This is a genomic window from Streptomyces sp. NPDC053426 (assembly GCF_055585405.1).
Genome location: NZ_JBVJKE010000004.1, coordinates 113684 through 225065, shown reverse-complemented (window position 1 = coordinate 225065; position 111382 = coordinate 113684). Strand labels below are relative to the sequence as shown.

At 70.4% G+C, this 111382-nt stretch carries 109 protein-coding genes and 2 pseudogenes (1 of these 111 only partly in view); 37 read left to right on the top strand and 74 right to left on the bottom strand.

The features are described from left to right. The 12 genes in view from nuoL to ACZ62B_RS10430 are tightly spaced (at most 14 nt apart) and all read right to left on the bottom strand, a layout consistent with a single transcriptional unit that may run on beyond the window. On the bottom strand, positions 1-1372 hold the 5' portion of the coding sequence (gene nuoL, locus ACZ62B_RS10485; protein WP_469689843.1) for an NADH-quinone oxidoreductase subunit L. It extends 593 nt beyond the left edge of the window; only the first 1372 of its 1965 coding nucleotides appear in the window; the start codon lies at positions 1370-1372; the stop codon falls past the left edge of the window. 14 nt (positions 1373-1386) lie between these two features. Continuing rightward, a complete protein-coding gene (gene nuoK / locus ACZ62B_RS10480) occupies positions 1387-1686 on the bottom strand; it encodes an NADH-quinone oxidoreductase subunit NuoK (protein ID WP_004927567.1) in 300 nt (99 codons plus the stop codon). After that, the gene (locus tag ACZ62B_RS10475) at positions 1683-2525 is read right to left on the bottom strand and encodes an NADH-quinone oxidoreductase subunit J (protein ID WP_344560985.1); all 843 of its coding nucleotides are present in this window, start codon (positions 2523-2525) and stop codon (positions 1683-1685) included. Before ACZ62B_RS10475 ends, nuoK begins: the two co-directional genes overlap by 4 nt. After that, positions 2522-3163: an NADH-quinone oxidoreductase subunit NuoI gene (nuoI, locus tag ACZ62B_RS10470; protein ID WP_344560987.1), complete on the bottom strand. Its 642-nt coding sequence runs from the start codon at positions 3161-3163 to the stop codon at positions 2522-2524. Before nuoI ends, ACZ62B_RS10475 begins: the two co-directional genes overlap by 4 nt. After that, the gene (gene nuoH, locus ACZ62B_RS10465) at positions 3156-4532 is read right to left on the bottom strand and encodes an NADH-quinone oxidoreductase subunit NuoH (protein ID WP_344560989.1); all 1377 of its coding nucleotides are present in this window, start codon (positions 4530-4532) and stop codon (positions 3156-3158) included. Before nuoH ends, nuoI begins: the two co-directional genes overlap by 8 nt. Then, a complete protein-coding gene (locus ACZ62B_RS10460) occupies positions 4529-7033 on the bottom strand; it encodes an NADH-quinone oxidoreductase subunit G (protein ID WP_344560991.1) in 2505 nt (834 codons plus the stop codon). Before ACZ62B_RS10460 ends, nuoH begins: the two co-directional genes overlap by 4 nt. After that, positions 7030-8379 (bottom strand): NADH-quinone oxidoreductase subunit NuoF, encoded by a 1350-nt coding sequence (nuoF, locus tag ACZ62B_RS10455; protein ID WP_382052899.1) that lies wholly within the window; start codon positions 8377-8379, stop codon positions 7030-7032. The genes ACZ62B_RS10460 and nuoF overlap by 4 nt, the downstream gene beginning before the upstream one ends. Next, positions 8379-9248, bottom strand: coding sequence for an NADH-quinone oxidoreductase subunit NuoE (gene nuoE, locus ACZ62B_RS10450; RefSeq protein WP_344560997.1), 870 nt, complete (start codon positions 9246-9248; stop codon positions 8379-8381). Before nuoE ends, nuoF begins: the two co-directional genes overlap by 1 nt. After that, positions 9245-10567: an NADH-quinone oxidoreductase subunit D gene (locus ACZ62B_RS10445; RefSeq protein ID WP_344560999.1), complete on the bottom strand. Its 1323-nt coding sequence runs from the start codon at positions 10565-10567 to the stop codon at positions 9245-9247. The genes nuoE and ACZ62B_RS10445 overlap by 4 nt, the downstream gene beginning before the upstream one ends. Further along, positions 10564-11307 carry an NADH-quinone oxidoreductase subunit C gene (locus ACZ62B_RS10440; protein WP_344561001.1) on the bottom strand — a complete coding sequence of 248 codons (744 nt, stop codon included), beginning with the start codon at positions 11305-11307 and terminating at the stop codon, positions 10564-10566. The genes ACZ62B_RS10445 and ACZ62B_RS10440 overlap by 4 nt, the downstream gene beginning before the upstream one ends. Continuing rightward, a complete protein-coding gene (locus ACZ62B_RS10435) occupies positions 11304-11858 on the bottom strand; it encodes a NuoB/complex I 20 kDa subunit family protein (RefSeq protein ID WP_010041554.1) in 555 nt (184 codons plus the stop codon). Before ACZ62B_RS10435 ends, ACZ62B_RS10440 begins: the two co-directional genes overlap by 4 nt. A gap of 13 nt (positions 11859-11871) precedes the next feature. Next, positions 11872-12231, bottom strand: coding sequence for an NADH-quinone oxidoreductase subunit A (locus ACZ62B_RS10430; protein ID WP_003974383.1), 360 nt, complete (start codon positions 12229-12231; stop codon positions 11872-11874). 917 nt (positions 12232-13148) lie between these two features. Here ACZ62B_RS10430 and ACZ62B_RS10425 point away from each other — a divergent pair. Next, positions 13149-13982 carry a C40 family peptidase gene (locus ACZ62B_RS10425; protein ID WP_344561004.1) on the top strand — a complete coding sequence of 278 codons (834 nt, stop codon included), beginning with the start codon at positions 13149-13151 and terminating at the stop codon, positions 13980-13982. A gap of 279 nt (positions 13983-14261) precedes the next feature. Here ACZ62B_RS10425 and ACZ62B_RS10420 read toward each other — a convergent pair whose 3' ends face one another. Beyond that, the gene (locus ACZ62B_RS10420) at positions 14262-15941 is read right to left on the bottom strand and encodes a hypothetical protein (RefSeq protein WP_469689837.1); all 1680 of its coding nucleotides are present in this window, start codon (positions 15939-15941) and stop codon (positions 14262-14264) included. A gap of 134 nt (positions 15942-16075) precedes the next feature. Continuing rightward, positions 16076-17359, bottom strand: a complete 1284-nt coding sequence (locus ACZ62B_RS10415) for a geranylgeranyl reductase family protein (RefSeq protein ID WP_344561008.1) — start codon at positions 17357-17359, stop codon at positions 16076-16078. A 97-nt stretch (positions 17360-17456) separates the two neighbouring features. Between ACZ62B_RS10415 and ACZ62B_RS10410 the strand changes: the two genes are divergently transcribed. Together ACZ62B_RS10410 and ACZ62B_RS10405 are read left to right on the top strand one after the other, a co-directional pair. Then, positions 17457-17963 carry a GNAT family N-acetyltransferase gene (locus ACZ62B_RS10410; RefSeq protein WP_344561010.1) on the top strand — a complete coding sequence of 169 codons (507 nt, stop codon included), beginning with the start codon at positions 17457-17459 and terminating at the stop codon, positions 17961-17963. 119 nt (positions 17964-18082) lie between these two features. Further along, on the top strand, positions 18083-18424 hold the full coding sequence (locus ACZ62B_RS10405; protein WP_344561068.1) for a PASTA domain-containing protein: 342 nt from the start codon (positions 18083-18085) through the stop codon (positions 18422-18424). On the opposite strand, the gene ACZ62B_RS10400 is transcribed toward ACZ62B_RS10405, so the two are convergent. The 4 genes from ACZ62B_RS10400 to ACZ62B_RS10385 are packed head-to-tail and all read right to left on the bottom strand — an operon-like array spanning position 18411 to position 22820. Beyond that, entirely contained in the window at positions 18411-19106 is a 696-nt protein-coding gene (locus ACZ62B_RS10400) for a demethylmenaquinone methyltransferase (RefSeq protein ID WP_073932859.1), read from the bottom strand. The genes ACZ62B_RS10405 and ACZ62B_RS10400 overlap by 14 nt on opposite strands. Further along, positions 19103-20194 (bottom strand): acyltransferase family protein, encoded by a 1092-nt coding sequence (locus ACZ62B_RS10395; protein ID WP_468881920.1) that lies wholly within the window; start codon positions 20192-20194, stop codon positions 19103-19105. The genes ACZ62B_RS10400 and ACZ62B_RS10395 overlap by 4 nt, the downstream gene beginning before the upstream one ends. Next, a complete protein-coding gene (locus tag ACZ62B_RS10390; RefSeq protein WP_469689832.1) occupies positions 20194-22452 on the bottom strand; it encodes a bifunctional polysaccharide deacetylase/glycosyltransferase family 2 protein in 2259 nt (752 codons plus the stop codon). Before ACZ62B_RS10390 ends, ACZ62B_RS10395 begins: the two co-directional genes overlap by 1 nt. Continuing rightward, on the bottom strand, positions 22449-22820 hold the full coding sequence (locus ACZ62B_RS10385) for a hypothetical protein (RefSeq protein ID WP_344561016.1): 372 nt from the start codon (positions 22818-22820) through the stop codon (positions 22449-22451). The genes ACZ62B_RS10390 and ACZ62B_RS10385 overlap by 4 nt, the downstream gene beginning before the upstream one ends. A gap of 187 nt (positions 22821-23007) precedes the next feature. Here ACZ62B_RS10385 and ACZ62B_RS10380 point away from each other — a divergent pair, with 187 nt between their 5' ends. Continuing rightward, complete coding sequence (locus ACZ62B_RS10380) at positions 23008-24033, top strand: chitinase (protein ID WP_468881926.1); 1026 nt, start codon at positions 23008-23010, stop codon at positions 24031-24033. A gap of 36 nt (positions 24034-24069) precedes the next feature. Here ACZ62B_RS10380 and ACZ62B_RS10375 read toward each other — a convergent pair whose 3' ends face one another. From ACZ62B_RS10375 to ACZ62B_RS10360, 4 genes are all read right to left on the bottom strand, one after another. After that, a complete protein-coding gene (locus ACZ62B_RS10375; RefSeq protein WP_344561020.1) occupies positions 24070-24669 on the bottom strand; it encodes an imidazolonepropionase-like domain-containing protein in 600 nt (199 codons plus the stop codon). A gap of 7 nt (positions 24670-24676) precedes the next feature. Next, positions 24677-25876, bottom strand: a complete 1200-nt coding sequence (gene mqnC / locus ACZ62B_RS10370) for a cyclic dehypoxanthinyl futalosine synthase (protein ID WP_344561025.1) — start codon at positions 25874-25876, stop codon at positions 24677-24679. Positions 25877-25945: 69 nt separating this feature from the next. Next, entirely contained in the window at positions 25946-26680 is a 735-nt protein-coding gene (locus ACZ62B_RS10365) for a prepilin peptidase (protein WP_469689828.1), read from the bottom strand. Further along, positions 26677-29610: a BTAD domain-containing putative transcriptional regulator gene (locus ACZ62B_RS10360; protein ID WP_469689826.1), complete on the bottom strand. Its 2934-nt coding sequence runs from the start codon at positions 29608-29610 to the stop codon at positions 26677-26679. The genes ACZ62B_RS10365 and ACZ62B_RS10360 overlap by 4 nt, the downstream gene beginning before the upstream one ends. Before the next feature lie 121 nt (positions 29611-29731). Between ACZ62B_RS10360 and ACZ62B_RS10355 the strand changes: the two are divergent. After that, a pseudogene (locus tag ACZ62B_RS10355) lies at positions 29732-30373 on the top strand (DUF5753 domain-containing protein); the annotation flags it as partial. 7 nt (positions 30374-30380) lie between these two features. Continuing rightward, entirely contained in the window at positions 30381-30590 is a 210-nt protein-coding gene (locus ACZ62B_RS10350; protein ID WP_469689822.1) for a DUF397 domain-containing protein, read from the top strand. A gap of 54 nt (positions 30591-30644) precedes the next feature. Here the strand turns inward: ACZ62B_RS10350 and ACZ62B_RS10345 are convergent, their stop codons facing one another. The 11 genes from ACZ62B_RS10345 to ACZ62B_RS10295 form a co-directional block, all read right to left on the bottom strand. Next, positions 30645-30872, bottom strand: a complete 228-nt coding sequence (locus ACZ62B_RS10345; protein WP_469689819.1) for a hypothetical protein — start codon at positions 30870-30872, stop codon at positions 30645-30647. Positions 30873-31248: 376 nt separating this feature from the next. Continuing rightward, the gene (locus ACZ62B_RS10340; protein WP_469689815.1) at positions 31249-31698 is read right to left on the bottom strand and encodes a Tad domain-containing protein; all 450 of its coding nucleotides are present in this window, start codon (positions 31696-31698) and stop codon (positions 31249-31251) included. A gap of 11 nt (positions 31699-31709) precedes the next feature. Continuing rightward, positions 31710-32144, bottom strand: coding sequence for a TadE/TadG family type IV pilus assembly protein (locus tag ACZ62B_RS10335; RefSeq protein WP_469689814.1), 435 nt, complete (start codon positions 32142-32144; stop codon positions 31710-31712). After that, positions 32145-32594, bottom strand: coding sequence for a TadE family protein (locus ACZ62B_RS10330; RefSeq protein ID WP_383613599.1), 450 nt, complete (start codon positions 32592-32594; stop codon positions 32145-32147). Between the two features lie 23 nt (positions 32595-32617). Beyond that, positions 32618-32869 carry a hypothetical protein gene (locus ACZ62B_RS10325; protein WP_006133157.1) on the bottom strand — a complete coding sequence of 84 codons (252 nt, stop codon included), beginning with the start codon at positions 32867-32869 and terminating at the stop codon, positions 32618-32620. A 64-nt stretch (positions 32870-32933) separates the two neighbouring features. Further along, a complete protein-coding gene (locus tag ACZ62B_RS10320) occupies positions 32934-33845 on the bottom strand; it encodes a type II secretion system F family protein (protein ID WP_469690061.1) in 912 nt (303 codons plus the stop codon). 14 nt (positions 33846-33859) lie between these two features. Then, positions 33860-34819: a type II secretion system F family protein gene (locus tag ACZ62B_RS10315; protein WP_469690059.1), complete on the bottom strand. Its 960-nt coding sequence runs from the start codon at positions 34817-34819 to the stop codon at positions 33860-33862. Positions 34820-34874: 55 nt separating this feature from the next. Next, entirely contained in the window at positions 34875-36182 is a 1308-nt protein-coding gene (locus ACZ62B_RS10310; protein ID WP_383613596.1) for a CpaF family protein, read from the bottom strand. Continuing rightward, a complete protein-coding gene (locus ACZ62B_RS10305) occupies positions 36179-37030 on the bottom strand; it encodes a hypothetical protein (RefSeq protein WP_469689811.1) in 852 nt (283 codons plus the stop codon). Before ACZ62B_RS10305 ends, ACZ62B_RS10310 begins: the two co-directional genes overlap by 4 nt. A 17-nt stretch (positions 37031-37047) precedes the next feature. After that, a complete protein-coding gene (locus ACZ62B_RS10300) occupies positions 37048-37773 on the bottom strand; it encodes a hypothetical protein (protein WP_469689809.1) in 726 nt (241 codons plus the stop codon). Positions 37774-38389: 616 nt separating this feature from the next. Continuing rightward, entirely contained in the window at positions 38390-38905 is a 516-nt protein-coding gene (locus ACZ62B_RS10295; protein WP_469689808.1) for a hypothetical protein, read from the bottom strand. A gap of 161 nt (positions 38906-39066) precedes the next feature. On the opposite strand from ACZ62B_RS10295, the gene ACZ62B_RS10290 reads away from it, so the two are divergent. The 6 genes and pseudogenes from ACZ62B_RS10290 to ACZ62B_RS10265 all read left to right on the top strand — a co-directional run bounded on the left by ACZ62B_RS10290 (position 39067) and on the right by ACZ62B_RS10265 (position 43091). Next, complete coding sequence (locus tag ACZ62B_RS10290) at positions 39067-39738, top strand: hypothetical protein (protein WP_469689806.1); 672 nt, start codon at positions 39067-39069, stop codon at positions 39736-39738. Next, positions 39735-40820, top strand: coding sequence for a hypothetical protein (locus ACZ62B_RS10285; protein WP_469689804.1), 1086 nt, complete (start codon positions 39735-39737; stop codon positions 40818-40820). The genes ACZ62B_RS10290 and ACZ62B_RS10285 overlap by 4 nt, the downstream gene beginning before the upstream one ends. Positions 40821-40962: 142 nt before the next feature. Beyond that, positions 40963-41538, top strand: a complete 576-nt coding sequence (locus ACZ62B_RS10280) for a hypothetical protein (protein WP_469689802.1) — start codon at positions 40963-40965, stop codon at positions 41536-41538. Positions 41539-41541: 3 nt separating this feature from the next. Further along, positions 41542-41745, top strand: a pseudogene (locus tag ACZ62B_RS10275) (hypothetical protein); the annotation flags it as partial. Positions 41746-41793: 48 nt separating this feature from the next. Beyond that, on the top strand, positions 41794-42372 hold the full coding sequence (locus ACZ62B_RS10270; protein WP_469689800.1) for a hypothetical protein: 579 nt from the start codon (positions 41794-41796) through the stop codon (positions 42370-42372). A 371-nt stretch (positions 42373-42743) separates the two neighbouring features. Further along, on the top strand, positions 42744-43091 hold the full coding sequence (locus ACZ62B_RS10265; RefSeq protein WP_469689799.1) for a hypothetical protein: 348 nt from the start codon (positions 42744-42746) through the stop codon (positions 43089-43091). Between the two features lie 523 nt (positions 43092-43614). Here the strand turns inward: ACZ62B_RS10265 and ACZ62B_RS10260 are convergent. The 3 genes from ACZ62B_RS10260 to ACZ62B_RS10250 all read right to left on the bottom strand — a co-directional run bounded on the left by ACZ62B_RS10260 (position 43615) and on the right by ACZ62B_RS10250 (position 46375). Next, complete coding sequence (locus tag ACZ62B_RS10260; protein WP_469689797.1) at positions 43615-44853, bottom strand: mucin-2; 1239 nt, start codon at positions 44851-44853, stop codon at positions 43615-43617. Positions 44854-44960: 107 nt separating this feature from the next. Continuing rightward, the gene (locus tag ACZ62B_RS10255; protein ID WP_469689796.1) at positions 44961-45776 is read right to left on the bottom strand and encodes a hypothetical protein; all 816 of its coding nucleotides are present in this window, start codon (positions 45774-45776) and stop codon (positions 44961-44963) included. A 20-nt stretch (positions 45777-45796) separates the two neighbouring features. Then, on the bottom strand, positions 45797-46375 hold the full coding sequence (locus ACZ62B_RS10250) for a hypothetical protein (protein ID WP_469689794.1): 579 nt from the start codon (positions 46373-46375) through the stop codon (positions 45797-45799). Positions 46376-46703: 328 nt separating this feature from the next. On the opposite strand from ACZ62B_RS10250, the gene ACZ62B_RS10245 reads away from it, so the two are divergent. Genes ACZ62B_RS10245 through ACZ62B_RS10230 form a run of 4 tightly spaced genes read left to right on the top strand, consistent with a single transcriptional unit; the run spans position 46704 to position 49683 of the window. Further along, positions 46704-47057 (top strand): hypothetical protein, encoded by a 354-nt coding sequence (locus ACZ62B_RS10245; protein WP_469689793.1) that lies wholly within the window; start codon positions 46704-46706, stop codon positions 47055-47057. After that, positions 47057-48553, top strand: coding sequence for a C2 family cysteine protease (locus tag ACZ62B_RS10240; RefSeq protein WP_469689791.1), 1497 nt, complete (start codon positions 47057-47059; stop codon positions 48551-48553). Before ACZ62B_RS10245 ends, ACZ62B_RS10240 begins: the two co-directional genes overlap by 1 nt. 31 nt (positions 48554-48584) lie before the next feature. Beyond that, a complete protein-coding gene (locus ACZ62B_RS10235; protein ID WP_469689789.1) occupies positions 48585-48914 on the top strand; it encodes a hypothetical protein in 330 nt (109 codons plus the stop codon). Next, complete coding sequence (locus ACZ62B_RS10230; RefSeq protein ID WP_469689787.1) at positions 48895-49683, top strand: hypothetical protein; 789 nt, start codon at positions 48895-48897, stop codon at positions 49681-49683. The genes ACZ62B_RS10235 and ACZ62B_RS10230 overlap by 20 nt, the downstream gene beginning before the upstream one ends. A 23-nt stretch (positions 49684-49706) precedes the next feature. Here ACZ62B_RS10230 and ACZ62B_RS10225 read toward each other — a convergent pair whose 3' ends face one another. After that, positions 49707-49967: a hypothetical protein gene (locus tag ACZ62B_RS10225; RefSeq protein ID WP_469689785.1), complete on the bottom strand. Its 261-nt coding sequence runs from the start codon at positions 49965-49967 to the stop codon at positions 49707-49709. A gap of 214 nt (positions 49968-50181) precedes the next feature. On the opposite strand from ACZ62B_RS10225, the gene ACZ62B_RS10220 reads away from it, so the two are divergent. Next, entirely contained in the window at positions 50182-50442 is a 261-nt protein-coding gene (locus ACZ62B_RS10220) for a WXG100 family type VII secretion target (protein ID WP_451832324.1), read from the top strand. Between the two features lie 88 nt (positions 50443-50530). Here ACZ62B_RS10220 and ACZ62B_RS10215 read toward each other — a convergent pair whose 3' ends face one another. Then, entirely contained in the window at positions 50531-50833 is a 303-nt protein-coding gene (locus ACZ62B_RS10215) for a hypothetical protein (RefSeq protein WP_469689783.1), read from the bottom strand. A gap of 72 nt (positions 50834-50905) precedes the next feature. Here ACZ62B_RS10215 and ACZ62B_RS10210 point away from each other — a divergent pair, with 72 nt between their 5' ends. The 3 genes from ACZ62B_RS10210 to ACZ62B_RS10200 are packed head-to-tail and all read left to right on the top strand — an operon-like array spanning position 50906 to position 53279. After that, positions 50906-51175, top strand: coding sequence for an SAV_915 family protein (locus tag ACZ62B_RS10210; protein ID WP_469689781.1), 270 nt, complete (start codon positions 50906-50908; stop codon positions 51173-51175). A gap of 10 nt (positions 51176-51185) precedes the next feature. After that, positions 51186-52646, top strand: coding sequence for a hypothetical protein (locus tag ACZ62B_RS10205; RefSeq protein WP_469689780.1), 1461 nt, complete (start codon positions 51186-51188; stop codon positions 52644-52646). A gap of 12 nt (positions 52647-52658) precedes the next feature. Then, complete coding sequence (locus tag ACZ62B_RS10200) at positions 52659-53279, top strand: DUF3592 domain-containing protein (protein ID WP_469689779.1); 621 nt, start codon at positions 52659-52661, stop codon at positions 53277-53279. A 72-nt stretch (positions 53280-53351) separates the two neighbouring features. Here ACZ62B_RS10200 and ACZ62B_RS10195 read toward each other — a convergent pair whose 3' ends face one another. The 4 genes from ACZ62B_RS10195 to ACZ62B_RS10180 all read right to left on the bottom strand — a co-directional run bounded on the left by ACZ62B_RS10195 (position 53352) and on the right by ACZ62B_RS10180 (position 63371). Then, entirely contained in the window at positions 53352-57830 is a 4479-nt protein-coding gene (locus tag ACZ62B_RS10195; RefSeq protein ID WP_469689777.1) for an FtsK/SpoIIIE domain-containing protein, read from the bottom strand. 113 nt (positions 57831-57943) lie between these two features. Next, entirely contained in the window at positions 57944-60313 is a 2370-nt protein-coding gene (locus ACZ62B_RS10190) for a protein kinase domain-containing protein (protein WP_469689776.1), read from the bottom strand. 119 nt (positions 60314-60432) lie between these two features. After that, positions 60433-62448 carry a serine/threonine-protein kinase gene (locus tag ACZ62B_RS10185; protein ID WP_469689775.1) on the bottom strand — a complete coding sequence of 672 codons (2016 nt, stop codon included), beginning with the start codon at positions 62446-62448 and terminating at the stop codon, positions 60433-60435. A 74-nt stretch (positions 62449-62522) separates the two neighbouring features. Beyond that, positions 62523-63371: a menaquinone biosynthetic enzyme MqnA/MqnD family protein gene (locus ACZ62B_RS10180; RefSeq protein WP_344561044.1), complete on the bottom strand. Its 849-nt coding sequence runs from the start codon at positions 63369-63371 to the stop codon at positions 62523-62525. A gap of 309 nt (positions 63372-63680) precedes the next feature. Between ACZ62B_RS10180 and ACZ62B_RS10175 the strand changes: the two genes are divergently transcribed. Continuing rightward, positions 63681-63884, top strand: coding sequence for a cold-shock protein (locus tag ACZ62B_RS10175; protein WP_003992177.1), 204 nt, complete (start codon positions 63681-63683; stop codon positions 63882-63884). Between the two features lie 121 nt (positions 63885-64005). Here ACZ62B_RS10175 and ACZ62B_RS10170 read toward each other — a convergent pair whose 3' ends face one another. Further along, a complete protein-coding gene (locus tag ACZ62B_RS10170) occupies positions 64006-64572 on the bottom strand; it encodes a helix-turn-helix domain-containing protein (protein WP_468881952.1) in 567 nt (188 codons plus the stop codon). 68 nt (positions 64573-64640) lie between these two features. Between ACZ62B_RS10170 and ACZ62B_RS10165 the strand changes: the two genes are divergently transcribed. The 3 genes from ACZ62B_RS10165 (at position 64641) to ACZ62B_RS10155 (ending at position 66466) form a co-directional block, all read left to right on the top strand. Then, on the top strand, positions 64641-65336 hold the full coding sequence (locus ACZ62B_RS10165) for an AzlC family ABC transporter permease (protein WP_468881955.1): 696 nt from the start codon (positions 64641-64643) through the stop codon (positions 65334-65336). Continuing rightward, a complete protein-coding gene (locus ACZ62B_RS10160) occupies positions 65333-65647 on the top strand; it encodes an AzlD domain-containing protein (protein ID WP_469689771.1) in 315 nt (104 codons plus the stop codon). The genes ACZ62B_RS10165 and ACZ62B_RS10160 overlap by 4 nt, the downstream gene beginning before the upstream one ends. Positions 65648-65809: 162 nt before the next feature. Continuing rightward, complete coding sequence (locus tag ACZ62B_RS10155; protein WP_468886425.1) at positions 65810-66466, top strand: class I SAM-dependent methyltransferase; 657 nt, start codon at positions 65810-65812, stop codon at positions 66464-66466. Between the two features lie 7 nt (positions 66467-66473). On the opposite strand, the gene ACZ62B_RS10150 is transcribed toward ACZ62B_RS10155, so the two are convergent. Beyond that, entirely contained in the window at positions 66474-68393 is a 1920-nt protein-coding gene (locus tag ACZ62B_RS10150; RefSeq protein WP_469689769.1) for an AMP-dependent synthetase/ligase, read from the bottom strand. Positions 68394-68623: 230 nt separating this feature from the next. Beyond that, positions 68624-69787 (bottom strand): RNA-guided endonuclease InsQ/TnpB family protein, encoded by a 1164-nt coding sequence (locus ACZ62B_RS10145; RefSeq protein ID WP_468886423.1) that lies wholly within the window; start codon positions 69785-69787, stop codon positions 68624-68626. A 273-nt stretch (positions 69788-70060) separates the two neighbouring features. On the opposite strand from ACZ62B_RS10145, the gene ACZ62B_RS10140 reads away from it, so the two are divergent. Next, a complete protein-coding gene (locus ACZ62B_RS10140) occupies positions 70061-71368 on the top strand; it encodes a 3-oxoacyl-ACP reductase (RefSeq protein WP_469689767.1) in 1308 nt (435 codons plus the stop codon). A 7-nt stretch (positions 71369-71375) separates the two neighbouring features. Continuing rightward, complete coding sequence (locus ACZ62B_RS10135; protein ID WP_469689764.1) at positions 71376-72242, top strand: MaoC family dehydratase; 867 nt, start codon at positions 71376-71378, stop codon at positions 72240-72242. On the opposite strand, the gene ACZ62B_RS10130 is transcribed toward ACZ62B_RS10135, so the two are convergent. From ACZ62B_RS10130 to ACZ62B_RS10080, 11 genes are all read right to left on the bottom strand, one after another. After that, positions 72212-72904 (bottom strand): TetR/AcrR family transcriptional regulator, encoded by a 693-nt coding sequence (locus tag ACZ62B_RS10130; RefSeq protein ID WP_469689760.1) that lies wholly within the window; start codon positions 72902-72904, stop codon positions 72212-72214. The two genes, ACZ62B_RS10135 and ACZ62B_RS10130, sit on opposite strands and share 31 nt — an antisense overlap. A 24-nt stretch (positions 72905-72928) precedes the next feature. Further along, complete coding sequence (locus ACZ62B_RS10125) at positions 72929-73105, bottom strand: hypothetical protein (protein ID WP_469689758.1); 177 nt, start codon at positions 73103-73105, stop codon at positions 72929-72931. A 52-nt stretch (positions 73106-73157) separates the two neighbouring features. Continuing rightward, complete coding sequence (locus ACZ62B_RS10120; RefSeq protein ID WP_469689756.1) at positions 73158-75299, bottom strand: LamG domain-containing protein; 2142 nt, start codon at positions 75297-75299, stop codon at positions 73158-73160. 211 nt (positions 75300-75510) lie between these two features. Next, positions 75511-76842: a dicarboxylate/amino acid:cation symporter gene (locus tag ACZ62B_RS10115; RefSeq protein ID WP_468719944.1), complete on the bottom strand. Its 1332-nt coding sequence runs from the start codon at positions 76840-76842 to the stop codon at positions 75511-75513. A gap of 67 nt (positions 76843-76909) precedes the next feature. Beyond that, positions 76910-76996 (bottom strand): putative leader peptide, encoded by an 87-nt coding sequence (locus ACZ62B_RS10110; RefSeq protein ID WP_311642580.1) that lies wholly within the window; start codon positions 76994-76996, stop codon positions 76910-76912. A 166-nt stretch (positions 76997-77162) separates the two neighbouring features. After that, a complete protein-coding gene (locus tag ACZ62B_RS10105) occupies positions 77163-77474 on the bottom strand; it encodes a DUF4229 domain-containing protein (protein WP_344565191.1) in 312 nt (103 codons plus the stop codon). A gap of 96 nt (positions 77475-77570) precedes the next feature. Beyond that, the gene (locus ACZ62B_RS10100; RefSeq protein ID WP_469689753.1) at positions 77571-78095 is read right to left on the bottom strand and encodes a GNAT family N-acetyltransferase; all 525 of its coding nucleotides are present in this window, start codon (positions 78093-78095) and stop codon (positions 77571-77573) included. A gap of 16 nt (positions 78096-78111) precedes the next feature. After that, entirely contained in the window at positions 78112-78750 is a 639-nt protein-coding gene (locus ACZ62B_RS10095) for a UdgX family uracil-DNA binding protein (RefSeq protein ID WP_468719942.1), read from the bottom strand. Between the two features lie 248 nt (positions 78751-78998). Beyond that, on the bottom strand, positions 78999-80162 hold the full coding sequence (gene mqnE / locus ACZ62B_RS10090; RefSeq protein WP_344565187.1) for an aminofutalosine synthase MqnE: 1164 nt from the start codon (positions 80160-80162) through the stop codon (positions 78999-79001). A gap of 94 nt (positions 80163-80256) precedes the next feature. Then, on the bottom strand, positions 80257-80715 hold the full coding sequence (locus ACZ62B_RS10085) for an Lrp/AsnC family transcriptional regulator (RefSeq protein WP_344565185.1): 459 nt from the start codon (positions 80713-80715) through the stop codon (positions 80257-80259). Positions 80716-80792: 77 nt separating this feature from the next. After that, the gene (locus ACZ62B_RS10080) at positions 80793-81431 is read right to left on the bottom strand and encodes a UbiX family flavin prenyltransferase (protein WP_385045685.1); all 639 of its coding nucleotides are present in this window, start codon (positions 81429-81431) and stop codon (positions 80793-80795) included. A 151-nt stretch (positions 81432-81582) separates the two neighbouring features. Here ACZ62B_RS10080 and ACZ62B_RS10075 point away from each other — a divergent pair, with 151 nt between their 5' ends. Then, entirely contained in the window at positions 81583-81783 is a 201-nt protein-coding gene (locus ACZ62B_RS10075; RefSeq protein ID WP_344565181.1) for a DUF2191 domain-containing protein, read from the top strand. 23 nt (positions 81784-81806) lie between these two features. On the opposite strand, the gene mqnP is transcribed toward ACZ62B_RS10075, so the two are convergent. Together mqnP and ACZ62B_RS10065 are read right to left on the bottom strand one after the other, a co-directional pair. After that, complete coding sequence (gene mqnP / locus ACZ62B_RS10070; protein WP_344565179.1) at positions 81807-82712, bottom strand: menaquinone biosynthesis prenyltransferase MqnP; 906 nt, start codon at positions 82710-82712, stop codon at positions 81807-81809. Then, positions 82709-84166, bottom strand: coding sequence for a menaquinone biosynthesis decarboxylase (locus tag ACZ62B_RS10065; protein WP_469689751.1), 1458 nt, complete (start codon positions 84164-84166; stop codon positions 82709-82711). Before ACZ62B_RS10065 ends, mqnP begins: the two co-directional genes overlap by 4 nt. Before the next feature lie 77 nt (positions 84167-84243). Here ACZ62B_RS10065 and ACZ62B_RS10060 point away from each other — a divergent pair, with 77 nt between their 5' ends. Beyond that, positions 84244-84585 (top strand): PLD nuclease N-terminal domain-containing protein, encoded by a 342-nt coding sequence (locus tag ACZ62B_RS10060; RefSeq protein ID WP_469689749.1) that lies wholly within the window; start codon positions 84244-84246, stop codon positions 84583-84585. A gap of 21 nt (positions 84586-84606) precedes the next feature. Here ACZ62B_RS10060 and ACZ62B_RS10055 read toward each other — a convergent pair whose 3' ends face one another. Further along, positions 84607-86412: a serine/threonine-protein kinase gene (locus tag ACZ62B_RS10055; RefSeq protein ID WP_469690056.1), complete on the bottom strand. Its 1806-nt coding sequence runs from the start codon at positions 86410-86412 to the stop codon at positions 84607-84609. Between the two features lie 173 nt (positions 86413-86585). Between ACZ62B_RS10055 and ACZ62B_RS10050 the strand changes: the two genes are divergently transcribed. Beyond that, a complete protein-coding gene (locus ACZ62B_RS10050) occupies positions 86586-87185 on the top strand; it encodes a TetR/AcrR family transcriptional regulator (protein ID WP_468881992.1) in 600 nt (199 codons plus the stop codon). A 34-nt stretch (positions 87186-87219) separates the two neighbouring features. Here ACZ62B_RS10050 and ACZ62B_RS10045 read toward each other — a convergent pair whose 3' ends face one another. The 3 genes from ACZ62B_RS10045 to ACZ62B_RS10035 all read right to left on the bottom strand — a co-directional run bounded on the left by ACZ62B_RS10045 (position 87220) and on the right by ACZ62B_RS10035 (position 90195). Next, on the bottom strand, positions 87220-89082 hold the full coding sequence (locus ACZ62B_RS10045; RefSeq protein ID WP_469689746.1) for a protein kinase domain-containing protein: 1863 nt from the start codon (positions 89080-89082) through the stop codon (positions 87220-87222). Between the two features lie 161 nt (positions 89083-89243). After that, on the bottom strand, positions 89244-89384 hold the full coding sequence (locus ACZ62B_RS10040; RefSeq protein WP_468719928.1) for a hypothetical protein: 141 nt from the start codon (positions 89382-89384) through the stop codon (positions 89244-89246). A 46-nt stretch (positions 89385-89430) separates the two neighbouring features. Next, positions 89431-90195, bottom strand: a complete 765-nt coding sequence (locus tag ACZ62B_RS10035; RefSeq protein WP_344565167.1) for a CDP-alcohol phosphatidyltransferase family protein — start codon at positions 90193-90195, stop codon at positions 89431-89433. Positions 90196-90292: 97 nt separating this feature from the next. Here ACZ62B_RS10035 and ACZ62B_RS10030 point away from each other — a divergent pair, with 97 nt between their 5' ends. After that, positions 90293-90751, top strand: coding sequence for a nucleoside deaminase (locus tag ACZ62B_RS10030; RefSeq protein WP_344565165.1), 459 nt, complete (start codon positions 90293-90295; stop codon positions 90749-90751). A gap of 62 nt (positions 90752-90813) precedes the next feature. Here ACZ62B_RS10030 and ccsB read toward each other — a convergent pair whose 3' ends face one another. From ccsB to hemL, 7 genes are all read right to left on the bottom strand, one after another. Then, a complete protein-coding gene (ccsB, locus tag ACZ62B_RS10025) occupies positions 90814-91947 on the bottom strand; it encodes a c-type cytochrome biogenesis protein CcsB (protein WP_468886416.1) in 1134 nt (377 codons plus the stop codon). Then, positions 91944-93680 carry a cytochrome c biogenesis protein ResB gene (gene resB / locus ACZ62B_RS10020; protein WP_468881999.1) on the bottom strand — a complete coding sequence of 579 codons (1737 nt, stop codon included), beginning with the start codon at positions 93678-93680 and terminating at the stop codon, positions 91944-91946. Before resB ends, ccsB begins: the two co-directional genes overlap by 4 nt. A 4-nt stretch (positions 93681-93684) precedes the next feature. Next, a complete protein-coding gene (locus ACZ62B_RS10015) occupies positions 93685-94458 on the bottom strand; it encodes a cytochrome c biogenesis CcdA family protein (protein ID WP_344565156.1) in 774 nt (257 codons plus the stop codon). 1 nt (position 94459) lies between these two features. Further along, entirely contained in the window at positions 94460-95113 is a 654-nt protein-coding gene (locus ACZ62B_RS10010) for a TlpA family protein disulfide reductase (protein ID WP_344565154.1), read from the bottom strand. A gap of 66 nt (positions 95114-95179) precedes the next feature. After that, positions 95180-96460 (bottom strand): polysaccharide deacetylase family protein, encoded by a 1281-nt coding sequence (locus ACZ62B_RS10005; protein ID WP_344565203.1) that lies wholly within the window; start codon positions 96458-96460, stop codon positions 95180-95182. 146 nt (positions 96461-96606) lie between these two features. Next, positions 96607-97254 carry a histidine phosphatase family protein gene (locus ACZ62B_RS10000; RefSeq protein WP_344565201.1) on the bottom strand — a complete coding sequence of 216 codons (648 nt, stop codon included), beginning with the start codon at positions 97252-97254 and terminating at the stop codon, positions 96607-96609. Positions 97255-97295: 41 nt separating this feature from the next. After that, complete coding sequence (gene hemL / locus ACZ62B_RS09995) at positions 97296-98612, bottom strand: glutamate-1-semialdehyde 2,1-aminomutase (RefSeq protein WP_344565152.1); 1317 nt, start codon at positions 98610-98612, stop codon at positions 97296-97298. A 473-nt stretch (positions 98613-99085) separates the two neighbouring features. On the opposite strand from hemL, the gene ACZ62B_RS09990 reads away from it, so the two are divergent. Next, a complete protein-coding gene (locus ACZ62B_RS09990; protein ID WP_003992141.1) occupies positions 99086-99523 on the top strand; it encodes a hypothetical protein in 438 nt (145 codons plus the stop codon). A gap of 89 nt (positions 99524-99612) precedes the next feature. Here ACZ62B_RS09990 and ACZ62B_RS09985 read toward each other — a convergent pair whose 3' ends face one another. Then, positions 99613-99894: a DUF397 domain-containing protein gene (locus ACZ62B_RS09985; RefSeq protein WP_468719912.1), complete on the bottom strand. Its 282-nt coding sequence runs from the start codon at positions 99892-99894 to the stop codon at positions 99613-99615. Beyond that, the gene (locus ACZ62B_RS09980) at positions 99891-100772 is read right to left on the bottom strand and encodes a helix-turn-helix domain-containing protein (RefSeq protein ID WP_469689740.1); all 882 of its coding nucleotides are present in this window, start codon (positions 100770-100772) and stop codon (positions 99891-99893) included. Before ACZ62B_RS09980 ends, ACZ62B_RS09985 begins: the two co-directional genes overlap by 4 nt. Before the next feature lie 183 nt (positions 100773-100955). Between ACZ62B_RS09980 and ACZ62B_RS09975 the strand changes: the two genes are divergently transcribed. Together ACZ62B_RS09975 and ACZ62B_RS09970 are read left to right on the top strand one after the other, a co-directional pair. Next, the gene (locus tag ACZ62B_RS09975; RefSeq protein WP_468719908.1) at positions 100956-102269 is read left to right on the top strand and encodes a tetratricopeptide repeat protein; all 1314 of its coding nucleotides are present in this window, start codon (positions 100956-100958) and stop codon (positions 102267-102269) included. Positions 102270-102288: 19 nt separating this feature from the next. Continuing rightward, positions 102289-103005 (top strand): 2'-5' RNA ligase family protein, encoded by a 717-nt coding sequence (locus ACZ62B_RS09970; protein WP_345617167.1) that lies wholly within the window; start codon positions 102289-102291, stop codon positions 103003-103005. On the opposite strand, the gene ACZ62B_RS09965 is transcribed toward ACZ62B_RS09970, so the two are convergent. Continuing rightward, positions 102983-103375 (bottom strand): ATP-binding protein, encoded by a 393-nt coding sequence (locus ACZ62B_RS09965; RefSeq protein ID WP_469689738.1) that lies wholly within the window; start codon positions 103373-103375, stop codon positions 102983-102985. The two genes, ACZ62B_RS09970 and ACZ62B_RS09965, sit on opposite strands and share 23 nt — an antisense overlap. 323 nt (positions 103376-103698) lie before the next feature. Between ACZ62B_RS09965 and ACZ62B_RS09960 the strand changes: the two genes are divergently transcribed. Further along, positions 103699-104127, top strand: a complete 429-nt coding sequence (locus ACZ62B_RS09960; protein ID WP_468719903.1) for a DUF6415 family natural product biosynthesis protein — start codon at positions 103699-103701, stop codon at positions 104125-104127. Then, positions 104124-104828 carry a hypothetical protein gene (locus ACZ62B_RS09955; protein WP_469689736.1) on the top strand — a complete coding sequence of 235 codons (705 nt, stop codon included), beginning with the start codon at positions 104124-104126 and terminating at the stop codon, positions 104826-104828. Before ACZ62B_RS09960 ends, ACZ62B_RS09955 begins: the two co-directional genes overlap by 4 nt. 312 nt (positions 104829-105140) lie before the next feature. Here the strand turns inward: ACZ62B_RS09955 and ACZ62B_RS09950 are convergent, their stop codons facing one another. Together ACZ62B_RS09950 and ACZ62B_RS09945 are read right to left on the bottom strand one after the other, a co-directional pair. Continuing rightward, positions 105141-106907: a serine/threonine-protein kinase gene (locus ACZ62B_RS09950; protein ID WP_469689734.1), complete on the bottom strand. Its 1767-nt coding sequence runs from the start codon at positions 106905-106907 to the stop codon at positions 105141-105143. A gap of 86 nt (positions 106908-106993) precedes the next feature. Continuing rightward, positions 106994-108898 (bottom strand): P-loop ATPase, Sll1717 family, encoded by a 1905-nt coding sequence (locus tag ACZ62B_RS09945; RefSeq protein WP_469689732.1) that lies wholly within the window; start codon positions 108896-108898, stop codon positions 106994-106996. A 986-nt stretch (positions 108899-109884) separates the two neighbouring features. On the opposite strand from ACZ62B_RS09945, the gene ACZ62B_RS09940 reads away from it, so the two are divergent. Next, positions 109885-110814, top strand: a complete 930-nt coding sequence (locus tag ACZ62B_RS09940; protein ID WP_468720033.1) for a Rieske (2Fe-2S) protein — start codon at positions 109885-109887, stop codon at positions 110812-110814. Beyond that, positions 110798-111340 carry a DUF1360 domain-containing protein gene (locus ACZ62B_RS09935; protein ID WP_344565097.1) on the top strand — a complete coding sequence of 181 codons (543 nt, stop codon included), beginning with the start codon at positions 110798-110800 and terminating at the stop codon, positions 111338-111340. The genes ACZ62B_RS09940 and ACZ62B_RS09935 overlap by 17 nt, the downstream gene beginning before the upstream one ends. Positions 111341-111382 lie beyond the last annotated feature (42 nt).

The following is a 111382-nucleotide window of genomic DNA, read 5'->3' as shown; positions in this document are numbered from 1 at the left end:
GCGTCGGGGCGTTGCGCCAGCGCTCCTCGCCGAAGAACGTCATCAGCATCACGCGCGTCATGTAGTACGCGGTGATGGCCGCGCCCAGCAGGGCGCAGGCTCCGAGGATCCAGCCCTCGGTGCCGCCCTTGGCGAAGGCGGACTCGATGATCTTGTCCTTGGAGAAGAAGCCGGACAGGCCCGGGAAGCCGATGATGGCGAGGTAGCCGAGGCCGAAGGTGACGAACGTGACCGGCATGTACGTGCGCAGTCCGCCGTAGCGCCGCATGTCGACCTCGTCGTTCATGCCGTGCATCACGGAGCCGGCGCCGAGGAACAGCCCGGCCTTGAAGAAGCCGTGCGTCACCAGGTGCATGATCGCGAAGACGTAGCCGATGGGGCCGAGGCCCGCGGCGAGCACCATGTAGCCGATCTGCGACATGGTCGAGCCGGCCAGCGCCTTCTTGATGTCGTCCTTCGCGCAACCGACGATCGCACCGAACAGCAGCGTGACCGCGCCGACGATGGTGACGACCAGTTGCGCGTCCGGGGCGCCGTTGAAGACGGCCGCGGAGCGGACGATCAGGTACACGCCCGCCGTCACCATGGTCGCGGCGTGGATCAGGGCCGAGACGGGGGTCGGGCCCTCCATCGCGTCCCCGAGCCAGGACTGCAGCGGCACCTGGGCGGACTTGCCGCAGGCGGCGAGCAGCAGCATCAGCGCGATCGCGGTGAGCTTGCCCTCACCGGCCTGCCCGGCGAGACCGGGCTCCTCCAGGGTGCCGAGCACCGGCCCGAAGGCGAAGGTGCCGAACCACAGGAACATCAGCATGATCGCGATGGACAGGCCCATGTCACCGACGCGGTTGACCAGGAAGGCCTTCTTCGCCGCCGTCGCCGCGCTGGGCTTGTGCTGCCAGAAGCCGATCAGCAGGTAGGAGGCGAGACCGACGCCCTCCCAGCCGACGTACAGCAGCAGGTAGTTGTCGGCGAGGACGAGGATCAGCATCGCCGCGAGGAACAGGTTCAGATAGCCGAAGAAGCGGCGGCGCCGCTCGTCGTGCTCCATGTACCCGACGGAGTACAGGTGGATCAGCGAGCCGACGCCGGTGATCAGCAGGACGAACGTCATCGACAGCTGGTCGAGCCGGAAGGCGACGTCGGCCTGGAAGCCCTCCACCGGGATCCAGCTGAACAGGTGCTGCGTGACGGTGCGCTCCTCGGCGCCCTTGCCCAGCAGATTGGTGAACAGCACCAGGCCGAGCACGAAGGAGACGGCCGCGAGCAGCGTGCCGATCCAGTGGCCGACGGCGTCAAGACGGCGTCCGCCGCACAGCAGGACCGCCGCTCCGAGCAGGGGCGCCGCCACCAGCAGCGCAATCAGGTTCTCCACGATTCAGCAGCCCCTCACAGCTTCATCAGGCTGGCGTCGTCGACCGAGGCCGAGTGGCGGGAACGGAACAGGGACACGATGATCGCCAGCCCGACCACGACCTCCGCGGCGGCGACGACCATCGTGAAGAACGCGATGATCTGGCCGTCGAGGTTGCCGTGCATCCGGGAGAAGGCGACGAACGCGAGGTTGCAGGCGTTGAGCATGAGCTCGACGCACATGAACACGACGATCGCGTTGCGCCTGATCAGTACGCCGGTGGCGCCGATCGTGAACAGCAGCGCGGCCAGGTACAGGTAGTTCACGGGGTTCACTTCGACGCCTCCTCGGCCCGCTTGAAGGTCGGCGCGTCGATCGCGGTGCGCTCCAGGCGCTCCTCCGCGCGCTGCTCCATCGCCCGCAGGTCGTTGATCGCCTCCTGCGACACGTCACGGATCTGGCCGCGCTCCCGCAGCGTCTTGCTGACGGTGAGGTCCGACGGGGTGCCGTCGGGCAGCAGGCCCGCGATGTCCACGGCGTTGTGCCGGGCGTACACACCGGGTGCCGGCAGCGGCGGCAGGTACTTGCCCTCGCGCACGCGCTGTTCGGCCAGCTCCCGCTGCGTCTTGGCGCGCTCGGTGCGCTCCCGGTGGGTGAGCACCATGGCGCCGACGGCGGCTGTGATGAGCAGGGCTCCGGTGATCTCGAAGGCGAAGACGTACTTGGTGAAGAGGAGGGCCGCGAGGCCCTCCACGTTGCCGCCCGCGTTCGCCTCGCCGATGCCGTTGAACTCGCTGAGCGAGGCGTTCCCGATCCCGCCGACCAGCAGGACGCCGAAGCCGAGCCCGCACAGCAGGGCCAGCCAGCGCTGGCCCTTGATGGTCTCCTTCAGGGAGTCCGCCGCGGTGACGCCGACGAGCATCACCACGAACAGGAACAGCATCATGATCGCGCCGGTGTAGACGATGATCTGGACGACGCCCAGGAAGTAGGCGCCGTTGGCCAGGTAGAACACCGCCAGGATGATCATGGTGCCGGCGAGGCAGAGCGCGCTGTGCACGGCCCGCCGCATGAAGACGGTGCACAGGGCGCCGATCACGGCGACCGTGCCGAGGACCCAGAACTGGAAGGCCTCTCCGGTGGAGGTGGAGTAGGCGGCGAGCTGCCCGGTCATCGCCCGATCACCTTCTCCGACGCCGGTTCCTCCGGGCCGAAGGTCGAGGCGGCCTCCTGCACGACCTCGCCCTTGGAGTGGGCGACCTGCTGCTCCGTACCGGGCGCGGCCTCGGTCACCAGGCCCCGGTAGTAGTCCTGTTCGTCGGTGCCCGGGTACATGGCGTGCGGGGAGTCGACCATGCCCTCCTCCAGACCGGCGAGCAGCTGCTCCTTGGTGTAGATGAGGTTGGCGCGGCTGGAGTCCGCCAGCTCGAACTCGTTGGTCATCGTCAGCGCGCGCGTGGGGCACGCCTCGATGCACAGCCCGCACAGGATGCAGCGGGCGTAGTTGATCTGGTAGACGCGGCCGTACCGCTCGCCGGGCGAGTAGCGCTCCTCGTCGGTGTTGTCCGCGCCCTCGACGTAGATCGCGTCGGCGGGACAGGCCCAGGCGCACAGCTCGCAGCCGACGCACTTCTCCAGGCCGTCCGGATGGCGGTTGAGCTGGTGCCGTCCGTGGAAACGCGGAGCGGTGGTCTTCTGCTGCTCCGGGTACTGCTCGGTCAGCCGCTTCTTGAACATGGCCTTGAAGGTCACGCCGAAGCCGGCCACGGGGTTCAGGAAACCGGGCTTGGTCTCCTTGGGCTCCTCAGCCATCGGACGCCTCCTTTCCATCCGTGGATCCGACCGGAGATCCGTCACTCTGAGTATCGGGGGCACCACTGACAATCAGCTCCCGCTCCCGGCGCGGGCGGCGTCGCGGCACCGGCGGCGACTCCTGTCCCGGCAGCGGCGGTACGGGGAATCCGCCGCCCATGGGGTCGAAGGCGGGCGGACCCTCGGCGGGCCGGCCCGCCTCCTCCCCCTTGCCGCGGAACAGGTCCGCGACGAAGGACAGCAGCAGGAGGGCGAGGACGGCACCGCCGATGTAGAGGGCGATGTCGGCGAAGTCGTAGTTCTCGTTCCGCAGCGCCCGCACGGTGGCGACGAGCATCAGCCACACCAGGGAGACCGGGATGAGGACCTTCCAGCCGAGCTTCATCAGCTGGTCGTAGCGCACGCGCGGGAGCGTGCCGCGCAGCCACACGAAGCCGAACAGCAGGGAAAGGAGCTTGCCGGTGAACCAGAGCATCGGCCACCAGCCGTGGTTCGCGCCCTCCCAGAAGGTGCTGATCGGCCACGGGGCCCGCCAGCCGCCCAGGAACAGGGTCACGGCGACGGCCGAGACGGTCACCATGTTGATGTACTCGGCGAGCATGAACATCGCGAACTTGATCGACGAGTACTCGGTGTTGAAACCGCCGACCAGGTCGCCCTCGGACTCGGGCATGTCGAACGGGGCGCGGTTGGTCTCGCCGACCATCGTCACGATGTAGATGAGGAAGGAGACCGGCAGCAGCAGGACGTACCAGCGGTCGGTCTGCGCCTCGACGATCGTCGACGTCGACATCGACCCCGAGTACAGGAACACGGAGGCGAACGCGGCGCCCATGGCGATCTCGTACGAGATCATCTGCGCGCAGGAGCGCAGGCCGCCGAGGAGCGGATAGGTGGAGCCGGAACTCCAGCCCGCCAGGACGATGCCGTAGATGCCGACCGAGGCGACCGCGAGGATGTACAGCAACGCGATCGGCAGGTCGGTGAGCTGCATGGTGGTGCGGTGGCCGAAGACCGAGACCTCGTTGCCGGCCGGGCCGAAGGGGATCACCGCGAACGCCATGAAGGCGGGGATCGCCGCGACGATCGGCGCGAGGACGTACACCGCCTTGTCCGCGCGTTTGACGACGACGTCTTCCTTGAGCATCAGCTTCACGCCGTCGGCGAGCGACTGGAGCATGCCCCAGGGGCCGTGCCGGTTGGGGCCGATGCGCAACTGCATCCAGGCGACGACCTTGCGCTCCATGACGATGGAGATCAGCACGGTCACCATCAGGAAGGCGAAGCAGAACACCGCCTTGACGACGATCAGCCACCAGGGGTCGGTGCCGAACATCGAGAGGTCTTCAGCGGCGAGGTACGGGCTCATGCCTCCACCTCCTCGGTGGCCTCGTCGGCGGACGTCGCCGGGCCGATACGGACGAGTGAGCCGGGCAGTGCCCCGGTGCCGGAGGCGACGCCGCCGCCGACGGAGTTCAGCGGGAGCCACACCACGCGGTCGGGCATCTCGGTGACGGCCAGCGGCAGCCGGACCGTTCCGGCGGTGCCGGTCACCGCGAGCAGGTCGCCGTCCTTGACGCCGGCCTCGGCGGCCGTGGCGGCCGACACGCGCGCGCAGGCGGCGTGCCGGGTGCCGGCGAGCGCCTCGTCGCCGAGTTGCAGGAGCCCGTGGTCGAGCAGCAGCCGGTGCCCGGCGAGCACGGCCTCCCCGGCGGCCGGCCGGGGCAGCGCGCCCGCGGTCTCCAGCGGGTCGGTGGCCCGGGGGCCGTCCCAGGCGCCGAGCCGGTCGAGCTCCGCGCGGATGGTGCGCAGGTCCGGCAGTCCCAGGTGGACGTCCATGGCGTCGGCCAGCATCTGCAGCACGCGCGCGTCGGTGGGCGCGAGCCGCCGAGTCATCTGGTCGGGCTTGAGCGCCGCCTCGAACATGCGGACCCTGCCTTCCCAGTTGAGGAAGGTGCCGGTCTTCTCCGCGACCGCGGCGACCGGCAGGACGACGTCGGCGAGTGCGGTGACCTCGCTGGGCCGCAGCTCCAGCGACACCACGAACCCGGCCTCGGCGAGCGCGGCACGCGCGCGTGCCGGGTCGGGCAGGTCGGCGACCTCCACGCCCGCGACCAGCAGCGCCTGGAGCTCACCGCGGGCCGCCGCCTCGACGATCTGCCCGGTGTCGCGGCCGTAGCGGTGCGGCAGTTCGGCGATGCCCCACGCGGCGGCGATCTCCTCACGTGCGCGCGGGTCGGTCGACGGGCGGCCGCCGGGCAGCAGCGCCGGCAGCGCGCCCGCCTCCACGGCGCCCCGCTCCCCGGCCCGGCGCGGGATCCACACCAGCCGGGCGCCGGTGGCGGCGGCGAACCGGACGGCCGCGGTCAGGCCGCCCCGTACGGCCGCCAGCCGCTCGCCGACGACGACGACCGCGCCCTCGCCCCGCAGCGCCTCGGCGGCCCCGGCCCCGTCGCCCTGCAGGCCGACGCCGCCGGCCAGGGCGTCCAGCCACTCGGTCTCGGTGCCGGGGGCCGCCGGCAGCAGCGTGCCGCCGGCCTTCTCCAGCCCGCGCGTGGCGTGCGTGGCCAGGGCGAACGTCTTCTGCCCGTGCTTGCGCCAGGCCTTGCGCAGCCGCAGGAAGACGCCGGGCGCCTCCTCCTCGGACTCGAACCCGACCAGCAGAACCGCGGGCGCCTTCTCCAGGTGCGTGTACGTGACGCCCGTACCGTCGAGGTCACGGCCGCGGCCCGCCACCCGCGCGGCGAGGAAGTCGGCCTCCTCGGCACTGTGCACGCGCGCGCGGAAGTCGATGTCGTTGGTGGCGAGCGCCACCCGCGCGAACTTGCTGTACGCGTAGGCGTCCTCGACGGTGAGCCGGCCGCCGGTCAGGACACCGGTGCGACCGCGCGAGGCCAGCAGTCCCTGTGCCGCGATCCGCAGCGCGTCCGGCCAGGACGCCGGCTCCAGCTCACCCTCAGGGTTGCGCACCAGCGGCGTGTCGAGGCGGTCCCGCAGCTGCGCGTACCGGAACCCGAAGCGCCCCTTGTCGCACATCCACTCCTCGTTGACCTCGGGGTCGTACGCGGCGAGCCGCCGCATGACCTTGCCGCGCCGGTGGTCGGTGCGGGTGGCGCAGCCGCCGGAGCAGTGCTCGCACACCGACGGCGACGAGATCAGGTCGAAGGGACGGGAGCGGAACCGGTACGCCGCCGAGGTGAGCGCGCCGACCGGGCAGATCTGGATGGTGTTGCCGGAGAAGTACGACTCGAAGGGGTCGCCCTCGCCGGTGCCGACCTGCTGGAGCGCGCCCCGCTCGATCAGTTCGATCATCGGGTCGCCGGCGACCTGGTTGGAGAACCGGGTGCAGCGGGCGCACAGCACGCACCGCTCGCGGTCGAGCAGCACCTGCGTGGAGATCGGGACGGGCTTCTCGTAGGTGCGCTTCTTGCCCTCGAAGCGGGACTCGGCCTGGCCGTGCGACATGGCCTGGTTCTGCAGCGGGCACTCGCCGCCCTTGTCGCAGACCGGGCAGTCCAGCGGGTGGTTGATGAGCAGCAGCTCCATCACACCCTTCTGGGCCTTCTCCGCGACCGGCGAGGAGAGCTGGGTCTTCACCACCATCCCGTCGGTGCAGGTGATGGTGCAGGACGCCATGGGCTTGCGCTGGCCCTCGACCTCGACGATGCACTGGCGGCAGGCGCCCGCCGGGTCCAGGAGCGGGTGGTCGCAGAACCGGGGGATCTCGATGCCGAGCTGCTCGGCGGCCCGGATGACCAGGGTGCCCTTGGGCACGCTGATCTCGGCGCCGTCGATGGTCAGCGTCACGAGGTCCTCGGGCGGGACCGCCGCCTCTCCTCCTCCGGAGGGAGCGCTCGTGGTCACGGTCATGCGTTCACCTCCGTACGGTGGTCGGCCCAGGCCGTCGACCTGGCCGGGTCGAAGGGGCAGCCGCGGCCCGTGATGTGCTGCTCGTACTCCTCGCGGAAGTACTTGAGCGAGGAGAAGATCGGCGAGGCGGCGCCGTCGCCGAGGGCGCAGAAGGACTTGCCGTTGATGTTGTCGGCGATGTCGTTCAGCTTGTCGAGGTCGGCCATCTGCCCCTTGCCGGCCTCGATGTCCCGCATCAGCTGGACCAGCCAGTACGTGCCCTCGCGGCAGGGCGTGCACTTGCCGCAGGACTCGTGGGCGTAGAACTCGGTCCAGCGGGTGACGGCGCGGACGACGCAGGTCGTCTCGTCGAAGCACTGCAGGGCTTTCGTGCCGAGCATGGAACCCGCGGCGCCCACCCCTTCGTAGTCGAGGGGGACGTCGAGGTGCTCGTCGGTGAACATCGGCGTCGAGGAGCCGCCCGGCGTCCAGAACTTCAGCCGGTGGCCCGGGCGCATCCCGCCGCTCATCTCCAGCAGCTGGCGCAGCGTGATGCCGAGGGGCGCCTCGTACTGTCCGGGGTTGGCGACGTGGCCGCTGAGGGAATAGAGGGTGAAGCCGGGGGACTTCTCGCTTCCCATCGAGCGGAACCATTCCTTGCCCCGGTTCATGATGGCGGGAACCGACGCGATCGACTCGACGTTGTTCACCACAGTCGGGCACGCATAGAGGCCCGCGACGGCAGGAAAGGGGGGACGGAGCCGCGGTTGACCCCGGCGGCCTTCGAGCGAGTCGAGCAGCGCGGTCTCCTCACCGCAGATGTACGCGCCCGCGCCCGCGTGCACGGTGAGTTCGAGGTCGAGTCCGCTGCCCAGGATGTTCTCGCCGAGGAAGCCGGCCGCGTGGGCCTCGCGCACGGCCTCGTGCAACCGCCGCAGAACGGGGACGACTTCACCACGCAGATAGATGAAGGCATGAGACGACCTGATGGCATGACAGGCGATGACGATGCCCTCGATGAGGCTGTGCGGGTTCGCGAAGAGGAGCGGAATGTCCTTGCACGTTCCGGGCTCCGACTCGTCGGCGTTGACAACCAGATAATGGGGTTTTCCATCCCCCTGGGGAATGAACTGCCATTTCATTCCCGTCGGGAAGCCGGCGCCGCCGCGCCCGCGCAGACCGGACTCCTTGACGTACGCGATGACGTCGTCCGGTGACATGGCGAGCGCCTTGCGGAGCCCCTCGTACCCCTCGTGCCTCTTGTAGACGTCCAGCGTCCAGGACTCGTCCTCGTCCCAGAAGGCCGACAGCACGGGTGCGAGCAGCTTCTCCGGGCTCATGTCCTTGAGTTCGGGTGCCAAGGTCATCACTCCCCCTCCTCGGCGACGGGACCCGACGGGTGGGCCGGGTCGGAGGCCGACGTGTCCTGCGGCGCGTCGTGCGAGCTGAGGTGCTCCGTCGGTGACGGCTCGTGCGGCGGGGTGTCCCGGGGCGCCTCACCGCGCGGGTGCACCACACGCGCGGGGGCGGCCTCCCCCTTGGCCAGCTTCAGGCCGATCAGGGAAGCGGGGCCCGCGCTGCCGGTGGCCTCGACGGCTCCCTCGCGCGTGTCGGGGAAGCCGGCCAGGATGCGGGCGGTCTCCTTGAAGGTGCACAGGGGCGCCCCGCGCGTGGGCTCGACCGGGCGGCCGGCGCGCAGGTCGTCGACCATGCGCTTGGCGCTCTCGGGGGTCTGGTTGTCGAAGAACTCCCAGTTCACCATCACCACGGGCGCGAAGTCGCAGGCCGCGTTGCACTCGATGTGCTCCAGGGTGACCTTGCCGTCGTCGGTGGTCTGGCCGTTGCCGACGCCAAGGTGCTCCTGGAGCTCCTCGAAGATCGCGTCACCGCCCATGACGGCGCACAGGGTGTTGGTGCACACCCCGACCTGGTAGTCACCGCTCGGCCGGCGCCGGTACATGGTGTAGAAGGTGGCGACCGCGGTCACCTCCGCGGTGGTCAGGTCCAGCATCTCCGCGCAGAACCGCATCCCGGTGCGCGTGACGTGGCCCTCCTCCGACTGCACGAGGTGCAGCAGCGGCAGGAGGGCGGACCGGGAGTCCGGGTAGCGGGCGATGACCTCGCGCGCGTCGGTCTCCAGCCGGGCCCGGACGTCGTCCGGGTAGGCGGGTGCGGGCAGTTCGGGCATGCCCAGGCTGACGCCCCGCTCGGACCGCTCCGAAGAAGAGGTGGTCACCGGTCGACGCCTCCCATCACGGGGTCGATGGACGCGACGGCGACGATGACGTCGGCGACCTGGCCGCCCTCGCACATCGCCGCCATGGCCTGCAGGTTGGTGAAGGACGGGTCGCGGAAGTGGACCCGGTAGGGGCGGGTGCCGCCGTCGGAGACGACATGCGCCCCGAGCTCGCCCTTGGGCGACTCGACCGCCGCGTACGCCTGTCCCGGCGGGACGCGGAAGCCCTCGGTGACCAGCTTGAAGTGGTGGATCAGGGCCTCCATGGAAGTGCCCATGATCTTCTTGATGTGGTCGAGGGAGTTGCCCAGTCCGTCCGGTCCCAGGGCGAGCTGGGCGGGCCAGGCGATCTTCTTGTCGGCGACCATGACCGGTCCGGGCTGGAGCCGGTCCAGGCACTGCTCGACGATGTGCAGCGACTGGCGCATCTCCTCCAGCCGGATCAGGAAGCGGCCGTAGGAGTCACAGGTGTCGGCGGTCGGGATCTCGAAGTCGTAGGTCTCGTATCCGCAGTACGGCTGTGCCTTGCGCAGGTCGTGCGGCAGGCCGGTGGAGCGCAGGATCGGGCCGGTGGCGCCCAGCGCCATGCAGCCGGCCAGGTCGAGGTAGCCGACGTCCTGCATGCGGGCCTTGAAGATGGGGTTCCCGGTGGCGAGCTTGTCGTACTCCGGGAGGTTCTTCCTCATCGTCTTCACGAACTCGCGGATCCGGTCCACCGCGCCGGGCGGCAGGTCCTGGGCGAGTCCGCCGGGGCGGATGTACGCGTGGTTCATCCGGAGCCCGGTGATGAGCTCGTAGAGGTCGAGAATGAGTTCACGATCACGGAACCCGTAGATCATGATCGTGGTGGCGCCGAGTTCCATGCCACCGGTGGCGATGCACACCAGGTGGGAGGAGAGCCGGTTCAGCTCCATCAGGAGCACCCGGATGACGGTGGCCCGGTCCGGGATCTGGTCCTCGATGCCGAGGAGCTTCTCGACGCCCAGGCAGTACGCCGTCTCGTTGAAGAACGACGTCAGGTAGTCCATGCGCGTCACGAACGTGGTGCCCTGGGTCCACGTGCGGTACTCGAGGTTCTTCTCGATGCCGGTGTGGAGGTAGCCGATGCCGCAGCGGGCCTCGGTGACCGTCTCGCCGTCGATCTCCAGGATCAGACGGAGCACTCCGTGGGTGGACGGGTGCTGCGGACCCATGTTGACGACGATGCGTTCGTCGTCGGCGCGGGCCGCGGTCTCGACGACCTCGTCCCAGTCTCCGCCGGTGACCGTGTACACGGTGCCCTCGGTGGTCTCCCGAGGTGAGGCGTGCGAAGTGCTCATGAGTACGACCTCCGCTGGTCCGGAGCCGGGATCTGGGCGCCCTTGTACTCGACGGGGATGCCGCCGAGGGGATAGTCCTTGCGCTGCGGATGGCCCTGCCAGTCGTCCGGCATCATGATCCGCGTGAGGGCCGGGTGACCGTCGAAGACGATGCCGTAGAAGTCGTACGTCTCGCGCTCGTGCCAGTCGTTCGTCGGATAGACGGAGAACAGCGACGGGATGTGCGGGTCGCTGTCGGGGGCGCTGACTTCGAGGCGGATCAGCCGGTTGTGGGTGATCGAGCGCAGGTGGTAGACGGCGTGCAGCTCGCGGCCCTTGTCGTTCGGGTAGTGCACGCCGCTGACGCCGGTGCACAGCTCGAAGCGCAGGGCGGGGTCGTCGCGCAGGGTCTTCGCGACCCGGACCAGGTGCTCGCGCTCGATGTGGAAGGTGAGTTCGCCGCGGTCGACGACCGTCTTCTCGATGGCGTTCTCCGGGAGCAGGTCCTGCTCCTCCAGGGCTCCCTCCAGCTCGTCGGCGACCTCGTCGAACCAGCCGCCGTAGGGGCGGGACGCCGGTCCCGGGAGCCGGACGGAGCGGACCAGTCCGCCGTAGCCGGAGGTGTCGCCGCCGCCCGCGGCGCCGAACATGCCGCGCTGGACGCGGATCTCCTCGCCGCCCTGGCCGCGCTGGCCGGGGAGGTTCTCGGCGGAGAGGTCCTTCTCGGGGTTGGTCCCGTTCGACCCGTTCGCGTCGCTCATCGCAGCAGCCCCTTCATCTCGATCGTGGGCAGGGCCTTGAGCGCCGCCTCCTCCGCCTCGCGGGCGGCTTCCTCGGCGTTCACGCCGAGCTTGGAGGTCTGGATCTTCTGGTGGAGCTTGAGGATGGCGTCCATCAGCATCTCGGGGCGGGGCGGGCAGCCGGGGAGATAGATGTCGACCGGGACGATGTGGTCGACGCCCTGCACGATCGCGTAGTTGTTGAACATGCCGCCCGAGGAGGCGCAGACCCCCATGGAGATCACCCACTTGGGGTTCGGCATCTGGTCGTAGACCTGCCGCAGCACCGGCGCCATCTTCTGGCTGACCCGCCCGGCGACGATCATGAGGTCCGCCTGCCGCGGTGAGCCGCGGAAGACCTCCATGCCGAAGCGCGCCAGGTCGTAGCGGCCGGCGCCGGTGGTCATCATCTCGATGGCACAGCAGGCGAGGCCGAACGTGGCGGGGAAGACGGACGACTTGCGCACCCAGCCCGCGGCCTGCTCGACGGTGGTCAGCAGGAATCCGCTCGGCAGCTTTTCTTCGAGTCCCATGACTAGTGGCCCCTCAGTCCCATTCCAGGCCGCCGCGCCGCCATACGTACGCGTACGCGACGAAGACGGTGAGCACGAAGAGCAGCATCTCCACGAGCCCGAAAATCCCCAGGGCGTCGAAGGTGACGGCCCAGGGGTAGAGGAAGACGATCTCGATGTCGAAAATGATGAAGAGCATCGCCGTCAGGTAGTACTTGATGGGGAAGCGCCCGCCGCCGGCCGGCGTGGGGGTCGGTTCGATACCGCACTCGTAGGCCTCGAGCTTGGCGCGGTTGTACCGCTTCGGACCGATCAGCGTGGCCATGACCACGGAGAAGATCGCAAAGCCTGCCCCGAGGGCTCCCAGTACGAGGATGGGCGCATACGCGTTCACCGCTCCTCGCTCCTCTCAGTCGGCATTGACTGCAATGGGGTCCCCCCGGGGGCGAGCGAAGCCGAGCCCCTGGGGGAGGTTGTGCATCGGGCCGGCCCCGCCTCAACAGCCCCACGAACCACGCCCGCCCCGGCGAAGATCGAGAACATGTGAAGCAGGTCACAAGCCCAACCGCTCCGCATCCTATGCCCGTGAGTCTGTGATCTGCGACACGGGGTATTGCACAAGCTTTGTGATCTCCACCACCTGACGAACGATCATGAAGTCGGATGAGCGGTGATCTTCACACGCCAAGCATCCAGGCGATCACCAAAGGTGACATTTTGCCTCGTCAGCGCAGCTCAGGGCGGCCGTCTCAATATCAAGAGGCTTCCCACGCATGCAAATTGGCGCTGGACTTGATCTCTTGATAGAGGAGCGTTCACACATCAGAGGGGATCGGGAGCGGGATGTGGACGTGTGCACGCGTTCACGAAGTCCCGGTGACGCGATCCGGCCATCGGCCCGGCCGTCACCCCGGCCGCCGATCCGGCCACGATCCGGCCGCCGATTCGACCGCCGATCCGGCCCCCACTCCAGTCGCCGGTCCGACCGTCACCCGCACCGATCCCCCGCATCGATCCCCTCGTCGATCCCCTCGGGCGGCCGGGACCCGGTCGGCGCTCCCCGACGCGACGGCGCGGGTAACCGTTCCGTGACCTCCGTCACATTGATGAGAGGCGCATGAGAGGAGGGATTGGCCAACCAGTCCAACCAGTGGTAAGCGCGGGGCAATTCGGACGTAACGATGGAAGTGCGTGATCACGGGCCGATCACGGGCGCCCGTAATGTCCGTTAGGGCGTCAATAAAAAGCGACACGCCCGGGATTCGGAGTCCCGATTGAACAACTGTGGCGCAGCACACGTTTCTTGAAGATATGAAGCAGCGCCTGGTACCGGTTGTCCCTATGTCCCACACCGCTCACATACGCAGCCACCGGAAGCCCCGCCGCACCGCCCAGTCCACGATGGCGATGCGGGCCGGAGTTGCCGGTGGCGTCCTCAGCACCCTGGCAGTGGCCGGGGCGTCGGGTTCGGCGAACGCTGCCGAGCCGGTGACGCAGACCCTCGAACTGCCCACCCTGACGGCGGACCTGGCCGCTCAGATCGCCCAGTCCGCGGACGCCACCCAGCAGGCCGCCGCGAACTACCAGCTGCAGGCCGAGCGTGACGCGGCCGCGGAGCAGGCCGCCAAGGAGGCCAAGGCCGACCTCGCCGAGGCCAAGAAGAAGGCCGAGGCGAAGAAGAAGGCCGCCGAGGAGGCCCGCAAGGCCGCCGCCGAGCGCGCCGCCCGCAGCGCCGAGCGCACCACCCTCACCACCACCGCCACCACCACGACCGCCTCCGCTCCGGCCAGCGGCAGCGTCGCGACGGTCATCGCCTTCCTCAAGGCGCAGGTGGGCGACGCCTACGTCATGGGTGCCTCGGGCCCCAACGCCTGGGACTGCTCCAGCCTGGTCCAGGCCGCGTTCAAGCAGGTCGGCGTCGACCTGCCGCGCGTCTCGCAGGACCAGTCGATGGCCGGCACCGACGTCTCGCTGTCCAACCTCCAGGTCGGCGACATCCTCTACTGGGGCGGCAAGGGTTCCGCGTACCACGTGGGCGTCTACATCGGCGGCGGCCAGTACCTGGACGCGGCCAACCCCTCCAAGGGCGTCGTCATCCAGGACCTTTCCGGCTACCCCGCGTCGGGTGCCGTGCGCGTGCTCTGAGCCGCGTCCCGTCATGGGCCAAAGGGCCGCTGCCGCTCGGGGGCAGCGGCCCTCCGGCGTTCCCGCACACCGGGCCAAGATCGCCCGATTGCCCGAATCGTCCCACCGCTCGGGCGGGTTGGCGGCGTCGATACGCACCCGCCGGGCGTCGTACGGCCCCGTGACGGCCCCTCACGGCGCCCCGGTACGGACGCCGACGGCCGGAGTCCGTCCTCCGGACCCCGGCCGCCCACAGCGCCGCTCACGGCTTCGCGCCGCGCGGGCGCTCACTCACGCCTCTCAGGCGATGGCCCCGCCCGTCTGCCGCGCCCGGCGACGCAGCAGCACGGTCACGCCCGCGCCGAGGCCCAGCGCCAGCAGCGCCGCCCCGCCGATCAGCGCCGCCCCGCCGGCACCGGTGGACGCCAGACCGCCCTGGACGCCGCCGGACGTGCCGGAACCGGAGGAACCGGCACCGCCGTCCTGCCCGGAACCGGACGAGGACGAAGGCGAGGGCGAGGCCGAGGCGGACGGCGTCGCGCCACCGCCGCCGTTCTGACCCGTTCCGCCGTCCGTCTGCCCATCCGGGCCGTTCAGGACGATCCAGGCCGAATTGTTCACGAGGTTCGGCTCGGCGGGGTCGTTCGCCTCCGGCAGCGCCACCTCGCCCTTGGCGTTCTCGACGACCCGGTCGACCCGCAGCTCGAACGGGTAGGTGAACTCGGCGTCCTCCAGCAGCGGGGTGCTCACCATGCAGCGGTAACCCTTCTCGCCCTCGGCGAGGGTGATCTCCCGGCACCTCTGCGGGGCCTTGGTGACGGTCGCCCCTTCGGGAACCTCCACCGTGAAGGAGAAGGGCTCACCGCCGGACCGCAGGGCGCCGATCCAGGCCGGGCCGTTGTTGCGGAAGCCGATCTCCGCCGTGACGGTGTCCCCGGCCTCGGCGTCCAGCGAGGCGCCGGTCAGCTCCAGGTCGTAGGTGTTCGTCGTGGGCAGGTCCAGGTCCGCGTACCGGGAGTAGTCCGCGGGGTCGGCGCCGGAGACCTGCTTCAGCTCCAGGTCCACTCCGTCGCCCTGCCGGTAGTCCTTCGCCGCGCGCAGGTCGGCCACCTCGCTCGGGGGGACGGCCGTGAAGGAGTAGGTGAAGATGTCGCGCAGCGCGAAGTCCGCGGTGCGCACCTTCAGCGGCTCGGCGAGCGCGTACGCCGCACCGGCCTCGATGGTGTCCGGGAACGTGCAGATGACGTCGGTGCCCTGGTGCAGCAGCGGGCCGGTGGTCACCTCGGCGTAGGCGCAGTTGCCGAACGAGTCGGGGAAGGACACCCCGCGCGAGCCGTGGAACCGCAGCACCGCGCCCTCGGCGGGCATGGTGCCCACATTGCGCAGACCCACGGGGGCCTTGTAGGTCTCGCCCGCCTTCAGACCGCCGGGCAGGGGCAGCGTGCGGTTCAGGAACTCGGGGCCGCCGACGAGCACGTCGATGTTCAGCGGCGTGAAGTCCAGCCCCTCGCCCTCACCGGTGACCTTGATGCTGCCGAAGTCCCCGGCCTCGCTGTCGTCGTCGAGGTCGAGCCGGATGTCGCCGACGCGGTTGTACCGCTGGCCCGCGTACAGCTCCCAGCCCGTGCAGGTGGCGACGAGACCGTCGGCGTCGCAGGGCAGGTCCACCGAGGCGACGCCCTCCAGCTCGGTGGCGTCGATGCGGATCGTGTAGTCGCCGGTGAACACGGTCGGGACGTCGCCCTCGCCCTCGAACTCCTCCCCCGGAACGTCCAGCCGCAGGTCGATCTGCGGTTCCGTGGAGTCGCCGTTGCCGGACCCCAGCGACAGGTCGACCCGGTCCTCGCCGGTGATGGTCACGGGAAGGGGCTCGTCGGCCGCCCGGGCGGTGCCCGCGGCACCGGCCGCGACCAGACTCGCGGCGGCCACCAGCCCCAGGGCTCTGAGCGGCCCGGGCCGCCGTCTTGCCTGCTGCGTCATGGAAGGCTCTCTCGTCGTACGGGACGTGCCTGAGTGGTTACGTCCCGTACGACACCGATCGCAGTCGATCAGTTGTCCACATGCGCATTACACAATGATCACGATCGGACACCCCGTCAGAACCGTCCGACCGGTCACGCCTTCGGCGCCACCTTGCTCAGGCCGTTGATGATGCGGTCCATCGCGTCGCCGCCCGTCGGGTCGGTCAGGTTGGCGAGCAGTTTCAGGGTGAACTTCATCAGCATGGGGTGCGTCAGTCCGCGCTGTGCGGCGATCTGCATGATCTTCGGGTTGCCGATGAGCTTCACGAAGGCCCGGCCGAGCGTGTAGTAGCCGCCGTAGGTGTCCTTCAGCACGCGCGGGTAGCGCTGGAGGGCGATCTCCCGCTGGGCCGGGGTGGCCCGCGCGTGGGCCTGGACGATCACCTCGGCGGCGATCTGCCCGGACTCCATGGCGTAGGCGATGCCCTCGCCGTTGAAGGGGTTCACCAGTCCGCCCGCGTCGCCGACCAGCAGCAGGCCGCGCGTGTAGTGCGGCTGGCGGTTGAAGGCCATGGGGAGCGCGGCGCCGCGGATCGGGCCGGTCATGTTGTCCGGGGTGTAGCCCCAGTCCTCCGGCATCGAGGCGCACCAGGCCTTGAGGACCTCGCGCCAGTCCAGCTCCTTGAAGGAGTCGGAGGTGTTGAGCACGCCGAGGCCGACGTTGCTCGTCCCGTCGCCCATGCCGAAGATCCAGCCGTAGCCGGGCAGCAGCCGGTCCTGCGGGCCGCGACGGTCCCACAGCTCCAGCCAGGACTCCAGGTAGTCGTCGTCGTGGCGGGGCGAGGTGAAGTACGTACGGACCGCGACGCCCATCGGGCGGTCCTCGCGGCGGTGCAGACCCATCGCCAGGGACAGCCGGGTGGAGTTGCCGTCGGCGGCCACCACCAGCGGGGCGTGGAAGGTGACCTCCCGCTTGTCCTCGCCGAGCTTGGCCTTCACACCGGTGATGCGCCCGGTGCGGTCGTCGACGATCGGCGCGCCCACGTTGCAGCGCTCGTACAGCCGGGCGCCCGCCTTCTGGGCCTGCCGGGCGAGCTGCTCGTCGAAGTCGTCGCGCTTGCGGACCAGGCCGTAGTCGGGGAAGGAGGCGAGTTCCGGCCAGTCGAGCTGGAGGCGGACCCCGCCGCCGATGATGCGCAGGCCCTTGTTGCGCAGCCAGCCGGCCTCCTCGGAGATGTCGATGCCCATGGCGACGAGCTGCTTGGTGGCGCGCGGGGTGAGGCCGTCGCCGCAGACCTTCTCCCGCGGGAACTCGGTCTTCTCCAGCAGGAGCACGTCGAGTCCGGACCGCGCCAGGTGGTACGCGGTGGTGGAGCCGGCCGGCCCCGCGCCTACCACGATGACGTCGGCGGTGTTGTCGGAGAGGGGCTCGGTCACGGCGGGATCTCCCCAAGTTCGAAATCTGCGTGCCGACCGGCACTGGACACGGGCAGTCTATTCAGCACGATTGATCACCCGGCTGAAGGGCTGCCCCGTGAACCGAGCTCTCCCCGTCGTACGGCTGCGCGTCCCCACCCACGAGGACGCCTTCGCCTGGCACCGGATCTTCGACGACCCGGACGTCATGGAGTTCCACGGCGGCGCGTCGGCGGAGCTGTCGGTCTACGAGGAGCTCACCGCCCGCCAGCGCCGGCACGACGCCCAACTCGGCTTCTGCCTGTGGACCATGCTCGACGAGTCCGGCCGGGTCATCGGCTTCACCGGCGCCCAGCCGTGGGACCGCGACTGGGGCCCCACGGGCGAGATCGAGATCGGCTGGCGGCTCGCGCGGGAGCACTGGGGCAAGGGGTACGTCACCGCGGCGGCCCGGCAGACCCTGGAACGGGTGGCTGCGGCGGGCCTGACGGGCGTGGTGGCGATGGTGGACGCCCGCAACTCCCGTTCCATAGCGGTCACCAGGCGGCTCGGGATGCGCCTCGCCGAGACGTTCACGCTCCCGTCCGGCCCGCGGGAGGCCCACTGCTACCGGCTGGACCTGTGACCCCGGCACCCGACCGTCACCCAGAGTAATCAATTGTCACGGAAAGCCACTTGATGCTTCCGGCGGGCACGGCACGGGTCTACTCTGCCGGTACCGCTTGGGGGGTGACGTCCGTGCGTATGACACCCAGGACACCGACGCCCGAAGTGCGCGTGCCGCGCCTGGTCGGACTGATGGCCGTGGACGCGCGCGAGTCGGCCCGGGCCCGGGGCCTGTCCGTGAACGCCCCGGACCGGTCGGACTTCCAGTTCGTCGTCGTCGACTACGTCGTACGGCAGTATCCGCAGCCCGGTACGGAGGTGCCGCGGGACTCCGTGGTCCACGTGTGGTTCGACTTCGGTGAGGGCGAGGGCGGCGGAGGGGTGCGCGAGCCGCGCGGGCCGGTGCCGCCGACGGGCGGGCTCCAGCGGGAACTGGAGGAGCCCGCCCTGCCCCGCGCGGTGCTGCTCAGCTCTCCTTGAACCCCCGGTGCAGCGCCACCACGCCGCCCGTGAGGTCGCGCCACGCCACCTTCGACCAGCCGGCGCCCTGGAGCCGTCCGGCCAGCGCGGGCTGGTCGGGCCAGTCGCGGATGGACTCGGCGAGATAGACGTACGCGTCCGGGTTGGACGACACCGACCGGGCGACCGGCGGCAGCGCGCGCATCAGGTACTCGGTGTAGACGGTGCGGAACGGCGCCCACGTCGGGTGCGAGAACTCGCAGATGACGATCCGCCCGCCGGGCCGGGTCACCCGGTGCATCTCGCGCAGCGCCGCGTCCGTGTCCTGCACGTTGCGCAGCCCGAAGGAGATGGTGACGGCGTCGAAGACGTCGTCCTTGAAGGGCAGCCGGGTCGCGTCGCCGGCCGTGTACGGCAGCCAGGCGTTGTTCCGCTTGCCGACCCGGAGCATGCCCTGGGAGAAGTCGCAGGGCACGACGTAGGCGCCGGCGCGGGCGAAGGGCATCGACGAGGTGCCCGTGCCGGCCGCCAGGTCCAGGATCTTCTGCGCGGGCCGGGCGTCGACGGCCTTCGCGACCTCCTTGCGCCATCGCCGGTCCTGGCCGAGGGACAGCACGTCGTTCGTCAGGTCGTATCGTTCCGCGACGTCGTCGAACATCGAGGCGACTTCGTGCGGCTGCTTGTCCAGGGATGCGCGGGTCACGCGCCCATTCTTGCAGCCCGCCCGCCCGGCAGGAGCGTCGGCTTCCGGCGTGCGGCGACGTCCTCGACCCAGCCGCACGCGAGCACGAAGCCGCCGATCAGGACCCAGCCGACGCCGAACAGGAACCACTGGCTCTCCAGCGGCAGATGCGCCTCGAACGCGGGCACCTCCCAGAACCGGTCGATCAGCGGCACGGCCAGGATCAGCGCCACCTCGTGCCAGAGGTAGATCGTCACGGCGCGCGCGTTGAACACGGTGACCAGCCGGGAACGGGACGGTCCCACGAGGCCCGCGTACTCCTTGGCGTACATCAGCAGTGTCACGAACCCGGCCGACCAGAAGGCCTGCGCGAGCGGGTCGTCGTCCAGGTCGTAGGTGCCGCCGTACGCGGACCGGTGGGCGAGGGCGTACCAGCCGCCGTAGGCGAGCGCGGCGAGCGACGCCACGGCGACGGCGAGGGGGCGCAGCCGCCCGAGCACCCCCTCGTGGTGGGCGAAGCCGAGGAGCCAGCAGAACAGGAACGTCGCGAGGTCGGTGAGGGTGCCGCCGAGCCGCCCCTCTGGTGGCTGCCACACGTACGTGAGGACGACGACCGGGACGAGCGACAGCACCAGCACCACGACCGGGGAGAGCCGGAACACCCGCAGCAGCAGCGGGGAGAGCAGCACGAACCACAGGTACGTCCGCAGGTACCAGACGACGTCCCAGGCCTGCTCGGCCCAGGCGCTGCCCGGCGGGTCGCCGAGCGGCACGATCCAGTACACGATCCGCCACCCCGGCATCCAGCCGTGCACCAGCATCGCGGTGACCACGAAGAAGCCCCAGAACCAGAACGGCGGCAGCAGGCGGCGGACCCGGCCCCGGATCACCGTGAGCGCGGGACGCCGCAGCGACCTGGCCATCAGGGTGCCGGCCAGCGCGAACATCACCCCCATCGACGGGAAGACCATCCCCGCCCAGGCCCAGCCGAAGGTGTGGTACGCCACGACCCGGACGAGGGCCACCGCGCGCAGGAGGTCGAAGTACCCGTCGCGGCCCGCCGGGGCCGTGGCCCGCCGGCGCACGGCCCCCTTGCGGTGCGACCCCATCAGCCGCCCGTCCCCGCCGACGGCATCCCGACCTCGCCCGTCCGCTTCAGCTTCTGCCAGCGCAGCCGGCCGCCGGTCAGGGCGGTGACACAGGAGTGGATGAGGACGAGGTACATCATCTGCCGGTACGCGAACTGCTGCAGCGGCATCATCAGCAGATACCGGTACTTCTCCCGGTCGAGCCGGAAGGCGTACGCGGCGCACACCAGCTGCACGCCCAGGACGGCCAGCCAGGCCAGCAGGGCCGCCCGGAAGTCGACGAAGAGCATCGAGTACACGGTGAACACGTCGATGAGCGGCGCGAACACCGGCGTGACGATCTGGAAGAGCACCACCAGCGGCATGCCGACCCGCCCGAACCGCCCCGAGGGCCCCTTGTCGGTGAGGGACCCGCGGTGCTTCCACAGCGCCTGCATGGTGCCGTACGACCAGCGGTAGCGCTGCGACCAGAGCTGCCGCAGCGAGCGTGGGGCCTCGGTCCACGCGCGGGCGTGCTCCTCGTAGACGACCCGCCACCCCGCGCGGTGCAGCGCGATGGTGATGTCGGTGTCCTCGGCGAGGGTGTCCTCGCTCATCCCGCCCGCCTGGAGCACCGCCTCGCGGCGGAACGCGCCGATCGCGCCGGGGATGGTCGGCATGCAGCGCAGCAGGTCGTACATGCGCCGGTCGAGGTTGAAGCCCATCACGTACTCGATGTGCTGCCAGGCGCCGATGAGCGTGGAGCGGTTGCCGACCTTGGCGTTGCCCGCGACGGCGCCCACCGACGGGTCGGCGAAGGGCTGCACCAGGCGGCCCACGGTGTCCGGTTCGAAGACGGTGTCGCCGTCCATCATCACGACGATGTCGTACCGGGCGCTGCGGATGCCGTTGTTCAGGGCGGCCGGCTTGCCCGCGTTCTCCTGCCGGATCACCCGGACGCCCGGCAGGCCGAGCGCCTCGGCGAGCTCCGCCGTGCCGTCCGTGGAGCCGTCGTCGACGACGACGATCTCGATCGGATGGGTGCTTTCGGCCAGCGACCGCAGGGTGTTCTCGATGCACTCCTTCTCGTTGTACGCCGGGACGATCACGCTGACCGGCCGGGTGACGGGTGGTCCCCAGCCGAAGCGGCGTCTGTTGCGCTGCCGGTAATGACGCCGGGCGAGGACGAGCATCAGCGCGAACCGCCCCATGACGGCCACGCCCACGATCACCAGGCCGGCCGAGAGCGCGGGCACCGTCCACTCGGCGACGGTGACGGCCGCGATGAGCGCCTTGCCCTCGTAGAGGGTCGCGCCGGTGGCGGTGCGGTGGGAGGCCTGGAGCTGGTTGCCGGTGCCGGACGGAGCGCCGGATCCGGGGCCGCCCGCCCCGGATCCGCCGGCGGGCTGCTGCTGTTGTTGCTGCTCGGCCATGGCGCCGCTGACGGTGGTGAAGGTGTACCCCTCCGCCTGCATCTTCTCGATGTACTTCGCCAGCGCCGCGACGGTCTGCGTACGATCGCCGCCGGAGTCGTGGAAGAGCACCGAGGCGCCCTCCCCGTCCTCCGGGGTGGCCCCTTCGACGATCTTCGCGACGCCCGGTTCCTTCCAGTCCTCGCTGTCGGTGTCGATGAAGACGCTGGTGTACCCGTCCTCGCCGAGCTGCTGGTAGACCTGCCAGCTGTAGTTGTCGACGGCGTCCGGCTCGGAGGAGTACGGCGCCCGGAACAGCGTGGTGGTGATCCCGGCCGCGCCCGCGAGCGCGAGCTGGGTCTGCTCCATCTCGCGGGTGACGCGGGAGGAGCTCTGGTACGACAGGTCGACGTGGGTGAAGGTGTGGACGCCGATCTCGTGGCCCTGCTCGACCAGGTCCTCCACGATGTCGGGGTAGCGCGACACCATCGAGCCGACCACGAAGAACGTGCCGGGCACGTCGTACTCCTCCAGGACCTCCATGACCTTCGGCGTCCAGGTGGGGTCCGGTCCGTCGTCGAAGGTGAGCACGATCGTCCTGTCCGGGACGGAGACGGTCTCGGCCTGCCCACCGGGGAAGGTGAGGATCGGGCCGCCGTCGAGGACGTCGTCGGGCACTTCGGAGGACGAGGCCCCGGTGCGGACCCGCTGGTCGTCGCCGACCTCGGCGCGCAGATAGCCGTCGAGCAGCATCACGCAGGTCAGGGCGAGCAGGAGCAGCAGCGCGAGGAGGACCCGCGGCCGGTGCAGCGCGGCGGCCCGCCCGGCGGCGCGCTCCATGCGGGTGGGGGCGCGGCGCCGGCCGCGCGCGGGGGGCGCGGCGGTCATGACGTCGCCGAGGGGGTGGGTACGGCGGTGGCGCCCGGGGTGCCGGCCGGCGGGGACGGCGGGGTGCCGGTCGGGGCCACCCCGCCGCGCGGGCCCGCGCCGCCACCGGGTCCCGCCTCCCCCTGTCCGCCTCCGAACGGCAGCAGCGAGGCCGGCGTGACCGAGGTGCCGATGCCCATGAAGGCCAGACCCAGCACGACCGCGTACCCGGCGCAGACGGTTCCCAGGAGCAGGCCGATCCGGCGCAGCAGCCTGGCCCGGCGGCCGGAGGAGTCGACGAAGACGGGCCCTTCGCCGGACCCGTTGCGGCGTTTGCGGCGACGGCCGCGCGCGTCGGCGCGGCTCTCGATGGCGGGATCGGAATGCATGGCCCGGACGGTAAGGGCCGTTGTGCGGGGAAAACCCGGCGTTGCCTGTGAGTCTCCCGTGGGAAGGCCGCGAACCTCTCCGTCCCCTGAGAATCGTCCGGGAACCGGGCGTACATCCTCAGAAAGCACACAGACCCGTGTGCCACGTTGGCCGTCCACCCGACGTCTCATGAAGGGAACGGGCACGATGCGCGGTCCACTGAAGCCCGTTGCCGGGCTCGCCCTCCTCCCGGCCCTCGCCCTGGTCGCGGCCACCGCCGGCTGTTCCGCCGGGGACGCCGCGACGGACGCGGCCCCGGCGGACCCCGCCCCCTCGGCCTCGTCGTCGTCCGCGCCGGTCACCGCGTACGCCCCGTACGTCAGTGCCTCGGCGGCCTCCGGCACCGACTCGGCGGGCTCCCCCACGACGTACAACCTGGCGTTCGTGATCTCCTCCGGCAGCGGCTGCACCCCGTACTGGAACGGCACCCAGGCCATCGACGACGAGAGCGTGACGTCCCGGATCGCGGGGCTCACCGGATCGGGCGCCGACGTCCGCGTCTCCTTCGGCGGCGCCTCCGGCGACGAACTGGCGGCCACCTGCGACAGCGCGGAGGAACTGGCGGAGGCGTACGGCACCGCGCTGGACGCGGCCGGCGCCACCCGCGCCGACTTCGACATCGAGGGCGACGAACTCGCCGACTCCGCCTCCGTGGACCTGCGTTCGGAGGCGATCGCGCTGCTCCAGGAGGAACGCACGGACCTGGAGGTGTCGTTCACCCTCCCGGTCATGCCGTCCGGGCTCGACGAGGACGGGCTGGCCCTGCTGGCGTCCGCGAACGATCACGGCGCCCAGGTCTCCACCGTCAACCTCATGACGATGAACTACGGCGAGTCCTACGACGGTGACATGGGCGAGTACGCCCTCGCCTCGGCCGAGGCGGCGAACACCCAGCTCCAGGACGTCTTCGGGCTGTCGGAGGCCGATGCCTGGCGGGGCATGGCGCTCACCTCGATGATCGGCGTCAACGACGTGGAGGGGGAGACGTTCACGCTCGCGGACGCGGCGGAGGTGCGGGCGTTCGCGGAGGAGAAGGGGATCGCGTGGGTGTCGATGTGGTCGACGTTCCGGGACACGGAGTGCGGCGAAGACGCCGCCGCGGATGACGCGTTGACCCATTGCAGTGGGGTGGAGCAGGAGGACGGGGCGTTCGGGGAGGCGCTCGCGGGGTGAGGGCCGGCGCCGTCACGGGGCCGGCGCCGCCACGGGTCAGCGCCGCCGGTACACCAGGCGGCCGCCCACGACGGTGGCCACGCACGTGGACGCGCCGTCCCGCACGAGGGCGTCCCGGTCGGGCACGTCGAACACCGCGAACCGCGCGGGTTTCCCGGCGCCGAGGCCCGGCAGCAGCACGAGGGGAACCGGGGAGAGCGCCGCGGGCCCGGGCAGTGCGGCCGGACGCCCCGCCAGGGCGAGCCCGGCCCTGCGCACCGCGTCCAGGGCCTCGCGGCCGCGCAGCTCACCGGCGACCGCGACCGTTCCGTGCGCCAGCATGCGCTGTACTCCGCGGCGTGCGCTGGCGCCCCGCGCGGACGGCCCGGCGGCCAGGAGTGCCCGCGCGCGCTCCCCGAACACCGGCTCGGTACCGAGCCGGTCCGCCTCGCGCGGGTCGGGGTGGTACGCCTGCTCCAGCAGTTCCGGACCGTAGGGGTTGAGCAGACCGGGCGTCAGGATGCCGGGCCACCGCCGCAGCCGGGCGCCCGGATGACCGGCGGCCAGCTGTTCGTACGGGCCGACGGCGGCGATGTGCGCGCCGTCGACCACGACGGCGGTCTCGGGCGAGGCGTCGGCGGTGTGAAGGGTCAGCACGGGGAGGTCAGTTGGAGGCGAGGAGCTTCAGCTCCGGGTGGGCCGTGCCGCCCTCGATGGCGGTGGAGGAGATGTGGGAGACCACGCGCTCGTCGACGGGGTCGTTCGCCGGGTCGTCGTGGACGACGAGGTGCTCGTACGTCGTCGCACGCTGGGCCGGGACCCGTCCCGCCTTGCGGATCAGGTCGATGATCTCCATCCGGTTGGAGCGGTGCTTGGCGCCGGCGGAGGAGACGACGTTCTCCTCCAGCATGATGGAGCCGAGGTCGTCCGCGCCGTAGTGCAGGGAGAGCTGGCCGACCTCCTTGCCGGTGGTCAGCCAGGAGCCCTGGATGTGGGCCACGTTGTCGAGGAAGACGCGGGCGATGGCGATCATCCGCAGGTACTCGAAGAGGGTGGCCTGGGTGCGGCCCTTCAGGTGGTTGTTCTCGGGCTGGTAGGTGTACGGGATGAACGCGCGGAAGCCGCCCGTGCGGTCCTGTACGTCACGGATCATCCGCAGGTGCTCGATCCGCTCGGCGTTGGTCTCGCCGGTCCCCATCAGCATGGTGGACGTGGACTCGACGCCGAGGTTGTGCGCGATCTCCATGATCTCCAGCCAGCGCTCGCCGGACTCCTTGAGCGGCGCGATGGCCTTGCGGGGACGGGCGGGGAGCAGTTCGGCGCCCGCGCCGGCGAAGGAGTCGAGCCCGGCCGCGTGGATGCGGGTGATCGCCTCGTCGACGCTCACCTTGCTGATCCGCGCCATGTGCTCGACCTCGCTCGCCCCCAGGCTGTGGATGACGAGCTGCGGGAACTCCTTCTTGATGGCGGCGAAGTGCTTCTCGTAGTACTCGACGCCGTAGTCCGGGTGGTGCCCGCCCTGGAACATGATCTGCGTGCCGCCGAGCTCGACGGTCTCGGCGCAGCGCCGCAGGATGTCGTCGAGGTCGCGGGTCCAGCCCTTGGCGGTGTCCTTGGGGGCCGCGTAGAAGGCGCAGAACTTGCACGCCGTGACGCACACGTTCGTGTAGTTGATGTTCCGCTCGATGATGTACGTCGCGATGTGCTCCGTACCGGCGTACCGGCGCCTGCGCACGGCGTCGGCGGCGGCGCCCAGCGCGTGCAGCGGGGCGTCGCGGTAGAGGTCGAGGGCCTCCTCGGGGGTGATCCGCCCACCGGCGGCGGCACGGTCGAGGACGGGCTGGAGGTCGGCCTTCTCGGTCACCGGTGTCCCTTTCGCGAAAGGTGTGAACGGACCGATCCAGCGTACGTCAGCCGGTTGCGCCGGTTGACGTCAGGCCGCGTACGCACCGATCAGCAGCCCCGCGAAGGCCCCGCTGATCAGGAAGGGACCGAACGGGATCGCCGTCTTGCGTCCCGCCTTCCGGGCGACGACGAGGGCGCCCCCGTACAGCGCCCCGAACACGAACCCGGCGAGGGTGCCGAGCATCACGGTCGGCCAGCCGTACCAGCCGAGGACGGCGCCCGCGCCGAGCGCGAGCTTGACGTCGCCGAAGCCCATGCCGCCCGGGTTGACGAGGAACAGCACGAAGTAGCCGGCGCCCAGCGCGAGCGCGCCCAGCAGGGCGGTGGTCCACTCCCCCGCGTGCTCGGGGGCGAGGGCGGCCGGGCCGAGCAGGACGAGGGCGGCCCCGGCGAAGGGGAGGGTGAGCGGGTCGGGCAGCCGCTGCACCCGGAAGTCGACCACCGCCAGCAGCACGCCGACGGGCGCGAGCAGCAGCCAGACGAACAGCTCGGGCCTGGTCCCGGTGGCGGCGGCGAGGGCGGCGCAGACGAGGGCGGTGACGACGACGGGAGCGGTGCCGGGCACGTACGACGGTCCCGCGCACGGCCCGCACCGGGCCCGCCCGAGCCAGCCGCCGACCGGGTGCCCCGCCGGGCACGCCGTCCGCCACGCCTCCCCGGCCGGGACGGAGAACCGGTAGGCCGCGCGGGGCAGCACCGCGCCGGCCGCCGCGCCCCACAGCGCGGCGACGGCGATCAGCAGGGCGTCGAGGTGCTCACTCATCCGGCCGCCGCGACCGCGTCGCGCCAGGTCGGCAGCAGTTCGTCGAGCAGCGCCTCGGTGCGCGGCGGCAGCCCGCGGGCGCCGGCGCGGCCGACGAGGTCGGCGGTGAGGGCGGTGAGCCGCTCGGGGTCGTCGAGGGCGTGGGTGGCGCGCAGCAGTTCGTTCCACAGCCGTTCGTCGGCCGGGGCGGTGCGCAGCGCGGCGTTCAGCGCCTCGATGGCCTTCTCCGCACGGTTCTTCTCCAGGTGGAACCCGGAGAGCGCGAGTCCGGTGTCCGCGACGAGCAGCGGGAGCTGGGCGTCGACGATCTCGTGGGTGAGCCAGCGGTAGCGGCCCTCGGGCCGGTCGGCGAGCAGCGGACCGCGCACCAGCACCAGCGCGTCGGTGAGCAGCCGCCCGCGTACGGCCCGGCTGTCGACTCCCCTGCCCTGGGTGGCCTCGTGGTACAGCGACCGCAGCACGTCCAGGTCGGAGACGACGGACTTGGCGAGGGTGAGCCGTCCGGTGGAGTCCGTGCCGAGGCGGGGGGTGCCGTCGGGGTCGGTGCCGAGCCAGGCGCGCAGCCGCTCGACCAGCGCCTCGCGCACGTCGTCGGTGACGCCGCGCGGCCACAGCGCGGAGGACAGCACGCGCGGGTGGACACCCTCGCGGTGCAGGAGCAGCAGCGCGAGCGCCTCGTGGAGCAGGGCGCTGCGTTCGCCGTCCGGGGTGTCCAGGCCGATGATCTCGTACGGTCCGACCAGGCGCGCGTAGACGGCGGGCCGCCCCTGCTCGCTGATGTCGACGAGGAACGGCGGGGTGGTGCCGGGCCCGTCGGGGCCGCGCTCGGGGTCGGCGTCGGTGAACAGCTCGACGACCGCGCGCTGCTGGGCGGCGGGCAGGAGCTGGGCGTCGAGTTCCAGGCCGAGGAGGGGGGCGAGCAGCTTGCCCTCGCCGGTGATCTCCATCTCCCATGCGGCGCCCGGCAGTTCACCGCTGCCGGTGCCGACGAGGTAGCCGATGCCGAGCCGGCCGGCGTCGGCGGCGAGTTCGGCGAGCGTGACGGCGTCCTCGGCGGACGGCTCGGCGGCGAGCAGCACGAGGTGCGGAGCCCAACGGGTGTGCTGGGCCGGGCCGGTGCGCCCGGTGAGCACGGAATCGTGCCCTGCCGTGCCCAGCGCCCCCCGCCGCTGCCGCGTCTCGGCCTCCATGGTCTCGATCAGCGCCTCGATGCCGTCGAGGTGGCGCAGCCGGTTGGGCGCGAGCGGGGTCAGTTCCTCGCCGAACCCGACGAGGGTGATGGTCATCCGGTCCGACCAGCCGTTGGTGGCCAGCTCGGCGGCGACGGAGGCGAACACGGCGGCCCGGTCGGCCTCGTCGCCGCTCAGCGAGACGATGCCGGGGACGGACTCCAGGTTGAGCAGCAGCCGCGAGTCGTCCATGGTGCCGAGGCTGACGAGGCCGGGGTAGGGGGCCGCGGTGTCGACGTCCTCGTACCGCACTGCGTCGTCCTTGGCCAGCGTCCAGGACGTCTCGTCCTGCCCGACCCGCCAGGGCGCCGGCGGCTTCCCGGACGGCTGGGCGAGCTGGAGGTGCAGGTCGCCGTTGCTGAGCCAGGCCGCGTAGACGGTGGGCAGCGGGCGGGACTCGGCGGCGAGGGACGTGGCGAGCCCGCGCAGCGACCGGTCGAGCAGCCGCACGCCCTCGGGGTCGGCGCCGACGAGCAGCGCGTCCTGGACGTCCTGGGCGTCCCCGGTCGGCGTGGGCGGCTCCATCCCGCGCCGCCCGCCGATACCGCCGAACGCCGACTGCCACAGCGCCTGCCGCCGCCGGTGCCCGAGCGCACCGAGGAGACCGGCGGCGAGGAGGGGCGCGGCGAGGAGGGCTTCGGGGAGGCCGAAGGAGGAGGAGTCCTGGGCGGGGGTGGCGTGCTGCCGGGCCGGCTGCTGGTGACCGGTGTCGTCAGCCTCGGGGGCCGGCCGCTGCTCGGGAACGGAGACGTGGGCTGCACCGCTGCCGCCACCGCCTTGCGCGTGCTCCCCGGTCCTGTCGTAGTCGCGGATCTGCTGCCGCACCTCGGGCGAGACCTCGGGTGCCTCGTCCGGCATCTCGACGAGGTCGCCGCCGCGCGCGTCGCCGGGCATCTCCATGATCCAGCCGGGCCGGATCAGGCTGGCCTCGGACAGCTTGGAACCGTCGGGCTGGGTACGGTCCTTGTTGAGCTCGAAGATCTCCTTGTACCGGCGCCCGTCACCGAGGTGCCGCTCGGAGATCTCCCAGAGGGAGTCGTGGTGACGCCCCTCGGGCGGCTGGATCCGGTAGAACTTCGTGTCGCCCTGCTGCTGGGCGCTGCTGCTCGCGGCGGCTTCGGCGTGCGAGGCCTGTTCGGCGAGGGCGGCGGCGGCACCGGCGGCCTGCTCCTGCTGCTGGGCGAAGAACCCGGGGGTCTGCTGGGCGGCGGCCACGGCGGGCCGCTGGTTCCCCTCCAGGCTCTGCCCGAGCTGGCTGAGCCCCGGAGTGAAGCTGGCGGCGGTCGCGCCGACGAGCAGCACGGCGGCGACGAGCTGCCGGGCGAGCAACTGACTGGGCCCGGCCCCGGGCACCCGCCCCGGCACCCCGACCCCCGACAGCGCGGCCTTCATCTCGACGAGCACGCACGCGGTGAACTGCGCCCAGGCGAGCCAGACGACGAAGGTCAGGATGGAGAGGAAGGTCTGGACGGAGATGTCCTGCTTGAGCCACTCCATCGGCTCGAACGTGTCCGGCAACGGCCAGCCGGCGGTCACGGCCAACGCGAAGGGCACCCCGACGAGCAGCGCGGCCAGCGCCACGAAGGCGAAGAACGCCTTGACGAAGTCCCCGAACGACCGCCGCCGCACCCGCACCGGCTGCGGCGTCCTGTTCCTCGGAGCCGTCGAGCTGGACGGGCTGGGACTGCGGCGTCGCGGCATGGCGGGTGTCCTGGGTTCGTGTGGGAGGAGGGTCTGCTGAGCCTACGGAGATCTTATTGACTCGAATGGCCCCAGTCGAAGGCCTCCTCCCACTCAACCGCCGAACGGGTCTTCGACCGAGAAGCTGGTCGAGGCGTTGGTCGCCATGGCCACCGACCGGACACGCGGGTGGTGGGAGCGGTACAAGGGCCTGCTGCCCCCGTCGTTCCTGGACCTCGCCGAGCTGGAGCACCACTGCACCAGCCGACAGGACATCGAGTTCCTGCACGTACCCGGCCTCTTCCAGACAGAGGACTACGCTCGCGCGATCTTCTCCTACCGGGTCCCCGAACCGCCCCGTGACGACCTCGAACTGCGGGTGAACCACCGGACGGAACGCAGGCGGATCATCGAGGAACCCCGGTCCGTCCCGTACACAGCCGTCATCCACGAGGCGGCTCCGCGCATCCGTGTGGGCGACCGGACCGCAGCGCGTGCTCAACTCCTTCGCGTCCTGGAACTCTCCGAAGCACACCACATCACCGTGCGGGTCATCCCCTTCGACCTGGACGGCTTCGCGGGAGCCACCAACGCCATGATGTACGTGAGCGGTGCCGTACCCAGGCTGGACACAGCCGTACGAGACGCACCGCAAGGTGCCGCCTTCATCGACTCCGAAGCCCAACTCGGCGCTCTTCGAACGCTGTTCCACATGGTGGAGTCCGCGTCTCTCGAACCTGCACGCTCACGCGATTTAATCCACCGTCTGGCGAAGGAGCTGTGAGGAAACCGTGACCACACCCGAAACCTGGCAAAGGTCGTCCCACTCCGGAAGCGGCGACGGCAACAACTGCGTGGAAATGGCGCGTTCCCCCACCCGCACAGCCATACGCGACTCCAAACACCCCGCCCACGGCCCCCTCTCCTTCCCCGCCCCCGCTTTCAACGCCTTCGTCGACGCCCTCAAGTCAGGCAGTGGGGACGGGCTCGGGGACGAATGAGCCGGGTCCCGGTCTGTGAACAGACCGGGACCCGGCTCACGTCGGAAGCGACGCTCAGAGCATCGTGGTGCGCACCGCGCCCTCGTGGGCCACCGAGCCGCCGAGACCGGCGGAGACGCTGAAGGGGCCCGCCTCGGCGTACACACCCACGCCGAAGGAATCGTGGTCCGCGACGACGGCCACACCGGCGTCGATGCCGGCGGAGACGGACTGCCCACCGGAGACGTTGTCCAGGTCCGCGTCGGAGATCTCGGCAGTTTCGACCTGGGGGACGAAGTTCATGACAGGTCTTTCCCTTCTGGCTGTTTCAACTAATCGGAGCGGAAAGGCACGCCCGAAATCCGGAGTGGGGAATCCGGAGCAATGGGATCGGGGAGCCGCGCACTGATCCAAGCACGCCGCCGAACGGCCGACCAGCGACGCACGGCCGACGCACACCCTCGCGGCGCCGCCGAATCCATGAGTGTGGGAATGCGGTCACGGAAACGGCCCGCGTCTTCACGCTACCCACCGGTTACGGAGGGCCTCCGGTGACGCGCTCCGCGCATCCGGACCGATCCGCGCGCTCCGCCCCTTTTCCGTGCGGCCCCACGGTGAACGGTGTGCAGGTCCGAGGGATGTTTCGAGGCGGGCGCGGCCGCGGGGGCGGGCGCGGGCCTCAGCCCACCTCGTTCTCCGCCACCGCCTGCCCGTGCACCACCACGTCCCCGCCGTAGAACATGCCCGTGAAGACCGGCGCGTACGTCAGCTGCACCTCGACCTCCACCGCCTCCACCGTCGCCGCCACGCAGTGCGTCGCCGCGATGTCCGGGCCGGACATGTCCATCTCGCGGGCGAACGCCTTCACCCGGGCGTCGCAGTTCTCGTGGTTGATCGGCGCCGGGCCGCCCACGTCGTCGTACAGCGCCTCGCGGTCGATGTCCTGGGCGGCGTAACGGGCCGCCTGTTCCGCGATGTCCGCCGCACGCTCCCGCTTGGAGATGGACATCCCGCCGTCGATGACGAAGGCCGCCAGGGACAGGAAGACCAGGGCGAAGATGATGACCGCGCCGGCGCCCGAGCCCCGGTCGTCCAGCCGCGTACCGCGGTCGGACAGCCATGTCCTCATACGTGCCGCTCTCACGCCGTCCTCCGGTACGGGTCCAGCGGTGAGCTGAAGCTCGCGGTCAGGGTCGTCGGGATGTCCAGGCCCAGCATGGCGAGGCCCCGCACCTCGCAGCTCACCTCGACCGTGAAGATGGTGTCCGGCTCGAAGCCCTGACTGGTCTGTACGACGGTCACCGGGCCGGAGCAGACGTCCGCGAGGTTCGCCTCCGCCGCCGCACGCGCCTCCGCCATCGCCGTACCGTGGTCCTTCTGGATCGAGCCCGCACGGGCCGCGTCACGCGCCGCGCCGTCCAGCGCGCCACGGCCGTCCACCAGTTGCCCGAACCCCACCAGCACCAGGATGAAGAGGATCATCACCGGCGCGAGGATGACCACCTCGACGGTGGACAGACCCCGGTCCCGGCCGTCACCCGCTCCCGGCCGCCCGTCCCCCAGGGGGAACCCCATCTAGTTCTCCCCCTCCTGCACGAACCGCTCCACCGGCCCCACCGACTGCGCGTGCACCGTCAGATCCAGGCCCGGGAACACCGTCGGAATGCGTGCCGTGATCTCCACGCCCACCGTGTCCTGCTCCGGCTGGAGCATCTTCACATCGGGCGCCAGCACCAACTGCGGGCCGAGCTGCCGGATGTAGCTGTCCACCACGCCCCGCGCCTCGCCCCGCCAGCCGCCGGGCTGGGCGTCCGCCGTCGCACGCGCCTTGCGCGCACCCGCCTGCGCCGCCGCCTGGGCGACGTGATCGGCGAAGAAGTACAGCGCGAACTGCACCGTCGCGAAGATCATGAAGAACAGGACGGGCGTGAGGAACACGAACTCGATCGCGGTCATGCCGGAATCGCCGCGGGCGGAGGCGGCCTCCACCCGTCGGCGTACCCAGCGACGTACGCGCACCGACATCCCCGTGAGCGAAGTGACGGCCGTCAGCAGGTCTTGCCCGCGTCCGCGCCCTTGATGCAGTCACCGACCTTGTTGGCGCCCTCGCTCAGCGCGGCGTTGATGATCGCGGCGACCACACCGACGATCGCCACGACGACCGCCGAGATGATGACCCACTCCACCGCGGAGGCCCCGCGGTCCAGTTCGCCGGAACGGGCGCGCTCCACGCGGGCCCGCATGAAAGTGACCAGGAAGTCCACGGCAGGGATGCCGGTGTGGAAGGTACGTCCGTTCATGACGCGTTGTCCTCTCGAATTCGGTTCACGGAAGTTCTGACGTACGGCTCAGGGGTCGCGGTTCTCACACCTGGAACACCCGCATCGCCGCCGGGAAGATCAGGAACACGAGGAACCCCGCGCACAGCAGCAGCTGCGCCACGAGCATCGACTGGGACTTCTCACCCGCGCTGCCCTCGATCTCGGCGAGTTCGCGGTGCCGCATGGTCTCGGCACGGGAGGCGAGGGACTCGCGCACCTTGGCGCCGTCGTCCGCGACGAGCGCCAGCGACGCGGAGAGGTCCTTGAGCTCCTCCACGCCCAGCTCCTCCCCCAGCTGCCCCAGCGCCTGCCACTGGCTGATGCCGGTGATCCGGGCGTCGGCGAGGGCGTTGCGGATGCGCCGCGTCGCCCAGCCGTCGGACACCTCGGCCGCCGCCATCAGCGCCTCCGGCAGGCCCCGCCCGCCGGCCAGGCTCATCGACACCAGGTCCAGGTACGCGCCGATCACCCGGCGCAGGTCGCGCCGCTTCTCGGCGGCGTCCCGGCGTACCTCCAGGTCGGGCAGGAAGAAGAACAGCACCGCGCAGAGCAGGGCCAGCCAGACCGGGATGATCGGGCTGTCGGCGAGGGCGAGCGTCCAGACGATGGCGAAGAGGAACGGCCCGAAGAACAGACCCGCGACCGCCAGCAGCACCTTGGTCGCCAGGAACTTCTCCCAGCTCCGCTCCAGCACGGCGAGGTCCGCGCGCAACGAACGCTGCTCCCACCCCTGCTGCAGATACAACTCGGCGACCCGCGCCCCCACTTCGGCCCGCAGCGAGCCGAAACGGCCGGTGTCCCGCTCCGCCGTCCGGGCCGACTCGTACGCCGTACCGCGCGCCCGCATCGCGTCGATCCGGGCGACCTGGGAGATCGCACTGCGCTTGGTGGGCGTCAACGCGCGGACCAGGACGTAGATCCCGAGTCCGAGGACCGCGCCGACGACCACCGGCATCGTCAGTTCGTCACTCACCGGCGTACCCCCTCTTCCGGCTGGAGCGGCGCCTGCCGCCGGTCCGGTACGGCACCGGGCGTACGCGGACGCACGAACCGCACCGCCGACTCGTCGCGCACCAGGAACCGTTCGGGCGTCTCGATGGTGGACAGCTTGCGCAGCCACCAGAAGCCGAGCGCGAACAGGCCGCAGACACAGGCCAGTACGAGCTGACCGACCGCCGTACCGTACGGCTCGACGAACTCCCGGTTGAAGATGGACAGTCCGAGCACGAACGCGATCGACACGGCGACGACGATCTGCACGGACCGCCGGGTCGACGCGCGCTGCGCCATCACGCGCTGCCGCATGTCGACCTCCTCGCGCGCCGACTTGGCGAGCGCGCCCAGCACCTGCCGCAGACCGGGTCCGCGCAGCCGGGCGTTGAGGATGAGGGCGGCGACGATGATGTCGGCGGAGGCGTCGTCGATCTCGTCGGCGAGCTGCTGGAGCGCCTCGGCCAGCGGGGTGCGGGAGCGCAGCCGGTCGACGAGCGCGTCGAGGTGCGGGCGCAGCACGGGCGCGGCGGCCCGCGCGGACGCCGGGATGGCCTGCTCCAGACCCACCGCGCCGGCGATGGTGTCGCGCAGCGACTCGGTCCAGGAGGCCAGCGCCTCCACGCGCCGCATCGCGGCCTTCTCCTCCCCGGCTCCGCCGAAGAGGCGGTCCCAGAAGAAGACGAGGACGGCGGCGGCGATGCCGGCGACCGTCCATCGGGTCAGCAGCAGCACGGCGAGGCCGACGAGCGCGGCGAGGGAGCCGCGCCGCCCGGCGAACCGGACCAGCTCGTTCGCCCGCTCGCTCGCCTTCTGCTTCTCGTGCTCGGGCTTGGCGGGCAGCCCGCGTACGGCGACGGCGAGCAGGGCGAGCCCGCCGCCGACGGCGACACCGCACCCGAGCGCGTACAGGACGGTGGTGGAGAACAGGCCGCCCATGGCGCCGAGCGAGTCGAGCGCGGCCAGCGGGGTGGTGGCAGAGGTGCTCACCGGCTCACCCCCACGTTCCGCTGGGCCGGTAGCCGTAGGCCATCAGTTCCTCCAGGCAGGCTATGGGGGCGTGCGCGGTGACCCGCCCGTCGGGGGCCTCCGCGAACACCTCGCTGGACAGCACCCGTCCGTCGACGCCGTTGACCTCGCGCACGGAGGTGACCATGCGCTGGAGACGGCCGCCGCTCTGGTAGTCGTTGCGCCGCTGGATGAACACGACGAAGTTCACCGCGCCCGCGATCAGCATCTGGCTGGCCTCGATGGGCAGCCGTTCCGTCGCCTGCAGGGCGTAGGTGGAAATACGGTTGAAGACCTCGCTGGAGCTGTTGGCGTGGATCGTGGACAGCGAACCGTCGTTGCCCTGGGACATCGCGTTCAGCATGGTCACGATCTCGTCGCCGAGCACCTCACCGACGATGACGCGGGAGGGGTTCATGCGCAGCGACCGGCGCACCAGCTCCGCCATGGAGATGGTGCCCTGCCCCTCGGAGTTGGGCAGCCGCTCCTCGAACGCCACCACGTTGGGGTGGAGGTCGGGGAAGGTGTCGAGCCCGAGTTCCAGCGCCCGCTCGACGGTGATGAGCCGCTCCTGCGGCGGGATCTCGTTGGCGAGGGCGCGCAGGAGAGTCGTCTTGCCGGCGTTGGTGGCGCCCGCGATCATGACGTTCTTGCGGGCCCGGACGGCACAGGCGAGGAAGTGGCCCAGCTCGGGGGTGAGCGTCCCGTTGCCGACCAGGTCGGAGATGAACACCTTGCCCATGCGCGCACGCCGGATGGACAGCGCGGGCCGCCGCGTCACGTCCATGACGGCCGACAGCCGCGAACCGTCCGGCAGCCGCAGGTCGAGCTGGGGGTTGGCGGAGTCGAAGGGCCGGGACGACAGACCGGAGTACGCGCCCAGCACCTGGATCAGCTCGATGAGCTCCTCGTCGGTCTCGGCGACGGCGTCACCGCGCACCTCGCGCCCGTCCGAGTAGCCGACGAACACCTGGTCGCAGCCGTTGATGTCGATGTTCTCGACCTCGGGGTCGTCCAGCAGCGGCTGGAGCCGCCCGACCCCGAACAGCGCGGCGTGCACGGCGGCCGCGTACTGCTCCTCCGTCTCGGCGTCCAGCGGCGTACGGCCCGCGTTGATCTCCGCGCGGGCGTACTCCTCCAGTATCTGGGCGATGACGGCACGGGCGTACTGCCGCTCGTCCTCGGTGGACATCGGCGTGACGCCGTTGACCTGGTCGAGGCGGCGCTGTTCGGCGATCCGGTCGCCGGCGTCCTGACGGAACCGCTTGACCAGCTGATGGTCGACAGCGGTCATCGCCCGGCTCCGTGCGCCTGGGGCGGCTGCTGAACCTGGGCCTGGGCTGCCCACGCGGTGCCGTACTGCTGGTACACGTCGGCCGTCACCTTGCGCGCCGAACGGATCAGCAGCGACTTGTCGAGCCGCCCGCGCCTGCGCCCGGCCAACTGCTCGGCACCGGCCGGGTCGTCGGCGAGCGTGCCGACCACCCGGGCACCGGTCTGCGCGTGTACGAGCATGTCGTTGACCTGGGACGCGAGCTTGGCCGCGTTGCCCGTGTCGGCGACGAGGACGACGCCGATCACCGGGTTGCCGAGGGTCGCGGCACCGCGCGGCCCGCCGTGCAGCTTGCCCGCGAGCGCGGCGGCCCGGTCCCGTACCCGCGCGAGCGCCTCCGGCTCGGTGCGCGAGACGAGCAGGACGAGGGAGGCGTGCGGGAACAGCTCCACGGCAGGGGTGTCCCCGCTGATCCTCCCGCAGTCGGCGATGACGTCGGCGGGAGCGTGCGGGGAGTCGGCGAGCGAGGCGAAGGCGTGCCCGAGCGTCGGCCACAGCCCGGCGAGCCCGGCGGCCTGCTCGGCGATCCCGAGCCCGACGAGCACGTCGAGTCCGCCGCTCAACGGCTGTACGTGGTCCCAGAGTTGGTCGGGCACGAGCCCGCGCCGCGCGGTCGCGGCGATGGACAGCATCCCGGTGTTCGGGTTCAGCGGCCCGCCGTGCGCGGCGGCACTGCGGTACACGAGGTCACCGCCCGCCGGGTCGGTCTCGGCGAGCAGCACGCGCCGCGGCCAGACCGCCGCGAGAGCGACGGCCGCGGTGGTGACGCCGGGGGAACCCTTGTCGGCGGCTAGGGCGATGAGGGCCATGGGTCGGGTGCCGCCTTCTAGTTGCCAGGGACGAGGACGAGTGCCACCTCGCCGTTGGAGGCGGCCTGGGTGAGCACCGCGGCGTCGGCGCTGTCGACGAGCAGCGTCACGGGCTTGTTGGCGCTGCCGACGATGTCGCCGCTCTGCTCCGCCGGCACGGAGTTCACCCGCGCGTCGTCCACGATCAGGGTGTCGCCCCCGCCGGTGGAGCCGGAGGAACCGCTGTCGGAGTCGGAGTCGGAGCGTGAGGCACCACCGACGCGGTAGGCGGCGACGGCGTCACCGTTCTCCAGATTGGCCGGGTACTGCCCCTCCTTGAGGGAGAGACCGACGAGGGCCTTGCCCTCGGGGACCTTGGCCGCATCGCCGAACATCTCGCCGACGGCGACGACGCCCGCCGGGATCGTACTGACGGCCTTCAGCTTCTTGAGGGTGTCGAGCTGGGCGTACTCCACGTAGTGGATGCCCGGGTCCTCGGCGACCATGACCGACGTGGTGTTGGAGTCGGTGACCGCCTGCCCGGCGGGGATCTCCTTGGTGATCTTCACGACCTCGATGCGGTCCCCGGCCTGCAGCACGAGCATCGTGGCACCGAGCGCACCGACCAGGATCAGCAGCACCGCCAGCGCGGCCAGCGCCGGTTTGCGCTCGCGGGGCGGAGTGGGAAGCCGGTCACCGACCGCCGGCCCGGCCGGTGCCGCGGAACGGCCGGCGCCCGCCCCCGTACGCTCTTGGATCTTCACGCAACCGCTCCCCGTACACCCAAGACGATGTCTGCCAAGTTCCCTGAAATTCAGGACACTTCACCCATGCCGACTCGCGCACGGACATGCACGACGGGTCGGGCCTACCCGCCCGACCAGGGCAAATAGCCAACGCTGAGGTGAGTGTCAAGCCATCGCACCGTATCAGCCACACATAAGCCCCTCAAGGCGGAGCCCACCTCACGAACCTCACCCCGCACACCGTCACTCATCTGCAATTTCACTGTTGAACAACCCAGTTGAAACCGCCGCACCACCTGTGCGGAAGCGAACCGCCGAGCCGCCCCGCCGACCACGGACGACGTACGGCTCCTCACGCACCGCACATGATCCCCGCACGATTCACTCACGTGGGCACCGGGCGACCGTGCCATGATCTTCGCCCGGACCGGTGACGGGACGCACTGGACGTACGGGACAACATCGCGCAAACACTCCGACGAGCCCCCCACTTGAACCGCACCACGTCGGCCGCCGCTTCGGACGGCCTGCTGTCACCTCTGCCCAACGGACTTGCGCGGCTCGCGGCGAACGCACGGAAGAAGGAAGGAATACGAGACGGAACACGCAGCGGAAGCCGCCCGTGCCTCCTGCCTCACCTCCCGATCGGACCCCAGTCCCGTCGTGGTCGCGGTGGCTCGACGGGCTGGGCGGGCACGACCGGGTCGCGGCGTGATCGCCCGGAGAACCACTCCCCCACCTGCAGGGCCATCATCACGAGGGAAGGACCGCCGAGCAGCAGGCCGAACCCCAGCCCGAACCACCCACTGCCGTCCCCGCGACTCAGCATCCCCGCTCCGGAGACGGCGAGGGCGACACCACCGATCACCGGGGGAAACAGCCAGGGCCAGGCGTCCGGCTCGGCCACCGCCTCCTCACGCCGCCCCTGGCAGAAGGCCGACCACCAGAACCGGGCGCTCCACCACACCAGCAGATACGCGGAGACGGCCCCGGCGCCGAACCCCAGCCGGGCCGGCCATCCGACCCGACCCGTGACCGCCGCGGCAGTGAGTCCGACGGCCAGGAAGACCCAGAAGAGGAAGAACATGACGCCGACGGCCATCCGGTGCCCACGGCCGCCCTGAAGAGCACGGTGCGAGATGAAGACCATGGCCGCAGCGTAGACGGAGCGGCTCTCCGCCACACGCTCCGTCGAAACAGCCGGTAGCTGTCGATTCGGCCTATTTGTTGGACTGTTCGCGTTGGTGAAACCGAGAACCCCACCGATATCGTCACTGCACTGGAAACGTTTCGTCTCACGGGGAGCCCATTGTGAAGCGTCGCACTTTGCCCGTTGCCGTCGCGTTCGCCGCCGCCGCGACCTTGATGCTGACGGCCTGCGGAGGCGGGGACGACAAGTCCGGCGACAACGACAAGATCGCCGGCGCCGACCAAGGGACGGAGGAGCCGACCAAGTCGGCGGAGCCCTCGGGAGCACCGGCGGAGGACAAGCCGGACGGCGTGGACATCTCCCTGCCCGCGGACATGAACCTGGTCTTCGACTGGGAGGAGCCGAAGGACGAGAACGAGGCTGCGGCGATGGAGGATGCGGCGAACTACGTCCGCGCCATTTACCACGGCGTCGACAAGCGCACGTCCGAGGTCGCGGCTGTGACCGCCTATTCCACGGGCGGAGGGCTGAGCTACGCGCAGACACAGATCAGCGACAGGGTCGACGGCGGTTGGACCGCCACTGGCACTCGGCGTCACTACCAGGCCGCCACCCGGTCCGCCGCGAACGGCACCTCGGTGGAGGTCGCGTTCTGCGTGGACTCCAGCAAGTTCTACGGCAAGGAGATCAAGACCGGGAAGGTCCTGAAGAGCGAGCCCAGCATCGCGGACTACGACCACTTCAAGATCATCATGGTGAAGGTTCCCACGGGTGACGGACTGTGGCAGGCGTCCAAGGTGTTCGTCGAGACGAAGGCGGAGCAGTGCCGATGAACAGGTCACGGCGTACGGCACTCGGCGCCGGCATCACCGCCCTGACACTGGCCTTCGGCATCACCGCCCTCACGGAACCCGCCTACTCGGCAGAACCGTCCAGCAATGGCAACGGAGCCGCCTCGGAGGAGTCGGGCGGCAGCGACGACACCGGCATCTACGCCGCCGCCCGCATCCAGTACTCCGGTTCCGTCGCCAAGAACGGCGGCACGGGAAACGTGACGTCCGCCGACGTCAACTGGGACCCACCGCCCTGCTGGTACGCCCCGTACCTCGGCGCCAAGGACTTCAAGAAGAAGATGTCCAAGGACATCGAGCGCCAGATGAGCGCACCCGGCATGGGCGGCCACGCGGGCGCGGCGCTCAACGAGTTGCAGCGCCACTACGAGGACGACTACGGCTGGACCGACACTCCCGGCTACAAGGACTACAACGTCGAGAAGGACGGCGAGGGGATGTTCTGGGCCGCCGTCGAGAACCCCGACGAGCCCGACCTCCTCAAACGCAGTTCCTGCACCGACCTCCCCTTCTGGGTCGACAACGGCGAGGCCCCGCCGCCCCAGTACGAGGAGGCCATCACCCCGGAGATCCTCGCCGCCCTCGCCTACCAGCACATGCAGCTGCCCGACACCGAGGTCAGCCTCAAGCCCGAGGAGACCACCAAGGTCAACCTGCCGACCTGGGCCTGGCTCGACAAGACCGTCTTCGACGAGGTCCAGGCCACGGCCTCCATCAACGCCCCCGGCTTCGCCCTCCAGGCCACGACGACCGCCAAGCCGGTCTCCCTGAAACTCGAGCCGGGCACCAAGGACGCCGAGACCTACCCCGCCTCCGGCGAGTGCACCATCAACGCCGACGGCTCCATCGGCGAGCCCTACGCCGAGGGCAAGGCCGACGAGACCCCTCCCTGCGGAATCACATACCTCCGCTCCTCCGGCAACGGAACCTACAACCTCCAGGCCACCATCACCTGGGAGATCGCCTGGACCGGCACCGGCGGCGCGGGCGGCGACCTGCCCGACGGAACGTTCGGGAACGACCAGGCAGTCACTGTCCAAGAGATTCAGTCCATCAACCGTTGAACCGAGACTCCGGTCCGTCCGCCCACGCCACGATCGTCTCCTCCCGCCACGTTGCTCACGTGCCTCACGTGCCTCACGTGCTGTTGCGGGCGGTGGGTAGCCTCGGCCGGAGTCGAGGTCGGTCCGGACCGAGGGAGCAACCGTGGAAGGCACGGAGAATTCCGGAACAGGCGCAGCGAACGCGTTCCACGGGCGGGCGGTGGTGTACCGGGAGAAGCTGCCGAGGCGCTGGATCATCGCAACCTCGGCAGCCTTGACCGGCTGGGTCGCATATCAGGGCAGCATTCTGCTTCCCGAGGACAGCACGGTCTGGATCATCGTTCTTGGTTTCTCCGTGTTTCTCGCGCTCGTATTCAATGCCGTGCCGATTTCCAAACGCATTTATCACCGGATCCACGTCCGCGACGGGCGGTTGACCGTCGGACGGGAGACGATCGCGGTGGAATCGTTGGCGGTCGCCTCGCTCCAGGAGGCTCGTGAGCAGCCCACAGACGCGGAATTCACCGCGTCCTTGGCCTCGCGGTCGCATGAGGAACTCGCGGAGTTGCGGCGGAGAAGCCACGTGGCCAGGGCGCCGCGGCTCGTAGGGGGCGGCTGGTCCGTGCCGATGGGGATGGACCAGATCGTGGTCGAGACTGTGCAAGGCGAGTCGCTGCTGATCGCTACCCACGACCGCGAGGCGCTGCTGGACGCACTGGCACGAGCCCGCCAGGCCTAGGGCGACTGGACCGGTACGGCCTTCAACGCCTCGCTCACCGCCGCGATGATCGCTCCCAACCCGGTCACCGCCGGCCTCGCCGTCGGCACCGGGCTCGCCTATGCCGGAACCCTGAGCTGGGACCACTCGGACAAGATCGAGAAGGCGGGAGAGGCCATTTCCGACGGCGCCAAGAGACTCGGCAGCGCCCTCAACCCGTTCGACTGACGCCGATCGTGGCGGATCCGCGCCCTGCGGCGCGAGGGGAAAGGAACCATGCGGCAGCACACGTACACGCTCGACCACTGGGAGGACCGCTCCGGCCATCGGCTGACCTGGACCTTCGGCTACCGGGGCACAGCGGGCGAGTTCGGCCGGATCGAGGTGGTCTACCCGGCGAAGCGGCACGGCGACCGCCATGTCACCGAGGTCAGCGGGGACAGCGTTCCCGCCGCCTCCTTCAGCGGCTGGGCCTACGGACGCAAACCCTCGCTCCACATGGCGCAGCTCAGCGTCGGCGGGGCCGGAATCCGCCTCAAGCGCAACCGCTGGGCACAGACCAGGGCCGGACGGGCCCTGCGCATGCAGTGCGCCGGACGGGAGTACCGCTACCTCGCGACCGGTCGACGGCACCGCGACCGTGCCCTGATCCGCGACGGCGTGGAGATCCGGTCCGGCCGGCACGGCAGCGGTGCGCGGAAGAAGGCCACCTTCACCGTCCTCGGTCCGGTCGACGCCACCGACCTCGTGCTGGCCGCCGTGCTGGTCGGCGTCAACACCCGCAACCTCACCCGGGGCGGCGCCGTCCGCGCCTTCTTCAACAGATCTCTGAACTGGCTGGAGATCTTCCAGTGACCTCGTGAACCGCCTGAGCCACCGCCGTCCGATCCTTCCCACCGCCGAAAGCGACACACAATGCCCTCGTACGACAGCACCCGGGGCCGGTTCCGCCTTGCCGAGAGCCACCTGGACGTCCTCCGCCACCGTGTCGGAGGGGAACAGGCACCCCGGAACTGGCCGGCGCCGAACGCGAATTGACGGAGGCCGGCCTGACGGGCCGCCAGGGAAACCTTGACCTCCTGCTCGGCCCGCTGGCCAGCGCTCTGCGGACCCCGTCGTCCTTCATGTGGAGGCGATCGGTGAGCACGGCACCCTCCACCACGGCGTCACCATCGGCGACGGCTGCGTCTACTCCCATGAGTCCTGGCCGGGCTCGGCGGAGTCGGATGACCGCCGCATGGCAGGGGCACGACGAGGGAACCCCGGCCCAGCAGGTACGCGGGTTCGCGGCGTGGGACTGCGGACTCCTCTGCTACTGGCGCCGCGAACTGCCCACCGAACCGATCCTGCCCGGCCAGGTGGACGGCGCCATCACTCCCAAGCTGGTCCGGGTCGACGCCAAGGAGGTCTGGCGGCTGATCACCGACCTGGGCCTGGCTGGGCAAGGCGAGGTTCAAGGGAGGTCTCGATCACCAAAGTGCGCCAAGCGAGTCCAAAAACCTGCCGGGCGCAGAGATCACCGCTCCTCGGAGAGAAAGATTCCGCGTATACACGCCCTCGAAAAGAATGGCTAGACTCAGGTCCACGGAGTCGACAGATCCATGCATTTCCCCGGAAATTTTCGCCGGATTCTTCCAGCTCGACCGGGTCATCAGCACTTGCGCCCCATTTCGCTCAAGCACATGGTGCCGCTTGTTCACCGTCTCTCGATAAACGTATTCGCGCTCCACGGCCCGGACCCGCAAGGCCCGCCGAGCTCTACTCCATCGCCAAGAGCTCCGCGAAACAGTTGCGTGCTGCCCCGCGACTTTCAGCGCGCCTCCCGCAACGCGCGGCTTTCCACCGTAAGGAAGCGCGACGTAGGAAGAGACCGGGACGCTGCCACCCGTCACCATCGTGCCCATACTGGAACTTCTGTCAGTTACCGGCACGGCTTCAAGCGCCGGCAGGAGCAACTCCACGGAACCGAGACCCGCCACTTCACCGTTCCAGAAGGCCACACGCCTACGACCACGTTCATCACCAGGAGATTCGAACCGGTGAAGCTCGAAGGAGTGATCGCTCATCGCCGCACCTCAGCTTTCACCTTGAAGTAGATCAATCAAATGGATTCAAGGCACTGCCGAGCTTCTTGGCGCCGTCCGCCAACTTGTCGGCACCCTCGGAGATCTTCTTGCCGGCCCAGGCTCCCGCGTCGGCTACCTTGCCGGGGAACTCCTTGATTTTCTCTCGGTTCTGCCAAAGGGAGACGCCACCGTATATGGCGCCGGTGACCACCGCAGCACCAATGGTCACCGGGGTGGGTGCCACCATGGCCATGGTGAGTGATGCGTTGAAGGCCGTGCCGGACACCTTTGAGACATATCCCAACTTGTCTCGCTTGAACGCCTCGACAGGGTTCCCCTCCTGGTAGAGGTCGAACGCACCGACACCTGTGGCGACAACGCTTCCACCGATGCCTGCTGCCCGCCACCAGCCGGCGGTACGCAGCGCGGCGCCCGCACCGGACCTCAATGCCCCCAGTCGGCTCGCGCCAGCGGCTCGGGAGGCCGTACCGACGTTGTTGCCGACCTTGAGGAGATTGGCCTCCCAGGCGTACAGCCTTCCGCCATGGAGTTGAGCGAGCCTGTCCGAGCCGGTCAGGACATCGAGGACGACAGTAGGTGTGCTCCTGCCGATCTGTGCCCCCAAACTGGCTATTCGGGCCGGAATCAGGCTCGGAGCCCTGCCTTTGAGGATCTGTGCGAGCGTGGTTCCCGGCGCCTTCATGAAGGTACCGTGCTTGAACCTCTTGATGAGACTGAGCGTTCCCAGGGTCGCCATCGTGAAAGCACCCGTGACGGTGGAGGCGAGGGCGGTGAGCTCGATGTAGTCACCAACCACCTCACCGATTTTCTCGTCACCGCTGACTTTGGCCACAGCGTCTCCCGGAATACGCTGAAGCCAGTCCTGATACGTCTCACCGGGCTTGCGCTTGAGCCAAGCAGCGTCGAACTTGTCCCCGCTCGCGATGGAAGCGTTGGCGATCAGCATCGCGTCCGGCGGGAGCGTCAGACCTTTGAGTTCCTCCGGCTTGAAACCCGCGTACAGGGCCGCGGCCTTGGGATCGCCCTTCTCGGCCCTCAGGATGGCCGCACGCCGCCGCAGGTCGACGGCCGTCTCTCCGGTCCACGACTGCATGGGCTTGAGAACCGCCAGCTTGTCCCGGACGCCGAGCTGGGTCGCCCGGGTGAAGGCCTCGTCCAGCTTGTCCCCGAGATTGCCCCTGCCGTCGAACAGCTTCGCCAGGTGTTCCAGGTCCGACGGGTTGGCCATGCGCTTGGAACTGTCGCTCACAATTTCCCCGTGATCGTCATGATGCGCTCCACTCGAGGACCGGTACCGGCAGGCAGGAACCCTGGAGGAACGCCGAATGGTGTCTGGATTCGCGGAGTACGGCTGAGTCAGGAGGTCCGCGGCTGAGCGGCAGCGAGCTGCGCCCCGTCCGGAAGCAGATCCGTCATCAGGCGCCAGAGCTCCTTGGCCGAGGTGCGTCGCACCCGCAGCTCACTGCTCGCCTCCACCTGACCGTCACTGACGGGCTCGGCCGGCAGTTCGCGCAGCCAGTAGCCCTCAAGGCCGCAGTCCCAGACCGACAGCGCCGTCACGGAGAGCCCACCCGAACTTCGTTCCTCCCCCGCTCCCTGCCAGACAACAGTGATCCGCCACATGCCGTTCAGTTGCGCGAGGATCTCGGAGAGCCGTAGGGGAGCCCCGGTCACCTCTGCCACAGCCTCCGGCTCCTCGAACTGTCCAGCCTCCATGCGCTCGATCACTTTGTCGAACAAGCCCATGGTGGACGTGATCACCTCGCTGTCGTCGGCCTCATCGGTGAAGTCCCGGTGCAGGTCCACCATCCGGGCCAGGGACCACACCAGGGTCTCGGGCTCCGCGGGCACGTACTCCGACTCCGTCGAACCGGGCCACGCCTCGTGGGTGAAGATGAACTCGTCGCCGATGACCGCCCCGTTGCTGGTGACGCCCTGCGGACCGGTGACTTCCACGCGCGCGATGACACGCGGCGCCATCAGCGTGGAAACGAGTGGATAGAGATCGGCGACGATCTTGTCGTCGCCGTCCAGCAGCGCCGCTTCTCGCAACTCGTCTCGCGCCTGCGAGAGTTCGTCCGGCAGCGGGTCCCCTTCGACGAGAATTCCCAGCACGCTGATATGGGCATCGGACAGCCGCAGCCGACGCCGCGCCGCATCCAAGGAAGGCATTCTGTTGTATCCCCCAGAAATCAGAGAAAATTGCATCGGTTCAGAAAGCGCCCCGGCATCGACACCAGAGCGCCGGACATCGAAAGGTTCCGCGTGTACACGGCCTCCAGGACGACGGCGAGGCTGATGTCGAGTGCGTCCGCCGAGCCCGAGCAGGTCCCGGACAACGTCTGCGGGCTGTTCCAACTGGAACGCCTCATGAGCACGCCTGCGCCTGGACGGGCCAGTTCATGGCTGCGCTTGCCACCGATCTGGACGTAAGTGTACGAGCGCCCCATGACCTGAATGCGAAGAGCTCGCCCCTGGCGGCCCGGCCGGTAAACGTTCCGGGAAAGGTCCGCCGGTTCCCAGTCGACCCGCAGTTCCCCTCTAGCAAGGAGAGGACGCCGCAGGTATCGCAGCCCGAGATAGGTGACGAGGGGGAAGCTGTCACCGCTGACCGCCACCTCGCAGTATTCCGACGGATAGTCACTGTGCTCCGTGGGAAAGGCCAGCTCGATGGGGCCGAGGCCGTCCACCTGGCCGACCCACGAGAAGACCTCGCCCCGGCGCCCGCGAGTGGATGGCGCGCGCCGGAGCTCGAAGGACACCCCGCTCATTCACTTGCCCCCTTCCTTGCCTTCGGTCGGCTCGACAGCGCCCATGCCCATGGCCACCGCACGGCCGATTCACATGCCAAAAGCCGACATGGGGGAAATGGCACGCTGTCGCCACGCCTCCCGCATCGGCCGCCAGGTCACAGTAAAGCAAAGGTGACGGAGGTGTCGGCGGGCGCCGAAGGCCTGTGTGATGAGCCTGCGCGAGCCGGGGAGATTTCCCTCCGCAACCGTGGAACGGAACCGACTCTCGTATGCTTCAGCGGCGATCCCGTACACCAACTCACGGGAAAAACGCCGGAAATGTCAGCGAACGGGGAGGACGTCGGCCGTGGGGCCTACAGACGCGGACAGTGGTGCCGAGTTGAAGAAGCGGGCCGAGCGGTTGCGGGAGTGTGCGCGTGAGGCGCGGACGCTGGCGCGCAGCCTGGGGCCGTATCTCGATGGCGTGGTGAAGAAGGCCACTCCGCGCGCCGGCTCCCGGGCCGGGGACGGCGCGGACGCGATCTGGCAGGGGCCCTTCGCCGACGACTGCACCGCACAGTTGCAGCAGCGGCAGCGCACCCTCAACGGCATGGGCGGCGCCCTGCTGGCCGATGCCACCCGGTGGGAGAACCAGGCCGACGAACTGGACCGGCAGGCCAAGGAGAAGGACAAGGCCAAGACCGGGACGGGCGGCAACTGATGGGCTTCAGAGGATTCGACGCCGTCAGGCTCACCGCACTCGCAGGCGACCTCGACGCCCTCGCCGGCAACGCGGGGAAGCTGCACAGCCGGCTGGCCGCCGTCCTGACCTCCGCCCAGCAGAACCTGCCGTCGGGACAGAGCGCCTCCCGCGACCCCGATCTGCAGGCCCTCGTCGGCGACGTCGTCCCCATACCGTCGTTCTTCGGCGGGCGCCGCCGGCTGCCCGGCTCCCTGACCGGCGAACTCGGTGACATGCAGTCGTCGATGAAGCGCCGGATCAGGCAGCTGGAGGGCGTGCAGGAGCTGGTGCGCAAGGGCTACCCCGTAGCCGACGGAAGCGTGTTCCTCGACGAGAAGGCCCCGGACGCCAAGAAGATCGACGAGGCCCTGCGCAACCTGCGGGCGCTGGACGGCAAGGACTTCGGTACCAACGGCAACCGCGACGACCTGGAGAAGGTCTCGGGCGAGCTCGACGGGCTGACGGCCGCCGAGATCGACGCCCTCATGTCCAAGGCGTCCCCGAAGGACCTCGCCTTCTACAACGAGCTCATCACCGACACGGGTGATTCCGGCTGGAACCCGTTCGACGAGAACGGTCTGCCCGAGGACAAGCGCCGGGACACCCTCAGCCTGATGCTGTCGAAGATCAGCCCGGAGAACGTGCCCAAGTTCCAGGCGGCCTTCCCCGGGATGCAGCCGACGTTCACCAACACCGGCGCGTACGAGCAGGGCGGCAACAACCAGAACGGCCAGACCAACAGCGGCATCCACTGGGCACCGCCCGGTGACCCGCTGTTCGTGAACGGTGTCTCGTCCGAGGACGTCAACCAGAACCAGTTCGGTGACTGCTGGTACGTCGCCTCACTGGCCGGCCTGGCGCAGAAGAACCCCCGGTTCGTCCAGGAGGGCATCAAGGAGAACCCGAACGGCACGGTCAGCGTCCGCGTCTGGGACAAGGAGGGCAACTACCACTGGGTCACCATGACCGCCGACCTGCCCACCGACCAGAACGGTAACCCGATCAGCACCTACGGCAACGGCGAGTCCTGGCCCGCGTACTACGAGAAGGCCTTCGCGATGGTCTACTCGGAGGACGGTGACGACGAACGCGGCTACGGCGGCATCGAGGGCGACGACCCGAAGAAGGCCGCCCCCTACCTCACCGGCCAGGAGGGCGAGGACCTGACGACGGGCGGCTTCCTCGGCATCGGCGAGGACGAGGACAAGAACCTGGACTCCCTGAAGAAGGCGTTCGACTCGGGGCAGGTCGTCACCGTCTCCACGCCGGCCGACGAGAGCCTGGACAAGAACCACCCCAAGGAATGGGGCAGCACCTACCACAGCAATCACGCCTACTACGTCCGCGGCTTCACCGACGACGGCAAGGTCATCCTCGGCAACCCCTGGGGAACCTCCAACTATCCGCCGATCACCGTGACGCAGGAGCAGTTCAACAAGTACTTCCAGGCGCCGGAGGCATTCGATGTCCCGTGACGACGCCCGTGACACCCGGCAGGTGAGTGGAGTGACGACCGACCGTCCGCAGGTGAAGTACCCGTTCGAGTTCGACGGCCGCTGGGTGCTCCGCTACCACATTCCGTACGCCGTGGAGCATGAGGGCCATACGCACCGGATCGTGGCGACGATCTTCGCCCAGCCGTCGGTGCACGGCCGGATCCAGGTCAACCGCGACGGGCAGTTCATCGCCGAGTACGACGAGCTGGTTCCCGGAAGCCTGGTGGAGATCACCGGAGACGCCTGGCGGGTGACGGAGGTCGCGTACCGGACCCGCGTCGTCCTGGAACGCGTCCCCGAGGAGACAAAGGAGGAAGCCGGTGCACAGGCCGGTGAGTAGGTACCGCCGCATCGCAGGCTCCGCGCTGGCCGTGCTCACGCTGGCGGGTTGCGGGTCGTCGTCCGGCGGGGGCGGCGAGGAGCCCACGACGGCCCCCGCGCCCACACAGGCGGCCGCCGAGGACAAGGGACCGGTGTGTGTGGGCGAGGCGCCGCAGGACGGGGTGCACGTCCTGCGCGGCGGCGGCTTCCGGCTGCCGGGGGGCGGGGGCGTGCAGTACGCCGCTGCCGACGCCGACGGCACGACCCGTACGGCGACCCTGCGCGAGGGGGAGCGGTACGAGTCCGGCCAACAGGAGTGGACCGTCGAACCCGGGACGGACGTCACCGTATCCGGCCACGCCTACACGGTCCGGCAGATCTGCTCCTACCGCCTCGTCCTCGAACCGAAGACGGCCGAGGACAAGGCCGCGCTCGCCGCAGCACCCGAGTCCATGAAGTCGGCGGGCGGGCCGGCGGACGCGCCCCTGTGCTTCACCACCAACGAGGACGTCCTGGCCGCCGCGGCAGCCGGCTTCCCGCCCAAGGGCGAGAAACTGTCCCTCGTCGGCAACGGCGGCGTCCAGCGCTTCCCGACCGGCCTGTCCCTCACCGTCTCGTACCTCGACACCGGCACGGGCACAGCCGGCATCGCCGCGAACTGCGCGGCGGTCCCGGTCGCGGCGTACAAGGACGTGCGGGTCGGCGATCCGGTGGAGTTCGCAGGGGTGCTGTTCGAGGTATCGCAGATCACCGAACAGGCCGTGCGGCTCACACGGACGAGTGCGTAGCGGGCCGGCCGGCGCTCCTGCCCCTACTTCTTCTTGTCCTGGAGGTCCTTGGCGTCCTGCGTGCACTGCTGTGCCTCGTCACGCAGGGCCTTGGCCACCGTGCCGCACTTCGTCTGCCAGGTCTTGAGCTTGCCACGTACGTCGTCCGCGTTGGGGCCCGCCCAGGACTTCATGCCGGTCGTGCTGTGGTTCTTGGCCGTGTCGACCAGTGAGTCGATGTGGTCGGCCAGCGAACGCAACTGGCCGGCACGCTGGTTGAGTTCCTGTATGTCAGGATTTGCCATAGCAGCCTCCCCCGCTGTCTCGACGGTCAGGATACGGTCGCGTCCCCCCAGCGCTCCGCCCGGCCCCGCCCGTCGGTCCGCCCCGGACGAACACGCGTTGCTCACCGCACGGCCCCAACCCCTGTGCGCCGGGCAGGAACTGGTCGTGGTGCGATAGCGTCCACTGTTGCAAACGGATAGTCCGCTTGTTCCTGATGACACGGGGAGGATCGCCATGGATCGCGGTGCAGATCTCACACGGCTCCGGGAATTGTCGAAGCTCTACGCCCGGAAGGCCCACGACCTTCAGCTTCTGATCAAGGACCTCCAGACGGCCACGGCTGACAGCACCGGCTACTGGAAGGGCCCGAAGGCGGACCGGTTCCGGGACGACTGGCGCGACGTGAAGCCGACCTTCGAGAAGTGGGTCGACACGCTGAACGAGGCCAGCAAGTCCGCGAACACCAGCGCCGACAACATCGAGCGCGCCACCTGATCCCAAGGCGGGTCACGCGGAGTGCACAGCCGCTCGGGGCGCCGGGACCACACCCTTCAGGGGTTGGTCCCGGCGCCCCGGCGGCGTCTCAGGCGCTCGAGCCGTACGAGCGGGCCTCCGTCGCCGACACCTTCTCGGGCTCGTCCCGGATGGCCGCGTCGATGACCGGCAGCAACCTGCCCACCTGTTCGCCCAGCTTCCGGTGACGCCCTTCCAACTCGCGGTGCCAGGCTCGGGCGTTCCTTCCCACCCAGACCTTGTCGCCCCCGATGTCCTCGGCCGGCCCCTTGAGGGCTCGCTCGAGGTTCTCCACCTCCTTGGCCAGGTCACTGCGCAGCTTCTGCAGGTCTGCCTTTCTGGGATTGGGAACACTGGATTCAGATCCCGTCATTAAATATTACCTTCAGGCTTTCATGTCGCACTCGGAATTGCCCCTGCCCTCAGCGCCTCATAATCTAAGCCAATGGCCTCCGAATACCTCGTCCTGCCCACGATGAGCGGTTCTCCTCCCGACGACGGCGCGGTCGAGGTGACTCTCGTACCGGTCACCGGCGCCGACGGTCAGGAGCGACTCGTCGCACTCGCGTTCACGTCGGTATCCCTGCTGGTCGAGGCGATGGGAGAGCACCAGCCCTGGGTCGTCCTCCCCTCCGGCGAAGTCGAGGGGGCGTTGAGGGGTTCGGGGGCCCGGAGCGTACTGGTCGATCCTCGACTCGCCACGGGCACGGAATAGGGATTCTCCGATGGTCGACCCGAATTTCTCCGGAATCAATCCGAACAACCTGCTGAGGACCATCAAGAACCTGGAATCCGGCAGCAAGGCGCTGCACGGCGCGAAAACCTCTTACCTCACCAGGTTCCACAAGTTCGGCCTGGACACGGCCCATCTGACGGAGATCGGGAAGATCGCCGACTGGGTGGACGACGAGCTTCCCATGCTGCGCCGGAGGCAGGCTCTGGCAGCGGCGATGGAGACAGACCCCGGAGGACACGAGGGCGGGGCCGTGGTCCGGTTGCGCGAGCCGGTTCCGACCATCGGTGAGGCAAGGGAGAAGGGCAAGAGGCTCGCCGGGGAGACCGATGAGGCCGCCGGCCTCGGATCCGGCACGGCCGGTGCGGAATTCCACCGGATCGCGGAGGAGTTGGCCGCGCACAAGGGCGACCCGGACTTCACTTCGGCGTTCTACGCCGCGCTCGATCCCGAGTTGTTGAAGGTCCTGCCGGTGACCGTCGCCGCCACCAGGACGCCGACGGCGGAGAGCGACGCCAAAGTGTTCGGCTCCGCCTTCACCACGGCGGTCAACGCCGACACCCCGGCTCCGGGCTTCGCCAAGGCAGTCGCCCTGTTCCACGGTGACATCGGCGAGGACGAGCCGACCGCCGTGTTCAACAGGGCGCTCATGCAGGGGGACGACAGCGACCTGTGGGCCATCGCGTGGAAGCACACGCAGATCGCCGTGAAGAAGCTCGGCGATCCCGCGGACACGTGGTCCGACACGGCCGGGCTGCTGGCCTCCGTCGTGGGCATGCAGGCAAAGTACGCCGCGCACTTCTGGGAACGGTCGCAGAAGTTCTCCGACGAAGCGAGTCGGCTGCACCAGCAGCGCATCAACAGCATGTCGCCGGAAGACCGAAGGAAGTTCAAGAAGGACACCCGGCGAGCGGCCAGGAACGCCAGGCAGTCCGCTCGAGAGGCAGAACGCATTCTCGCCAAGTACGGTATGGGATCCTTCTCCCGCTTGTTGGAGGCTTCCGTCGCGGACGGTGGTAGCTGGCTGATCGGCAAGGTTCCCGGCCTCAGAGCGCCCAGCTCGGCGACGCTCTTCGGACGTGCACTCCACACGGGGGGCAAACTGCCGCTGGTAGGCACGGTTCTCACTCTCGGCGCCATCGGATGGGACATCGGTCACGGCGAGGAGAAGGACGTCGCCGTCGCGGCCAATGTCGGAGGGATGGCTGCAGGCACAGGCATGACCTGGGGAACGATGGCAGTGGTGGCAGCGGCGGGAGGCCCCGTCGGGTGGGGCATCACAGCCGGAGTTGTACTGGGTTTCGGCGTCGGCTATGGAATCTCGTACGCGCTCAAGGAAGAGACCGGAAGAAAAGCCGTCAATGCGGTCACAGGCGCGGTGAAGGACGCGGGCGAAGCGATCGGTGACACCGCGTCCAGCGTCAAGAAGACGGTGAGCGGGTGGTTCTCATGAGGCGGAGCAGTGATGGCTAGAAAGAAGAGATCCAGACGCCGCAACGATCAGTACCAGTTGCCGCAACATGTCGCCGCGGCACAGCAGTACGCTGCCAGAGTCGCCGCGTACAAGCCGCGTCCGGAGCTTCCTCAGCGACGGCTCATCGCCGTCGCTCTCGGCATGTTCCTGCTGTGCCTCGGGATGGCGCTCTTCTTCTGGATTCCAGCGCGCTCCCTTGTACATGACCTGCGTGCCAACGGAGTTACCGTCGCGGCGACGGTAACCGGATCGGACCACAAGCCCAAGTACGTGAAAGTGAAATACGTCCAAGGCGAGAATTCAGGGGAGGAGTTCAAGCTCTCCGAGTACGCCGGAATGCTCCCCGATCTCCGTGCCGACGATGCGCTGCTGGTCACGTACGACCCCGAAAACCCATCCCGCGTCCTTTCCCGCAGTTGGGTGATCGCCCCTCCTCTCAACCTGCCGGCGTACGGCACCTCCGCCTTGGCCCTGTTCACCTTCGGTTTGACCATCGCAGTCGTGGTCCGCCGCCGCTGGATTCTGCGCACCTCCTGGCCTGATCATCCCCTTCACGGCTCAAGTGATCCCCGGAATCCCGGTTCCACGACCGTCCGCCTCACCAAGCGTTAGCCACCGTCACCGAGCAAGCGCTGTGGGCCCCGGCCGCACTGGCAGGGGCCCACATCTACATCGTATGAACCATCACCCGTTCATCACCGCCTGAACCGGCATGAACGACCCCCCTGCCACGAACAGCCCGCTGCCCGCCGGGCCGCCTCCGCTGTTGGACGGGAGGCGGATGCCGAAGAGTTCGCCCTCCGAGGGGCTCTGGGGTGTCAGCAGCAAGCCGTTGCGGGACTTGCGGGCCTCTACCGCGAAGCCGCGGTACTGACCCGAGAGGCTGTCGGTGGAGCCGGCCGCGATGAGGCCGATGCCGCCGTCGGCGCCCTTGCGGACGACGGTTTCCAGGGCCTCGTCGAGGCGGGTGTCGTAGAGGAGTTCCGCGTCGTCGACGACCACGACGTAGGGGCCGCCGGACGCCTTGTCCACCAGTTCGTCCAGGTCGTCCTCGCGGCTGTCCGCGTTCAGCAGGCCCAGGACGCCGTCCCGGCCTTCCAGCTCGCGCAGCGGTGAGCGGCGTGGGGCGACCAGGACCACCGGTGTGCCGGAGCGCAGCAGTGTCTCCGTGGCGGCCACCAGGAGTGTGGAGCGGCCGGACTTCGGCGGGCCCGCGATGACGAAGCCCGGGCCGTTCTCCTCCAGGTCGATGCCGATCGGCTGGAGTTCGTCGCCGCCGACGCCGATCAGCGCCCAGAGCGGGGACGGCGGGGCGAAGTCCGGGTCGAGGGCGAGCGCCTCGGACACCGTGATGCGGGACGGCAGCGCGTCCACCCGCATGGGGCGTCGGCCGGCCGGGATCCGGCCGTGGCGGGCTGCCGACTCCTCCGCGATCTCACGCAACGCCCGCACCTGCGCCTGACCGGCGGGGTCGTCCGCGAGCAGGCCGATCTGGGACTCGTCGACGCCCGTGTCGGTGATGCGCAACGCCCGCCCCGGAGGCATGTTCTTCGGGACCTCGCGAGCCTGCAGCCCCGCCGTGGAGTAGTCGTTCGGGTCGGCGAAGCGCAGCACCAGGCGGTCGGCGAAGGCGGACGAGACATGGCCGCTCAGTCCGCTGCGGTCGGCGGTCATGACGACCTTGAGGCCCACCGCGGAACCCTCGCGGAAGATGCGCTGGGCCGCCTCGAGCAGCTGGCCGTAGTTGTAGCTCTCGAAGGTGGAGGCGAAGCCCTCCCAGCTGTCCAGCAGGAGCACCATCCAGGGGAGGCGGTCCTCGGGGGCGGCCGTCGCGCGCTGTTCGGCGGCGCTGGACGCCCCCTCCATGGCGAGCAGTTGCTGCCGACGGGCGATCTCCGCCAACAGGCGCTCGATGAGGCGCCGGACGCGGTCCGGCTCGTCACGCGTCACCACGGCACCCACGTGCGGCAGCCGCATCAGTGGCAGCAGCGCGTTCGAGCCGCAGTCGATGCCGTACAGGTGCACATCGTGCGGGGAGGTGGTGCGCGCCAGCGAGCCGGCCAGCGTCCGCAGTGCCGTCGAGCGGCCGGAGCGGGCACCGCCGAGCAGCATGGTGTGCTCACCGTGCACCAGGTCCAGCGACAGCGGCGTACGGGACTGCTTGGCCGGCAGGTCGATCAGGCCGTACGGGATCGGGGCCACGTCCGCCGCCCCGTCTGCGGCGGGCTCCGCGCCGTACGCGGCGAGTTCGTCCAGGGTGACCTGCTCGGACAAGGGCGGCAGCCAAGGGCTGCGCTGTTCGCCGAAGCCCATGCGCACGGCGCCGTCCCGCACCGCGTCGACGAGGACGGCGAGGTCGGTGACCATGGTGCCGTCGTCCTCGGCCTCGGCCCGCTTGGGCAGCGGGCGGCCGTACATGTTCCAGGGCAGCGGCAGCAGCGTCGCCTTCGGGCCCGTCCCACCCGTGGCGGGGCGGCGGCCACCGATGCGGGCCGACTGCACCCCGACCAGGGACTGCGCACCGGAGCGCACGTACATGCGGCCCGGCGTGGACTTGGCGATGGCGCCCGAGTCCGGGGCCTCGATGACGTCGATGGACTCCGAGGCGTCCGTCACCCGCAGCGCGATACGCAGGTTGGTGTTGGCGCGGATGTCCGCGCTGACGACACCGGCGGGACGCTGGGTGGCCAGGACCAGGTGCACGCCGAGCGAGCGGCCCCGGCGGGCGATGTCGACCAGGCCCGCGATGAAGTCGGGGAGTTCGGCGACCAGGGAGGCGAACTCGTCGATCACCAGGACCAGTCGGGGCATCGGCTCCAGCTCGGGGCGGAGCTTGCGGGTGTCGTTGTAGTCCTCGATGTCCTTGGCGGCTGCGTCGAAGAGGATCTTCTCCCGGCGGTGCAGCTCGGCGGCGAGGGAGGCGAGGGCCCGTTCGGTCAGATGGGCGTCGAGGTCGCTGACCATGCCGACCGTGTGCGGCAGCCGGGCGCAGTCCATGAACGCGCTGCCGCCCTTGTAGTCGATGAGTACGTAGTTGAGGGCGTCGGGGCGGTTGGCGACGGCCAGCGAGGTGATGATGGTCTGCAGGAGCTCCGACTTACCGGCACCCGTGGTTCCCGCGACCAGCGCGTGCGGTCCGTCCCGCCGGATGTCCAGGACGAAGGGTCCGTCCGCGGCGATGCCGACGGGGGCCGCCGTGGTGGAACCGCCCGCCTGCCAGATCCGCTCGACGTCCACCCCGGTCGGGTCCGGCATGCCCAGCAGGGTCAGCAGCCTCGCCGACGTCGGCAGGGCACTGCCCGCGTCGTCCCGGCTGACGTCCCGGACGGGGGCGAGGGAGCGGGCGAGCAGCTCGCACCACTCCGGCGTGACCTGGTCGGCCAGGACGTCCCCGGCGGCCTCCAGCCCGTGGCCGCGTACCCGGACGTGGTGTGCGGCGTCGGGGGACCAGGCGACGACGGCCTTGCACTCCTCCGGCAGCAGACGCTCGTCCTCGTCGACGCACAGGGCGAGGATGCCGTACTGGGGCCCTTCGGCGAGCAGTTGCGGCACGCCGGGTACGCGGCGCAGCAGGCGGGCCCCGTCGAGGATCAGCAGGACGTTGGGGTCCGGGTACAGCTGGCCCGTCATGTTGTTCTGCTCGCGGGACGCCTTGCGCCGGGCGAGCTCGTTGAGGAGCTCGTTGACGCGGCGGGTGATTCCCTCGGAGTCGAAGCCGACCAGGGCGACGCAGTCCTGCCCCTGGTCGGGGCTGGTGTGGGGCAGCCAGTGCGCCCAGTGCCAGTCGGCGCCGGCGGTGGGAGTGGACGCGAGCGTCACGAGGGAGAGGTCCCGGGGGCTGTGCAGCACCGCCGCCTGGACGCCGAGCCAGCGGGCGGTGGCCAGCGCGCGGGCCCGGTCTCCGGCGATGCCGACCACTCCGAGCTCGGTGAAGGGGAGGGTGACGGGAACGTCCGGGAGGACGGGGGGCTCGGGGCGCTCCTCGTCGTACAGGGAGCCGCCGCGCCCCAGGACGAGTTCGACGTCGGACGGAAGGCTGCCGGAGCCGACCCTCAGCTGCAAGGCGTCCGGGTCGGTGAGACGGCGTTCCCACAGCCGGCGGCGCGGTCCCGTGGCGAACAGCAGGACTTCGGCCGGGTCGGGGCTGTCCACGCGGCGGGCCCGCTGTTCCTCCTTTCCGAGGGCGGCGAGTTCCGCCTTGTGAGCGGCGAGGTCCTTCTTGTACTGCTTGACGGAGGTCTTGTGCTGCTTCTTGCCCTCCCGGTTCTCGCTGATCCACTGGGCGGCCATCATCAGCGGGCTCATCAGACAGAAGAGCAGCATGTAGATCTGCTTGGTGAGGAACCACATGCCGATGCCGAACAGCATGGGCATGAAGGCCATGATGAACTGGAAGCGGGCCCGGTCCCCCTTGGTGGGCGGTACGGGCACCACAAGCCGCCGCCGCGGCCGAAGCGGGGACAGACGAGGCGGGCGGTTGTAGGCGAGACCGCCCTCGCTCATCGCGGACAGGTGGGCGTCGGGCTCGGCCACCCGGTCGAGCACGAGCAGTGAGTCACCGACCCGGACGACGCCGCCGAGCGGCCACGGAGCACCTGCCGTCACCGCTTCGTCGTCGAGCAGGACTTCGGCGCCGCTCTCGGGGGCGAGCGTGGTGTCACCCTTCATGTCGATGGTGATCCTGAGGGCGACCGCCGGCAGCGACGTGTCCGTCAGGGGCAGCGAACACGTGGGCGCGGCACCGACCGTGGCCGCTCCGATCCCCAGCCGGACCACGCGTCCGGAAGCGGGGCCGCCGGCCACCCTCAGTTCGTACTGCCCGACCGGCTCGCCCTTGCGCAGCAGCGGGCCCACCGAGTCGTCGACCGAGACCCTCATGCCGTCCTGGAGGACGGCCGTCGCCGGCGCGGAGGGATCGCAGCGTTCGCCGTCGGCCCACAGGAACGGTGCTCCGGCGGTCACCGCACCATGGCCGTACGGGAGGGCCCCCGGCGTGCCGGACAGGGGGACCACGTTGCCGGACGCACCCGCCGGGCGGCCGGGCTCGCCGAGGGCGGCCGCCAGTGCCTCCGCGACGTCGCCCGCCGTGGCGGTGTCGTCCGTGGTGACGACGACGTCCTGCGGCTGACCGCCCTCCCGTACGACCGTGACCAGCATCTGCATGGTGGTTCATCCTCCCCGTCGGCCCCTGCGGCCACGTTCATTGCTTCGTCTGGCGGAGACCGGTGGCGGCCGGTCCCCCGTGCGGCCGGAGATCGCGTCCTGGTGCCCGGGCGTCAGACGGCGGGCAGAGCGTAGATCTCCGGTCCGTGGGTGACCAGCAGCCGGTTGCCGGAGACGGTCACCTGCCACGGTTCGCCGTTGTCCTTGTTGTCGTCGTAGACCCAGCGGAGCCTGCCGGTTCCGGTCTCCAGCGCGACGAGGCCGCCGGACAGGGCGCCGCCCGCCCCGTAGAGGGAGGACCCGACCCGCAGGAACGTCTCCGGACCGTCGACCTCCAGCTCCTCGCAGAGCCAGGTCCGCTTGCCGGTCTTGACGTCCACCGCCCAGACGCCGTCGTCGTAGTCGCTGACGTACAGCACGCCGTCGATCACCGTCGGGTTGCGGAAGGCCCGGCGGCCGTTGGGGGACAGGGTCCAGCGGGTGTCGCCCGTGTCGGCGTCGACGGCCGTCAGTTCGTCGCCCGGCAGGAAGACGAGGCCGTTCGCGGCCGTGGGCTGCCAGGTCCAGTCCTCACCGATCTTCTTGGTCCACAGCTGCGTGCCCGTGGCGGTGTCCCGCACCGTGAGGTTGCGGTTGGAGTCGGCGTACACCAGGTGCCTGCCGGAGACGCTGCCCTGGACGTCGTAGTCCTTGGTGCCCCAGTCCCGTCTCTGCAGCCACGTCTTCTTGCCGGTGCTGTGGCTGATGGCGGCCACGGCGGTGCGGTGGTCCGTGGCGTTCCTGGACTCGCCGAAGTCCTTGGCCGTGACGTAGACGTTCTTGTCGTCGACGGCGATGGCGGAATCGACCGACAGGGACTTGCCCAGCCGGCTGCGCCAGACCTCCTCGCCGGTCTTCACGTCGCGGGCGACGAGCACTCCGTCGTAGCCGCCGTCGGCCAGGAACACCTTGCCGCCGTGGAAGAGAAGGGGCTCTCCCGGGCGGCACGCCTCCTTCTTCGACCAGCGGGCCCTGCCCGTCTTCACGTCGTAGGCCACGAGCGGATCGCCACTGATCAGCAGGAGGCCTTCGTGGGTGAGCAACGGCACGAGCGCACTGGTGCTGTCCTCGGCCGCCGACTTGTGCCACAGGGGCTGGGGCGCGACGCCGGGGGGCGGCGTGGTGAACCGCTCCCCGGCCGGTTCGGCCGCGCCGCCCCGGCCCGCCGCGTCCGTCGTGGGGGTGTCGTCCTCGTCCCGCGTGAGCCACCAGGCCGTTCCGCCGCCGGCCACGGCGACACCGGCCGCGGCGCCGAGCGCCAGGCCGAGTACGCGGCGACGGGACCGGACGGCGGGCTGCCCGCCGAGTCGCACCGTGCCGGGGAGGGGTGGGCCCGGATCGCCTCCGTGAGCCTGGGCGCCGTATCCCGGCGTCGGCGCGCTGCCGTAACCCGGCGTCGGCGCGCTGCCGTAACCCGGCGTCGGCGCGCTGCCGTATCCCGGCGTCGGCGGACCGCCGTACGCCCGGGCCGGGGAAGCCGTCACGGCCGTCCCCGCCGTCATGGCCGGGGCCGGGCCGAAGGACGCTCCGGCCGCCGGAGCCGGGTCGGGGGCTTCCAGGTCGAGAATCCCCGCCGCGTGCGTCGCGATCGTCGACGCCACCGCCGACGGCAGCCAGTCGGTCAGGACGGGCTCGACTCCCTGCGGGGCGAGGGACGTCACGATCCGCGCCGGTGCGGGACGCTGGGCGGGGTCCTTCATCAGGCAGGCGCGGACCAGGCCCAGCAGCGACCGCGGTACGCCGGTGAGGTCGGGCTCGCCGTGCACGATCTGGTAGAGCAGCGCGGCGTGCGAGGCGGACCCGTCGCCGAAGGCCCCCCGGCCGGTCGCCGCGAACGCGAGCACGGCGCCCAGGGAGAAGACGTCGCCCGCCGTGCCGATGTCCTTGCCCTGGGCCTGCTCCGGGGACATGTAGCCGGGCGATCCGACCACGACTCCGGTCTGTGTCATACGGCTTCCGTCGACCGCCCGTGCGATGCCGAAGTCGATGACGCGCGGGCCGTCGGCGGCCAGCAGGACGTTGGACGGCTTGAGGTCGCGGTGGATCAGGCCGGCCGCGTGCACCTCCTGCAGTGCCGCGGCGAGGCCGGCGGCCAGGGCACGGACCGTGCGCTCCGGCAGCGCGCCGTGCGCGGCGACCACGTCCGTGAGGTCCGGGCCGAGCACGTACGACGTCGCCAGCCACGGCAGTGCCGCCTCCGGGTCGGCGTCCACGACCGGCGCGGTGTAGCGGCCGGACACCGCCTTGGCGATCTCCACCTCGTGCCGGAAGCGCTCCCGGAAGCCGGCGTCCGCCGCGAGATCCGGGCGCACCACCTTCACGGCGACGGTACGGCCACCGGGCGAACGCGCGAGGTACACACGTCCCATGCCGCCGGCGCCGAGTCTTCGCAGCAGGCGGTAACCGCCCAGCTCGCGCGGGTCGTCCGGCTGCAATGTCTCCATGGTGGCCTTCCCCGTCGTGATGCCCGTGCGGCGTGTGCTGCGCCTGGTGTCGTTCGCCGACGCAGACACATTAGTGAGTGGCGGGGGACGGACAGCGACCGGGAGGAGCCGGAAGACGGTCACTCGATCTTCGACAACCGGGCCTTCGGCGACCCCGACTCCTTGCTGTCCGACTCGTAGACCAGGTCGTCGCCGACCGGGGTGAGGCGGACCGTGTGCTCGGCCTGGTTGCAGACGTCGCGGTTGGACTTCGCGCCGACGGAGACCGTGACGAGCTGCTTCTTCGTGACCTGCTTCAGGGTGAGGACGTCGTCGCAGACGCCGCCGAAGATGTCCGTGTGGCGGAGGGTTCCCACCCGTTCGCCGACCTTCGCCTGTTCGAGGGTGACGCGGAACGTGCCGAGCGGAATGGCGATGCCCTCGCGGGAGTTGGCCTGTCCCTCCCAGGTGCCCAGGTAGTCGGCGGGGACGGCGGTGGGGGAGGCCGGTCCTCCGGACTCGCCCCCGCTGTCGGACTGCGCGGCGCCGCCCTTGGAGCCGCCCGGCAGCAGGTCGAGTACGGACATGGAGCCGACGGTCACCGCGGCCAGCGCGCCCGCCACCGCGAGGGCGACCGTGCAGCTGACGCGCCGGCCCCGGCCGCCGGGCCGGGCGGAGGAGGTGGCCGCCAGGGAGACGGAGAGCTTGCCGGGACGGTGGTTCGTGGGCTGGGTCGGCGGGTGCGGGGTCTCGTGCGGGTGCGCGTCCCGTGGCTCGGGGACGGCGGTGGCGCCACGGCTGCTCTCGGTGGCCGTCGGCATCACGGGCGGCGGGCCGAAGGCCCCGGACACCGCGCCGGCCGACGCGGTGCCACCCGCAGACGGATCACCGAGTCCTCCGGCCGACGGAGACCCACCCGCCGACGCACCACCGGGGCCTCCGGCCGACGGAGACCCACCCGCCGACGCGTCACCAAGGTTTCCGGCCGACGGAGACCCACCCGCCGACGCGTCACCAAGGTTTCCGGCCGATGCGAGGCCACCCGCACTCGGATCGCCGGAGCCCGCGGCCACCACCGCCCCGCCCGCCGCCGGGCCACCGGAGCCCCCGGCCGACAAAAACCCGTCAGCCGACGCCCCACCGAACCCTCCGGCCGGCAAAGCCCCACCCGCCGGCACCCCACCGGCCCCGTCGCCCGCCGTCCCCTCCCCCACCGACGGCCTGCTGAACCCCACCGGCCCCGACGGCCCCTCCCCCGTCGCCTCCAGGTTCAGGAGTCGTACCGCGGCCCGGCTCACCTGCTCCACCAGGGCTCCCGGCAGCCAGCCGGCCGTCACCAGGCGGGCCGCGCCGCCCTCCGGGGCGAGGCAGCCGGCCAGCTCGGTGGGGGTCGGGCGGGCCGACGGGGTCTTGTCGAGGCACGCCTCGACGAGTTCGCGCAGTTCGCCGTCCAGTTCGCCCAGTTCGGGCGGCTCGTGCACGACCTTGTACAGCAGGGCCGCCGAGGAGTCGCCGGGGAACGGGGGGCTGCCCGTCGCCGCGTACGCCAGTACCGCGCCGAGGGAGAAGACGTCCGCCGCGCCCGTCACGCCCTTGCCGAGGATCTGCTCGGGGGACATGTAGCCGGGGGAGCCGATCGACACGCCCGTCGACGTCAGGGACGCCGTGCCGTCCGTGGCGCGGGCGATGCCGAAGTCGATCAGGAGGGGGCCGTCGAGGGTGAGGAGGACGTTCGACGGCTTCACGTCCCTGTGCACCAGGCCCAGCGCGTGTACGGCCGTCAGCGCCTCGGCCAGCCCCGCGCCCAGCGCCCGTACGGTGGGCGCGGGCAGCGGGCCGGTGTCGGTGACCGCCGCGGCGAGGGACGGGCCGGCCGCGTAGGCGGTGGCGACCCAGGGGACCCGGGCGCCGGGGTCGGCGTCCAGGACGGGGGCCGTCCAGGCGCCGCCGACCCGGCGGGCGGCGTCGACCTCGCGCCGGAAGCGGGCGCGGAACTCCTCGTCCAGCGCGAAGTGGGGGTGCACGATCTTCACCGCGACCGTGCGGCCCCCGGCGCTGCGGCCCAGATAGACCCGGCCCATGCCGCCGGAGCCGAGCCGGCCGAGCAGCCGGTAGGGGCCCACGACCGTGGGCTCGTCCGCTTCGAGCGGCCGCATGGCGTCCACCCCTCCCCCGTCACGCCCGTACGCCGGAACCTTCCAGCAGGGTAGTGGGCGGGCCGCCCGTGGCCTCAGGGCCGGAGCAGATCGACCTTCACGTCGGCCGGGAAGCCCGTCGTCGGTCCCACCCTGCGGGCGAACTCGGCGACCGCCTCCAGCTGCGGGGGGCCGAAGCTGAAGTCGAGGGTGGTGAAGTACTGCGCCAGGGTCGCCTCGTCGAAGGCCTCCCAGCGGGCCGCCTGCTCGGCGACCTTGCCGACCTCCTCCAGGGAGAGGTTGCGGGAGGCGAGGAAGGCCTCGTGCACCTTGCGGGTGATGACCGGCTCGCGCTCCAGGTAGTCGCGGCGCACCGCCCACACCGCGAAGACGAACGGCAGGCCCGTCCACTGCTTCCACAGCGCGCCCAGGTCGTGCACGTCGAGCCCGTAGCGGGGGCCGTCGAGCATGTTGGCGCGCAGGGCCGCGTCCCCGATGAGGACGGCCGCCTCGGCCTCCTGCATCATCAGGCTCAGGTCGGGCGGGCAGGTGTAGTAGTCGGGCCGTACGCCGTACCGCTCGGCGAGGAGGAGCTGGGCGAGGCGTACGGAGGTGCGGGAGGTCGACCCGAGGGCGACCCGCGCTCCGTCCAGCCGGTCCAGCGGGACCTGCGAGGCGATCACGCAGGACATCACGTCGCCGTCGCAGCCGACGGCGATGTCGGGGAAGGCGACGAGCCGGTCCGCGTGCTTGAGGAACTCGACGAGGGTGACGGGCCCGATGTCGAGGTCGCCCTGCACCAGCTTCTCACTGAGCTTTTCCGGGGTGTCCTTCGTCAGCTCGAAGTCGAGGAGCGTGCCCGTTCTCGCGAGCCCCCAGTACAGGGGCAGGCAGTTCAGGAACTGGATGTGGCCGACGCGCGGCCGGGTGCGAGGATTGTCCACATCGTGAGGCTAGTCCTCGCCCCCGGCGGGCGGACTTCCACCCCCCGGTCGCTCAGGCGTTCGATCGGACACCTGTGGCGGACGGGGTGTTCAAACATTCGGGTGAAGTGATCTTGACCTCTATTGCATTCGGGGACCTGCGTGCTAGGCTCGTCCGCAAGTTGCAGTTTGGTTTCCCTTGCAGTACAGAGCCTGCGGAGCATGTGACCGCGGGCTCTCGTCGTTCTCAGACGGATGCACTTGTGCGGAATTGGTCTTCACACTTGCTGGTTCTGGAGCAGGGCAACCCTTTGGGCCCAAGGAGGGCTTATGGCTACCGGAACCGTGAAGTGGTTCAACGCCGAAAAGGGCTTTGGTTTCATCGCCCAGGAAGGCGGCGGCCCCGACGTCTTCGTCCACTACTCCGCGATCAACGCGAGCGGTTTCCGCTCCCTCGAGGAGAACCAGCAGGTGTCCTTCGACGTCACGCAGGGTCCGAAGGGCCCGCAGGCGGAGAACGTCACCCCGGTCTGATCCTCTCCGATCCGGGAACGACTAGCAGTACCCAAGGAGCCCCGCGCCGTCAGGCGACGGGGCTCCTGCCCTTTCCCCTCCTCGCACCGAAATGCTTCGGTGAATATTCGGGGAATTCCTCTCATACGTGCTGCATGATCAGCACGAATTTCGTGCCGGCCTCCAGCGCCTCGTACGTGTGCGGCACATCCCCGCGGTACGTCATGTAGTCCCCCGGGCCGAGTTCCGCGCTCTCTCCGCCGGGCCCCGCCTTCACCCGTCCCGCGCTGACCACGATGTGCTCCACGGTCCCCGGAATGTGCGGCTCGGAGTCGCGCACGGTCCCCGGCTCCAGCCCCACGGCGTAGATGTCGCGCCGCGCGCCCGGCGGGCTCGCGGACAGCAGGGTGGCGACGTAACTGGACTGCTCGGAGTGCACCGTCGGCCCCTCTCCCGCCCTGATCACCCGCACGGACGGCACCGGGGACTCCACCAGCGCGCTGAACGGCACCCCGAGCGCCACCGCCAGCGCCCAGATCGTCTCCATGCTCGGGTTTCCGCTCGCCGCCTCCAGCTGGGACAGCGTGGACTTGGCGATCCCGGCGCGTTTGGCCAGTTCGGAGAGGGAGAGGCCGACGCGGGCGCGTTCGCGGCGCAGGGCTGCGGCGATCCGGTCGAGGGGGAGGCGGGGCGGGGGGCCGTCGCTCATGTCGTTCGCTCCAGCGGTCCGGTCGTTCGGCTTGACGAACGACATCTCTCCTGTCCATGGTAGGAAACATGCGTTCGGCACAGCGAACAACTCCTGCCCTTCTCGACCTCGGTCTGCTCCGGGACGTGTCCCTGGTCTGTCTGGCCGGGGGCGTCGTCGGCGTGTCGTTCGGGGCGATCGCCGTCGCCGGCGGGCTGCCGGTGTGGGTGCCGGTGGTGATGTCGCTGGTGGTGTACGCGGGCTCCGCCCAGTTCAGCGCGGTGGGTGTGCTGCTGGCCGGGGGCGGTCCGGTCGCGGCGGCGGCCACGGGGCTGCTGCTCAACACCCGTACGGTCGCCTTCAGCCTCGCCGTCGCCGAGCACATCGGTCCGGGAAGGCTCGCCCGCCTGGTCGGGGCGCACCTGGTGACCGACGAGACGGTGGCCTTCACCCTGGCCCAGCGGGACCCGGCACGGCGACGGGCGGCGTTCTGGATCTCGGGGCTCGGGATGTTCGCCGTGTGGAACACCGGGGTGCTGGCGGGCGCGCTGGCCGGCAGCGCGCTGGGGGACACGGCGCGCTACGGGCTGGACGCGGCCTTCCCCGCGGTGCTGGCCGCCCTCGTCCTGCCCGCCCTGCGCGAGGACGCCGGCGTCCGCCGGGCCGCGCTGCCCGGAGCGGCACTGGCCCTGGCGGTCACACCGGCGGTACCGGCGGGCGTGCCGGTGCTGGTGGCCCTGGCGGGGCTGCTCCTCCACGGACGGGCACGGGGGCGGTCGGTGTGAGCGCGACGGTCGCGGTGATCCTGGCGCTGGCGGTCGGGACGTACGCCTTCCGGCTGGTCGGACCGGTGCTGCAGGGGCGGGTGGAGCTGCCGGTCCGGGTGCGGGAGCTGCTGTCCGCCGGTGCGGTGGTCCTGCTGGTGGCGCTGCTGGCGACGGGGGCGCTCACCGAGGGCGGCGGGTTCGCGGGGTGGTCGCGTCCGGCCGGGGTGCTGGTGGGCGGCGCACTGGCGTGGCGGCGCGCGCCGTTCGCGGTGGTCGTCCTCGGGGCGGCGGCCACGACGGCGGCGCTGCGGGGCATGGGGGTCGGGTAGCCGTCCCCATGCCGGGCGGGTACGGCAGTCACGCGGCCGTCCCCCATGCCGAGCGGGTACGGCAGTCACGCGGCCGTCCCCCATGCCGGGCGGGTACGGCAGTCACGCGGCCGTCCCCCATGCCCCCGAAGCTGTCAGTGGGGGCGAGTACGGTCACCGCCCATGACCGCCACCGACGCCGATCACGTCATCGCCACCCGCACCTTCTACGACGCCATCGCCGAGGACTACGCCACCCTGTTCCGTGACTCCCTCTCCGTCATGCCGCTGGACCGGGCGGTGATGGCCGGTTTCGCCGAACTGGTCGGTGAGGGCGGCCAGGTGGCCGACCTGGGGTGCGGTCCCGGCCGGGTGACCGCGCATCTCGCCTCCCTCGGTCTCTCCGTCTTCGGCCTCGACCTGTCGGAGTCCATGCTCGCGATCGCCCGCCGCGAGAATCCGGACCTGCGCTTCGAGCAGGGTTCGATGCGGAACCTGGACCTCTCCGACGGTGCCCTCGCCGGCGTGGTCTCCTGGTACTCCACCATCCACACCCCGCAGGACGAACTGCCCGCCGTCTACGCCGAGTTCCGCCGGGTCCTGGCCCCCGGGGGCCATCTGCTGCTCGCGTTCCAGTGCGGCGACGAACCCCGTCGCCACGAGCGCCCCTGGGGCCACCCGGTCACCCTCGACTTCCGGCGCATGCGCCCGGAACGCGTCGTCGCGCTCCTGGAGGCCGCCGGTTTCGCCCTCGTCCAGCACACGGTGCGCACCGCCGACACGGACCAGGGCGAGTCGACGCCCCAGGCGTTCCTGATCGCCCGCGCGGCGACGGGATGACCCGGGCCTACCCCCCGTACAGCCCCTCCACCTCCGCCGCGAAGTCCCGCAGGATCTCCTCGCGCCGCAGCTTCATCGACGGGGTCAGGTGGCCCGCCTCCTCCGTGAAGTCCACCGGGAGGACGGTGAAGCGGCGGATCGACTCCGGGCGGGAGAGCATCTTGTTGGCCTCGTCGATCGCGCGCTGGAGGATGGCGTGCAACTCCTCGTCGTCGAGGAGGAGTTCCGGCGGGACCGGGTGCCTGCCGTTCATGCGGCGCCAGTGGGTGATGCCGTCGGGATCGAGGGTGATCAGGGCGGAGACGTAGGGGCGGTTGTCGCCGACCACCATGACCTGGGAGATCAGCGGGTGCGATCGGAGCCAGTTCTCCAGCGGGGCCGGGGCGACGCTCTTGCCGCCGGAGGTGATGATCAGCTCCTTCTTGCGGCCCGTGATGGTCAGGTAGCCCTCGTCGTCCAGTTCGCCGAGGTCGCCGGTGGGCAGCCAGCCGTCGGGCGCGGCGGGCACGACCCCGCCCGCCTGGGGGTCCCAGTAGCCGCGCAGCACATGGCCGCCGCCGACGAGGATCTCGCCGTCCGCCGCTATGCGGATCCTCGTCCCCGGCAGCGGCCAGCCCACCGTGCCCAGACGGGGTTTCAGCGGGGGTGTCACCGTCGAGGCGCCGGTGGTCTCCGTCAGGCCGTAGCCCTCGAAGATCTCGATGCCGGCACCGGCGTAGAACGCGGCGAGGCGGGGGCCGAGCGGGGAGCCGCCGCAGATGGCGTAACGCACCTTGCCGCCCATGGCGTTGCGGATCTTGCGGTAGACCAGCGGGTCGTAGAAGGCGCGGGCCGTCTTCAGGGAGCGGGACGGGCCGGCCCCCGCCCCCGTCTGGCGGGCCTCGACGGCCTCGCCGTAGCGGCGGGCCACCGACTCCGCGCGGTCGAAGGCCGGGAGCCGTCCGCCCGCCTCCGCCTTCGCCCGCGCGGTGTTGAAGACCTTCTCCAGCATGTACGGGATGGCCAGCAGGCAGGTGGGCCGGAAGCTCGCCAGGTCGGGCAGCAGGTCCGCGGGCGCCAGGCTCGGCGCGTGGCCGAGGCGCACCCGGGCGCGCACACAGGCGACGGCGACCATCCGGCCGAAGACGTGGGACATCGGCAGGAAGAGCAGGACGGAGGCCTCTTCGCCGGTCCGGGCCCTGAAGACGGGGTAGAGCAGCTCGATGGCGTTGTCCACCTCGGCGAAGAAGTTGCCGTGGGTGAGGGCGCAGCCCTTGGGGCGGCCGGTGGTGCCCGAGGTGTAGACGAGGGTGGCGAGGGTGTCGGGGCCCAGGACGCCGCGGCGCACCTCGACTTCCTGGTCGGGTACGTGCGCCCCGGCTTCCGCGAGCGCGTCGACGTGGCCCTTCTCCACGACCCACACCCGCCGCAGGTCGGGAAGGTGCACGAGCTCGGGGCCGAGGGCGGCGGCCTGCCCGGCCGTCTCCGTGACCAGGGCGACCGCGCCGGAGTCGTGCAGGATCCAGCGGGCCTGGAAGACGGAGGAGGTCGGGTAGACGGGGACGGTGACCAGTCCGGCCGCCCACGCGGCGAAGTCGAGCACCGTCCACTCGTAGATGGTGCGGGCCATGACGGCGATCCGGTCGCCCGGCGTCAGGCCCTCGGCGATCAGCCCCTTCGCGACGGCCAGGACCTCGGCGGCGAATCGCCGCGCCGTCACGTCCCGCCAATCGCCGTCCGCCGTCTTCCGGCTGAGCACCACCTCGTCCGGCGCCGTGTTCGCGTTCTCGAACGGCAGGTCGGCGAGCGACCCGTGCCGCACCTGCCGGGCGAACGGCGGTACGGACGCTTCCCGTACGACGCCGTCCAGCCGCCGGGTCTCCGGCTCGACCAGGACGGGTGCTCCGTGGACGTCGTCGTCGAGAGCGGAGGTGTGGGCGGTGGACACGGGCGGCTCCTGGGGCGTGCGGGGGAACTGCGTGGTGCCACGACGTACGTGCCCCGCACGCCGGGGCGCTCACCGGTGGCCGTCGGGGAAAGGGGTCACCACCGGTCGGTGCGGAGATCGTACGGCCCTGACGTGGAAGGTCTGTGCGGGTCCGGGGACGGTCCCGGGCCGGGGGTGTGCAATGTTGCGGGTTACTTGACTGCTCCCTTGGGATGGAGGGGATTCCTGGCTCAGGCCGCCTTCCGGAGCGGCGCTCCGGGAGGTCTTGTGCCCTCGACACCAGCCGGGTCCAGACCTGCCCGGAGGAGCATCACGCGGGCGGAGTTCTTGTCCCTGGGGGAGACGGCTCCGCACGCGGTGCAGGTGTAGGTGCGTTCCGACAGCGGCAGGGCGTGCTTGGCTCTCGCTCCGCACCGCGCGCAATCCATGGTGGTGTGCGCGGGATGCACCAGACGCACATCCCGCCTGTGCTTGCGGCCCATCTCCAGCAGGGCCTTCTTCGTCGCGCCGATCGCGGCATCGGCCGCCTTGCGCGCCATGCTGGTTTTGGCGAGGAACTTCGGCCGGAAGTCCTCCACCGCGATCACGTCGTGGTCGCGCACGACCTTCTTCGCCCACTTGCGGGCGGTGTCCTGCCGCTGCCGGGCGATCTTCGCGTAGGTCTTCGCCCGCCACCGCTTCGCCTCCCGGTACCCCTTCGACGCCGCCTGCCCCCTCGCCGGTCTACGGCGGGCCATCATCCGGTCATAGCGGGACAGCTTCCCCTGCGCCTTCTCACCGTGCCGGGGGTGGGGCAGGTCGTGGGCATCGGAGGTGGTGGTGGCCGTCTCCTTCACTCCCCAGTCGACGCCGATTACCGCACCGGTCGTCGGCAGCGGCTCCAGCGGAGCGGGAACGACGAACGAGCAGTACCAGTCGCCCAGACAATCGCGGTACACCCGCACCGAGGACGGCTCGGCCGGGAGAGGGCGCGACCACACCACGGTCAGGACGATCCCACCCGCCAGGTGCAGCCGCCCGTTCTTGAGCGCAAAGCCACGCCGGGTGTAATTAAGCGATGGGTCGGTCCCGCGTTTCCTCTTGTGCCGGGGCATCCCGGCCCGCCGCTTCAGCGGCAGCCGGTCCTTGATGCCCTTGAGCGCCCTCGAGCGGGACGCGGCAAAGTCGCGGATGGTCTGCTGCTGGGGAACACTCGCGCCCTCACCAAGCCACGACGCCTTGGCGCGTGCATCGGTCAGCATCCTGTCGAGCTGCGCCGGACCGCAGGACAGCCTGCCTTCGGGATACGCCTGGTTGTGTGTGTGCACCTGACGCGACTTGGCGACGCATTCGTTCCACACCCACCGGCACCGCCCCCACTCCGCCTCCAGCCCCGTCCGAGCCGTGGCCGACACCCGCAACCGGTACGTGTACCGGGCGCGTCCACCCTCATCGGCCTTCCGCACTGCCACCCCCGGCACTCACCCCAATCACCTGACATCACACGACCGTACGCACGACACCCGAACAATCGCACCCACCTTCTCGTGCGATCGCCCCGATCAGTGAACGCTGGTACATGCGTTCACATCGCTTGACTCCACTGCGGAAGAGGGTAGTTGACATACCCTTACCTCCGGTAACCTTACTCCAGAGTAAGCAAAGCGAGACCACACCGGGAGTCCCCCATGGCCGACCGCTATCTGAGCTTCACCGGCACCGCGCCCGGCCGCTTCCTCACGCGCCGCCTGGGACTCCCCCGGCCGGCGCCGCTGCGGCGCTGGTCACCGGAGCGGCCGGACCTGGACGGCGGCCTGCTCCACCTCACGGCCGGCAAGTCCGGCCTCGACCTCGCCCCCGTCCTCGCCCGCACCGGACCCGCCCCGGACGACGCCACGGGCCGGCCCGCCGCCGTCGTCCTGGACGCCAGCGGGATACGGGACGTGGAAGGGCTCGCCGAGGTGCACGCGGCCCTGCATCCCGTCGTACGGTCGGTCGCCGCGAGCGGCCGGATCGTGGTGCTCGGCGCCCCGCTCGACCCCGCCGACCACCATCAGGCCGCCGCCCAGCAGGCGTTGGAGGGCTTCACCCGCTCCCTCGGCAAGGAGACCGGCCGGGGCATCACCGTGAACCTGGTCCGCCTCACCGACGCCCCCGCCGCCGAGTCCACCCTCCGCTTCCTGCTCTCCTCCAAATCGGCCTACGTCAGCGGCCAGGTGATCGGGGTCGGCGCGCACGAGACCGCCGCCCCGTACGACGCGGACCGTCCCCTGTCCGGCCGTACCGCCCTGGTGACCGGCGCCGCGCGCGGCATCGGCGAGGCGGTCGCCGAGACGCTGGCGCGGGACGGCGCCAAGGTGGTCGTCCTCGACGTGCCGGGGGCCGAGGCGGACGCCCGGCGCGTCGCCGAGCGGCTCGGCGGGACCGCGCTCCCCCTCGACATCACCGCCGCCGACGCGGGCGCCCGCATCGCCGAAGCCCTCCCCGACGGTCTCGACGTGCTCGTCCACAACGCGGGCATCACCCGTGACCGGCGGCTGGTCAACATGCCGGCCGAGCGCTGGAGCCCGGTGCTGGAGGTGAACCTGGCGAGCGTGCTGCGCACCACCGACGCGCTGCTCGCCGCCGGGACCCTGAGGCGCGGCGGGCGGATCGTCGCCACGGCGTCCATCGCGGGGATCGCCGGGAACGCCGGCCAGACCAACTACGGGGCGAGCAAGGCGGGCGTCACCGGCCTGGTCCGCGCCCTCGCGCCGCACGCGCTCCACGGGCACGGGGTGACGGTGAACGCGGTCGCGCCCGGCTTCATCGAGACGAAGATGACGGCCGCCGTCCCGCTGTTCATCCGGGAGGCCGGCCGCCGGATGAACTCCCTCGCCCAGGGCGGCCTGCCCATCGACGTCGCCGAGACCACCGCCTGGCTCGCCCACCCGGCCTCCGGCGCGGTGAACGGTCAGGTCGTACGGGTCTGCGGCCAGAGCCTGCTGGGGGCGTGAACCCTCCATGACGTCCGCACCCGCGCCCACCGTGGAGCTCTCCACGGCCCCCGCCCTCGCGCCGCTCCTCGCCCGCGGCGCCCTGCTGTCGCCCTTCAAGCGCCCCCGTCCCGACGCCACCCACCCCCGCACCCGGCTGGTGCTGCCCGCCCTGCGCGCCGGCACCGCCCGGCTCGCCGCGTACGAGCGGGTGTGCGGCTTCCCGACCGGCTCCGCGGCAGGCGAGGACACTCTGCCGGTGACGTATCCGCACGTGCTGGGCTTCCCGCTCGCCATGCGGCTGATGAGCGGGCCGGACTTCCCGCTCCCGCTCCTCGGCCTCGTCCACACGTCGATACGGATCACCCGGCACCGGGCGACACCGGCCACGGGCACGTACGGGCTGACGGTGCACGTCGACGGGCTGGCCCCGCACCGGCGCGGCACGCAGGCCGCCGTGGTCACCGAGATGCGGGACGGCGGGGACGTCGTATGGGAGTCGCGGAGCACGTATCTGGCCCGCCACCGGACCACCGGCCGGCCCGCGGGGCACGGACAGGAGGGGCGCGAACCGCTGCCCGCCGTCGCCGAGTGGCGGCTGGCCGGGGACGTCGGACGGCGCTACGGTGCCGCGTCCGGCGACCGCAACCCGATCCATCTGCACCCGCTCACCGCCCGGCTCTTCGGCTTCCCCCGCGCCATCGCGCACGGCATGTGGACCGTGGCCCGCTGCCTCGCCGCCCACGGCACCCCGGACGCGGTGGAGGTCCGCGCGGACTTCCGGGCGCCGGTGCTGCTGCCGGGGACGGTGACGTACGCGGCGGAGGGCGGACGCTTCGAACTGCGCGGCGGCGGCGACCGGGTTCACGTGACCGGGGAGGTCAGCCCGATCTGAGCCCCGGTGTCGGGCTCGGAGTCGTCCGGCGGGGTCCAGCGGCGGCCGGCCATCAGGTCGCCGAGCCCCGCCCAGGCGAAGTTCATCAGGGTCCCCGCCGCCTGCCGGGCCGTGACACCGGGGGTGGCGTTGGCCCAGTCCGCGAGGGACTCGGCGGCCCCGACCAGGGCCTCGGCGAGCCCCGAGACCTCGCGCTCGGGCAGATCCGGGTCCCGGTGGGCGTCGCGGGCGGCGGCCAGGATGAGCTGCGTCACGAACGCCACGATCTCCGCGCGCATCGCGGCGACCTCGGCGGCGAACACCTCACCGTGGGTGCGGGCCTGGAGGTGCAGCACCGCCCAGCCGTCCGGATGCCGGGCGGTGTGCGTGAAGAACGCCGTCAGACCCGACCAGAGCTGCCGGTCGGCCGGCAGCTCCGGGCGGGCACCGGCGCGCACGGCCTCGGTGAGGGCCTTCGCCTCGCGCCGGATGCACGCGGTGAACAGGTCTTCCTTGGAGTTCAGGTACAGGTACACCAACGGCTTGGACACGCCCGCCAGTTCGGCGATCTCGTCCATCGACGCGGCCATGTACCCCCGTTGACCGAAGGTCCGTACTGCGGCGTCCAGCATCTGCTGTTCACGGACCGCACGCGGCATCCGTTTCGTCTTCACGGCACCCATGGGACACAGCGTACGGTCCGTCTCCTACCGCGGGTCCCGGCCGCCGTCGTTTCCCGACCCCGTCCGGTCGCCGAGGACGGGCCGTTCGCCCGCCGTCAGCCGCGGCGGCGCGGTTCGTCCCGGGCCGCCGTGCGTGGACCGGTGCCGGAGGGCGACCGCCTCGGCGGCGTTGCGCGGGCTCCGCGCCCGCGTGCGTGCCACGGACGCCTTCCTTCCGTCCCCGGAGAATCCGGGGACGGAAGGCTGGAGGGTGTCAGCACAGGCAGGGGTCGGTCTCGTGTCCCAGGCCGATGACGTCGTCGTCCCGCAGAGCGCCCGCGTACGCCTGGAGCTCGTCCACCTCGCCCTTCAGGTACTCGCCCCAGCCGTCGGCCGTGCGGGCACGGCCCACCTGGAGCGGGCCGGTGCTCGTCCAGCCGTCGCGGAGGTGGGCGGTGGCGCCGGCATCGGTGTAACCGTCGGCGAACAGCTTGACCGTGTCGGTCGCGTCGTCGTAGACGACGGCCAGCCGCGTGCCCTGACCGCTGCTGCCGTCCGGCCTCGTGACCTGCGAGACGACCTTCTCCGGCGCGCCCGCCTCATCGCGTTCCGGCATGACCAGTTGCCAGGCGAACGCCGACGGGTCGTAGCGCAGCTTGAACGCGTCGGTGTGCTCACCGGCCTGTGAGAGGACCGTCATCGGCCGGGTGGCTTCGGCCTCCTCGATCTTGGCGACGACTCCGAGGGTGAAGCTGTCACCGGTGTCCACCACGGGGGCGTCGAGGACCGCGTGACCGCCTTCGCCGTCCAGCGCCAGGTGCCCCTCGCCGACCAGCGGGTACGGCTTCCACGGGCAGTCGGGGTCGAGGTCGGGGATGCAGGAGTCGTCCGGACCGCGGTAGATCGACGCGCCCGCTGCGAGCCGCAGTGGCGAACCGCCCTTGTTCTCGGGCGTGGTGCCGTCGTCGGCCGTGCTGAACGACCAGTGGCCGAGCGGGTTCGGCTTGCGGTGGGCCAGCTCGGTCACCTCCTGCGGGACGACGAGACGGTCGTACGCCCGGACGTCGCCGATGTCACCGTGCCAGCGCTGCCGGTAGCCGTTCTCGCCGCGGATCCGGCCGATCTGGAACGCGCCGTCCGCCCTGACCGGAGCGGCCTCGGCCTTGGTGCCGACCTCGTGGCCGTTGACGAAGAGCTGGGCGTACCCGGTCTCGGTGTCATGGACGCCGAGCAGGTAGGCCCATTCGCCGGCCTCGGGAGCACCGCCGGTGACCTTCGCGTCCCCGAGGGTGAAGGACCAGGAGGCGGTCGCGTCCCGCGGGGCCTCCAGAGCCAGGGCGTAGGCCGTGCCGGACGCGGTGTCCTGGCTCAGCACGGTCATGCGGCGGTCGTCCTCCGCCGGGCGCACCCAGGCGCCGACGGCGAAGGTCCTGCCGCTGTCGACGGCCGGGGCGTCCGTGGTGAGGAAGCCGTGACGGCTGCCGTCGAGGGTGGCCGTGGAGGTGAGCGGGGTGCCCGGGGGCACGGGACCGCCGAAGGTCACACCGCGTCCCGCCCGGGCCGCCTCGCCCTCCTCCGCGGCCGCCGTGGTGGAGCCGGCCTCGTCATCGAGCTTCCAGCGGGAGACGGGCGCGCTCGCCGCCTTCGGGAAGAACGTGTAGTCGGTGCGCCCGCTCACCCGGCCGGAGCGGTCGAGGGCCTCGGCGCTGAGGGTCTGCGGGGCGTTGCTCAGCGGGGCGAAGCGGATGGTGGCCGGGCCGCCGGGCTCGGCGGGGCGGACGGTGCGCCGCGTGCCGCCGAGGAAGGTGTACCGGTACTCGACGACGTCCGCCGAGGGGGAGTCCATGGTGAAGCTGCCGTAGATGCCGACCCCACCGACCCACCACGTCTCCTCCGGGTACTCCGGTGAGCTCACGACGGGGGCGGCCGGGCTCTCGTCGTCATGGACGAACCGGCACGCGGCGCCGGGCGCCTCGGAACTCCAGGGGGAGTCCGCCTCGCCGTCGTCGGCCCGGACGTGCCAGGAGATGACCGTGTCGGACGGGATGTCGGACGGCACGGTGATGCGGTGGACCCGGTCCGCGTAGGTCGGCTGGGTGGTGAAGGAGCGGCGCTGTTCGGTACCGTCCGGGTCCGACCACCAGATCTCGAACTCGGCGGTGACCTGCTCCGGGTATCCGATGCGGTCGTCCTCGACCGGATCGGTCAGCCGGGCCGTGAGGACCGGAGGGCGCCCGACATAGGCCGGCTCGTCGCCCGACGCGCAGTCCTTGAACTCGGTCTGCAGGTCCTGGACGGCGGGCGGCAGATTCGCCTGCTCCGCCGCGTACGCGGCGCCGGGCGTGACCACCCCCGCCACCATCGCCGCGAGGCAACTGCCCAGCAGCAGACCTCTCTTGCCCCATCTCCCCGACATGAACGAACACCCCTCCCCGGATGACGCCCGATCACCGAACAGTCGGGCGAGAGGAGGCTAACAACGGCCATCGGCATCGGCGATCAGGTTTTCTGACGGGTCGCCGGAAACGGTGCCGCGCGGAGAGGACGCCGCCGAAGCGCGAGAGGAGACGGGTGGATGAGGTCCCCGGGGCCGCTTGTCCGTGGTCCCGGGGACGGGGCGGGTGCGGTCAGACCGCCGCGGGGACCCGCTGGGGCTCGTCGGCCGGGTGCTCGTCCGCCGGGTTCTCGTCGACCGGGGAGGCGTGGACCGAGTCGTACGCCTTCCGGTCGAGCAGTCCCTCACGGGCGGAGACGATGACCGGGACCAGGGCCTGGCCCGCGACGTTGGTCGCCGTGCGGATCATGTCCAGGATCGGGTCGATGGCGAGGAGCAGGCCCACGCCCTCCATGGGCAGGCCCAGGGTGGAGAGGGTGAGGGTGAGCATGACCGTCGCGCCGGTGAGGCCGGCCGTGGCGGCGGAGCCCACCACCGAGACGAACGCGATCAGCAGGTAGTCGCCGACGCCGAGCTGGATGTCGAAGATCTGGGCGACGAAGATCGCGGCGATGGCCGGGTAGATGGCGGCGCAGCCGTCCATCTTGGTCGTCGCGCCGAACGGGACGGCGAAGCTCGCGTACTCCTTCGGTACGCCCAGACGCTCGGTGACCTTCTGGGTCAGCGGCATGGTGCCGACGGAGGAGCGGGAGACGAACGCGAGCTGGATCGCGGGCCAGGCGCCCTTGAAGAACTGCACCGGGTTGGCCTTGGCGACGGTCGCCAGCAGCGCCGGGTAGACGCCGAAGAGGACGAGCGCGCAGCCGACGTAGATGTCGGCGGTGAAGGTGGCGTACTTGCCGATCAGGTCCCAGCCGTAGGTGGCGATGGCGTTGCCGATGAGGCCGACGGTGCCGAGCGGGGCGAGGCGGATGACCCACCACAGGGCCTTCTGGAGGAGTTCGAGGACGGACTCGCTCAGGGTGAGGATCGGCTGGGCCTTCTCGCCGAGCTGGAGGGCGGCGATGCCGGCGACGGCGGCCATGAAGACGATCTGGAGCACGTTCAGCTCGGTGAACGGCGTGATCACGTCGGTCGGCACGATGCCGGTCAGGAAGTCGATCCAGGAGCCGGACTTCTCCGGCGCCGCGCCGTCCGCCGGGGTGAGGCCGGTGCCGGCGCCCGGGTTGGTGACCAGGCCGATGACCAGGCCGATCGCCACCGCGATCAGCGAGGTGATCATGAACCAGAGGAGGGTGCGCGAGGCCAGCCGGGCCGCGTTGTTGACCTTCCGCAGGTTGGTGATGGAGACCAGGATCGCGAAGAAGACGAGCGGGGCGACGGCCAGCTTCAGCAGGCCGATGAAGGTGCCGCCGACCTTCTCCAGGGTGGTGACCAGCCAGGAGAGGTCCTGGCTGCGGGCGAGCCAGCCGAGCAGGACGCCCAGGACGAGGCCGGCGAGTATCTGGGCCCAGAAGGGCGCGCGTATGGGCAGCTTGAACTGCGTGTTCGTGGACACGGACATGCTCCGTTGAGGGGGGACGCGTAAGGAAGGTGACGTGGGACCGGGGAACGCGGATGGCGGCGGAACGTCAGGGACGACAGTTCGCGGCGGTGACCCGGCAGAGGTCCACGTGCAGGCGCGCCACGAGCGGAACACTCCGGGGCGTGGGGAACACGGCTGCTGACTTCACCCGAAGACCGTAACACCTGAACTTTGAGATCCTCAAAGCCTTACTTTGACAGGTGGGAGGCCAAAGGCGCTCATACAACGCAAAGCGCCCCGATTTCCGGGGAAGTTCGGAAACCGGGGCGCCCGAGTACGGTGCGCGGATGTGACGGACGTTACGAGGCCTGGCCCTGCGCCTGCCCCTGCGTACGGGCGGCCTCGTCGGCCGTGTCCTCCATGTTGCGGTTGGCCTCCAGGTTGGCCTTGGCCCGGTCCACCCGCCGCACGATCCGCTCGGAGGCCCGGTCCCGCTCCTTGCGGAGCACGACGAAGCTGATCGGGGCCGAGAGCACCAGCGCGAGCAGCACGACCCACAGGCCGTTGGAGTCACCGAGGCCGCGCGGGGCGAGGCCGGAGTAGACGAGGCCCCAGACGACCACGAGGCAGCCCACGAAGATCCCGAGGCGCATCAGTGTGTAGCGGAGCATCTCATCCACTCTTCCCTGCGTACGGTCAGAACGTCCCGAAGGGACGACGTCCAGTGAAGCACGACCGGACGCGGATCTTTCATCGGGGTGCGGGGCTCAGGTCAGCGGCAGCAGCATGACGACGTCGTCGCGGTCGTCGCCCGGGGCCACGCGGATGGCGTCCGGGACCCGGCCGACCTCCTTGTAGCCGCAGGAGGCGTAGAAGCGCTCCAGTCCGAGGCCGCCGCGGCAGGTGAGCCGTATCGCCTCGATGCCGTCGAGGGTGCGGGCGGACTCCTCGGCGGCGGCGAGCAGGTCACGGCCGTAGCCCTTGCCCTGGTGGCGGGGGTGGACCATCACCGTGTAGAGCCAGAGCCAGTGGGTCATCAGGTGGTGGGTGTTGAAGGTGAGGAACGCCGTCGCGGCCACCCTGCCCTCCTCGTCGTGCCCGACGAGCAGGCGGGAGCGCTCCTCCGCCATCGACACGAGCTGGCGCACCAGGCCGGGGCGGATGTCCTCACGGGTCACGGGCGGTACGAAGCCGACCGCTCCGCCGGCGTTGGTGACATCGGTCCACAGGTCGAGGATGCCGTCGCGGAGGTCGGGGGTGACGACGGGATCGAACGTAAAAGTAAGGGGCATGCGGCGATACTAACCATTACCCCAGGGCTTGTGCAGCTACTTTCAGGTCGGCGACCAGCCCGCGGTACGCCGCCTCCCTGTCGTCCGCCCGCAGCACCGCCGAGGGGTGGACCGTGGGCACCAGCCGCTCGGGGCGCCCGTGGATCTCCTCCTCCAGCACCGTGCCGCGCACCCGGGTGACCCGGAACGAGGAGCCGAGCAGCGCCTTTCCGGCGGTGGCGCCGAGCACGACGACGATCTCCGGCTCGACGAGGGCCAGCTCGGCGGCGAGCCAGGGGCCGCAGGCGGTCGCCTCGCGCCGGGTGGGGGACTTGTGGATGCGGCGCTTGTGGGGTTCGGCCCGGGTGAACTTGAAGTGTTTGACGGCGTTGGTGAGGTACGCGTCCGCTGGGTTCAGGCCGGCTTCTTCGAGCGCCCGGTCGAGCAGTTTGCCCGCGGGGCCGACGAAGGGTTCGCCCCGCCGGTCCTCCTGGTCGCCGGGCTGCTCACCGATGAGCATGACGCGGGCGTGGGGGTTTCCGGTGCCGAACACGGTCTGTGTGGCGTCCCTGTGCAGGGGGCAGCCCCGGCAGTCCGCGGCTGCCTCGCGCAGGGCGGGGAGGCCGCCGCGGGACGGCACGAAGGGTTCCGCCGTGTAGGCGTCCTCGGTCACCATGGGGTCCGGGTACCCGCCGCGGGGGGTTCGGATCCGTGCCGGCTGCGGCTGCGTGGGGGTTGATCGCGCAGTTCCCCGCGCCCCTGAGGTGGGACAGGTCACCCGTGCTTCTCACGCACCGAGCGCCGGCCGCGACGGTCCGGGCCTCGCTTTTCGAGGTGCCGAGTCGGGTGGCGGGTGGGCGTAGGGCCGGGGGGCCAGGGGGCGGGAGCCCCCTGGCGGGGGCGAAGGGGCGGAGCCCCTTCGGCTCACACCCGCATCGGCTGGGGGGACTCCCGACGCGCCGGGTCGGGACCCTCGTACTCCCGGATGATCTCGTACCGCGTGTTCCGTTCCACCGGCCGGAACCCCGCGTCACGGATGAGGTCCAGCAGGTCCTCACGGGTGAGCTTGTTCGGCGTACCGAAGTCGTCCGCGTCGTGCGTGATCTTGTACTCGACCACCGACCCGTCCATGTCGTCCGCCCCGTGCTGCAGCGCGAGCTGCGCCGTCTGCACGCCGTGCATCACCCAGAACACCTTGACGTGCGGCACGTTGTCGAACAGCAGCCGCGACACCGCGAACGTCTTCAGCGCCTCCGCCCCGGTCGCCATCTGCGTCCGCGCCTGGAGCCGGTTGCGCACCTTGCCGTCCTTCATGTCCACGAAGTCGTGCTGGTAGCGCAGCGGGATGAAGACCTGGAAACCGCCGGTCTCGTCCTGGAGTTCGCGCAGCCGCAGCACGTGGTCCACGCGGTGGCGGGGCTCCTCGATGTGGCCGTACAGCATGGTGCACGGCGTCTTGAGCCCCTTCTCGTGCGCCAGCCGGTGGATCCTCGACCAGTCCTCCCAGTGGGTCCGGTGGTCGACGATGTGCTGCCGCACCTCCCAGTCGAAGATCTCCGCGCCACCACCGGTCAGCGACTCCAGACCCGCGTCGATCAGCTCGTCGAGGATCTCGGAGGCGGACATCCCGGAGATGGTCTCGAAGTGGTGGATCTCGGTGGCCGTGAAGGCCTTCAGCGAGACCTCCGGCAGCGCGGCCTTCAACTCCCTGAGCGAGCGCGGGTAGTAGCGCCACGGCAGATTGGGGTGCAGCCCGTTGACGATGTGCAGCTCGGTGAGGTTCTCCGACTCCATCGCCTTGGCGAGCTTCACCGCCTCCTCGATGCGCATCGTGTACGCGTCCTTCTCCCCCGGCTTGCGCTGGAAGGAGCAGTACGCGCAGGAGGCGGTGCACACGTTCGTCATGTTGAGGTGGCGGTTGACGTTGAAGTGCACGACGTCGCCGTTCAGCCGCGTCCGCACCTCGTGCGCCAGCCCGCCCAGCCAGGCCAGGTCGTCCGACTCGTACAGCGCGATGCCGTCCTCACGGGTCAGGCGTTCGCCCGCCCTGACCTTCTCCTCCAGCTCGCGCTTGAGCCCGACGTCCATGCCGATCCCTCTTTTCCTCTTCAGACAGACCCGGTCAACCGTACTCCCCCACCCTTCGGGCGGGGGGACCCCCAAACGGCGCTCCGCGCCCCGGCTACTCCATCTCCTCCGGCAGCTCACCGACGCGGTTCTCCCACTTGGTGGAGAGCACGATGGTCGTACGGGTCCGGGAGACGCCCTTGGTGCCGGTCAGCCGGCGGATGATCTTCTCCAGCCCGTCCACGTCACTCGCCCGCACCTTGAGCATGAAGGAGTCGTCGCCGGCGATGAACCAGCAGTCCTCGATCTCCTGCAGGTCCTTCAGCCGCTGCGCCACGTCCTCGTGGTCGGCGGCGTCGGAGAGCGAGATGCCGATCAGGGCGGTGACGCCGAGGCCGAGCGAGGCGGCGTCCACGGTGGCGCGGTAGCCGGTGATGACACCGGCCGCCTCCAGCCGGTTGATGCGGTCGGTGACGCTGGGGCCCGACAGTCCGACGAGGCGCCCCAGCTCCGCGTAGGAGGCCCGGCCGTTCTCTCTCAGGGCCTGGATGAGCTGCCTGTCCACCGCGTCCATCGAATCGAAGCCTTCCACTGGAACTGAAAAGGTCTGAAAGTTCTGCACGTGCCGGGTGTTGCGGTTGCGGGAAGTGCTCAGTCCGTACGGGATCCGCCGCCGAGCTCGCCCTTCCAGCGGCGGTAGAGCCGGTGCTCGACACCCGCCGCGTCGAGTACGCGTCCGGCGACGAAGTCCACCAGGTCCTGGATGTGCGTCGCGCCCGCGTAGAAGGCCGGCGAGGCGGGCACCACGGTCGCGCCCGCGTCGTCCAGCGTCACCAGGTGCCGCAGGGTCTGGCCGTTCAGCGGGGTCTCCCGTACGGCCACGATCAGCGTGCGCCCCTCCTTCAGGGTGACGCTCGCCGCCCGCTGCAACAGGTCCTTGGACAGCCCGAGCGCCACCCCGGCCACACAGGCCGTGGAGGCGGGCACGATCAGCATGCCCTTGCTCGGATACGACCCCGAGGACGGCCCGGCCGCGAGGTCACCGGCGGCCCAGTGCCGTACGCCGTCGAGGTCGACGGTGAACGTGTCCGGCTTGCCGTCCGCGCCCCGGGACAGCCATTCCCGCAGGTCGTCCCGCCAGTGGGCGTCCCGGAAGGCGATGCCGGTCTCGTCCAGCAGGGTGAGCCGGGAGGCCCGGCTGACGACGAGGTCGACACTCTCGCCCGCCGCCAGAAGCGCACGCAGCACAGCGGCTGCGTAGGGCGTCCCGGACGCCCCGGACACCCCCACGATCCAAGGCCTGCGCCGCGTTTCTCCTGCGTTCACATCTTGAGCCTACCGGCGGGCGGCGGGCGTCCGCGCTCAGGACCGGTCGGAGACCTTCGGACCCGGCGGTCCGGGCGGCTAGAGTGCGGAGACGACGCGGGGCGAAGGGGGAACGGTGGCCAAGGTCAGCATCAGTCTCGACGCCGAACTCGTGGTGGAGGTGATGGTCCTGGCGGGGGTCGGCTCGCCCCAGGACGCGATCGAGGTGGTCGTACGGGACTACATCGCCCGCGGCCACCGCACGGAGGCCCGCACCGAACTCAAGGACCAGGGCCTGCGCGAGATCGACGCCAAGCCGCAGGAACCCCAGGGCTGAGCACCCGGCCGCGCGCCGGCGCCCTACACGGTCAGGCCCCGCACCAGCAGGTCCAGCAGCGCGCACACGAACAACGCGATGCCGATGAAGCCGTTGACGCTGAAGAACGCCCGGTTCAGGCGGGTCAGGTCGTTCGGGCGGACGATGGTGTGCTCGTAGACGAAGGCCCCGGCCACGATCAGCAGGCCGAGCCAGAAGAAGGCGCCGGCGTCGGTGAGAAGGGCGTACCAGACGAAGAGGGCCGTCGTCACGGTGTGGCAGGCGCGGGCGCCCCAGATCGCGGCGGGGATGCCGAAGCGGGCCGGGACCGACTTCACGCCGATCTCGCGGTCGGTGTCGACGTCCTGGCAGGCGTAGATCAGGTCGAAGCCGCCGATCCAGATGCCGACCGCGAGGCCGAGGACGACGGCGTCCCAGGACCACGAGCCGGTGATCGCCAGCCAGCCGCCGACCGGGCCCATCGCCTGTGCCAGACCCAGGATGGCCTGCGGGAAGTTGGTGAACCGCTTGCCGTACGGATACACCACCATCGGGATCACGGCGACGGGCGCGAGGGCGAGGCAGAGCGGGTTGAGCAGGGCCGCCGCGCCGAGGAAGACGGCGAGGGCGACGAGCGCGCCCGTCCAGGCGTGCCTGACCGACATCGCGCCGGTGACCAGCTCGCGGTGGGCGGTGCGCGGGTTACGGGCGTCGATCTCGCGGTCGATGATCCGGTTGGCGGCCATGGCGAAGGTGCGCAGGCCGACCATGGCGACGGTGACCAGGAGCAGCCGGCCCCAGTGGATGTTCTCGTCCCACTCGTACATCGCGGTGAGGGCGGCGATGTAGGCGAAGGGGAGGGCGAAGACCGAGTGCTCGATCATCACCAGGCGGAGGAAGGCTTTCGTGCGTCCCGGCTGCTGCGGAAGCGCGGCGGAGGCCGAGGTCACAGTCCGTACTCCTTCCAGCGGCGGTCGACGAGCGCGGCCGTGTCCGGGTCGGACTCGACCATGTCGGGCCAGCCGCCGTCGCGCGTGTACCCCTCCTCGGGCCACTTCTTCGTCGCGTCGATGCCCGCCTTGCCGCCCCAGAACTGCTGGTACGAGGAGTGGTCGAGGTGGTCGACGGGGCCTTCGACGACGGTGAGGTCACGGGCGTAGTCGGTGTTGCCGAGGGCCCGCCAGGACACCTCGTGCAGGTCGTGGACGTCGCAGTCGGAGTCGACGACCACGATCAGCTTGGTCAGCGACATCATGTGGGCGCCCCAGATGGCGTGCATGACCTTCTGCGCGTGCTTGGGGTACTTCTTGTCGATCGAGACGATCGCGCAGTTGTGGAAGCCGCCGGACTCGGGGAGGTGGTAGTCCACGATGTCCGGGACGATGATCTTGAGGAGGGGGAGGAAGAAGCGTTCCGTCGCCCGTCCCAGCGGACCGTCCTCCGTCGGGGGGCGGCCGACGACGATCGACTGGAGCAGCGGGCGCTTGCGCATCGTCACGCAGTCGATCTTCAGGGCGGGGAAGGGCTCCTGCGGGGTGTAGAAGCCGGTGTGGTCGCCGAACGGCCCCTCGGGGAGCATCTCGCCGGGCTCCAGCCAGCCCTCGATGACGACCTCCGCCTGCGCCGGGACCTGGAGCGGAACGGTCTTGCAGTCGACCATCTCGATCCGCTTGCCCTGGAGGAACCCGGCGAACAGGTACTCGTCGATGTCACCGGGGAGCGGCGCGGTGGAGGCGTACGTCACGGCGGGCGGGCAGCCGAAGGCGATGGCGACGGGCAGGCGCTCACCGCGCCGGGCGGCCACCTGGTAGTGGTTGCGGCTGTCCTTGTGGATCTGCCAGTGCATGCCGATGGTGCGCTTGTCGTGGCGCTGGAGGCGGTACAGGCCGAGGTTGCGGATGCCCGTCTCCGGGTCCTTGGTGTGGGTCAGCCCCAGGTTGAAGAAGGAGCCGCCGTCCTTGGGCCAGGTGAACAGCGCGGGGAGCCGGTCGAGGTCCACGTCGTCGCCGTGCAGGACGACCTCGTGCACGGGGGCGTCCTGGGACTTCACCTTCTTCGGCGGTACGTGCGTCATCGCGCCGAGCTTCCCGAACGCCTCGCGCACCCCGACGAACCCGTGCGGCAGCTCGGGCTTCAGCAGCCCGCCGATCTTCTCGGAGATGTCCGCGTACGCCTTCAGGCCGAGTGCCTTCAGCAGGCGGCGGTCGGTGCCGTACACGTTCATCGCGAGGGGCATGTCCGAGCCGCGCACGTTCTCGAAGAGCAGTGCGGGACCGCCGGCCTTCTGCACCCGGTCGACGATCTCACCGACCTCCAGATACGGGTCGACCTCGGCCTTGATGCGCTTGAGGTCACCCTCGCGCTCCAGCGCCCTGAGCAGGGAGCGAAGATCGTCGTAAGCCATGCGGTCAAGTATCCCCGAGCGGTTACGCTGGCCCTGTACCGCCCACCGCTTTCGCTTGCTTTCGCTGGAGAGGCCCCATGCTGCGGGTGCTGATGTTCCTCGTGCCACTGGCCCTGAGCGTGTACGCGTTCATCGACTGCATCAGCACGAAGGACGACGACATCCGGCACATGCCCAAGCCGCTGTGGGCGATCCTCGTGCTCCTGTTCCCGCTGGTCGGTTCGATCTCCTGGCTGATCGCCGGCAAGAAGCGGCACCCCGCGGGCGGCACCGTCGGCTCCGCCTGGAGCCGGGGCGGTGGCGGCCGGCAGTGGGTCGCGCCGGACGACAACCCCGAGTTCCTGAAGTCGCTGGACGAGGAGAAGGACAAGGACAAGGACGACAGGCCGGGGGACGGCGAGCGGGGCGGGTCCGCCTGACCGTCCCGCGTCGGCCCCGCGTCAGCCCCGGGTCCAGCTCTGGGTGGCCGAGCCGCTGCACGTCCGCCGCATGATCATGCCGCTCGCGGAGACGTGCTCCAGGCACAGGTCGTGTTTCGCGAGGATCACGGTGCCGCCCGAACCGAGGCGCCACTCCTGGGCGTTGTCCGCGCCGCAGGTCGCGCTGTGCATCGAACCGTAGCCGGACAGGCAGGTGCCGGACGCCTGGTGGACGATCCGGTAGGTGCCGGAGGAGACGCTCCGCAGGCTCCAGCGGGCCGTCGCGGCGGTGCAGCCGCCCCCGCCGACATTGCCGTACGAGGCGGTGTCGGAGGCGACGAGGCACCGTCCGCTCGACGCGTTGCGCAGGGTGAAGCCGCTTGTCGACGGGGCCTCGGCCTCCGTGCCCGTGTCCGGGGAAGAGCCGTCCCCGCCGCTGCCGCCGCCCTTCGCGGCTCCGTCGTCCGCGTCCGAGCCGGCGCCCGCGCCCCCCGCCCCGGCCGCGGCCGGTGACTCCTGGGAGCCGGATCCCGGCTCGCCCGAGTCCTTCGGATCCTCGGGGTCCTTCGAGTCCTCGGGGTCCTTCGAGTCCTTCGTGGAGGACGCGCTGGTGGACGGCGACGGCTTCGCGGACCCGCCGGCCGTCCCCGACGGCGTCGCGGTGGCGGAGACCGTGACCGACGCGGAGGGGGCGGGTCCCGCCTCGTCGTCGGCGTCGAAGGTGTACGGCAGGAGCGTGAAGGCGAGGGTGGTGCCCGTCGCGACGACGACGGGGATGATCACGGGGATCACCCGGGTCCGGCGGCCGCGCTTCTCCCGCGCCGGCCCGGACGCCTCGGGCGCTTCCGGTTCCCTGGGCTTCGCCGGTTCCTCCGGCGCCTCCGGTTCCTCCGGGACGTCCGGAACGGTCGGCGTCCGCTCCGCGAACGCGGCCCGTTCGGTCAGCTGTGCCGTGACGGCCTCGGGCCACAGGGGCGGTCCGAACGGGCCGTGCCGGTCGGCGAGTCCGACCAGCTCGGCGGCGGTGGGCCGGCCCTCGTGGTCCTTGTCCAGGCAGGCCGCGACGACCTCGGCCAGCTCGGGGTCGAGGGCCCGTACGGCGTCGAGGTCGGGTTCCTCGTGCACGATCCGGTACAGCACGCCGTGCCCGGACTCGTCACCGAAGGGCGGCCGGCCGCTCGCCGCGTACGCGAGGACCGAACCCAGCGCGAAGACGTCGACCGCCCCGGTCGACCTGCGCGCCCCCGACGCCTGTTCGGGGGACATGTAGGCGGGGGTGCCCACCACCATGCCGGTGCGGGTGAGCTGGCTCTGTTCGGCGGCACGGGCCACGCCGAAGTCGATGAGGGTGAGGCCGTCGAGGGTGAGCATGACGTTGGACGGCTTGATGTCCCGGTGCACCATGTCCAGCGCGTGCACCGCGGCGAGCCCCGCGGCGGCCTCGCGCAGCAGCAGCCACAGCGCGGCGGCGGGCAGCGGCCCCCCGTGGGCTTCGAGGGCCTCGCGCAGGGTGAGGCCGGGGACGTAGGCGGTGGCGAACCACGGGGGCCGTGCGGTGCGGTCGCCCGCGAGCAGCGGGGCCGTGGCGTGTTCGGGTAAGCGGGCCAGGTTGTCCAGCTCGTGTCCGAAGCGGCGCAGGAAGTCCTTGTCCTCCGCGACGACCGACGGCAGCAGCTGCTTGACCGCGGCGTACCGCCCCTCGTGCACGCCCAGATAGACACGGCCCATGCCGCCGGCCCCGAGCCGTCCGACGAGCGGGATCGGTCCGATCCGTCGCGGGTCCTCGTCCTCCAGCGGCTCGGCGCCGCTTCCGCCCAGCTCGATCACGCCTGCCCCGTTGTCGTGTTCCGTCACCGCGCCGCTGATGACGGCCCGCCCGCTCCCCCGCGACGGGCGGACCGCACGTCGGCACGGGTCAGTCTGAACCAGCGCGGACTAGAATTGGAAGGGAATTCTAGAAATTCGCTCCAGAAGCACCTGGAAGGTACAACGACCCTGCGATGAGCCCCAAGCAGCACCGTGGCGAGGTCACCGCCGACCAGCTTCTGGACGCGGCGCTGCGCGTCTACGGGGAAGCGGGCGAGCAGGGCCTCACCGTCAGCGCGGTGACCGCGGCGAGCGGCGTCAGTCCGGGCAGCCTCTACCACCACTTCGGCAGCATGGACGGCCTGCTGACCGCCCTGCTGACGCGCTGGCTGGAACGGCTGCTGGTCCGGATGGTCACGGCCCTGGAGCAGTCGGACTCCGCCCGGGCCGGCGTCCGCGCCCTCGTGGAGGCGTACCTCGCGTTCATCCGCGACCACCGGGACGCGGGCCTCCTCCTGCACTCCTCCCGCGCCGACGAGATCGGGATGCGCCAGGCGAAGCAGTTGCGGGACGCCCAGGAGGCCCGGCTGTCACCGCTGTCCGCGTGGGTGGGCCGGCACGTCGAGTCGGGCGAGGTCGCGCCCCTGTCGGTGTCCCTGCTCGAGTCCCTGATCCTGGGGCCGGTCATCGGCGTCAGCCGCCGCTGGCTGACCCTCGGCGACGTCGACCTCGACGAGGCGGCCGCCGTCCTGCCGGACCGGATCTGGCGGTCGATCAGCGCGGATCCGGGGTGAGCGCGGGTGAGCGCGGGCGGGGCGCCGGGGCGGGTCAGCCGAGCTTCTTGATCCGGTCGGCGGTGAGGGCCCGGTCGAAGACCCGTACGTCCCGGACGGCGCCGGGGAAGAAGTCGACGGCCTGACCGCCGTACGACGCCCGGCCGATGACGAAGGGGCCGGTGGCGGACATCGGGGCGGTGTCCTCGGTCTCCGCCTCCTGTACGCCGTTGACGTACAGCCGCAGTGTGCGCGCCTGGCCGGCGCAGACGCCCACGAGGTGGGTCCAGACGTTCACGGCGGGCTCGCTGCGTCCGACGGCGCGCTGACCGGGGCGGGAGAAGGCCCAGCGGTTCCCCTCGACGGCGTACTGGAGGTAGAAGGCGCTGGCGTCCTCGGCGTCCTGGCTGACGGCGGTGGCCCAGTTCTCCGGCGCGGTGGAGAGCCGGACCCAGGCGGCGACCGTGAAGCTCCGGCCCTTTCCGGTCTCCAGCACCGGTCCCCCGGTGACGATCTGGCCGCCCCGTCCGTCGAAGACGGCGCCGCCTCCGCCGGGCCCCCAGGTGACGCCGGTCGCGGTGCCGTGGTGGCCGCCCACGGTGTCCCGCGCGACCGTGCCCGAGGTCTCGTCGAGGGGCCAGTGCCCGAGGGGCCGGGCGGGCCGAGGGGCGGAGGCGGAGGGTGAGGAGGAAGGGGAGGCCGAGGAGGGGGGCGTGGCCCGGTCCCGGTCCGCGGCGGCCGACCGGTTGAGCCAGAACCCCGCCCCGACACCGGCCGCGGCGACCGCTCCCCCGCCGACGCCGAGGAACAGGAAGGCCCGCCGGCTGCCGCCGCGTTCCCGGCCCGCCCGACGGCCGGTGGGCCCCGTCGCGGCGGGGTCGGGCTCCGGGGCGGCGCCCACCCGGGTGGCCCGGTCGTGGAAGCGCGGCGCCATCGTGGTCGCCTGCTGCGGCAGGGGGCCGGGTCCGGCGTCGCGCGGCAGTACGTTCGTCGGTGCCCCGGGGTCCGTGGCACGGGCGCCCGGGAAGGGCGTACCGGCCGGAGTCGGGGACCCGGGTGCGTTGCCCTGCCGCGACCGGGGGCCGAGGTGCCGCAGGGCCATCGTGCTCTCGTCGCCCAGTGCGCCGACCCGGGCGAGGATCTCCTGCGGGGTGGGGCGGCGGGCCGGGTCCTTGGCGAGGCAGTCGCCGATGAGGGCGTGCAGGGCGGGGTCGGTGACGGTGCCGATGTCGGGGGTGTTGTGCACCACGCGGTAGAGCAGCGCGGGGGTCGGTCCCTCACCGAAGGGATTGGCGCCGGTCGCCGCGAAGGCCAGCACCGCGCCCAGGCAGAAGACGTCGCTGGTCGGGGTGATCGCGTCGCCGTTGACCTGCTCGGGCGACATGAATCCGGGCGAGCCGGCGACGAGACCGGTTCCGGTGATCGAGTCGGCCTCGACGCTGCGGACGATCCCGAAGTCGATGACGCGCGGCCCGTCCTCGGCGAGCAGCACGTTGGAGGGCTTGAGGTCGCGGTGGACGAGGTTCACGGCGTGGATCGACACCAGCGCCTCGGCCAGCCCGGCCGCCAGCGCGAGGACCGCCCCCGCCTCGAACGGCCCCCGCTCGACGACCGCCTGCTCCAGCGAAGGACCGGCGATGTAGCTGGTGACCAGCCACGGCAGGGGCGCGTCCGGGTCGGCGTCGATGACCGGTGCGGTGAAGGCACCGCTGACCAGCCGGGCCGCCTGGACCTCACGCCGGAACCGGTCACGGAACTCGGGCCGGCGCACCAGCTCGGCGTGCACCACCTTGACCGCGACGAGCCGCCCGCCCGGGGAGCGCCCGAGGAAGACCCTGCCCATACCGCCCACGCCCAGCCGGCTCAGCAACCGGTACGCCCCGACGGAGTGCGGGTCGTCCGGCTCCAGCGCTGACACAAATGCCTCCTGGCGTGCGATCTCGGCCCGTGCGGGCAGGGCAAGCATAGAGCCATTCGCACCCGTGTTCGCCGAAGTGCCGTACGCCGTACGGCACTTCGACCATCACTCCCCTCTGGACGCCGCCCGGTGCCTCCGCGCGGCGTCGGGCACCCGGGAAGTCACCGTCGTTCGAAGACCTCTTCGGCCTTCAGGACGGTGACGGCGCGCCGGAGCCAGCGGCTCAGGGTCCGAGGATCGTCACAGCCGGTGATGCGCTCACGAGCGTCCTCGGGTACGTCGACGCCACGTTCCGCGAGCACCGCCAGGACGTCCTCGGCGGCGCGCCGCACCGCGCCCGGGGCGGGATCAGCGCAGGCGGGACGACGACAGGATCGACAGCAGGTGGGCCGGGACCATCACCCAGGTGATGACGGCGAGCGCGCCCAGGGCCCAGCGGGTCGGTTCGATGCCGTCGGTCAACGTGTCGGCCACCGCCGCGACGAGGAGGACCAGGGAGGCCTCGATGCCGTTGGTGACCCGGTGGATCTTGAACGCGGCGGCGATGCGGCGCACGGTCGCGACGCCCTCCGAGCGCGGGCGGGTGGACTCGTCGTCGGCGACGGTCAGGCCGCGGCGGGCGCGGGCGACGTCCACCAGGTCGGTGGAGGCCTTGAGCAGGACGACGCCGAGGGCGGTGGCGATGCCGACCGACAGCCAGCCGCCGGCGCCCGACTCGGCGGCGCGGTAGCCGGCGCCCGCCATCAGCGCCGCGTCGGCGAGGTACGCGCCGAGCCGGTCGACGTAGATGCCGGCCGCGCTGTTCTGGCCCTTCCAGCGGGCGACCTCGCCGTCCACGCAGTCGAAGAGCAGGAACAGCTGCATGAGGATCACGGCGAGGACCGCGCCGGTCAGGCCGGGGATCATCAGCGCGGCGCCGGAGGCCACTCCGCACACGACCATGGTCCAGGTGAGCTGGTCGGGGGTGACGGGGGTGCGGACCAGGTGGCGGGTGGTGCGCAGGGAGATCTTCCGCATGTAGAGGCGGCCGGCCCAGTGCTCGCCGTTGCGGCTGTCCATCTTGGCCCGCGGCTGGCAGACCTCCCGCAGCTCCTCCAGTACCGGAGCACCCATGACGTTCCTCCCCAGGCCCGACCACCGCGCGTGCGGCGATGATCGGGCCAGGGTACAGAGCACGTACGGCGGGCCGCCGACAGGGGACACTGACCCCATGGAGTCGATCGATCCGGTCACCGCCCGCGCCTGGCTCGCCACCGCCCTCGCGGAGGCCCGCGCCGGGCTGGCGGAGGGCGGCATCCCCGTCGGCGCCGCGCTGTACGGCGCCGACGGGAACCTGCTCGGCCGTGGCCGCAACCGCCGCGTACAGGACGACGACCCGTCGACGCACGCGGAGACCGCCGCCTTCCGCGCGGCGGGACGGCAGCGGTCGTACCGCGGTACGACGATGGTGACGACGCTCTCCCCGTGCTGGTACTGCTCGGGGCTCGTCCGGCAGTTCGGCATCTCCCGGGTGGTGATCGGCGAGGCGGTCACCTTCCACGGCGGGCACGACTGGCTGGCCGGGCACGGCGTGGAGATCGTGCTGCTGGACGATCCGGAGTGCGCCGCGATGATGCGGGGGTTCGTCGCCCGTCATCCACGGCTGTGGAACGAGGACATCGGGGACTGAACGACGAAGGCCGGCCCCCCATGACCTGGGTCACGGGCAACCGGCCTTCGTGGGGCGCGGGTTCAGAAGCCGACGGCTCCCAGCGCGCCCAGGCCGACGTCGGCGTAGGAGTGCTTGCCGGAGACGAAGATGTTGACGCCGTAGTAGTTGAACAGCCAGCAGCCGAAGGCGAGCAGGGCCAGGTAGGCGGCCTTGCGGCCCTTCCAGCCGGCGGTGGCGCGGGCGTGCAGGTAGCAGGCGTAGGCGACCCAGGTGATGAAGGACCAGACCTCCTTGGGGTCCCAGCCCCAGTAGCGGCCCCAGGCGTCGCCGGCCCAGATGGCGCCCGCGATGATCGTGAACGTCCACAGCGGGAAGACGGCCGCGTTGACCCGGTAGGAGAACTTGTCGAGGGACGCGGCGGCGGGCAGGCGCTCCAGGACGGAGGTGGCGAAGCCGCCGGGCTTGCCGCCGCTCGCGAGCTTGTTCTCGTACGCGTCCTTGAACAGGTAGAGGATCACGCCGACCGCGCCGACGTAGAAGACCGCGCCGCACAGGATCGCCGTGGAGACGTGGATGTACAGCCAGTACGAGTGGAGGGCGGGGACGAGCTGGTCGCTCTCGGTGTAGAGCCAGGTGACGGCGATGCCGAGGTCGAGGAGGACCGAGGTGGTGAGGAACAGGCCGAGCCAGCGCACGTTCTTCTTCAGCGCCAGCAGCAGGAGGTACACGCCGACCGCGGTGGTGGAGAAGGTGATGTTGAACTCGTACATGTTGCCCCACGGCGCCCGCTCCACGGACAGCGCGCGGGTGAGCACGCCGCCGAAGGCGAGGAGGAACGCGAGCACGGTGAGGGAGATCGCGATCCGTCCGTAGAGGTCGCCCTTCTCGTCGCCGCCGTGCGCTCCGGGCCCGTCGGGCACGTCGCGGGAGCCGGTGGCGGCGCGTACGACGACCTTCGGCCGCTCCAGTACGGCGGTGCCGCCGGCCTGGGTGACGGTGACGGCCGGTGCCTTCTTCTCCTGGACCGCCGCCTTCGGGGTGAGGGCGGCGGCGGTGCGGGCGACCTTGCTGCGGCTGCCGAAGGTCCACTCCGCGATGTACGCGAAGAAGGCGAGGGTGTAGACCGCCATCGCGGAGTAGATCAGCACGTTGCTGATCTCCGCGAGGTTCTCGTTGGCCGCGGCGGCCAGATCTGTTGCGGCGGCGAGAGTCATTTCTCAGCCCCTTCGGCAGGTACGGCTTCGGGATCGGTGTCTGTGTCTGTGTCTGTGTCTGTGTCCGTGTCCGTGGAATCGGACGGGGCCGGGGCCTGGTCGTAGAGGATCCCGGCGAGGTCGCCGAGTTCCTCGGGCACCTTCGCGGACTCGCTGCGGCCGAGGCCGGCCATCTCGACGACGGTCACGCCGTCGTCGCCGCGCACCGCGCGCACCCACACGCGGCGGCGCTGGATGAACAGGGAGCCGGCGAGACCGGCGATCGCGGCCACGGCACCGCCGAGCGCCCAGCCGCCGCCCGGCTCCTGGACGACCTGGAAGCCGGCCCACTCCTTGACGTCCTTCTCGAAGGTGACCGAGCCCGCGCCGTCCGGGAGCGTCATGGTCTCGCCGGGCATGAGCAGCTTCTTGAACAGCTCGCCCTCGGAGTCCTTGAACTCCTTCATCTTGGTCTTGTCCATCTGGTACACGCTCTGCGGAATGCCGGAGTCGGCCTTCAGGTCGCCGTGGTAGGCGGAGAGCGCGAGCACCGGATAGTCCAGCGCGGGGAACTGGGAGAGCATCGTGCCGGTGGCGGAGCCGCCGAAGGTGGGCACGAAGAAGGCGTTGAAACCGAGCTGCTCCTTCTTGCCCTCGGGGTTGCGGTAGCCGTCGAGGACCTTGACCACGCCGGAGGAGGTGACGTTGGAGTCGAGCGGCAGCAGCGGCACGGCGTCCTGGTAGACGATCTTCCCCTTGCCGTCGCGGACGGTCACGACGGGCGCGTAGCCGTGGCTGACGAGGTAGACCTTGGCGTCGCCGATCTCCAGCGGCTCGTTCACCTTGATGAGGGCCGTCTTCTCCTCGCCGTCGGCCCCCTCGGCGTAGGTGACCTCGGTCTGGTACGTGCGCGGGGTGCCCTTGTTGGGTCCGGTGCGCTCGTAGGTGCCGGTGAACTCCTTGACGTCGAAGCTGAACGGCTCCAGGTCGTCGTTGGTGAAGAGGTTGCCGGACTTGAAGTCGTCGTACTGGGTGAGCGTGTTGGCGAAGCCGTCGCCCTCGACGATCAGCTTGTTGCCCTCGGACTTGAAGAGCTGGCCCCAGCCGAAGGCGATCAGCATCACGATCAGCGCGATGTGGAAGAGCAGGTTGCCGACCTCGCGCAGATAGCCCTTCTCGGCGGCGACGGCGTCACCGGCGACGTGGGCGCGGAAGCGGCGCTTCTTCAGCAGGGCGAGCGCGGCCTCGCGGACGGCTTCGGGTTCGGCCTCGGTGCGCCAGGTGGTGTGGGCGGGCAGCCGGGTCAGCCGGCGGGGCGCGCCCGGCGGGCGGCCGCGCAGCTGGCCCACGAACTGCCAGGTGCGGGGCACGATGCAGCCGATGAGGGAGACGAACAGCAGGATGTAGATCGCGGAGAACCACACCGAGCTGTAGACGTGGAACAGGCCGAGCTTGTCGTAGACGGGCGCGAGGACGTCGTGCCGCTCGCGGAAGTCGGCGACCTTCGTCTCGTCGACCCCGGTCTGCGGGATGAGCGAGCCGGGGATCGCGCCGAGCGACAGCAGCAGGAGCAGCAGCAGCGCGACCCGCATGGAGGTGAGCTGCCGCCAGAACCAGCGGGCCCAGCCGATGACTCCGAGGGAGGGCAGGTTCGGCGCGTCCTCCCTGGGCGCGGTGGACAGCTGGGAGCCGGCGGCGCCGAGCTCCTGGTCGTCGCCGGCCTTGGGGGTGTCGTCGGTTGTCGTCTTGCTCATCGGGTCAGATCCCCACAGTGAAGCCGTTGGACCAGGTCTGCATCTCCGCCACGAGGCTGTTCCACGCGCCGGTCAGCAGGAGCACGCCGGTCACGATCATCATCGTGCCGCCGATGCGCATCACCCAGGTGTAGTGGCGCTTGACCCAGGCGAACGCGCCGAGCGCCTTGCGGAAGGCGACGGCGGCGAGCACGAAGGGCACGCCCAGTCCCAGGCAGTACGCGATGGTCAGTACGGCGCCGCGTCCGGCGCTCTCCTGCTGGGCGGAGAGAGTGAGTACGGAGGCGAGCGTCGGGCCGATGCAGGGGGTCCAGCCGATGCCGAACAGGGCGCCGAGGACGGGGGCGCCGACCAGTCCGGTCGCAGGCCGCTTGTGGAAGCGGAACTCGCGCTGGGTGAGCCAGGGCATCAGGCCCATGAAGAAGACGCCCATGAGGATCATGAGGACGCCGAGCACCTTGGACAGGACGCCCGACTGTTCCTGGAGGGTCTGTCCGAAGAAGCCGAAGAAGGCGCCGCCGGAGACGAACACGGCGGTGAAGCCGAGGACGAACAGGGAGGCGCCGGCGACCATGCGTCCGCGCCGGGCCTCGGCCAGGTCGGTGCCGGAGACACCGGTGACGTAGGAGAGGTAGCCGGGGACCAGCGGCAGCACGCAGGGCGAGAAGAAGGAGACCAGTCCGCCGAGCAGGGCGATGGGCAGGGCGACCAGCAGGGCGCCGTTGAGCACCGTGCCGTTGTAGCCCGTCTCCGCGGCGAGCGTGTGCAGGGCCGTCACGTCACTTCTCCGCGACGACCGGCTTGAGCATCTTCAGCAGGCGTTCCTCGCTGAGCGAGGTCAGCGAGCGGGCCGCGATCCTCCCCTCCCGGTCCAGGACCAGGGTGGAGGGGACGGCCTGCGGGTTGAGGGTGCCCTTCTCGAAGCGGAGCATCAGCTTGCCCTTGGGGTCGTACAGGCTCGGGTAGGGGATGCCGAAGTCCTCTTCGAAGGCGAGGGCGGCCGTGGTGCTGCCGTCCCGGGTGTTGATGCCGACGAACTGCACGCCCTGGTCGGCGTACTCCTTGGACACCTTGGCGAAGTACTTGGCCTCCGCGCGGCACGGGTTGCACCAGGAGCCCCAGACGTTGAGGACGACGACCTTGCCCTTGTAGTCGGCGACGTCGAGCTGCTTGCCCTCGATGGTCTCCCCGGACAGCTCGGGTGCGGCGACCCGCTTGCCCTCGGGGACCGTGGAGATGCCGTCGGTGCCGGTGACGAAGTTGGTGTTGCCGCCCCCGCCGGACGTCCCGCCCGAGCCGCACGCGGAGACGAGCAGCGCGGCCGCGGCGGCACCGGCGGCGGCCAGGGTGGCGCGACGGCGGACGCGGAGGGCGCGGTTCGAGCGGGGAACGACCCGGTTCGAGCGCTGGGGGGCGCGGCTGGCGGCACTCATGTGAAAAGTTTCGCATGCCCGTTCCGGGGATCTTGAGCACCCCCCTTGCGGGCGGAAACCCGCATATCAGGCGGCGTTGCCCGTACCCGTCCCGGTGGTGGTGCCGGTGCCCCCGGTCTCCTCGGCGAACGCCTTCCAGCCACCGGCCGGTTCCTGGCCGACGTCCAGGGTGCGCAGCCGCTCCAGCACCTCCGGCTTCTGCACGTCCAGCCAGTCGGTGAACTGCCGGAAGGAGACGAGCCTCACGTCGCCGCCCTTCTCCTTCTCCCGCGCGATGTGCTTGAGCGCTTCCTCCACGGCGTCCATGTAGATGCCGCCGTTCCACTGCTCGAAGTGGTTGCCGACGAAGAAGGGCGCGCGATTCGACTCGTATGCCCGCTCGAAGCCGGATATGTACGCCTGGGCCGCCTGCCGCCGCCAGCCGGGGTGGTTGTGGGCGGGCGCGTTGGTCGAGTTGACCGACTGGTTGGCGAGGATGTTGTAGTCCATCGACAGGACCTCGAAGGAGCGGCCGGGGAACGGTATCTGCTGGAGCGGAAGGTCCCATATGCCCTGCTTCTTCGTCGGCCAGACCTGCCGTCCGCCGGGCGAGGAGGCGTCGTAGCGCCAGCCGAGCTCGCGGGCGGTGGGCAGCAGCTTGTCCTGGCCGAGCAGACAGGGCGTACGGGCGCCGACGAGCTCCTTGTCGTAGTCGAAGGGGAGCGGCTCCAGGTCGGTCCAGCCGGAGTTGGTCCGCCACTCCTTGACGAAGGACTTGGCCTGCTCGATCTCGCTGCGCCACTGCTGCGGGGTCCAGTTGCCGACGCTGCCGGAGCCGCCGCAGAAGTGGCCGTTGAAGTGGGTGCCGATCTCGTGCCCTTCGAGCCAGGCACGGCGGACGTTCTTCAGTGTGTCCTTGATGTGGTCGTCGGTGAGGTAGCCGATGTCGGAGGCGCCGCGCGGGTTGTTCGGGGGGTCGTAGAGCCGCTTCTTCGACTCGGGGAGCAGGTAGAGGCCCGAGAGGAAGAAGGTCATGGACGCGCCGTGCTCCTTGGCGAGGTCCAGGAAGCGCGGGAAGAGGCCGTTGCCGACCTCGCCGGCCCCGTCCCAGGAGAAGACGACGAACTGCGGCGGGGTCTGACCCGGCTCCAGCGGCACCGGCGCCTCGGGCTGGTGGGGCTGCTTGCCGGTGAAGGAGGTGGAGCCGTCACCGATCGGGCGGGCCGTCCTCGTCGGCTTCGGGTCCGGCTTCGGTGTGTCGGGCCGGTCGCCGGCAGGACGGGAACCGCCGGGGCCGTCCGCGTCCTTGTGGCCGCCGCAGCCGGCCAGCGAGGCGGCGGCAGCGGCTCCCGCCCCGAGCCCGAGCATTCCCCTGCGGGTGAGACTGCGCATGGCAACCCCGTTCGTCACGTCCTCTGGTGGTCACTCACTCAGAGGACGCGACGGAAGCGGGGGTTCCCGATCGGATGCGGCGGTTTCGCAACGGTTTTCGAAAGCGGTGCCGGGGAGGGGCGTCACGCCCCGAAGGCCTTGCTCTTCCCCTTCACCGGCTTGGCGCCGGCCAGCAGATGCGCGGGGACGAGATCGCGGGCCGGCTCGCTGTAGCCGACGGAGACGATCCTGTCGCCCCGGTAGGTGAAGGTGGTCAGCGAGGCGAGCGTGCACTGCCGCTTGCGCGGGTCGTGCCACAGCCGCCGCTTCTCCACGTACGACCGCACGATCCAGATCGGGAGCTGGTGGCTGACCAGCACCGCCTCGTGTCCGCGCGCCGCGTCCTTCGCCGCGTTCAGCGCGCCCATCATGCGGATGACCTGCTCGACGTACGGCTCGCCCCAGGACGGCTTGAACGGGTTGACGACGTGCTTCCAGTTGGCCGGGCGGCGCAGCGCGCCGTCGCCGATGCCGAAGGTCTTGCCCTGGAAGACGTTCTCCGCCTCGATCAGCCGCTCGTCGGAGGCGATGTCCAGGCCGTGCGCCTTGGCGATGGGCTCGGCCGTCTCCTGCGCCCGCTCCAGCGGGGAGGCGACGACGTACGTGACGTCGCGGGAGGCGAGGTGCTCGCCGACCCGGTCGGCCATGCGCCGGCCCAGCTCGGAGAGGTGGTAGCCGGCGAGACGGCCGTACAGGACGCCGTCCGGGTTCTCGACCTCGCCGTGCCGCATGAGGTGGACGACGGTGACGTCGTCGTCCTTCTTCACGGTGCTCACGCGGTCGCCTCCGCTGCCGCTCGGGCCGCCGCCGGGAGGGCGTCGGCGATCCGCTGGACGGCCCGCTCGTCGTGCGCGGTGGACACGAACCAGGACTCGAAGGACGACGGCGGCAGGTAGACGCCGTTCTCGAGGAGGGAGTGGAAGAACGCGGTGAAGCGGAACGACTCCTGCGTCTTCGCCTCCTCGTAGTTGCGCACCGGACGGTCGGTGAAGAACACGGAGAACATGTTGGAGGCGTTCTGCAGCGTGTGCGCGACGCCCTCCTTGGTCAGCGCCTCGGTGACGAGCGACTGGATCCGCGCCGACACGGCGTTCACCTTCTCGTACGCGGCGTCGTCGAGCAGCCGGAGCTGGGCGAGCCCGGCGGCGGTGGCGACGGGGTTCCCGGAGAGGGTGCCGGCCTGGTAGACGGGCCCGGCCGGGGCGAGGTGGCCCATCACGTCGGCGCGCCCGCCGAAGGCCGCGGCCGGGAAGCCGCCGCCCATCACCTTTCCGAAGGTCATCAGGTCGGGCCGCACGCCGTCGACGCCGTACCACCCCTCCCGGCTGGTCCGGAACCCCGTCATGACCTCGTCGGAGATGTACAGCGCGCCGTTCGCGGCGCACGCGTCCTTCAGCCCCTGGTTGAACCCGGGCAGCGGCGGTACGACGCCCATGTTGCCCGGCGACGCCTCGGTGATCACGCAGGCGATCTCACCGGGGTGCGCGGCGAAGGCGGCGTGCACGGCGTCGAGGTCGTTGTACGGCAGGACGATGGTGTCGCCCGCCTGGGCGCCGGTCACGCCGGGCGTGTCGGGGAGCGCGAACGTGGCCACCCCGGAGCCGGCGGAGGCGAGCAGCGAGTCGACGTGCCCGTGGTAGCAGCCGGCGAACTTGACCACCTTGGTGCGCCGGGTGAACCCGCGGGCGAGCCGGATCGCCGACATGGTGGCCTCGGTCCCGCTGGAGACGAGCCGCACCTGCTCCAGCGGCTCGATCCGGGCGGTCATCTCCTCGGCGAGCGCGACCTCGCCCTCACCGGGCGTGCCGAAGGACGTACCGCGTGCGACGGCCTCCTGCACGGCGGCGATCACCTCGGGGTGCGCGTGTCCGAGGATCATCGGTCCCCAGGAGCAGACCAGGTCGACGTACTCGCGTCCGTCGGCGTCGGTCAGGTACGGGCCGGTGCCCGACACCATGAACCGGGGCGTGCCGCCGACGGCGCGGAAGGCGCGCACCGGCGAGTTCACGCCGCCGGGCGTGACGGCCGCGGCACGGTCGAACAGCGCCTGCGAGACCGGGGCTTCGTATGAATATGGCAGTTCGCTCATGACCTGCGACTTCTCCGACCTTCTCCGACATTCCGGGGGCTTCCCGGCTCCGGGTGCGTATGACGTGTCCAGGGTAGGCCAGGGGCGGCCCGCGGCATCCGGCCCCCGTTCGGCCGTGATCTGCGAAACTGGCGTCTGATACACACAGCTCACACGGCCGGGGCCGGCCGGAGGCTGCGGACATCCCGCGGGCAGATGTTCCACCGCACGTTTCGGCGGGCGGCCGTGGGGGAGGTCACTGACACGATGATCGGGTTGCGCGGCGGGGGCCACGCGTCCTAGAAAAGCAGTCGGGTGGAGATATGCATCGCGGTGGCGGACTGGGCGAGGGGACTGATGACCTGGGTCCTCGACGTGCCCGGCGGGGAAGGCACCGGCGCGAGGCGGAGGACACGGACGAGACGCGTCGGACACGCGGCGAGCCGGAGCGGATCGACCCCCTGAAGGGGGCGGGGAGCAGGAATGGTGGTCGGGTGGGGGTGACGTACAAGTACTTCGGCGCGCCGGACGGCGCCACCGCGGCCCGCGTCCCGATATCGATGCGCCCCGAGGAACTCGGCGGCGACGAGCTCGGCATGAACGGCATGTTCACCAAGATCAAGCCGGAGACCATGGCCGCGATGGTCCTCACCGGCATCGAGGGCGTCCCCCTGCACAAGGTCCCGCCCCTGGAACTGGTCGTCCTGCACCCCGACTACGCGGTCGTGAAACTCCCCATGACGGTCGTCGACCCCCTGCGCGGCATAGGCGAGGAGGCGGTCGGCGCGGCGGCCTTCATCTGGTCGACGGTCCCGGACCGCGGCGGCCCGCGGGACGCGTTCAACGTGTACCAGCTGCTGCACGAGTGGCAGGACTTCTCGCACCGGCTGCATGAGGCGGGGCATCAGGCTTATTGCCTGGTCTGGCCCTGAGGTGGGGTTTTGCGGGGTTCGGGCGGGGTCCACGGACCTCGCTCCCTCGGTGCGCCTTGCGAGTGCGTGCAGAGGGCATGTGAACGACGTCACCGCGCCGTGCTGATGACGGGTTCCAGCATCTCCAGCGCTTCCTCCCGCCGGAAGCGATCCGCACCGCCGTCGGCGTAACGGCCCAGCAAATCGTCCAGAGCGGAGCGGCTGAGGATCACAGGTGGCCGGCCGAGGTCCTTGGAATCGCGCACCGCCGCGTACGCACCGAGGTCGGCGATCTCCACGCAGTCGTTGGCGCCTCCGCTGTAGGAGCTCTTGCGCCAGCGCGCCTTGTGAAGTTCCTCGGCGTGGGGGCGGCGGGGCGGGATCGTGCTCACGGTTCGAGCTCCTCGGCAGTGCGGGTGAGGCGGGTACGGGTCTCGGCCGGGCTGAGGGCGGAGGCCCTGAGTTGGTCGAAGATGTCCGTGTAGTTCTGGACGTCGCTCTCGGACTCCAGGTACATGGAGTTGTTGGGGTTCTCCAGCCAGACCAGCGGGGCGATGGGCTGGGGGAAGACGAGGATGACGAAGGGGCCGTAGAGGCCGGGGTGGGCTCCGAGGGTGAACGGGAGGAGCTGGATGGTGACGTTCGGCTGTTCTCCGGCCTGGACGAGGTGGGCGAACTGTCGGCGCATCACGGCGGGTGAGCCGATGACGCGGTGGAGGACGGCTTCATCCAGGACGGCCCTCAGTTCGGCGGGGTGCTCGCCGGACAAACGGCTGGCCTGGCGTTCCATGCGCACCTTGACCAGAGCTTCCAACTGGTCAGGCGTGAGATCAGGACGCATCTGGGTGATGACGGCACGGGCATAGCCCTCGGTCTGGAGCAGGCCGGGAACGAGGAGGGGCTGGTAGTTGGCCAGCGTGGTGGCGCCTGCCTCCAGGGCGAGGTAGCCGTCGTAGCGGGTGGGGGTGAGAACCGTGGAGTACTTCCGCCACCACGGCTTCTGCTGTTCCTTGTCGGCACGCACGAGGTCGAGGACGTCGTCACGCAGCTCGGTGTCGGTGACGGCGTAGCAGTCGAGGAGAGCCCGGACCAAAACCGGAGTGGTGCCGCGCTCACCGGTCTCGATCCGGCTGAGAGATCCCTGGTTGATCTCGATCTGCTCCGACACCTCGGCGAGAGTCAGACCGGACGCCTCCCGTAACTCGCGCAGCCGGGTGGCGAGTTGCCGTCGGTAGACCGACTGAGGTACCAGCTTCCTCTTCAGTGCCATGGAGGCAGTCTGTCCATCCACCCATTGAGAGACAACACGAACGGGCCAACTTGTCCAGACATATTGCCTAATTGATGTTTGCGTCGGCATCCTTGCCTGAGACATACCGCACGCCGTTCGTTCCGGTGTGCGTGCCGTTCACCGACGAGCCCCTGGTTCCGCCGACGTGTTGGGAGGTCCTCGATGCCCCGGAACACGCTGCTGCGGCAGTTACTCGAAGAACGGCACCTCACGACGCACAAGGCGTTCGAGGTGCAGTTCTCCCGCGCGGCCCGACGACTGGCGGCGGAGGCGGGAGATCCTCGGCTGGCCTCGGTGGCGGTCTCGTCGCGGCAGTTCGACCGGTGGATGAGTGGGGAGCTGAAGCAGCTTCCCCGCCCCGACACCTGCCGCATCCTGGAGGAGTTGCTGGGCAGGGCTGCCCGGGATCTGTTCGACTCGGCCCCGGCTCCTGCCTCATCGTCTCCACCCACGGACATCCCGCCTGCTCCTCCGGCCTTCCCGGTCACCGACGACGAGGATCCGGTGGAGATCGTCGCCCGAGCCCGCCAGCTGGCCTGCGGCAACGTCGACCAGACCACTCTGTCCTTTCTCGCCTCCCGGATCGAGGTGATCACCGAGCGGTACGAGAAGGATGGGCCGGACGGCCTGTGGGGACAGACGAAGAGCCTGCACAGCATGGGGTACACCCTGCTCGCGGGTCAGCAACCTCCATCCGCACGCAGGGAACTGTTCCGGATCACTGCACGCGCCGGCGGACTGCTCGGCTACATGGCGGTCAACACCGGCGCGTTCCGCCTGGCTGAGGCGTACTGCGCCGAAGCGCTGGAACTGAGCCGGGCGATCGGCGATCTCGACACCGAGATGTGGGCCTGCGCCACCCAGTCCTTCGCGGCGTACTACGCAGGCCGTTACGACGAGGCCGACGCGCGGGCCGCCGCCGCGGTGGACCGGGCGCCGGACCACCCGCAGGCCATCCGGCTGCTGGTCAACGGCCGGGCTCGGGCGCTCGGCAAGCTCGGTGACCGGAACCAGGCCGAGCGGGCCATCGGACGGGCGCTGGAGCTCTCCGACCGGCATGATGTGCCCGTCGGCCTGACCTCATGCATCTCCTTCTTGCCGTATGGGCGGGCCCGCACCCTGGCAAATGCGCTGACCGCCCGTGTCGCTCTGCAGGACACCGGGCACGTGCTGCGGGACGCCGAGGACCTCGACGACCTGGTCGAGAAGTCCGACTCCGCGTGGAGCCGCTCGCTGGTCCGCCTCGACGTGGCCACCGCGGTGCTTCAACAGCGAGCACCGGATGTGGAGCACGCCATGTCCCTCGGACAACAGGCGATCACTCTGGCCAGCCCGCTGCCGATCAGTTCGGTGCGGCAACGCTCTCGGGATCTGTACGAGCGAGCAGCCCCTTGGCGGTCCCGGTCGGCGGTGCGCGAGTATGGCGAACAGCTCCGCGTCTGGGGCTGTCAGCTCCCGCCTGCTGAGGCGGGGTGATCACGGAGGAGTTCGCCGGGTGTCTTGGCCGCACGTCCAGCTCAGCGCCGATCCCGCAGCCTTCCCTACCCACCCCCCGGCCGACCTGAGTGACCCGGCGGTGATCGCGGCACACGACCAGGCCGCCTTCGACGCCGTGGAGACCATGGTCGATCACTGGGATCGACCCGGCTGGACGGCACAGACCCGGGCGTACTACTGGATGCTCACCTTCCCCGGCAGCCCAGCGTTGGCCGACCTCGCTCTTCGCTGCCAGCAGCACCTCGCGCGGCTCGGCCTGGACCCGGTCCCCGACGACGGGTTGCACATCACGCTCACACGCGTCGGTTCCGCCGCAACGCTGCCGCTGAGCCGTCTCGATGACGTCATCAGCGCGGCGGCCCCGCTTCTCCCGGCGGCCTTCCGCCTGCGGGCGGTCCCGCTCGCGGGTTCTCGGGGAGCCGTACGCCTGACGGTCGCCCCTTGGGGCCCGGTACTGGCGCTGCACTCGGCCCTCAGCGAGTCCATGGCTTCGCTCGGGCTGGCGCCCCGCAAGCCGACCGCGCTGTTCCGCCCGCACCTGAGCCTGGCCTACAACAACCGGCCACGCCCCGCTGCCCCGGTCATCGAGGCCGTCACCCCACTCCGGGGCCTTGCACCAGTCGATCTGCACGTCCAGGAAGTGCAGTTGGTGGAGCTGCGACGCGAGGACCGCGCCTACCGGTGGAACGTCGTCAAGAGCCTGCCGCTCGGCTGATCGCTGCTTTCCCGCGCGGCAGGACGGCAACGACCGCCTTGCCGACGGCGGTGGTCTCCACGTACCACCGACGCGCCAGCCACAGCCCACGGCCGGACTCGGCAAGCGGATCGGCAGCCGTCTCCGACAGGTGCACACGACCGTCGTCAGGCTCCGGGTCGTGGACCGCGACGATGACCTGATCCCCGTCGATCTCGATGGTCAGGCAGTCAGGGCCGGCCGTCGTGTGTCGCACGGCGTTGCCCACCAGCTCGGATACGACCAGCACAGCGTCGTCCACGCTGAGGACGACGCCGGCCAGGACGGTACGAACCCGGTCACGGGCCAGGGAGAGCGGCTCGCACCGACCGGTCAGGGGCATCCAGTGCATGTGCGGACTGTGCACTGCCGGGCTTGAGTCGTTCAGCATCGCGGTCGCTCTTCCGGTCGTACGAATGGGCGTGACCCACAGGTTCCGCTTGTCCGCAGCGCGTCTCCACGCCGTCCCACCGACGCTTCTCCGCTGCCGGACGGCGGGGAGACGGCGTATCGGCGGCGTGGAAACGCCCCTACCGCGACGGGAGCCTGGAAGCCGATGGCCGGCCCTCTCCAGAGCCGTCCGGATCGCCGACTGCGCGTAGAGGAGATCACCGTGCCCGCCCCCATACGAGCTACCTACCGGCTATGCCTCGCTGTGCCAGAGGAGCCGGGGCGATGACGGCCACCACCCTCCGCCCCGGTTGGTCCCATCCCGTGCGAGCCGCCGTACCGCCCTTCACCGAGGCCGGTTTGAGAAGGGTCCTGGAGAAGGTGCAGTGCTGGGCCCCGTATGTCGACGGCTTGCTGCTCGATGACGTGGCAGCCGTCCTGGACGACTACACGCCCACCGAACACGAGGTCGACGAGCACGCGCAGCGCCTTCGCAGCCACCTGATGCGACTCGTCCACCTCGCCGTGGTCTCCAAGGCGGCCGAGAGGGACGAGCAAACAGCCGGCCTCGTCGAGCGCGGGCGCACCATCCAGTCCGAGGAAGTGCCAACGGATCACCGACGTGCCGTCGGACACATCCGCCGTATGGCGTGGACGCTCGACGAACTCATTGAACGCCTGGTGGCCCACCAGTGCCTTACGGAGGCGCCGTGACTTTCCCGCCCCTCCGCCTCACGTACAACCCGCGGGCCGTCGAGTCGAGAGACAGGAGTCTCTCCCTGGTCCCGTACATCATCCAGAGGGAAGGGGAGGACGCGGCGCCGGACAACCTCGTCATCACCCGCCATTCCTCCGGCCCGCGGCTGTACTACGCGGACGAGGACCCCCGTGACCGAGACCCACGGGGCGTGCTCTGGGCCCGCTGCGGGTGGAACCCTGTCGGCGTCGAAGGCCGGATCTCCGGTGTGCCGCAGTGGAAGCTGATGCACCCCCACCGGCAGATGGTGTGCATGCAGACGCTCACCTGCCAGGTCTGCACAGGCCCCGCCCGCACGCCCCTCGGCTTCATCTTCCTCGCCGGCCCCCGGGATCACGATCCAAGATGGCCGAGCATCCTCACCAATCAACCTCCGGTGTGCCGCAGGCACACCCGTGCTGCCGCGAGGCTCTGTCCGCACCTGGAGGACGACCCGACGGTGTTCCTGGCCGGGAGCGCACCCCTGTACGGCGTGCACGGCACTCTGTACGGCCGGGACGAGGGCGGTGTGAAGGTCATCGCACAGCCGGATGCGCCGTTGCCGTACGGCCACCCGAACATCGGGACGTTCCTCGCCTCGCAGCTGGTTCGCCGCCTCACGTCGTTCCGCGTCGTCAACCTCGACGAGCTGCTCAACGATCTGGCCACTGCCTCGTAGATCCCCGCGTCGGGGCCCTCCATCCTCACCGGCCGGCCAGCCGAAGAACAGGGGGTCGGTGAGCGGGGCGGGTCCGAGGAGTTCCCCCGACTCCACCTCTGCACGGACCCGCCCCACCTTCTGCCAGACGACTTGGAGGCAACGTGCACCAACTGATCGCGAGTCCGTTCCTGGGCCAGTACCTCCTCCTCCGACCCGGTCACGCCAAGGGAGTGGCCATCCCCGAGTCCCGCTTCGAGGCACTGCACACGGCGGTCACCGAGGATCGGTCGGCCCCGGCCTGGCTCGCCGAGGCGGCCACGGCCGCATGGCTTACACCTGTGGTGAATACAGCTCCTCGATGCGCTTTGCCAGCGTGGCGATACGAGACATCGCGCTGTCGCGGTCGGCGACGAGCTTAGCGATGCGTTCGTCCACCTGCGGGCGGTCATAGCCCCGGCGCACGAGCTCGAATTCGGAGGGGGACCTGACCCTACTGGTCCGCCGGGCTCGTGCATTAGCGTCCGCGACGATGTCTGCGGCCCGGCGTCGCGCCTCCACGGCCTGGCCGTTGTCCCGCTCCGCGCCCATCGGCGCGACGTGCAGATTCCTGCTCAGCTCTTCCAGCGTGGCAACTTGGGCCAGTGTGCTGTCGCGGTCGGCCACCAGCTTGGCAATACACTCGTCCACCTGCGAACGATCGTAGCCCCGCCGCACGAGCTCGAAGCCGTAGGGTGATGCATCCGTGCTGTGGTTGACGACGCTGCTACGAGCTGTGCGCACTCGCTCGACTTTGATGCGGAGCTGGAGAGCCTCTGCTTCAGCGGCGGCGACGATATCTGCTGCCTGCAGACGGGCGTTGTCCATAACCTGCCGAGCCCGGCGCTCGGCATCAGTGCGTATCTCCTCGGCCCTCAGGCGGAGTTGCTCAGCGCGGGACTCGGTTTCGGCCAACTGCAGCTCAGCCTCGGCCTGCCGAGCTGCGAGGTCGCGATCGGTCTGTTCGGCCTGCTTGCGGCGTTTGGCGAGGTGAGCCTCAAACTCGGCGACCTCTTCCGCGGCTTTGGCGCGAGTCTCGTCGCTATAAGCGTCAGCTTTCACAAAGAGGGCATCAGCCTCTTCCAACTTGGACGCACTGTCTTTCTGGGTACGCAGCCAGACCTGCCAGGACTTCTTCAGGACCCCTGCGGCCAGGGAGTCGGTCTGCCCCAGATGGACCACGTCTAGCAGATTGCCATCCGGCAGCCGGGTGGCGTGCTCGATTAACACTGCGCTCAGGGCATCGTGAACGGCGGCTGCGTCCGACGGGCGGTCATCCGGCCGTTTGGCGAGCAGGCTCATAATGAGGTCGTTTAGCGGCCCGGGGAGGCCCTCGACAAGAGCACCTGGCTCGGTTGGCGTTTTGTCCAAATGCATACGAAGCACGGCCATCGGGTGGTGACCGTCAAACGGTGGGCGACCCGTCACTGTGTCGTAGAGGAGGCAGCCCAAGGAGTAGAGATCGCTGCGGTGATCGATCTCTCGAACGCCTTCGGCCTGTTCTGGAGACATGTACGGCGGAGAGCCCAGCACGGTGCCTGTAGCAGTGAGAGCGTGGACGCTTACGGTGTCACCCATGAACTTTGCAACACCGAAGTCAAGAACCTTGACCGTTCCCTCGGGCGTGAGTAGGACGTTGGCCGGTTTGATGTCCCGATGGACGATGCGCTGAAGGTGCGCGGCATGTAGCGCCTGGGTGATCTGTGCAGCCCACCCGACGGCCATCGGCCAAGGCGGCGTCGACTGCTTGAGTCGCTGGCGAAGGGAAATACCAGGAACAAGTTCCATCACGAGGTAGAGCGTCTGACGCCCCCTAACCGGGACCTCACCAAAGTCATGAATAGTTACGATGTTTTGGTGGGACAGGCGCCCCGCCAGCTGCACCTCGCGCTGGAATCTAGCCTGTGTTTCCGCTTCGTCAATGCGGGGCAGCGCATGGACGACTTTGACCGCCACCTCACGCCGCATGCGCTCATCCTGCGCGGACCAGACCTCACCCATTCCACCCGCACCAAGGCGGTCCTTGATCCGAAAGCGCTCAGCGAGCAGTACGCCCTGCATCTCTGCCCTCCCCCAATGGCGGATTGTCGTCGCGGCGCAACCGTCGTGCCTCGAATTCCTTAACTCGTATCCCTACTCCTCGCGGTTCAGATTCCACCCGAGTCACCCGAGCTCCCGTAGGACCCACCCGCCAGGCGGCGAAGTCGCCGCGCCTCTTCCTCCATGCGATTTGCGACGCCGCCAGCACCCACGATGTCGTCCAGTCCGCTGGCGTGGAGTTGCGCGGCGAGAGCAGTGAAGTAGTGAGCGGTGGATAGGAGATAGTCCTCCACATCCGTGGAGCCAGTACTCGCCGAGAGACTGTTCGCGTCGTCCAACACGCTGGCGATCTGCTCCGTGATCTCATTCCGGGCGTCCTGCGCCAGCCCGAGCGCCCGGCCAACCTGGGCAAGGATTGAGTGGCAGGAGCGGCCAACCTCGCGCAGCAGCCTGTCGTCGCGATTAAAGGAACTCGCCGCCAGTGCATCGGCGTTCATATAACCCGAGGCAATGCGGGCCTGCGCCAACTGCGGCTCATAGCGACGCAGGTCGATCGCACTAGTGGCGCCAAGTGCTTCGCGGAAGCAGGGGTGGACCTGAAACTCCGTCTCGTGCGGCTGCACCGGCAACTCATCGCCGCCTGCGAACACGATGTCGTTGCCCCGCCGCACACCGAGGAAGCCCACCCCGTATAGAGTATGGATAATCTCGGACAAAGTAAGCACGTCGGCGTACGCGGGGAACAGCCTGTGCAGCGTCTCGACGGCCGCTTCGAAACGGCTGCCGAGCACGGGGCGGGTGACCACGTATCCGCTGTTCTGGAAGAGCGGGAAGAGGTGCTTGAGGAAGGGGTGCGCAACCAGGTACTCCAACGCGAGGTCCTTGAGCTTCCACGCGGAGAACTGCCGGCTGGCCTGGAGGACGTCCGCCTCCGTGATCTGTTCCCTGCCATGGATCAACCAGGCGGTCTCCTGGCACAGGTTGAGGAACTGGATGGCATCCCGGGGCCGGGGCAGACAGCGGCTGAACAGATACGTTGCCGTCTCCTCACCCCGGATGGTCGGCGGGAAGATCTCCCGCCACAGCCCCTCGGCGCTCAAGTGCTCTCCGGCGGAGGCCCGAGCGCGAGTCAAGGCGAGGTCTCGCAGGGACTGTTCCGTCCAGGAGATGCGTAGTTCGTCGCCATGGAACTTGTCGCCCTCGCCGAAGGACAGCGAATCGTAGATATCGGAACGCAGGAACAGCAAGAACCGTACGAACCGTCCGTACAGGCTCGCCGCGTGCTTCGCCGCCAGCAGCAGGCCGATCACCATGGAATTGCTGTCCGGCTCCGCGGACCACACCTGCTCCAACTGATCGACCATGAGCAGCAGCGGCCCGTGCGTGCCGTTGCACCCGAGATCGGTGACGGCCTTGGTCACACCCTGCTCCACGACCTCCAGCTGGCGCGCGGCCCGTGCACCCTCTGACGGTGACGGTGCCAGATCCACGCCCGCCTTGATGCCGAACGCCTCCAGAGAGAGGGAGGTCTGCAGCCCCTTTGCCCCCTGTGCCAGCCGGTCTCCAAGCCGTTCGACCGGCAGTTCGTTATTCTGCTTAAGGAAACGAACCAGCGCCTTGACTGAGTCGGGTTTCCTGCCGTGCATGTCCTTGGCATGGACCACAATTTGGCGGGCCGCGTGTACGGCGAGAACGTACCGCCAGATCAGCGCCTTCGCCGAGTCCCCCGGCAGCCCCTGCAGCTCAAACCGCCGGATCTCCTCCCCCGCCGCCTCGTCTGGGGTTACCAAGATCTTGCCGACGGTGTGCACGCGGTCAGCCATCAGCTGCATGCAGATGGCGCTCTTGCCGGAGCCCTTACGGCCGATGATCAGCATCTTGCGTCCGCTCACCGCCGCGCGGTACGCCGCGTTGGGCAGAAACCCACCGCGTAACAACAACCCTTCCGTTACGTCCCGTTCGGCATCCTCGCGCCCGAAGTGCAGGTCCGCGAGCACCGAGCCGTCGCCCATCTGTCCCCCTGTGTCCACTAATCGACCTTGCATGGGCCTGCAGTTCACACCGTATCCGTACCGGCTGGCGTTGGGAGTCAGGAACTCAGTGCAACGCCATGCGCTCAGGGGCCATTGCGTAATCGCGTTCTGTCTGGAGTGTCGCACTGGCCTGGACTTGATGGGGACGTCCTGGTTCGGGTCGGGCCAAACGTGGTGCAGGCACGGCCTCGGTGATCATGTGAGTGTCGAAGTCCCATGAACACTTGGCGAGTCCGTGCCTGCTCCTGCAGCCCTGCTCCAAACCCATTCTCGCTCGGCGCAGAGAGTCTCAGGTTCCGGATTGCCGCTCGCGTAGCCTCACAAGAATCTCCTGCGAACGCGCTCAGTTGCTCGGGAGGGCTTATGTTCACCGGGTCAGGATGACACCCGCCGCTGCCCGGAACCCGTACCGTCCCTCGGGCCGTCTGCGCCCGTGCGCTGCGACACACTGATCTGAGACAGGAGCGTTGGCCGCAGGCCCGCCCTCCAGTACAACCTTTCGCGAGGGCACATCCGGGGCACATGAGCCTGGAAAACGGCGTCGACCAGTGAGAACTATGCAGAACTGTCTCCGCAGGTCAACGCACTCCTAACCAAGAACGTCCAGGTCAGGCTCCCGCCCCTCCCATTCGCTGCACGAGTGGCAGGACTTCTCGCACCGGCTGCACGAGGCGGGGCATCAGGCCTACTGCCTGGTCTGGCCCTGAGCCGGGATTCGGGTGGCCGTGAGCGGGGTCTTCGAGCCTCGCCCATTTCCGTGCCGGAGAGGTGCCGTCGGGTGGCCGGGGCACGTTGGTTTCGCCGGGGGTGCTGATGTGCCCCGGGTGGTGGGCGGTCGTTGTCCGCCTCCGGACGTCGTGCGCCAAGCCATGGGCGAGGGCTGACTCCGCGTCCTGGGCCGGCTGTTTGTCCCCTGCCGTCGGGGGGACCCTCCGCCCATGAGCAAGAAGCCAGGTCGCCGCCGTATGGGCCAGAACCGGATGCTGTGGCTGCTCGACGCCCTGGAGCGTGATCCCAGGGCGGACGCGGCGATCGACAAGCTCACCAGGAGCGTGCGCACGCTCCTGCCAGGCCGGACGCGAGACGCGTTGCACGGCAGGTGGCTGGGGCATCCCGTACACCCCCTGATGGTCCAGGTGCCGATCGGCACCTGGATGTCCGCCGCCGTGCTCGACCTGTGTCCCGGCCGCAACCGGGAGGCCGGTCTCCTCGTGGGCGTCGGGCTGGCCGCGGCCGGCCCCGCCGCGTTGGCGGGCGCGGCCGACTGGGCCGAACTGCATCGTCAGCAGAAACGGGTGGGGCTGGTGCACGCCGTGACCAACACGGCGGCCGTGGGACTGTACGGCGCCTCGCTCCTCTGCCGCCTCACCGGACGGGCCGGAGCGGGCCGCGCGTACGGCTTCCTCGGGCTGACGGCGGTCGGCCTGGGAGGCATGCTGGGCGGCCACCTGGCATACCGGCAGGCTTCCGGCGCCAACCACGCCGAGGAGGTACCGCACGTCGTCAGCGAAGGCTGGCACAGGATCGGCACCGTGGACGAGTTCCCCGCCGGCCGGCCCGTGCGGCGCGCCGTGGACGACGTGCCGGTCCTGGTGGTGCGCGAGACCGGGGGGACCTTCCACGCCCTGGCCGAGCGGTGCAGTCACCTGGCGGGCCCCTTGTCCGAGGGCACGATCGCCGACGGGTGTGTCCAGTGCCCCTGGCACGGCAGCGTCTTCCGGCTCTCGGACGGCTGGAACGTCCGCGGACCCGCCACCGCGCCCCAGCCCGCCTTCGACACCCGCGTCGTCGACGGACACGTGGAGATCGGCCTGCGCCGTGCGGACGGGACGGAGAGCCCGGCCGAGGCACCGGAGCGGGCAGGAGGGGACGAAGGCCATGGGCCCGGCATCTGACGGCCGTATCGCGGAGCGCCTGAAGCGACGGCTGCGACGCGTCGAACGCACCTACTCGGCGGGAGAAGACCGCCCGCTGCGCGGCTATGCGGCGGCCATGACGGCTTTCGGCGTCTACACGGCGGGGTGGGCGACGGTGGTCAAGGTGCGCGGCCGTCCCGTGCCGGACCGGCCCGCGCCCTGGGACGTGGCACTGACCGCGGTGGCCACCTTCCGGCTGAGCCGACTGCTGAGCAAAGCGTCGGTGACCAGCCCGCTGAGGGCTCCCCTCACCACGTTTCAGGGCTCGCAGGGGCCGGCCGAGCTGCACGAGGAGGCGCGGTCCGAAGGCGCCAAGAACACGGCCGGCGAGCTGGTGACGTGCCCGTTCTGCATGAGCGTCTGGGTGGCCTCGACCCTCACCGCCGGACAGCTGCTCTGGCCGCGCGCCACCCGCACCGCCATGGGGGCGCTCACCGCGCTGGCCGGCGCGGATGCCCTGCAGCTGACGTACAGCGCGCTGGTGGCCAAGTCGACCGGCGAGTGACCACTTCTCACACGCCTGACCACCCCCGGGGCGGAGGTCCTA

Excerpts from the sequence above, each read along its gene's own strand:
- ACZ62B_RS10100 (WP_469689753.1), bottom strand. The coding sequence starts at position 78,095 with ATGCCCCTTACTTTTACGTTCGATCCCGTCGTCACCCCCGACCTCCGC.
- ACZ62B_RS10195 (WP_469689777.1), bottom strand. The coding sequence starts at position 57,830 with ATGCAGATGCTGGTCACGGTCGTACGGGAGGGCGGTCAGCCGCAGGAC.
- ACZ62B_RS10305 (WP_469689811.1), bottom strand. The coding sequence starts at position 37,030 with ATGGCCCTCATCGCCCTAGCCGCCGACAAGGGTTCCCCCGGCGTCACC.
- ACZ62B_RS10205 (WP_469689780.1), top strand. The coding sequence starts at position 51,186 with ATGGTCGACCCGAATTTCTCCGGAATCAATCCGAACAACCTGCTGAGG.
- ACZ62B_RS10010 (WP_344565154.1), bottom strand. The coding sequence starts at position 95,113 with ATGAGTGCCGCCAGCCGCGCCCCCCAGCGCTCGAACCGGGTCGTTCCC.
- ACZ62B_RS10395 (WP_468881920.1), bottom strand. The coding sequence starts at position 20,194 with ATGGGGTCGCACCGCAAGGGGGCCGTGCGCCGGCGGGCCACGGCCCCG.
- ACZ62B_RS10295 (WP_469689808.1), bottom strand. The coding sequence starts at position 38,905 with ATGGTCTTCATCTCGCACCGTGCTCTTCAGGGCGGCCGTGGGCACCGG.
- ACZ62B_RS10220 (WP_451832324.1), top strand. The coding sequence starts at position 50,182 with ATGGATCGCGGTGCAGATCTCACACGGCTCCGGGAATTGTCGAAGCTC.
- ACZ62B_RS09950 (WP_469689734.1), bottom strand. The coding sequence starts at position 106,907 with ATGCAGGGCGTACTGCTCGCTGAGCGCTTTCGGATCAAGGACCGCCTT.
- ACZ62B_RS10445 (WP_344560999.1), bottom strand. The coding sequence starts at position 10,567 with ATGAGCACTTCGCACGCCTCACCTCGGGAGACCACCGAGGGCACCGTG.
- ACZ62B_RS10225 (WP_469689785.1), bottom strand. The coding sequence starts at position 49,967 with ATGGCAAATCCTGACATACAGGAACTCAACCAGCGTGCCGGCCAGTTG.
- ACZ62B_RS10265 (WP_469689799.1), top strand. The coding sequence starts at position 42,744 with ATGACCGCCGCATGGCAGGGGCACGACGAGGGAACCCCGGCCCAGCAG.
- ACZ62B_RS10460 (WP_344560991.1), bottom strand. The coding sequence starts at position 7,033 with ATGACCGTGACCACGAGCGCTCCCTCCGGAGGAGGAGAGGCGGCGGTC.
- ccsB (WP_468886416.1), bottom strand. The coding sequence starts at position 91,947 with ATGACTCTCGCCGCCGCAACAGATCTGGCCGCCGCGGCCAACGAGAAC.
- ACZ62B_RS10215 (WP_469689783.1), bottom strand. The coding sequence starts at position 50,833 with ATGACGGGATCTGAATCCAGTGTTCCCAATCCCAGAAAGGCAGACCTG.
- ACZ62B_RS10050 (WP_468881992.1), top strand. The coding sequence starts at position 86,586 with ATGAGCCCCAAGCAGCACCGTGGCGAGGTCACCGCCGACCAGCTTCTG.
- ACZ62B_RS10035 (WP_344565167.1), bottom strand. The coding sequence starts at position 90,195 with ATGGGTGCTCCGGTACTGGAGGAGCTGCGGGAGGTCTGCCAGCCGCGG.
- mqnE (WP_344565187.1), bottom strand. The coding sequence starts at position 80,162 with ATGGACGTCGGGCTCAAGCGCGAGCTGGAGGAGAAGGTCAGGGCGGGC.
- ACZ62B_RS10140 (WP_469689767.1), top strand. The coding sequence starts at position 70,061 with ATGGCCGACCGCTATCTGAGCTTCACCGGCACCGCGCCCGGCCGCTTC.
- ACZ62B_RS10250 (WP_469689794.1), bottom strand. The coding sequence starts at position 46,375 with ATGAGCGGGGTGTCCTTCGAGCTCCGGCGCGCGCCATCCACTCGCGGG.
- ACZ62B_RS10030 (WP_344565165.1), top strand. The coding sequence starts at position 90,293 with ATGGAGTCGATCGATCCGGTCACCGCCCGCGCCTGGCTCGCCACCGCC.
- ACZ62B_RS10155 (WP_468886425.1), top strand. The coding sequence starts at position 65,810 with ATGACCGCCACCGACGCCGATCACGTCATCGCCACCCGCACCTTCTAC.
- ACZ62B_RS10335 (WP_469689814.1), bottom strand. The coding sequence starts at position 32,144 with ATGGGGTTCCCCCTGGGGGACGGGCGGCCGGGAGCGGGTGACGGCCGG.
- ACZ62B_RS09960 (WP_468719903.1), top strand. The coding sequence starts at position 103,699 with ATGACGGCCACCACCCTCCGCCCCGGTTGGTCCCATCCCGTGCGAGCC.
- hemL (WP_344565152.1), bottom strand. The coding sequence starts at position 98,612 with ATGAGCGAACTGCCATATTCATACGAAGCCCCGGTCTCGCAGGCGCTG.
- ACZ62B_RS10440 (WP_344561001.1), bottom strand. The coding sequence starts at position 11,307 with ATGAGCGACGCGAACGGGTCGAACGGGACCAACCCCGAGAAGGACCTC.
- ACZ62B_RS10310 (WP_383613596.1), bottom strand. The coding sequence starts at position 36,182 with ATGACCGCTGTCGACCATCAGCTGGTCAAGCGGTTCCGTCAGGACGCC.
- ACZ62B_RS09975 (WP_468719908.1), top strand. The coding sequence starts at position 100,956 with ATGCCCCGGAACACGCTGCTGCGGCAGTTACTCGAAGAACGGCACCTC.
- ACZ62B_RS10380 (WP_468881926.1), top strand. The coding sequence starts at position 23,008 with ATGCGCGGTCCACTGAAGCCCGTTGCCGGGCTCGCCCTCCTCCCGGCC.
- ACZ62B_RS10270 (WP_469689800.1), top strand. The coding sequence starts at position 41,794 with ATGCGGCAGCACACGTACACGCTCGACCACTGGGAGGACCGCTCCGGC.
- ACZ62B_RS10130 (WP_469689760.1), bottom strand. The coding sequence starts at position 72,904 with ATGGGTGCCGTGAAGACGAAACGGATGCCGCGTGCGGTCCGTGAACAG.
- ACZ62B_RS10385 (WP_344561016.1), bottom strand. The coding sequence starts at position 22,820 with ATGCATTCCGATCCCGCCATCGAGAGCCGCGCCGACGCGCGCGGCCGT.
- ACZ62B_RS10345 (WP_469689819.1), bottom strand. The coding sequence starts at position 30,872 with ATGAACTTCGTCCCCCAGGTCGAAACTGCCGAGATCTCCGACGCGGAC.
- nuoF (WP_382052899.1), bottom strand. The coding sequence starts at position 8,379 with ATGACCTTGGCACCCGAACTCAAGGACATGAGCCCGGAGAAGCTGCTC.
- ACZ62B_RS10060 (WP_469689749.1), top strand. The coding sequence starts at position 84,244 with ATGCTGCGGGTGCTGATGTTCCTCGTGCCACTGGCCCTGAGCGTGTAC.
- nuoI (WP_344560987.1), bottom strand. The coding sequence starts at position 3,163 with ATGGCTGAGGAGCCCAAGGAGACCAAGCCCGGTTTCCTGAACCCCGTG.
- ACZ62B_RS10170 (WP_468881952.1), bottom strand. The coding sequence starts at position 64,572 with ATGAGCGACGGCCCCCCGCCCCGCCTCCCCCTCGACCGGATCGCCGCA.
- ACZ62B_RS10405 (WP_344561068.1), top strand. The coding sequence starts at position 18,083 with ATGACACCCAGGACACCGACGCCCGAAGTGCGCGTGCCGCGCCTGGTC.
- ACZ62B_RS10185 (WP_469689775.1), bottom strand. The coding sequence starts at position 62,448 with ATGCGGCCGCTCGAAGCGGACGAGCCCACGGTCGTGGGCCCCTACCGG.
- ACZ62B_RS10325 (WP_006133157.1), bottom strand. The coding sequence starts at position 32,869 with ATGAACGGACGTACCTTCCACACCGGCATCCCTGCCGTGGACTTCCTG.
- ACZ62B_RS10315 (WP_469690059.1), bottom strand. The coding sequence starts at position 34,819 with ATGGGCGGCCTGTTCTCCACCACCGTCCTGTACGCGCTCGGGTGCGGT.
- ACZ62B_RS10365 (WP_469689828.1), bottom strand. The coding sequence starts at position 26,680 with ATGAGTGAGCACCTCGACGCCCTGCTGATCGCCGTCGCCGCGCTGTGG.
- ACZ62B_RS10425 (WP_344561004.1), top strand. The coding sequence starts at position 13,149 with ATGAAGCAGCGCCTGGTACCGGTTGTCCCTATGTCCCACACCGCTCAC.
- ACZ62B_RS10330 (WP_383613599.1), bottom strand. The coding sequence starts at position 32,594 with ATGTCGGTGCGCGTACGTCGCTGGGTACGCCGACGGGTGGAGGCCGCC.
- ACZ62B_RS10095 (WP_468719942.1), bottom strand. The coding sequence starts at position 78,750 with ATGGTGACCGAGGACGCCTACACGGCGGAACCCTTCGTGCCGTCCCGC.
- ACZ62B_RS10360 (WP_469689826.1), bottom strand. The coding sequence starts at position 29,610 with ATGCCGCGACGCCGCAGTCCCAGCCCGTCCAGCTCGACGGCTCCGAGG.
- ACZ62B_RS10435 (WP_010041554.1), bottom strand. The coding sequence starts at position 11,858 with ATGGGACTCGAAGAAAAGCTGCCGAGCGGATTCCTGCTGACCACCGTC.
- ACZ62B_RS10000 (WP_344565201.1), bottom strand. The coding sequence starts at position 97,254 with ATGCGGCACGGCGAGGTCGAGAACCCGGACGGCGTCCTGTACGGCCGT.
- ACZ62B_RS10420 (WP_469689837.1), bottom strand. The coding sequence starts at position 15,941 with ATGACGCAGCAGGCAAGACGGCGGCCCGGGCCGCTCAGAGCCCTGGGG.
- ACZ62B_RS10005 (WP_344565203.1), bottom strand. The coding sequence starts at position 96,460 with ATGCTCGGGCTCGGGGCGGGAGCCGCTGCCGCCGCCTCGCTGGCCGGC.
- ACZ62B_RS10200 (WP_469689779.1), top strand. The coding sequence starts at position 52,659 with ATGGCTAGAAAGAAGAGATCCAGACGCCGCAACGATCAGTACCAGTTG.
- ACZ62B_RS10240 (WP_469689791.1), top strand. The coding sequence starts at position 47,057 with ATGGGCTTCAGAGGATTCGACGCCGTCAGGCTCACCGCACTCGCAGGC.
- ACZ62B_RS10285 (WP_469689804.1), top strand. The coding sequence starts at position 39,735 with ATGAACAGGTCACGGCGTACGGCACTCGGCGCCGGCATCACCGCCCTG.
- ACZ62B_RS10255 (WP_469689796.1), bottom strand. The coding sequence starts at position 45,776 with ATGCCTTCCTTGGATGCGGCGCGGCGTCGGCTGCGGCTGTCCGATGCC.
- ACZ62B_RS10165 (WP_468881955.1), top strand. The coding sequence starts at position 64,641 with ATGCGTTCGGCACAGCGAACAACTCCTGCCCTTCTCGACCTCGGTCTG.
- ACZ62B_RS10105 (WP_344565191.1), bottom strand. The coding sequence starts at position 77,474 with ATGCTCCGCTACACACTGATGCGCCTCGGGATCTTCGTGGGCTGCCTC.
- ACZ62B_RS09940 (WP_468720033.1), top strand. The coding sequence starts at position 109,885 with ATGGGCCAGAACCGGATGCTGTGGCTGCTCGACGCCCTGGAGCGTGAT.
- ACZ62B_RS10120 (WP_469689756.1), bottom strand. The coding sequence starts at position 75,299 with ATGTCGGGGAGATGGGGCAAGAGAGGTCTGCTGCTGGGCAGTTGCCTC.
- ACZ62B_RS09980 (WP_469689740.1), bottom strand. The coding sequence starts at position 100,772 with ATGGCACTGAAGAGGAAGCTGGTACCTCAGTCGGTCTACCGACGGCAA.
- ACZ62B_RS10115 (WP_468719944.1), bottom strand. The coding sequence starts at position 76,842 with ATGTCCGTGTCCACGAACACGCAGTTCAAGCTGCCCATACGCGCGCCC.
- resB (WP_468881999.1), bottom strand. The coding sequence starts at position 93,680 with ATGAGCAAGACGACAACCGACGACACCCCCAAGGCCGGCGACGACCAG.
- ACZ62B_RS10390 (WP_469689832.1), bottom strand. The coding sequence starts at position 22,452 with ATGACCGCCGCGCCCCCCGCGCGCGGCCGGCGCCGCGCCCCCACCCGC.
- nuoH (WP_344560989.1), bottom strand. The coding sequence starts at position 4,532 with ATGAGCCCGTACCTCGCCGCTGAAGACCTCTCGATGTTCGGCACCGAC.
- ACZ62B_RS10340 (WP_469689815.1), bottom strand. The coding sequence starts at position 31,698 with ATGAGGACATGGCTGTCCGACCGCGGTACGCGGCTGGACGACCGGGGC.
- ACZ62B_RS10320 (WP_469690061.1), bottom strand. The coding sequence starts at position 33,845 with ATGCCGGTGGTCGTCGGCGCGGTCCTCGGACTCGGGATCTACGTCCTG.
- ACZ62B_RS09935 (WP_344565097.1), top strand. The coding sequence starts at position 110,798 with ATGGGCCCGGCATCTGACGGCCGTATCGCGGAGCGCCTGAAGCGACGG.
- ACZ62B_RS10065 (WP_469689751.1), bottom strand. The coding sequence starts at position 84,166 with ATGGCTTACGACGATCTTCGCTCCCTGCTCAGGGCGCTGGAGCGCGAG.
- ACZ62B_RS10210 (WP_469689781.1), top strand. The coding sequence starts at position 50,906 with ATGGCCTCCGAATACCTCGTCCTGCCCACGATGAGCGGTTCTCCTCCC.
- ACZ62B_RS10475 (WP_344560985.1), bottom strand. The coding sequence starts at position 2,525 with ATGACCGGGCAGCTCGCCGCCTACTCCACCTCCACCGGAGAGGCCTTC.
- ACZ62B_RS10085 (WP_344565185.1), bottom strand. The coding sequence starts at position 80,715 with ATGGACGCGGTGGACAGGCAGCTCATCCAGGCCCTGAGAGAGAACGGC.
- ACZ62B_RS09965 (WP_469689738.1), bottom strand. The coding sequence starts at position 103,375 with ATGCACTGGATGCCCCTGACCGGTCGGTGCGAGCCGCTCTCCCTGGCC.
- ACZ62B_RS10190 (WP_469689776.1), bottom strand. The coding sequence starts at position 60,313 with ATGGAGACATTGCAGCCGGACGACCCGCGCGAGCTGGGCGGTTACCGC.
- ACZ62B_RS09945 (WP_469689732.1), bottom strand. The coding sequence starts at position 108,898 with ATGGGCGACGGCTCGGTGCTCGCGGACCTGCACTTCGGGCGCGAGGAT.
- ACZ62B_RS10135 (WP_469689764.1), top strand. The coding sequence starts at position 71,376 with ATGACGTCCGCACCCGCGCCCACCGTGGAGCTCTCCACGGCCCCCGCC.
- ACZ62B_RS10175 (WP_003992177.1), top strand. The coding sequence starts at position 63,681 with ATGGCTACCGGAACCGTGAAGTGGTTCAACGCCGAAAAGGGCTTTGGT.